We start from the raw sequence: 115,343 nt of genomic DNA on the forward strand, positions 1-115,343 counted from the left end.
GGGGCGCGGCCGGTTTTGGGGAAGGTCGGAGAGAAGGTCCCAGATTTTTACCTGGGAAATGCCGAGGGTCCCCCCTCTCCCAGAGGGCGTGGAAAGTGAGGGCTGCGGCGTTGGAGTTTTTTCCGGAAACCTCCAAAAAAACTCCAACAGGAACCGGACAAATCCGGACACAAACGGACACGGCGCGGGACAGCTGGTGCCATCCCGCGCCGTGCTGGGCCACTGGTGGAGCCAGAGCTAGTCAGCCCAGCCGCCACCCATGGCCATAAAGACGTTGATCTCCGCGCTAGCCTTTGCCGCTTCCGATTGGACCAGCGAAGTGCGGGTTTCGATGAAGGTGCGCTCTGCATCGAGGACGCTGAGGAAGTTGGCCGAGCCGGCGCGGTAACGGGTGCGGGCAAGCTGGGCGGCTTCTTCGGACGCTGCGGCAGAAGCTTCCAGGGCGGTATAGCGCTCTTTCTCGGCAGCATAGTTGGTGAGGGCGACTTCGGCCTCTTCCAGCGCCGTGAGGAAGGTCTCGTCGAAATTGGCGAGGGCGATGTCCACGCCGGCCTCTGCCGATTTCAGGCGCGCGCGGGAAGCGGCCACGTTCGGGAAGTTCCAGCTGATCAGCGGGCCGATACCGAAGCTGAGGCCGTCTTCCTTGAAGAGGTCACCTGTCCCGCCCAGCGACGCGGTGCTGACCGAGCCGCCGATGCTGACCGAGGGATAGAGATTTGCCGTGGCGATGCCCACACGGGCCGCCGCGCCGGCAAGCTGAAGTTCCGCCTGGCGCACATCCGGACGGCGCGCAAGGAGGGCTGCGCTTTCCCCGGTGGGGAGGAGCGAGACGAGCTGCGGCATGCTCTCGCACGCGGGGACCGCTTGACTCATCTCGCGCGGGGTCTGGCCAGTCAGGCGGGCCAGGCGGAACAAGGCGGCGTCACGTGCAGCGCGCACGGACGGAATATCGGCTTCGGCGCGGCGCAGCGCGGCCTCGGCCTGCACGACATCCAGGCGGATGCCGCGGCCGGCATCGAACAGCGTGCGCGTGAGACCCAGGGTCTCTTCCTGCAGGCCATAGTTCGACTCGGCTGTTTCAAGCTGGATATTGCCGGCGCAATAATCGATCCATGCGCGGGCGGTTTCACCGGCCACCATCAGCGAGGCCGCTTGATAGGCCGCCTCCGCAGCGGCGGCATCCTGGCGGGCCGCATCAATGCTAGCGCTGACCCGGCCGAAGATGTCGACCTCATAATTGGTCTGGAAGCCGAGGGAATAAACATCGGTCTCCACATCGCCCGGGGCAAAACTCGGATCGCGCGCATACTGACCACTGGCGGTGGCGGTGGTGGACGGAAGGAGGGCGGAGCGCGCCTCGGTGAGACCTGCGCGCACCTGCTCCAGATTTGCCGCCGCGCCGGCCAGGGTGCGGTTGTTGGCGAGTGCCGTCTGGACGAGGCTGTCCAGTTCCGGGCTGTTATAGAGGCGCCACCAGTCTTTCGGCACAGCCGCATCGGTGACCCCGGCATTCTCCGCCGAGATCAACGCGCCTTCGACGCGGGGGGTGACAGTGCTGTCAGGGGCGGCCGGGACCGTAGCGCAGGCCGCCAGGGCGAGCGCGGCAACACTGGTCAGGGTGGTGAGTTTGAAATGTGTCATGCCTGGCCTCCTTCGACCGGCGTGGGTGTGTGATCGTCATGGCTGTGGTTTGAGCCGGGGAGAATTTTCGAGATCATCCGTCCAATGACATAGAAGGCCGGAGTGAAGATCAGGCCGAACACTGTCACCCCGATCATGCCGGAGAACACGGTGATACCGATCGACTGGCGCATCTCGGCCCCTGCCCCGGTGGCGAATGCCAGGGGCATAACGCCGAAGATGAAGGCGAAGGACGTCATCAGGATGGGGCGCAGACGCATCCGGGCTCCTGAGACGGCGGCTTCCCGCGGTGTGAGGCCGTGGTTTTCTTCCTGCTGCTTGGCAAACTCGACCAGAAGGATCGCGTTCTTGGCGGCCAGCGCGACAAGGACGATGAGACCGACCTGGGCGAGAATGTCGTTGGCCATGCCGGCGATGTTGATGCCGATGGTGGCGGCAAGGATACACATCGGGACGATGAAGATAACCGCGAAGGGAAGCGTGAAGGCTTCATACTGGGCGGCCAGGACGAGGAAGACGAAGATAACGGCCATCACGAAGATCATCGTGCTGGAATTGCCGACCGCCTTCTCCTGATAGGCCATCTCGGTCCACTCATAGCTGACGCCTTCGGGCAGAACCTGAGCGGCGATCTCTTCCATCGCTTTCAGGGATTCACCGGTGGAGACGCCAGCCGGAGTCTGGCCGTTGAGTTCGATGGCCGGGAAGATGTTGTGGCGCACCATGCGGACCGGGCCGGAGCCATCGATGATTTGAGCCACAGCAGAGATCGGCACCATTTCACCGGTGGACGAGCGCACCTGGAACTGGCCGATGCTGGCGGCCGTTTCGCGGAACGGGGCATCTGCCTGCGCGGTGACCCGGAACGTGCGCCCGACGAAGTTGAAGTCGTTCACATAGGTGGAACCGAGATTGGTGCCGAGGGTTGAATAGACGTCCCCCGGTTCCACGCCCAGGAGTTGGGCGCGGTCGCGGTCCACCTCCACCCGAACGGTGGGGGAGTTGGTGTCGAAGGTTGTGTAGACGCTGGTAACCCGCGGATCCTGCGCAGCGGCGCCCATCATGGCATAGGTTGCCTGCTGGAGCGCTGCGGTGCCGACACCGGCGCGGTCCTGGATCATCATCTTGAAGCCGCCGCCCTGCCCCATGCCCTGCACAGCTGGCGGGGCAATGATGAAGGCGTTGCCTTCGGGAAGCGCCGCCATGAAATGGCCGGTGAGACGCTGGGAGATGGCAACGGCGGAGAGATCGTCGCGGCCTTTGCGTTCTTCAAAGTCTGCCAGGCGGATGAACATCGTGCCTGCATTGGACGCCGCCGAGAAGCTGGAGCCGTCCATGCCGACCATGGCGGCAACGCCCTGGACGCCTTCGGTTGCGCGCAGTTCTTCAACGACACGCCGCATCACGGTGTCGGTGCGCTCCAGCGACGCGCCGGCGGGCAGCTGGACAACGCCGATCAGGAAGCCCTGATCCTGCTCCGGAATGAAGCCCGTGGGCGTTGCCGTGAGACGCCAGCCGGTAGTGGCCAGAAGTGCGGCATACACGATCATCACGATCACCAGCATACGGACGAGTTTGGCGACGAACGACCCATATGCGTTCGACAGCCAGTCAAAACCGTTGTTAAAAGCGTTGCCGGCAAAGCGCAGAGGGGCGAGGATGGGGTTGCCCTTCTTGTGGCCGTGTTCTTCGTGCGGCTTCAGAAGCAGCGCGCAGAGGGCCGGCGACAGGGTGAGCGACACCAGCAGCGAGATGACCGCCGCCGAAGCGATGGCGACTGCGAATTGCTCGTAGAAGATGCCCGGAATACCGCCCATGAACAGGGTGGGCACGAACACCGAGACCAGCACGAGGTTCATGGCAATCAGCGCGCCGCCCACCTCGTTCATCGAGGAAATGGCCGCCTGCATGGGGCTTTTGCCTTCGCGGATCGAGCGCTCGACATTCTCCACCACGACGATGGCGTCATCCACCACGATACCCACGGCGAGCACCAGGGCGAACAGGGACAGCGAGTTGATCGAATAGCCGAGCGCCAGCTGCACGGCGAACACGCCGATGATGGAGACCGGGATCGCGAGGATCGGGATCAGCGCCGCGCGCCAGGTTTGCAGGAAGACGAGGATGACGATCATCACCAGGAACACCGCTTCGATCAGCGCATGTTCCACCGCCGACACAGAGGCCTCAACGAACTCTGTCGGGTTATAGGGGATCATGTATTCCAGGCCTTCGGGGAATTCCTGGCTCGCCAGTTCTATTTCCGCCAGCACATGCTCTGCGGTATCCAGCGCGTTGGAACCGGGAAGCTGGCTGACAGCCAGGCCAAGGCCGGGTTTCCCGTCGAAATAAGAACGCATCAGATAGGTTTCAGCGCCGATATCGACACGGGCCACATCGCGCAGGCGCACGACAGAACCATCCGCATCCCGCCGGATGACAACATCCCCGAACTCATCCGGCTCGATCAGGCGGCCGCGTATCTGAACCGGGATCTGGAACTCGGGCGCGCCCGTTTCGGCAAAGGGCGCCTGGCCGAGCGTACCGCCAGCAGCCTGGATGTTCTGGGCACGGAGGGCGGCGACAATGTCGCTGGAGGTGAGGTTCAGCGCGGCGGCGCGTTCCGGATTGATCCAGACGCGCATGGAATAGTTACCACCCCCGAACACTTCAATGCCGCCAACCCCATTGATCCGCAGCAAGCGGTCCTTGATGGTGGAGGCGGCATAATTGGCCACGTAATCCTGATCGAGCTGGCCGCCCGGCGAGACGAGCGCAACGAGCAGAAGGAAACCGGATGCCTGCTGGTTGACGGAAACGCCTGTCTGACGCACCTGTTCGGGCAAGCGCGGCTCCGCGCGGGAGACGCGGTTCTGGACCTGAACCTGAGCGGTATCGAGATCGGTTCCCGGCTCGAAGGTAATGGTCAGCATGACCATACCGTCGGCTGTGGACGAGGAGGTCATGTAGATCATGCCCTCCACGCCGTTGATTTCCTGCTCCAGCGGCGCGGCAACCTGGTTAGCCACGTCTTCGGCCGATGCGCCGGGATAGGACGCGCTGACAACCACCGTGGGCGGGGCAATTTCAGGATACTGAGCAAGCGGAAGACGCGGGAACGCGAATGCGCCGAGCAGGGTGATCACAATTGAGATAACGGCCGCAAAAATGGGCCGCTTGATGAAAAAATGGGACAGGCGCATGGGTTCGTCTCTCTGGGAGGAAGAGAATGGAATAGGCTGACGGCCAGCAGGCCGCCGCGTGTCAGTTTGCGATGCGGCGGGCCGTCATGGCCGGACGGCTCTGGACGGTGACCGGGCCTTCGGGCGCGGTCTCATAGTCAAGCTGAACCGAAACGGGGTTGACTGTCGCGCCCGGACGGGCACGCAGCAGGCCGTTGACGATCACGCGATCATTCGCCTGGATACCCCCAGTGATGACCTGCATGTTGCCGCTGAGCGGACCCAGCTGGACCGGAACAGCCTCAACCTCGTTGCGCTCATTGACCAGGAACAGTGTTCGGCGTGTGCCATCGGTCTGGACGGCCGCTTGCGGCACCATCAGCGCGGCGTAAGGGGCCGAGCCGTTGATACGCACTTCGCCGGTCATGCCGGGACGGATGAGCCCGTCTTCATTCTCGACCAGCGCGCGCACACGGATCGAGCCGGTGGTGTCGCCCATGCGGTTGTCCGCAAAGATGACTTCGCCCGGGCGCGTGAAGGTGGCCTCATCCTGCAGGCGGGCCTCTGCCTTCACGGCGCCTTCGGACTGTTCGGCGCGCATGTAGCGGAGATAGTCGGCCTCGGAGACGTTGAAAGTGAAGTAGAGTTCTTCGTCGCGCACGATGGTGGTGAGAATGTCGCCGGCCGAGTTGCCACCAGCGACGAGGTTGCCGGGGTCAACATTGCGGGCCGAGACGCGGCCATCGATGGGGGCGGTCACGCGCGTGAAGCTGAGATCAAGGCGAGCGGCCTCTACCCCGGCTTCGGCGGCGGCAACGCTGGCCTGCGCGCTGGCCAGGCTGGTGCGGTTGCGTTCGAGTTCCTCGACCGACACGGCGCCGGATTCAGCCAGCTTTTCGGAGCGTTCCAGATCCGACTGGGCCTGGCCGAGCTGCGCCTTGGCTTGAGCGAGCTGCGCTTCAGCCTGGGCGAGCGTCGCGCGGAACGGACGGTCATCGAGGGTGAACAGCAGGTCCCCTGCCTTGACGCGGGCACCATCTTCAAACGCCACCGATTTCACATAGCCGCTGACGCGGGCACGTACATCTACGCGTTCAACGGACTCGAAACGGCCGGTATAACCGTTCCAGTCAGCAACCTGGGAAGAGAGGGGGACGGCAACATCAACCTGCGGCGGGGGAGGACCGCCCTGTTCTTGTGCCTGGGGCGCGCTGCATGCCCCCACGACAAGTGCCGTTACCAGAACGGAAACGGTTGCAAAATGGCGCGAACGCATTCATTTTTCCTTCATAAACAAGGCGGAACGGTGGGGAAACGCCTGTAAGTCATCAGCTGTTGACCGCATATGACGTCGCGGGAAGCGTAAGTCAACAGGTGATGACAAATTAATTTTTGTGGGGTAGGAAAACGTATGAAATGTAGTCAGCCAATCCGGCGCCGGGACGCCGCCAGCACCAAAAACGCCATCCTCTGCGCGGCGCGAACCCTGTTTGCACGCGACAGCTACGAGAATGTCGGCATCCGTGAGATCGCCTCTCTGGCGGGGGCAGATGCGGCGCTGGTGTCGCGCTATTTCGGATCGAAGGAAGAGCTTTTCGCCGCCGTGATGAATTCGGGCGAGCGCGGCGTGGACGTGATCGGCAGCGAGTTGGAAGGCCTGCCAGAGCGAGTGGGCGAGCTGATGTTCGACCCGGAAGATGACGGCAAGCCTCTGGAGGATATCCTCGTCATGCTGCATTCGGGCAACTCCCCGATTGCCGGCCCGATTGTGCGCGCCTCAATCCACGAACGGTTTCATGGGCCCTTTGCCGAGGTGATCGGCGGGGAGCATGCCAAGGAGCGCTCACAGCTGTTTGGCGCAGTATTGCTTGGCACGTCGATCAGCCAGCATATTTCCGGCGACATGACGGATGATCCAGAGGTGCGCGAAAAGTTGAAGAAGCGGCTGACGGAGATCATCCGGCTGGCAATTTCGCCGTTCTGAACTCCCCCGTTTCAGGGGCTGGCGGCGCAAGCGATCCTGACTAACGGTGGAGCAGCCCCCTTCTGCCCTTCCGGAGCTGACAGACCGCCATGCTGACCGCCCTGCCCTGGATTGTCTTTGCCATCGGTCTTTTCTACACGCTTGGCGGGGTGGTGCTCATCCGGCGCATGGCGATGGACCGGCTGCTGGACCAGGCGATTGCCGCCATCACCCTGAAACGCGACCGCGTTGAGGAGACGGCAACCCGCCTGCTGACGATTGGCGGCTGGCTGACCTTGGCATCGGGATTGTCGCTGATGGCGCAGAGCCGGGCGGCGCTGGTGATCTTCCCCCTGAACATCGCGGCACAGGCCGGATACCTCCTCTGGGCCGCGCGCCACCGTCCCGTCACCGATGAGGCGGAGCGGCGCGGCCGGGTAGCGACGCGCAACGCGCTGTTGATCTATGTGGGCGTATTTGCCCTGGTACTGATGACGGAGCAGCAGAACCTATGGCGAATCTGGCTGGGCACGGGGATTGCCGGCCTGCTGGCTGATCTTGCCGCGATGGGCGCGCTGACGGCAGCATTCGTCTTTCTGCTGACAAATACCAGCAGCGGCCCCTCCAGCAGGAAGGGCAAAAACTATCCGGACTTTCTTGATCCGGAAGAGGATGAAGGGCCAGACTATGACCCCACCAAACCGCCGAGCTGCCTGCGTCTGGCGCCAGAATACCAGTGCTGGCCGCTATGGGATGACGAGACCTATACCAATATTGATCCGGAAAGCCTTGGCTTCAGCGCCGAGCTGATCGAGCGCATCCGGCGCTGGGACGAATTGTTCCAGAATGGCTACAAACCCGACGACCCGTTCAATTCAGGCTTTGCCAGCCTCGAAGAGGAACGTCTCTGGACGGATCAGGCACAGGAAATCTGGGGGGCCCTGCTGGAGGAATGGCAGGGGCCGGCTGTGAACAAGATTTCCCTGCTGCCTTATCTTTCCGCCGCAGCCCATGAGGGGCTTTCCCCTTATGACATGCCGGACGCCGAGCGCCTGCAGAAAATGGCGGACAATTGCCGCCTTCTGGAGGTGCGCGAGATGCTGGCGCGGCTGGACACGCTGGCGACGGAGCGGCAAGCCACCGAGGCGTGGGATGGCGATACGCAGGACGACATTGCCCGCGTACAGAAGTTTTACGCCATGGTGCTGGCCCGCGTGGCGCCGCACTACCGCGTAGACGTGGCGCAGGGGCTTGAGAGCCCGGAAGCGGAAACGCGCGCCTGGGTGCAGCTGGCGCTGGATGGGCAGACGGGATAATCGTCCCCCGTTCGGGCAAATAAAAAGGGCGGCTCTCACGAACCGCCCTTCCTGTTTTTCAGTTCGCTGGCCGATCAGTGCAGATCGAACCGGTCTGCATTCATCACCTTGGTCCAGGCTGCCACGAAGTCCTTCACGAACTTCTCTTTCGCGTCGTCCTGGGCATAGACTTCGGCATAGGCGCGCAGGATGGAGTTCGAACCGAACACCAGGTCTGCGCGGGTTGCGGTGAACTTCACGGCGCCGGTCTTCCGGTCCACGATGTCATACGCATTCTTGCCTTTCGGCACCCAGCGATAGCCCATGTCGGTAAGGTGGACGAAGAAGTCATTCGTCAGCGCGCCAACCTTATCGGTGAACACGCCATGCGCCGTACCGCCATGGTTGGCGCCGAGGACACGCAGGCCGCCGAGGAGAACCGTCATCTCCGGGCCCGTGAGGCCGAGGAGCTGAGCCCGGTCGAGCAGCAGTTCTTCCGGCTTCACGGCATATTCCTTCGCCACCCAGTTGCGGAAGCCATCAGCGATGGGCTCCAGAACGGAGAAGGACGCTGCGTCGGTTTGTTCTGCCGTGGCATCGCCCCGGCCCGGCGCGAAAGGAACGGCGATAGTGAGACCGGCCGCCTTGATGGCCTTCTCGATACCAACATTCCCGGCAAGGACGATCACGTCTGCCACGCTGGCGCCTGTTTCCCGGGCAATCGGCTCGAGCACCGAAAGCACCTTCTGCAGGCGGGCGGGCTCGTTGCCTTCCCAATCCTTCTGCGGCGCGAGGCGGATGCGGGCACCGTTGGCGCCGCCGCGAAGGTCAGAGCCGCGGAACGTGCGGGCGCTGTCCCAGGCGGTGGAGACCATTTCGGAGATCGACAGCCCAGAGGCTTCGATCTTCGCTTTGACGGCAGCCACATCGTAGGATGTGTCGCCGGCGGGAACTGGGTCTTGCCAGATCAGATCTTCCTTCGGCGCGTCGGGGCCGATGTAGCGGACGCGGGGGCCGAGGTCGCGGTGGGTCAGCTTGAACCAGGCGCGAGCGAAGCAGTCGTCGAAATAGGCCGGATCCGCCATGAACTTCTGACAGATGGCGTTGTAGGTCGGGTCCACCTTCATCGCCATATCGGCATCGGTCATCATCGGCATGACGCGCTTGGAAGAATCTGTCGGATCGACCGGCATGTCTTCTTCCTTGATGTTGATGGGGCGCCACTGGCTGGCACCGGCCGGCGACTTCGTCAGTTCCCAGTCATAACCGAACAGCAGCTTGAAGTAGCCCATGTCCCATTTGGTGGGATGGGTGGTCCAGGCGCCTTCGATGCCCGACGTGATGGCGTTCGTGGCCTTGCCGTCCATATGCGGGTTCAGCCAGCCGAAGCCCTGGGCTTCGAGGTCCGTGCCTTCCGGCGGCGGGCTGAGCTTGCTGGCGTCGCCATTGCCATGGGCCTTGCCGACGGTGTGACCACCGCAGGTGAGCGCGGCGGTTTCTTCGTCATTCATCGCCATGCGGGCAAAGGTTTCGCGAACCTGGGCCGCCGTCTTCAGCGGATCGGACTTGCCGTTGACACCTTCCGGGTTGACGTAGATGAGGCCCATCTGCACGGCAGCAAGCGGGTTTTCCATCGTCTCGGGCTGGTCGACATTTTCATAGCGCGAGTCAGACGGCGCGAGCCATTCCTTCTCTGCGCCCCAGTAAACGTCTTTCTCCGGCGCCCAGATATCTTCGCGGCCGAAGGAGAAGCCATAGGTTTTGAGGCCCATGCTTTCATACGCGATAGTGCCCGACAGCAGGATCAGGTCGGCCCAGGAGATCTTGTTGCCGTATTTCTTCTTGATCGGCCAAAGCAGGCGGCGGGCCTTGTCGAGGTTGCCGTTATCCGGCCAGGAGTTGAGCGGGGCAAAGCGGATGTTGCCAGAGCCGCCACCGCCGCGGCCATCAGCCAGACGGTAGGACCCGGCGGAGTGCCAGGCGAGACGGATCATGAGACCGCCATAATGGCCATAGTCAGCCGGCCACCACTCCTGACTGTTGGTCATCAGGTCGTGCATGTCTTTCTTGAGGGCTTCAAAATCGAGCGTCTTGACCGCATCGCGATAGTTGAAGTCCTTACCAAGCGGGCTGACCTTCGTGTCGTGCTGGTGAAGAATGTCGAGGTTCAGCGTTTCCGGCCACCAGGCCGTGTTGGAATTGCCCGCAACCGTGATGGCGCCGTGCATGACGGGGCATTTGTCTTGGGGGGGCAGGTCGTTGCCGTCCATTGTTTCTCTCCTCGCGTGTGAATCTGTCCGGAGAGAGTGCGTCAGGCGAAACTATTGATCCAATCAATTTTAAGCGGGCGACCTATAGAGTGAGCCTGTGGGAAGGTATCCAGATGTCCGGTAACTTCCTGGGGAGCTCGTTATTTCTGTCACTTTGACCCCGACAGCGCCGGTTAAGCGCCTTCGGGCCTCCTTGCTGCGCCCTCAGCACACACAAACGAGAATGTGAAGCATTTGCAAGATTCATCTTGCAAACCATTCTCAATAGGCCTACCCGCTGTTCCGGGGTGATTTGGAGCCACTGAGTCCGCTGCGTGAAGCAGGGATCAGCCTTCTTTGCGCCCCCCAAGAGGAAAGAAACAGGAGAGGTTTTCCATCCGGCCCGATGGCCGTTCTCGGGAGGTTCTGCCCATTTCCGCCTGCGGCCCAACGAGCCGCATGGGACACCGGACCTCCCTGGCACGTTCATGGCCTGCCCTATCCCCGCGCTTTGCGGGCATTTTGACAGCCAACCTCGTCCGCGCCTGGCGCAAGCACCTGCGCCGCCCGGACGCCCCCACATTCTGGAGACGATAATGATACGCAGTGGCAAACATGGACTGACCACGAGCCTTGCCCTGATTGCCGCCCTGAGCGGCCCGCTCGCCGCCCATGCGGAAGCCGACGACGCCCGCAACACCGACCCGGAGAAACGCGAAGAGACGGTGGTTGTGGAGGGTGAAACCCTTTACATCGTGCCGCGCGTTTCCTCCCCGAAGCTGACCCAGGAACTGGTCAACACGCCCCAGACGATCAGCGTGATCTCTGGCCATCTCATTGCCGACCAGGGCGCCGTCAGCCTCATGGAAGCGCTGCGCAACACGCCGGGCATCACGATGCAGCTGGGCGAGAACGGCAACACCTCCTCTGGCGATACCTTCACCATGCGGGGCTTCTCCTCGCAAAGCTCGATCTTCCAGGACGGGATCCGCGACCTGGGCGCCGTGACGCGCGACAGTTTCAACCTCGAACAGATTGAAGTGGCCAAGGGGCCAGCCGGCTCCGATATCGGCCGGGGCGCCTCTTCGGGCTATATCAACCAGGTTTCCAAAACGCCGCGTGCGGATGATTTCACGGCCCTCAATGCCGGGGCCACCACTGAGGGCGGCGTCCGCCTGACCGGCGACGCCAACAAGATGCTTGGCGAGACGACGGGCGTGCGCCTCAATGTGATGGTGCAGGACATGCCGGTGCCGGGCCGGGACGAAGTGACGAGCACCGGATACGGCATCGCGCCCTCCATCGCCTTCGGCATAGGCACGGGTACGGAGTTCCAGCTGTTCGGCCAGCACATCGTTCAGGACAATGTGCCCGATGGCGGCATTCCCTCCATTGGCCTTGAAGGTTTCTATAACGCGAACGCGGACCTGCGCGCGGGCGCAGCAGTTGATCCTTCCAACTTCTATGGCAGCAGCGCCGACTATGAAGATGTGGAAGCCAACATGATCACTGCCAAGGTGATCCATGACCTTGGCGGCGGGTTGACGCTGACCAATACGTCCCGCTATGGTAAGACACAGATGGACCGTGTGCTGACGGGCATCAACGCCCTGTCTGCCCCTTCCTCTGATCCCGCCACCTGGACCGTCTCCCGCTCACGCCAGCGCGTGGACCAGACGAACGAAATCCTCGGCAACCAGACCATCCTCACCGGCAGCTTCACGACCGGCCGCCTGGTGCATGATTTCTCGACCGGCCTCGAGGCCCTGTATGAAAGCCAGAAGTCGCTTTCCTTCTCGACCACCGGCCTGACTATTCCGGCCGCGCCGCTCTACAATCCCTCTGCCAATGTCAGCCTGGCCGTTCCCTACGCAACCGGCGCAGAAACCGATGGCAGCACCACGACATTGGCTGCCTTCCTGTTCGATACGGTGAAGCTGGACGAGAAATGGTTCTTCACCGCCGGACTGCGCGCGGAAAATTACGACATCGATTATGATGCCGTGTCGGTTTCCACCGCCACCTCGCACCCAGCTCTGCCGGTGGGCACGCTGGTGCCAACCTCAATCACCGCAGATGGCAGCCTCGTCAGCTGGAAGCTGGCCGCGCTCTACAAGCCGCGCGAAAATGGCAGCGTCTATATCAGCTATGGCAACGCGCTGACCCCTCCGGGCGGAGCGAACTTCTCGCTGTCGTCTTCGGAATCCAGCATCAACAATCCGGCCTTCGATCCTCAGGAAACGGAGAGCCTCGAAGTTGGCACGAAATGGGATCTCTTCGGCGAACACCTCGCGGTATCGGCCGCCTATTATTCGACCACGAACAAGGATGAACTGGCGGTGCTCGATCCGGGATCGAACACCTATGAGCAGCTGGGCGAACGCAAGGTGGAAGGCATCGAGCTTTCCGCTGTCGGCAAGCTGACGCAGAACTGGCAGATCTCCGCCGGCCTGACGACGATGGATACCGAAGTGACCGAAGGCACGACCGGCAACAACACCCAGGGCGCAGCCGCGCGCTGGTCGCCGGATCTCTCTGCCACCGTCTGGAGCACCTACAAGCTGACCCCCGCCTTCACCTTCGGCGGCGGCGCCCGCTATACCGGTGAACAGAAGCGCGTGGTGAACCCGGCCACCGACATCTCGACCCAAAACGTTCCGGTGATCCCGGAAGCCTGGGTGGTGGACGCGATGGCCCGGTATGAGTTCAGCGAGCAGCTGGCCCTTCAGCTCAACGTGTATAACCTCTTCGATGAGGATTATATCTCGACACTGAACAATTCCGGCGCGCGTCTCACCCCCGGTCAGCCGCTCACGGCTTACCTGTCGCTGAACGTCCGATTCTGACGCAAGGAAGACGGCCATGCTCCTGCATATTCCAGATGTTCTGAACGGACAGGAGCTGGCCTTACTCCGCAACGCGCTCTCGGCGGCGGACTGGCGCGATGGCGCCGCCACCGCCGGGGTGCAAGCGGCGCGCGTGAAGCAGAACCTGCAACTGCCCGCTGATGCGCCCGAGGCAAAGCCGATGGGGGAGATCGTAAAGGCGGCGTTGTTGCGCCATCCGCTGTTCCAGTCTGCCGCCCTGCCGCACACCGTGCTGACGCCGCGTTTCAACCGCTATGAAGGCGGCGGGCATTATGGCAATCATGTCGACAGCGCCCTCCATACCGACCCTTATACCGGCATCAGTGTACGCACGGATGCTTCCACCACGGTTTTTCTCAATTCCCCCGATGAGTATGATGGCGGCGAACTGATCGTTGAAGATACTTACGGCGTTCATGAGGTGAAGCTGCCCGCCGGCGACGCGATCCTCTACCCCTCCACCAGCCTGCACCGCGTGGAGCCTGTCACGCGCGGCGCGCGGCTCGCTTCTTTCCTCTGGACGCAGAGCCGCGTGCGCGATGATGCGCGCCGGGGCATGCTGTTCCAGCTGGACATGACCATACTCTCCCTGCGAGCCAAGATTTCCGATGCGTCCGAAGTGGTGGCGTTGACCGGCCATTATCACAACCTCCTGCGCCAATGGGCGGAGGCATGACCCGCGCCGCTGCCCCTCTCCCGGCCATCCCGCCGGATATCGTCAGCGCTGGTGATTATGAGCGGTATGCGGAGAAAATGCTCGACCCGCGCATCTTGGCCTATCTGGCCGGCGGAGCGGGCGACGAGATTACGTTGCGCGCCAATACCCAGGCGCTGGAAGCGCTGACACTGATCCCGCGCGTTCTGGCCGATGTGGCTGGCGGGCATACGCGCCTGACGCTGGCAGGCGAGGCCCTTTCCCATCCCTTCATCCTGGCGCCTGTCGGTTGGCAGAAGCTGTTTCATCCGCAGGGGGAGCTTGCCAGCGCCCAGGCCAGCGCCGTGATGCAGACGCCATTTGCCGTTTCCTGCATGGCAACGGAGACGATAGAGGCTGTCGCCGGACAAGGCGGACCGGTCTGGTTTCAGATTTACATGCAACCGGCCCGCGCGGACACCGAAGCGCTGGTGCGCCGGGCCGAAGCCGCCGGCTGCCGCGCGCTGCTGGTAACGGTCGATGCGCCGATTGGTGGCATCCGCAACCGGGCACAGCGCGCCGGCTTTGCCTTGCCGCCGGGAATGGTGGCCGCCAACCTGCCGCCGGAGACTGCCCCACCCGCGCTGAAACCCGGCGAAAGCGCCGTGTTCGACGCCATGATGCGTGCCGCGCCAGGCTGGGCAGACATTGCTTGGCTGGTTGGGGCGACCCGCCTACCGGTGTTTGTAAAAGGTATTCTGCACCCGGATGATGCTGCCCGCGCGGTGGATGCCGGGGCAGCAGGCGTGATGGTGTCAAATCATGGCGGGCGCGTGCTGGATGGCGCGCCTGCCGCGATTGCCGCCCTGCCCGCAATTGCCGCGCGCTTGAACGAGGCCGCGCCCATTCTGTTTGACAGCGGCGTTCGGCGCGGCAGCGATGCCTTCAAGGCCATCGCGCTGGGCGCCGACGCCGTGATGATCGGCCGGCCCTATATCTGGGCGCTTAGCGTCGCGGGCGCGTTGGGCGTGGCGCACCTCATTCGCACGCTGCGCGAGGAGCTGGAAATCACCATGGCGCTGATGGGCTGCCGGACGCTGGCGGACATCCGCCAGTCCGATGTGCGCCGTCCTTAGGGAATCAAAACAGCCTTCACGCACTCGCCATGATGCTGGGCGGCGATGGCCTCGTTGATCTCGCTGAGACGATAGGTCTTCACCAGCTTGTCGAACGGCAAACGGCCTGCCTTGAAGTGTTCGATCAGTTCCGGGATGAATTCATCGGGATCCGAATCGCCCTCGATGATGCCTTTTACGGCCTGACCAAACGTCATCACCGTATTCACATCGCCGGGCATCGGCGTGCCCGGCGCGCTGACGCCGACGAGGCCGAGGGTGGCCTTCGAGCCAAGGCAGGCAAGCGCAGCGGCCTGAACTGCGGGGATGCCGGTTGTGTCCAGCGCGTTGTCCACCCCCATCGGCACAATTGCGCGCACGGCGGCAGGAACGTCCGCTGTGGCCGTGGGATCGATGCAATGCGTCGCGCCCAGCTCCTTCGCCAGCTGGCGGCGCGACTCCATCGGCTCCACCAGAATAATGGTGGCGCAGCCCTGGATCTTCGCGCCCATCACGGCGCTGAGGCCCACCGATCCGCCCCCGGTGACAAGGAAGGCAGAGCCCTGCTTCGCGGCGAGCGAGCGCATCACGGCGCCGGCCCCCGTCTGGATGCCGCAGCCGAGCGGACCCATGATCTCTACCGGGAGGGAGGGGTCGACCTTCACGACATTGCGTTCATAGGTGATGGCATGGCCGGCAAAGGTGGACTGGCCAAAGAAGTTTGACGAGACAGGACCGGCTTCGTTGCTGATCGCCGAAGTGCCATCTGTGCGCCGGCCGGTATAGTTGAGCAGCGGCATGGTGCGGCAGTAGGCGGCGTCGCCCGTCCCGCAGCGGTCACACGCGCCGCAGGAGCGGAAGGTGATGAGCACGCTGTCGCCCGGCTTCACCTTGGTGACGTCCGCGCCCACCGCTTCCACCACACCGGAGCCTTCATGGCCGAACACTGCCGGAAAGGGATAAGGCGCCGCGCCGGAGCTGAACACCAGATCGGTATGGCAAAGGCCCACACCGAGCACGCGAACCAGAATCTCATCGGGGCGTGGCGCCTCGATTTCCACGGTTTCATACTTGAAACCGGGCTGTCCGGTATAGGCGACGGCTGCCTGGGTTTTCATCTTTCTCTCCGGTGACTGGCTGGCCCTGACGCTATAAGCGCGCTGGATGACCGTCAACCGGCGCACCAGCCTTCCCTACCGTGAACGGACGACCTATCTGCCCGACACTGCTGCGGTAGATTTCCGCGAGGCATCGCCTTGCTGCCCGGCGGCATAGGCGGCGCGGATAACCTGATGCAGTTCCTTGCGGGCCTTTTTCAGATTGAAGCTCGGCTCGATCAGATATTGCGAAGAAATGCCGATCAGCTGAGTGCCGATGAGGCGCGCGGCCATTTCGACATTTACATCCTTGCGAATGGATCCATCCTCCCGGCCGAGGCGAATGATCCGCATGAGCTCGGTGGCCGAGCGCAGGTGAGAGCCGACAAATTGTTCGCGCATGTCGGACATGGCCGCAATCGCCTCGCTCATCAGGATGAAATATGCCTTCATCTCCGATGTTTTGTCGAGCGCAGCGATATGCACGTCGCAATAGAGCAGCAGCGCGTCCAGACCCGGCAACGAGTCGAGATCCTGACGGCGGCGGCGTTCCGACATCACTTCATGCAGATGGTTGATGACGGCTTCCAGCAGGCCGCCCTTGGAGCCGAACTTCTGGAAAGCCAGATTACGGCTGTATCCGGCCCGCAAACCGATATTATCAAATGTGAGTGCTGAGACGCCCTGCTCAGAGGCAAGCTCCAGACAGGCATTGATGAGTTTATCCGACGACTGCTGCCGACGCTCATGTTGTTTCATTATCTCCCCCGAGATTCAGGGTCAGCTTTTTGGCGCTGCCCGATTATCTTTTGTACGCATCGGGAACATTGATGCGTGTTTGCAACAGCCTGTCAAATGGATGACGGGGCCGCTGAAAAATGCGGCGCTGCACAACATGCGCAGCGCGCCAGTTTCGGGGAGGAAACAAGGCGCCTCATTGTGCGCCTGCGTAATAAAGTTGGCCGCGGCGGGCGGGATTTCTCCCGCCGCGGCAGATGGAATTGGATCAGAAGGTCTTGCGGACAGACACACCGAAGGTGCGCGGGGCGGCCACATAGCCGTTCCGGTCGGTGTCCTGGATCGGCGTGTTGAAGTGCTGCATCACATAGCGCTCATCGAACGCATTACGGATGAAGGCAGAGACCGAAAGCCCTGAGTCAAATGTGAGCCCGATATTGCCGTTCACCAGCGTGACCGCATCTTCCTTCAGGTTCGACGCAGTGTTGGTGAACCGGTCGCCCATATACTGGACCTGAACGAGACCCGTCAGCGCCTTACCACCGGAGAGCTCATAATTGAGGTTCAGCGAAGTGTTGGCGGAGAGTTCCGGGGCGTTGGGGAAGCGGCGGCCGGAGAGGACGCCAATGCCGGCATCTTCGCCATAGCTCGCTTCCGGCAGCCAGGTGGCCGAAGCGTTCCAGGTCAGATAATCGGTGAGCGCCTGGGTGTGCTCGAACTCCGCACCGTAGGATTCCGCTTCCGGCGAGTTCAGGATGGTGAAGATCAGCCCCAGGAACTGGGCGACCTGAAGATCCTGAATGTCGTTATAGAAAACGGCGACGTTTGTGCGGGCCGCGCCGTTCATCCAGTCCACTTTGGCGCCGATTTCATAGGCGTCGATGGTTTCGGGCGCGAACACTGGATTCGCTGACGAGCCGGTATCCAGCGGGTTGAGCGAGCTGCCCGGAACGCCGGCGCCGCTGGCGTCGACGTTGACGCCGCCAGCCTTGTAGCCGCGGTTATAGCTTGCGTAATACATAACGTCCGAGTTCAGACGGTATTGCAGGCTGAGCGTACCGGAGACTGCCTCGTCGGAGAAGTTGCGGGCGTATTCCGGGCCAGGGCCCGAACCAGCAATGGCGAAGGGATCAAACACCGGATCGCGGAAGAGATCGTAGTAGAACGACCCTGTCTTGTCGTCTTCCGAATAGCGCAGGCCCGCGATCAGGTTGACCCGGTCCGTGAGCGCAAAATCCCAATGCGTGAAGAGAGCAAGGGACTCCGCCGTGCCGATGAGCACTTCGCGCGCCCATTCGCCAGGGGCCGCATTGATGATGGCCGAGGGCACACCCTGCGCGCCGAGCAGCGTGTTCCAGAAGACCTGCGCCTGCGTGCCGTGCGAGAGGTTGCGGCCCATGTCCAACTCTTCATCGGAGTAGAAGACGCCGAACAGATAGTTCGCATTCACCGCGCCGGAAACCTCGCCGCCATAGGTGAATTCCTGCGAAAAGAATTGCGAGTTGAACAGCTCGTTGATGTTCAGGATGTCTGCGCCGGTGAAGTCTGCGTCTGCATTCTGAACAGTATCATACTCGCGCAGCGCGGTGACCGATTTCAGCGTGCCGGGGCCAACATCCCAGTCAACCAGCAGCGCGATGCCCTTGTCTTCGACTTTGTTCGAGGTCGGCGTATTGATGCTGGCCTGATAGTCATTGATGTTGTTGGAGGGAACGGCCAGACCGTTTGCCAGGGTGAGCGCGTTGATCAGCGGCGTCAGAGGGCCATCCACAACGTTGACGGTGGCATACCCCACTTCGTCATCCTGCTTGGAATAGTCGGCGATCAGCTTGACCGAGAGCGCGTCGGTTGGTTCCCACAGGGCGCTGAGCTTGAACGAATCCATATTCTGGTCGCCCTCGCTTTTGCCAGCCGGGCTTTCGAGGAAACCGTCCTGCTCCGAATGGCTGGCGGCAAGGCGCAGCGCAAACGTGTCCGTAACCGGAATATTCACCGCGCCCGAAACGTCGAACGCATTGTAGTTGCCATAGCTGGCCGAAACGAAGCCGGAAACTTCATCAAGATTGGGCGCAGCCGAGTTGAGCAGCAGCGCGCCGGCCGAGGTGTTCTTGCCAAACAGCGTGCCCTGCGGACCACGCAGAACCTGCAGGCCGTCCATGTCGAGGAAGCTCGACAGAGCCTGGCCGGAGCGCGTTCTGTAAACGCCGTCAATGAACACGCCCACGGCGCCTTCAAACACGCGTGACTGGCCGGTCGTGCCGATGCCGCGGATCTGGATGTTCGACGAGGCGGCCGGGGAGTTGGTCTTGCTGAACGTGATACTGGGCGAAATGAGGCTGATATTCTCGATGTTCTCCACGCGCAGGGCGGCCATCTGCTCACCCGTGACGGCGGTCACGGCCAGCGGCACGTCCTGAACGCTCTCTTCGCGGCGCTGCGCGGTGACGGTGACGGTGGAGAGGCGCCGGTCGTTTTCCTGCGCGGCGGGCTCGGCCGCTTCAGGTTCTGCGGGGGTGGTGGCTTCCTGTGCCCAGGCGCCTTCCAGCGCCGCACACCAGACAAGGGCCGTACCGGCCAGAAGCCGCACGTTACGTTTGAATGACAATGTATCCTCCCAGGATGTCTTATTATCGCCTCTTGGGGCCATATGATGTTTGTTGGACATCCATCTATTATTTCTGTCAAGAGCCTACCCGTTCCGGTCGCGTTACGGCCAGGAACACACTCACGTGACCGAAACAGGAGCGCGCGCCGCATTCCCCAAGGACAGCCCGGCCGCCCGCTGGGAGGGGTTGCCGGGGCAGCGGAGGACGGCCGCCCCCCATGCCTGAAGAGAGCTGCCGCACCGGTTTGGCAGCCGACTTTATCCCACCCACCCGATTCGAAAGACGCGCGCCGGCCACCCCCACAAAGATCTAGGCGCATTGCCTCATGGTGACACACCCCTCGGCTCAGGCGGCATGTTTCAGCCGCCCTTCATGACAATGTGGATATATACATGTTCCGTGTCATGACTTTCTTGTAACGCAATTCTTGCTTAATTTGTGATAACCACGTATACTGACATTCAAATATCGGCGAACAGAAGCGGACTATCCACAGACCCAGCGAACAAGCTGGGGATAGGCGCTGGAAAACGCCGCCACGCGATAGTTCCACGGGGATCATTTTCCTAAGCCTTGGGCCACCAAGGAGGTGTGGATTGTGACTTGGTTTATCTCTCTTGTAATGTTCTGGGTTGGGACGAGTTTCGGCTTCGTGCTGGGTGCGTGGTGGGTTGCTGCGCATGCTCGCGAGCGGGAAATGGACAACCGATGTTATAGCGCCGATAGTTCGCCAACGGACGGACCTGCGCCCTAGAAGCAAAACTCCGGCAGCCATTCTGCAAGGTATCCGGCTTTTGCCCGGAGATCCTGATATGCATCGTCCACGGATCTCGTCAGGAAACTGACACGGTCCCCCGGCGCGATCTGGCCAAGCAGATGCCTGTCTGCCCGGATTACCTGCAGGATGTGCGGATAGCCTCCGGTTGTCTGCGCGTCCGGCAGGAGAACAAAGCCGTTTCCCGAAGGCGTCAGCTGTACGGCGCCGGTAAACAGGGCCGCGCTCGGGCGGTGCGCACCAGCTTCCGGCTTCGGCCAGTTGCCGGTGAGTTCGAGCCCCGTGCGGTCCATCCGGTTGGTTGTCTGGAAGGTTTCCCGCCAGACGGCAGGCGTCAGCGCGGCAAAGTCCGGACCAGGAACCGCTCTCAGACTGTGGGCGCGCGCCATGTGCGGCCGCAGGGGGGTAGGCGTGGCGAGAGGCGGGGGCTTGTTCGCCGCGCCTGCCCCTTCCATCTGATCTCCGGCCCGGAGCACGCGGCCCAAGAACCCGCCAAATCCGGCAGGAAGGAAGGTGGACGCGCTCCCGAACATCGCCTCCGCGCGGAGCCCGCCCGAAATGGCGAGATATGTCCGCACGCCCGCAGCGGGATGGGCAAATGCCAGCACATCGCCGTTCTTTGCCTCAAGGGTTTCATGCGCGGGCACGGGCGCGCCGGACAGCGTAGCCGAAAGCGCCGCGCCCGCGAACGAAAATACCGTATCCTGACGGAACTCGAAAGCGGCGCCCCCGAAGATGATTTCAACAGCGGTGACATCCGGCAGATTGCCGCAAAGCCGGTTGGCGAGCGCCATGGAGAGCGGATCGGCCGGGCCGCTGGCGGGAATGCCCTGATGGCGCAGGCCGCGGCGAGCGCTGCCCTGAAGGGTGGCCAGGGGCCCGGGCGTGAGAACTGTCACCACCATGCCTAACGCTCGATCACCAGCTGGATGGAGACACCCGCCTCCAGAGTAAAGGGCGCCTCCCGCCGGGCGTCAAACAACGGCTCGGCGATACGCCCGATGATCGGCCAGCCTGCCGGGCCGGCAAGCGCATAAAGACCCAGCTGTCCGGAGATCATGCCGACCGAGCCTGCCGGAACCCTCTGCCGGGGCGTATCGAGACGCGGCGCGATGAGCGCAGGATCCAGCCCGGAAACATAGGCAAATCCGGCGGTGAAGCCCATCATGTCAACGATCAGGGGCGAGGCAGATATGCGCGCAAGGAACGCCTCGGCCGTCAGGCCATTTTCGGCTGCGATACGGGCAAGGTCCGGCCCCGCTGTGTCATCGGCCTGCATGTGGAGGGTAATGGTCTGCACCGACACATCCTCCGTTTCCGGAATATCTACCGCCTGCTGGCGCAACAAGGCCTCTGCCTGTCGGGGCGGGACAACCAGCGGATCGAACTGAACCGTAACCTCCCCCTTCCCCGGCACTACGTCCACCCATTGCCCCGATGCGCGCAAGGCCGCTGCAAGCGCGTGACGCGCTGCGCGCTCAGCCAGCTTCACGGCGAGCGCATCATCCCCCACGAAGAAAATTTCCGGCGCGCTCATGGGCGTATCGTAACGCCGCGGGCTTCCAGCACGGTGCGCAGCCGCGCGGCATTCTCCGCGGCGCCCGGCGTGTCGCCATGCAGGCAAAGGGTTTGCACATGGAGAGGAACGGTCTCCCCCGTGCGGGTAATCACTTCGTGGCGCAGCGCAATGGAGAGCGCCTGGGCGTTCTGGCTTTCCGCGTCACGAAAGACAGCCCCCGGAAGATTGCGCGGGGTAAGACTGAGATCGGCCTCATAGGCGCGGTCAGCAAAGCCCTCCGCAACATAGGTAAGGCCGCTCACCCTGGCGGCGCGCTCCATCTGGGAGGCGGGCGGGCCGATCAGAACCGGAATGCCGGTTTCCGCGCACAACGCGGCGACCATGCCAGCAAGCCCGGCATCCTTAGCTGCATCATTATACAGCGCGCCATGGGGTTTGATGTGGCGCACCTGCGTACCGGTCGCCGCCGCAATGCGCAGCAGGTCTGACACCTGATCCTTAAGCGAAGTGGCAAGCTCTGCCGCAGAGACATTGTTCCGGGAACGTCCGAATCCCTCCCGGTCCGGATAGGAAGGATGCGCGCCCGCCAGCACGCCAAACTCCTGCGCCATCTGGAGGGTCTGCGTCATCGACTCAGTGTCGCCCGCATGGCCACCACAAGCGATGCTGCAGCGGGAAACTTGGCGGAGGATCGCCCGGTCCAGCGCCCGGCCCGCCTCGCCCGGAAGCTCGCCAATATCGGCGTTAAGACAGATGCTGCGCGTCATGGCCAGATGCCCACCGCGCGCAGGATGAGCCGCAACCCGAGGAACGCCGCCACCAGCACGACAAGACCGCCCAGGGCATTGCGCACCGGCCCGTTGACATGATCCCCCAGCACGGATTTCCGGTTCATGGTGATCAGCAGGAACACAGCCACAATCGGCAACAGCAGGCCATTGGCCACCTGCGCCACAAGGATCAGTTGCACCGGACGGATGCCCAGCAGCGCAACACTGAGCCCAATGGCCACGATCGTCAGCGCGATACCTTTGAACAGCCAGCCGGACTTTGGCCGGCCCGTCACTTCACACACGGCATAGGCGGTGGCGAGCGGCGCAGTGATGGCGGAAGAAAGCCCCGCCGCGCAGAGGCCTGCGCCGACAAGAATTCGCGCCGCCGGGCCATAGGCCGGCTCCAGCGCCGAGGCCATATCCGCGCCGCTGCTGATCACCAGCCCCGCGCCAAAGAGGCTCGCCGCTGCCGTGCTCAGCACAAGGATGGAAATGAGCCCGCCAAGGCCAACGGAAACGCGCGTATCGGCAATCGCGGCGGCAAGGCCGCCTTCGGTATTCTCCTTCCAGCGCTCGCGCACGGCGGCGGCATGCAGGAACAGATTATACGGCACAATCGTCGTGCCGATCAGCGCCATGGCGGTCAGCAGGCTGCCATCGGGCAACTGCGGCCTCAGGCCCGCCAGCATCGCGCCGATATCCGGCCGCACCAGCACAAGGCTGGCGGCAAAGGCGAGGCTCATGAGAATGACGAGGCCGATCAGAAACCGCTCCAGCGTCTTGTACCGCCCAAGCAGGAGTACGAGCGCGGCGATCAGGCCGGTGGCGAGCGCAGCAGCTCTCTGCACGCCGTCTCCCTCGCCGAGGATGGCGCGCATCCCCAGCGCGCCGCCCGTGATGTTGCCCGCCTCATAGGCCGCATTGCCCAGTGCCAGCGCGGCCAGCACAAGGATGATTGCGCCCCATTTCAGCGCCACTGGCGTCCCCGGCGCGACCAGCGCTTCGCCAAGCCCCGCCCCGCCCAGAATGCCGAGACGCACGGTCATCTCCTGCAGGATGATCGTGGCGAACGTGGCAAAGACCAGCGCCCAGACGAGCGCAAAGCCGAAATTGGCGCCCGCCAGCGTGCAGGCCGTTACCGTACCCGGACCAATGAAAGCGGCCGCAACCAGCGCGCCAGGGCCGAAGGAGAGCCGGGCTTTCATTCGGCGGGAATGCCTCTGCGCGTTTCCAGATAGGTGGCGAAGCTCGCCAGCCAGTGGCTGCCGGCATAATGCTCCTCGCTGACGGCAGCGACGCCGCTTTCCTTGTGAACCGCCGCTGAGGCGAGCAGCGCGGCGCGGCGCGGGTCGGCCTCCGGCAGGGCCGACGCAATCCCCTCCATCGCCCAGGCGCGAGTGAGGTTCAGCCCATCAAGATGCACCAGCTTGCCATCGGACGGGTCAAGCACCACGCCGGGCGCCAGCCAGTCCCCGTGCCCATCCTGCGGGATCAGCGGCAGGAAGGCCGTGAGCCAGGCAGCAAAGTTCTCCCGGCTCATCACGCGGCGCATCAGGTCTGCCTCCATCAGGCAGGGCGAGAGAAAATCCTCCCCTGAAGGCTCATAGGCCAGCGGGCAGGAAACATCTCCGCTGTAGAATTCCAGCGACTTGGCAGCGATCTGTTCACGGAAGGCTGCGTTGCCGGTGGCGTCCGCCCAGTCGATCATCAGGCCAAAAGCAAAGGCGGTCTGGTTATGCGTGCCTGCGCGGATGGGATAAACGAGCTTCGGCAGCCAGGCGCTGGTATAGTCCGCGATCAGCGTTTCCAGCGGGGCGAGTGTCTCTGCCCAGCCGGCCGCCTCGGCGAACTCCGCCTGGCGCAGCTCCGTCATCAGCTGTAGGAACCAGGCCGTGCCGTAAGGGCGCTCGAAGGAGGCCCGCTCCGGCTGCTGGAAATAGGCGACCTCCCCGGCGATATTCTCCGCCGTGAAGCTCTGCGCCAGCGCCGCCTTTATGGCGCCGGCATAAGGTGTCTGCGGGTCCGTATTCAGAATGCGCGTCAGCAGCCAGTGGCCATGCACCGAGGAGTGCCAGTCGAAGCAACCATAGAAGGCCGGATAAAGCTGGCGCGGCGGGGCCGCGTCAGCGGCGGAGTTCAGCACATGGCTGATCTTGTTGGGATATTCCTTGTGAACGCAGGAAAGTGCCAGGCGCGCGAAGCGGTCTGTCGCTACGCCCTCCCTCGGCGGGGGCAGGCTGGCGAGCGGATCAGTCTGCACCTCGGCCTCCGGCGCGGGCCCCTGTTCCGGCGCCTGTGGCCCACACCCGGCCAACACCAGCAGGCCAAGGCCAGCGCCCAGTATCCCATATTTCATGCCCGGCACTCCTCATTATCTCGCCGCCCTCTGGTCTTCCCGAGGGGTAACAGCAGGCAGGCCGCAGGCGCAAGCATCCCCGGCCCGCCGCCCGGCCAGCACCGAACGCAACGGAAACTCAAGATAACCCTATGCAAATATATTAATCGATCTTATCCTGCCGAAAATCATCTAGGCCACGGCTGACTCAAAAACAGGATGATTGGGAGGAATACGACAATGAAGAGACCATCTTTGTGGGCAGCCGCAAGCGCGCTGGCCATTGTTGCCACGGGCCAGGCCATCGCCCAGGAAGACACCGACTCCAGCGAAGTGAAGCGTCTGGAACAGGTCACCGTCACCGCCGTAAAGCGTGAGCAGAGCCTCAATGATGTGCCTGTCTCCGTGACCGCCTTTACCGAAGAGACGCGCCAGGAACTCGCCCTAGACAGCCTGGCAGACTTTGCCCGCTTCACGCCCAGCCTTGCCTTCTCATCAGGCGACGACCGCGTGTTCATCCGCGGCGTGGGCCGCCAGACCAACACCAACGGCTCCGATCCCGGCGTGGCGACCTACGCCGATGGCATCTATGATTCCTCCACCAGCGCCGTCGGCAAGAGTGACTTCTTCGTCGAGCGAGTCGAGATCCTGCGCGGCCCGCAGGGCACGCTCTATGGCCGTAACTCCATCGGCGGGGCCATCAACGTCATCTCCAAACGGCCGACAGAGACTTTCACCGCCGAAGCCCGCGCCGGTATCGCCAACTACCAGACCTATGAAATCGAAGCGGCCATTTCCGGCCCGCTGACCGACAAGGTCCGCGCCAAGCTTGGCGGCTCGTTCCGCGATCAGAAAGACGGCTATTACAAGAACGTTGCCGGCGGCCCCAGCGAGGGCGGCGCGAATGAAACAACGTATGCGGAGTTCCAGCTGGACATGGACCCGGCAGAAGGTTTCTCCTTGTGGCTCAAGGCGGATTATCTCGACGCCTCGCTGCGCAATCGCAGCACCAACCTCGCCTCGCCCTATGATCCCTTCCCCTTCCCGCCGGGCTATCTGACGCCGGGCAACGCCTTCGGCTATTACATGCCGGGCCTCACCCAGGCCGGATCCGCCACCACCAATCCGGGCGTGGATGACATCCGCAAGTTCAACGCGAACACGCCAACCCAGTCCAATGTTGATGGCAATTACGGCTTTGCCGCCATCGCCACCTGGAGCCTGCCGACCGTCGATATCAAATATCTCGGCGGCTACCGCATCTTCGACTACAATTCGAACCGTGATGACGACAACACAGACGTCATCTCCTACACCTACCCACTGGACCCGGCGAACATTGCCGCCGGTGAACTCTTCACCGGCGGGCCGAACTGCGCCTGGCTGATCGAGAATATCGGCCCGATCTGCGCCCCGGCGACGATCTATCCCTCCCGCACCTTCGGCTATATCGAAGACCGCGCCTATTCCAGCCATGAGCTGACTGTTCAGTCCACGACCGATTCGGACCTGTGGTGGATTTTGGGCGCCTATGCCTATTATGAAGATGCTCATCAGGAATCGCACTTCGGCAACGCCGCCCAGCCGCAGATGCTCGCCCCGTTTGGCGCCGCGCCCAATCCCAGCGGCGATTATGTCACCGCGATCTCCGATCTGAATACCAAATCCTACGCCGTGTTCGGTCAGGCGGACTATGCGGTTACTGACACGATCACACTTACCGGCGGTTTGCGCTATTCTCAGGACGAGAAATATGGCTCCGAACAGCTGCGCGTGCTGGGCTATGGCATCATTCCGGGTATTTCGCTCGGCGGTTCTGGGGCCCTGGCGCCGGTGATCGACCTGACGGCGGCAACGGTGTCCTATGCCGACGCCCCCGGCGTTGCCAGCGCGGTGGAGATTGATCCGGCCACGGGCCTTGCCCGCCGCCGCCTCGCTGCTGACTGGAACGCGCTGTCTGGCGTGGCTGGCATCCAATGGCAACCGGATGCGAGCACGAACTATTACGCCCGCTACAGCCGTGGTTACAAATCCGGCGGCTTCAATGCCGGCGGCATCAGCCAGTTTCCGCTGACCGATAAGGAAACCCTTGACGCCTACGAAGTGGGCATGAAGAAATCCATCGGTGACCAGCTGCAGCTGAACGCCAGCTACTTCTACTATGCCTATGACGGCCTTCAGGCGCCGCTGGATGTGGTGGAAAATGGTGTGCGGCTCACGCGCTTCTTCAATATTGAAGATTCGCGCGCCCAGGGCGTCGAACTCGAAGCCATGTGGACGCCTACGGACCAACTGCGGATCCTTGCGAGCTATGCCTATAACGACTCCGAAGTGCGCAGCGCCTGCTGCTTCATTGATGTCGTGGACCCACTTGGCCTGCAACCCGACGCGCAGCCTGTCGGCCCGATCGATGCCAATGGCAACCAGCCCCAGGATCTCAAAGGCCAGATGCTGCCGCGCACCATCCCCAACAAGCTGGGCCTCAATGTCAGCTATGACATCCCGCTTGGAGCAAATGGCGATCTGACGGTATCGGGCAACTATTCCTGGCAGGACGCCACCTATCACGGCGTCTTCAACCGTCCGTATTCGGAGACTGAAGCCTTCGATCAGGTGGACCTCATCGGCGTCTGGAAAAGCCCGGCAGACCGTTACCGCGTCGTTGGCTACGTCAAGAATGTGTTCGACGAACAGGGCTATGACGGGGCAACCGGCACGCTGACGGCGATCCCCGCTGGCGGCTCGGCCACCACGCTTTACCTCACCCCGCCGCGCACCTATGGCGTCCAGCTGCAAGTGCGCTTCTGATCCGGCGGCCGGGGGAGTAGTCGATGGCTGAAAAGGCTGGAAAACTGCCCTGGTCGACGAAACTCGTCTACGGCGTTGGAACCATAGCGTTCGGTATCAAGGACCATGGTTTCAACGCCCTCCTGATGATCTACTATAACCAGGTGATGGGCCTCCCGGCCGCCTGGGTTGGCGCCGCGATCATGATGGCCATGGTCGTGGACGCCATTCTCGATCCCGTGGTCGGGCAATGGTCTGACAGCCTGCGGAGCAAATGGGGCCGGCGGCATCCCTTCATGTATGCGTCCGTGCTGCCCGTGGGGGTCTTCTACCTGCTCCTCTGGTTTCCTCCCGCAGAAGCCTCCCACACCGTTCTCTTTACCTATCTGCTGATCATGACCACGATCACGCGGACCTTTATCGGTATCTATGAAATTCCGTCCACGGCGCTCCTGGCCGAGTTCACCCAGAACTATCATGAGCGCACGGAACTCGTTTCCTACAGGTATTTCTTCGGCGTCGCCGGGGGCATCCTGATGGGCATTTTCGTATTCACCGCCATTTTCTCGCCCGAAGCTGCTTCGGCCGGCGGCCTGCTCGATCGCTCCGGCTATCACACCTATGCCTGGATCGCCGCGCCCCTGATGGCCACCGCCATCTTCGCGTCGAGCCTTGGCACGCACAGCCGGATATCGAGCCTGATCAACCCGCCGCCCCCCATGCGCCAGCCTTTCCTGCAAACCATAAGGGAGATGGTTGCGACGCTGTTCCACCGCGTCAATGCGCCCATATTCATCGGCAGCATCTTCGGCTCCATGGCCGGCGGCCTGAACGCGGCGCTCACCATCTACATGCAGACCTATTTCTGGGAACTGACGAGCGACCAGATCGCCGTGCTCACCTCGGCTGGCCTGCTCGGCGTCATTCTCGCTCTGGTGATTGCGCTTCCTCTGTCCAGATCGTTCGGCAAGAAATGGACCACGCTGGCGCTGTTCGCCGTCACGCTGACCGGTATCGTGGTTCCCGTTCTGCTAAGGCTGGGCGGTCTGTTCCCGGAGAATGGAAACCCCGCCCTGCTGCCGTCGCTGTTTGTATTCCAGGCGGTGGTGGCCATGTCGGTGGTGGCCGCCGCCATCCTGACGGCCTCAATGATCGCCGATGCAACCGACCAGATTCAGCTGACAACCGGCCGGCAATCCGAAGGCCTGCTCTTCTCGGCCGCCACCTTCATCGGAAAGACCGTGTCGGGAATGGGCGTCCTGGTCTCCGGCCTGCTGCTGACGCTTGTAGGCTTCCCGAATGACGCTAAACCGGGCGCCGTAGACCTCTCGACGGTGAATGATCTGGCACTGGCACTGACAGTGGCAACCTTCCTCTTCACCTCGGCGGCGCTCGTCATCATGAGCTTTTATCCTGTTTCAAAGCAGGATCATGAAAGAGCTGTTGAAACACTGGCGCGCAAAAGGGCCGAACAACTTTGACGCCCCGGCGTTCCATCCTAGAATACCCCATAGACCACCCTGATCCTGGACAAGAGACTTTCAATGGCCAAAACTCCGAAAACCGAAAAGCCGGAGCCCGTCCAGGGGGACGGATCGGCAACGGCGGCGGAGATCAAGTATCCACGGCGCACAGAACGGCGCCGGCGCACCCGCGAGAAAATTCTCAACGTCGCGTTCGAACAGTTCAGCAAGACCGGCTTTGCCGCCACTACGATGCAGACCATCGCAGACGCGGCCGACATTCACGTCACCACGCTGTTCATGCATTTCAATTCCAAGAATGACCTCGCCAGCAGCCTCGCTGCGCAAGGTGTCGACACGCTGCGAGAGCGGGCCTGGGCCGCGCGCGACAGCAAGGGCTTTTTCGAATTCTACCGCGAGGAAGCCCTCGCTTATGCCGCCATCCGCCGCAGCGCCCAGCAGTCCGACGCCGCTCTCTGGAACAATCTGCGCCATGATCGGGAACTGGCTTTCGCCTGGACTCAGTACGAACACGGACAAAAAGATGTCTACGCGGAATACATCGCCGCAGACTTCAAACTGGATCGCGCCTCCGGCTATCTTGCCGATCTCGTTGCGGCCCTGTTGGTGGAATGCCTGATCCTGCCGCATGAAAGATGGGCCACCGCCCCCGGCAAACGCAAGCTCGCCGAGGAAATCGAACTGGCCGTGGACCTGGCTGAAAAGTCCGCCCGCCAGATGCTGGCCGCCAACAGCGCGACCAGCGCCTGACCCCGTCCCAAGCCACGCCTCCGCTTTTTCCGCGAAATTTGCCCCAGTCACCAGTGGATATTTTTACCGTTCCGGTTCATATATAAAACAGCCTGAGCAATCTGAGGATCCCGGCAATCGATGACGGAAGCGCCCTACAAAGCCCCCGCCCTGGAAAAAGGCCTCGATATTCTCGAATGCCTGGCCAGCCTGCGCACGCCGCAATCCATCTCGGATATCGCCCGCAATCTCGGCCGCTCCCGCAGCGAGATTTACCGGATGGTCGTGGTGCTCGAGATGCGCGGCTATGTGGAGCGCACGGACGACCCGGAAAAGCTGCAGCTCTCCAACCGGCTGTTCGAAGTCGGCATGCGTTCCCCGCCCAAGATGGACCTGCACGAGGCCGCTCTGCCGGAAATGTCGGCCCTTGCTTCGCGCATGATGCAGTCGATCCAGCTCGCCGTAGTCAGCTCCGATCAGATCGTCGTCATTGCACGGACGGAAAGTCCCGATGATGTCGGCTTCAGCGTTCGCCTCGGCCATCGCCGCTCGATCATGAAATCAGCCTCTGGCCTAGTCCTCTTCGCCTTCGCTTCGCCCGCCCATGAAGCCAAGATGGTGGAAGACCTGAAAGCCGCCGGCGCCAGCGCGGACGAGCTTGAAACGCTCTATGAACAGATCAAAGACGTGCGCGCGAAGGGCTTTGTCTGCATGCCTTCCCGCATGGTCGATGGCGTGACGGATATTGGCGCGCCCATTTTCGATGCCACCAGTCGCGGCGCCGTCGCCAGCCTCACCGTTCCTTTCGTGGTCACCCGCCGCGCCCGCGTCTCGCTGGAAGAAGCGCCCCATCTGGTGGCCGAAGCCGCGGCGCGCATCTCTGCGGCGCTGGGCCACGCGCCCCGCTAAGGCTGCCCTCAATCGTGATGGAACACTTCCTCCATCGGCGCCCACCATTCGCCCGGCGCCGCTGAGGCAAGCGGGCCCTGGCAGGGGTCGGTCAGCGCCCACCAGCGCTGGGTCTCCGGATCATCCGCCATCGCCTTCATGTCGGCCTCGTAGTCGCTGCCATGGTATTCAAACATGCCCACCAGCAGATTCTCCGGTTCGCGCAGAAAGATGCTGTAATTGCGGATATTGCACGCCGTAATCTGCCGCAGGATCGCGGGCCAGGCATTGGCGTGCAGCTCCTTGTATTCCGCCATCTTTTCCGGCTTCAGCTGGATCATCATCGCCTTACGCTGCATCGTTTCCTCCCGCGCTACTGTCATCAGGGTGCCACTTCGCGCCCCCTGACGCGAGGTCATTTCAAGTTCATATACAAACATCCCGCTTGCATATGAAACACTCTTTACCTAACAATCGCCGCAGAGGCCACCCGCCAAGAGGCGGCCGCTAAGAAAGATCCAGGGAGGAAAACATGACGCCCCACTCCGGCCTTGCGGCCCCATTCCCCTCCCACCGGCTGACCATGCCGCTTACCCCCTGACACATTGGAACCTTCGGCATGATTGAAAGCATTGAGGCCCGCGACATTCGCTTCCCCACGTCACGGGAAAGCCATGGCTCTGACGCCATGAATCCGGACCCGGACTATTCCTGCGCCTATGCCACGCTGAAAATGCGCGGCGGCGATCCGGATGGAAACGGCCTCACCTTCACCATCGGCCGGGGCACGGATCTCTGCGTCGCCGCCATCCATGGCCTCGGTAAACATCTCATTGGCCGCAGCCTGGACGAGTTCGAGGCAGACCTTGGCCTGGCCTCCCGCCTCCTGCTCAATGACAGCCAGTATCGCTGGCTCGGCCCGGAAAAGGGCGTGGTCCATCTCGCCGCCGCCGCCCTCAACAATGCCGTCTGGGACGCGCTGGCAAAGCGCGCGGGCAAGCCGCTTTGGCGCTATGTGGCCGATCTTTCGCCGGAGCAGCTCGTCTCCGCCATCGACTTCCGCCACATTGCAGACTTCCTCAGCAAGGAAGAAGCCCTCGCCCGTTTGACGGCGCAGGCCCCCGGCAAGGCCGCCCGCATCGAGCGCCTGCTCAGCGAAGGCTACCCCGCCTACACAACCTCCGCCGGTTGGATTGGCTATACGGATGATCAGATCGTCAGCCTCCTGAAAAATGCGTATGCCGAAGGCTGGCGCCATTTCAAGATCAAGGTGGGCGGTGATCTCGCCACCGATGTGCGCCGCTGCGCCCTCTTCCGCGAAACCCTCGGCAAGGATGTGAAGCTCAGCGTCGACGCCAACCAGGTCTGGAACATCGATCAGGCCGTCGCCGCCATCAAGGCTATCGCCCCTTACGACATCTACTGGGTGGAGGAACCCACCAGCCCGGATGATGTGCTCGGCCACAAGGAAATCGCCCGCCAGGTCGCCCCCATCCAACTCGCCACCGGCGAACACGCCCATAACAAGGTGATGTTCAAACAATTCCTGCAGGCGGAGGCCATCGGCTTCTGCCAGATTGATTCCTGCCGCCTGGCCGGCGTCAATGAGGTGATCGCCGTGATGCTGATGGCCGACAAAGCCGGCATCCCCGTCTGCCCCCATGCGGGCGGCGTTGGCCTCTGCGAATATGTGCAGCACCTGTCGATGATCGATTATATCTGCATTTCCGGCACCATGGAGGGCCGCGTCATCGAACACGCCGCCCACCTGCACCAGCATTTCCGCAACCCCATAGAAATCCGCGACGGGCGCTATCTTGCGCCGCTCGCGCCGGGCTATTCGGTGGATCTCTGGCCCCAGAGCATGGCCGATCATGAATTCCCGAATGGCAAGGTCTGGGCGGAGGATCCCGTCGCTGGATGACCCCTGCGCCTGCCCCCTTCTCCCTGCCGGATTTCGGCCTCGGCGCAGCGGGGCTCGGAAATCTGTACACGGCTGTTTCGGATGCTGACGCCAGCCGCACCCTGGCAGCCGCGCAGGCGGCAGGCCTCACCTATATCGACACCGCCCCCTTCTATGGCCACGGCCTCAGCGAGCAGCGCGTCGGCGCCCATCGCTGGGCCGAAGACGCCCGGCCATCCCTCTCCACCAAGGTCGGCCGCCGGCTGGAGCCCGCCAACGGGCGCCCCATTCCGGACAATGGCTTTGCCACTCCGGCGCCCTTTGTTCCCGTCTTCGATTATTCCGCTCACGGCATCCGCGCGGCCTTTGAAGGCAGTCAGGCCCGCCTCGGCGTGGCTTCGGTTGATGCCTTGCTCCTGCATGATATTGGCGAGATGACCCACGGCGCGGCCCATCCGCAAATTCTGGCTCAGGCGATGGAAGAAGCCCTTCCGGAAATGGCCGCGATGAAATGGGAAGGGCTCACCCGCGCCATCGGCCTCGGCGTCAATGAAATCAATGTCTGCCGCGATGTTCTGGACCATTTCGATCTGGACGTGCTGCTGCTCGCCGGGCGTTACACGCTTCTGGAGCACACCGCCTCCCTCGGCTTCCTCGATGAATGCCACCGCGCGGACATAAAAGTCATCATCGGCGGCGCTTTCAATTCCGGCCTTCTCGCCGCCGCGCCGGGTGACGCGCTCCACTATAATTACGCCGCCGCGCCCGGCTGGGCTGTCGAGCGAGCCAACACGTTGCGAAACGTATGCGAGGCATTCGGCGCGTCCCTTCCGGCGGCCGCGCTGCACTTCTGCAAGGCGCATCCGGCAGTCATCTCCGTCATCCCCGGCGCGCAATCCGCCCGGCAGGTAAACGAAATCGCCGGCTGGATCGCGGAAGAGATCAATCCCGATCTCTGGACCGCGCTGAAAGACAGAGGCCTCATCGCTGCAGAGGCGCCAGTGCCATGATCGAACGGATCGACAGCCATATGCATGTCTGGCGTCTCGCGCGCGGTGACTATGACTGGATGACGCCTGACCTCGGCGCGATCTATCGCGACTTCGAAATTGACGATGCCTGGCCCGCAGCCCGCGCCGCCGGCGTCTCCTCCGTCATCCTCGTCCAGGCCGCCGCCACCGCCGCGGAAACAGACTATCTTCTCTCCCTCGCTGAAGCCGACGCGAGAGTGGCCGGTGTGGTGGGCTGGGTGGATTTCGAAGCGGCAGGCGCCGTCGCCGAAATCGCCCGCCGCGCAGCCGATCCCCGCATGCTGGGCCTGCGCCCCATGATCGCAGACCTTCCGGACCCGGAATGGATTCTCCGCCCCGCCTTCTCACCCCTTCTGGAAGCGATGGCCGGCCACGGCCTCGTCTTTGATGGCCATGCCCGCGCCGATCTCATCCCCGTGATGACACGTCTCGCAGACCGCCACCCTGCCCTGCAGATCGTCCTCAACCATGGCGGAAAACCCCAGATCGCCACCGGCAATCTCGCCGCCTGGCGCGCAGATCTCGCCGCCCTCGCCCAGCGCCCCAACGTCGCCTGCAAACTCTCCGGCCTGCTCACCGAAGCGGGCGTCCGCACAAGTGATGACGCTCTCGGAGAGATCGCCGCCCACATCCGAGACTGTTTCGGGCCGTCCCGCGTAATGTGGGGCAGCGACTGGCCAGTCCTCAATCACGCCGGCGACTATGCCGGCTGGGCCACCCAGAGCGCGCGGCTGATAAATCGTTTCTTCCCGGAACATCAACGCGCCGTCTGGGCGGGCAATGCCCGGCGCATCTATCTCAATCGATCAGGAGCATAATATGGGCCGTCTGGCAGGCAAAAAAGCGCTGATTACCGCTGCGGGCGCTGGCATTGGCCGCGCCTGCGCAGAGGCATTCGCGCGCGAAGGCGCTCACGTCATCGCGACCGACATTAATGCCGATGCCCTCTCTGAGCTGAAGGATTCTGCCAACATCGACACGCAGATCCTCGATGTAACCGACCCCGCCGCCATCGCCCGCCTCCTTGCGGCGCATCGCGATCTGGGAATTCTCTTCAACGTTGCCGGCTGGGTCCATCACGGTACCATCGAGCAGTGCGAGCGGGCCGACTGGGACCGATCCCTCCAGATCAACCTCACCTCCATGTATGAAACCTGCCGCGCCGCCCTGCCGAACATGCTGGCCCGTGGCGGCGGCGTCATCCTGAACATGTCCTCTGTCGCCTCCAGCGTTACAGGGGCCCCCAATCGCTTCGCCTATGGCGCCACCAAAGCCGGCGTGATCGGCCTCACCAAGGCCATCGCCGCTGACTATGCCGGGCGCAACATCCGCTGCAACGCTATCTGTCCGGGCACGGTCGATACGCCCTCCCTGCAGGGCCGCATGTCGGCGCAGGGCGATTATGACACAGCCCGCCAGATGTTCATCGCCCGCCAGCCCATGGGCCGCCTCGGCACAGCGGAAGAAATTGCCCATCTGGCCGTCTATCTCGCCTCCGATGAGGCTTCCTTCACCACAGGCGCCATCCATGTCGTGGATGGCGGCTGGACCAATTAGGAGCTGATGAGATGAAACTCTTGAGAGTCGGCCCCGCAGGGCGCGAAAAACCGGCAATCCTGGATGCCGATGGCCACATCCGCGATGTCAGTTCCCTGATAGATGACTGGGATGGCCCCGCTTTGGCCGATGCGGTTCTGGATCAGCTGAGGAAAATTGATCTTGCCTCCCTGCCCATTCTCCCGGCCGCCAGCCGCGTGGGCCCCTGCGTGGCCGGCGTCGGAAAATTCATCTGTATCGGGCTGAATTATGCCGATCACGCCGCCGAAACCGGCGCGGCCGTCCCGGCAGAGCCCGTCGTCTTCTTCAAGGCCACCAGCGCCATCTGCGGTCCGAATGACAATCTGGAAATCCCCCGCCGCTCCGAAAAGACGGACTGGGAAGTCGAACTCGGCATCGTCATCGGTAAACAGACGAAATATGTCCGCGACGAAGATGCGCTCGATCATATCGCCGGCTATTGCATTATCCATGATGTCTCCGAACGCGCCTTTCAGCTGGAAGGGACTGGCCAATGGGTCAAAGGCAAAAGCGCCGACACGTTCGGCCCCATCGGCCCTTGGCTCGTCACGCGCGATGAGGTGGCCGATCCCCACGCCCTCTCCATGTGGCTCGACGTAAACGGGGAAGCCATGCAGCGCGGCTCCACCTCCACGATGATTTTCAGCGTGCCTCATATCGTCAGCTATCTCTCGCAATTCATGAGCCTGCAGCCTGGCGACGTGATCTCCACGGGCACACCGCCCGGCGTCGGCCTCTCGCGTACCCCGCCGCGCTATCTCCGCTCCGGAGACGTGGTTACCCTTGGAATACAAGGCCTTGGCGACCAGAAACAGCTCTGCATTGATGCCTGAAAGACACACACTCTAGCCCCTCCCTCAGCGGGGGCGGGAACCGATACCCACAGCCGGGCGTTCATCAGCGAAGTCAAAATCCCTCCGGATGCGACAAACCGATGGAGCCCCACATGCAAGTCCTGAAGTCTCTCCCAGCTCTCAAGACGCGCCACGCCCTTACCGGCCTTGCGCTTTCCCTTGCCCTCCTGGCCCAGCCCGCCGCTGCCTCCGGCGCCACCCCCGAAGCTGTCGTGGAAACCGCTGTGGACCGCACCCTGTCGGCGCTGCAGGATTCGCATATCTCCGATCAGGAGGCGGATGAAATTCTCAAAGTGATCGATGTCGAACGCGTTGCGCAGTTCACCATGGGCCGCCACTGGCGCGGAATGGATGAGGCCACGCAGGCAGACTTCATGACTGCCTTCCGCTCCTTCGCCCGGGTTCAGTTGCGGGAATACCTCGCGGATTTCTCCGAAGCCGAAGTTGAAATCCTGCGGACCGTCGAGCGCAAGCCCGGTGACGCCATCGTCACCACAAAGGTCAGCGGCGTCGACAACAAGGAACATATGGTCAGCTGGCGCGTGAACGATAACAACGGCTGGAAAGTCACCGATATCGAAGCCATGGGCCTCTGGTTCGCCATCGAACAGCGCGCCCAGTTCCAGGCCATGCTGGATAACAATGGCGGCGATGTGAGTCAGCTGATCGAAGAGATCGGCTCAGCCACCTAACCCGCCGCTGACCGCCACTTCCGCGAACGCCCAGTAAAGCGACATCTCGCGGAACTCCGCCTCGCGCCCGCCGCTGGATTGATGCCCCGCCTCGGCATCCAGAACCAGTATGGCGGGCGCGTTGCCGGTGGAGGTATGACGCACCTCCGCCACCAGCTTTGCCGCCTCCCAATAGCCCACCCGGTCATCCTTGAGCCCGGATGTACACAGCAGGGGCGGATAAGCCGTGGCCTGAACATTTTCGTAAGGCGAGATCGAGAACATGTAATCATACGCCACCGGATCGGCCAGCGGGTCGCCCCAGTCCGGCCGGAACAGCGGCACCAGCGGATGGTCGGCGTCGCTCATCGTGTTCAGCATGTCCACAAACGGCACCTGTGCGATCACGCCCGCCCACATATCCGGCGCCTCATTCATGGCCCCAGCCACCAGAAGTCCGCCCGCTGACAGGCCATAGGCCACCACCGCGCCCCTGCGCGTCACGCCCAGATCGCAGAGATGCTCCGCGCACGCTACAAAATCGATAAAGCTGTTGCGCTTGCTGAGGCGGCGCCCGTCGAGAAACCATTGCCGCCCCCGCTCCGATCCGCCGCGCACATGCGCGATGGCATAGGTCCATCCCCGGTCAACCAGCGTGAGCGCGGGCACGGAAAATTCCGGCTCGCTGGAAATGCCATAAGCGCCATACCCGTAAAGCAGGCAGGGCGGGGCGCCATCGCGCGGCGTGCCCCTGCGGCTCAGCAGTGTTACCGGCACCTGCGCCCCGTCCGGCGCGGCGGCAAAGATCCGCTCAACGACATAATCGCCGGGATCATACCCCGCCCGCCCGGCCTTCTGCACAAGGCTGAGCGCGCCCGTTGCAAGGTCCACATCCATCCATTGCACCGGCAGGCGCGGCGACTGAAACGTGATCCGGCAGCGGGCCGCCGCATAATCCTGCCCGGCGGGCACAGACACCGCATACGCCGCCTCGTCAAAGCCGATAATGTGTTCGCTTCCATCCGCCCTCAGAAGGATCAGCTGATGCAGGCCATCCTGCCGCTCAAGGCGCAGCAATCCCTTCTCGAAAGGAAACACCTCCAGGATCTGGCTGCCCGCCCGGCGCGCCACCAGCGTTTCCGGCGCCACGCCCGGCGCCAGCACCAGCAGCTTGTTGTCCAGCGCGTCCTCATCCGTCAGGACGACCAGCCGTCCGGCCCACTCGTCCACCTCATAGCGCACCTTGTCGCGGCGCGGGAATACTAGCTGCGGCGCCCCGGTCTCATCCTCCGCCGAAACCAGCCACACCTCGGACGTATCCGGCCCGGACATCGTGATCGCCACATATCCGCCTGCCGCGGTGCGTTTGATCTGCATAAAGATGGCCGGGTCAGCCTCCTCATACACCAGCTCCGCCGCGCCCCCGCCCACCGGCGTGCGGTAAACGCGCGTTGGCCGGTTGCGCGCGTCCCGCCAGATCCAGAACAGGAAGCGCGAAGACGGGCTGAACACGAGGCCGCCATAGCCATACGCATCTTCCCCCACCAGCACGCTTGTCTCCCCGGTCTGCGTATCCTTCACGCAGATCCGGTGCCGGTCATTCCCAATCACATCTTCCGCCCACGCATAATATCTGTGGTCAGGGCTCGGCTGATGCCCGGTTGTGCGGTAATAGGCGGCGCCCGCTGCCCGCTCGCCCTCGTCCAGCAACACCTCTGCTGCGCCAGGCTCCGCCAGCGGCGCACGCGTATACACGGCATGCGCGGTGCCCTCGGGATAATGGCTGGCATAGGCCCATCCCCCCAGCGGGATCACAGGCGGGGTATCATTCCCCGGAACGCGCGCCAGCATCTGCGCGGCGATTTCCGGCTGCAGTTTGCGCGCCGGCGCCAGCACAGCCTCAGCATAGGCCGCCTCCGCCTCCAGATGCGCGCGGATCATCTCGGGCAGCGTGGCCATCTCCCGCGTGCCCGTCTCGGGAATATATTTCATCCAGCGGTAATAATCATTCCGTGTGCGGCCCAGCTGCTCGATAGGAAACGGGATACGCGGCGCCACAGGCGGGGCAATGCCGCCACTGGCCGGGCTCAATCCGCTTCCCGCACCCGCGCCGCCCGCACACCCGGCCAGCGCGCTCAGCGCAATCGTCTGCAAAAGTGTGCGGCGTGAAAACCCTGCCCTGCTGGCCATGAACACTGCCTCCTCCGCTGCCTGCAAAGCGCCAGCCTACCCAGAGCCCCCGTCCCTGCAAATCCTGAAACCGGCCCAATCTCCCCTCAATCGGGCCAAGTGGGCGGCGGTCGGCGCGCGCCCGCCTCCCCCCTTCTCCTTCCCCACGACGCAGCGGAGGATACCACCGCCCAACTCACCCCCCTTGCCCCATTCCCCCCGCCCCCCTAAACCTTGCCGTCAACAGGGACGGGCGAGGAACCAGCACACATGCCGGAATGGGCAATCTACGCAGTCGCGGCGGTGGCGGGGTATCTCGCCGGGTCGATCCCGTTTGGTCTTGTGCTCGTGAAGGCCGCCGGCCTCGGAGACATCCGGGAGATCGGCTCCAAAAGCATCGGCGCCACCAATGTGCTACGCACCGGCCGCAAGGATCTGGCCCTCGCCACCGTCCTGCTCGACAGCCTGAAGGCCGGCCTCGTGGCCCTCGCCTTCACGCTGATTGCGGGCCGGGAGGCAGGCATGGTGGCGGGCGCGGCCGCCTTCCTGGGCCATTGCTATCCCATCTGGCTGAAGTTCAAGGGCGGCAAGGGCGTGGCGACCTATGCCGGCCTCCTCCTCTTCATCACACCGCTGCATGGCCTGGTCGTGGGGGCGCCGGTCTGGCTCGGCATGTTTGCCCTCACGCGCATCTCGTCCCTCTCCGCACTCACCGCCGCGGTCGCGGTTCCTCCGGGGGCGTATCTTCTGGGCGAGCGCAGCCCGGTCATCCTCGGCGGCCTTGCCGCCCTCTCCGTCCTCGTCTTCTGGACGCACCGCGCCAATATCGGCCGCCTGCTGGCGGGCACTGAGCCGCGCTTTGGCGCCAAGAAGAAAGACGCTGCCGAGGGATGACGCTGCCGCGTTCCCTCACGGATGCAGAGCGGGTTGACTGGCTGCGCCTCGCGCGAACCCAGAATGTCGGCCCCGTCACCTTCGCCCAGCTGATCGCGCGCTATGGCGATGCTGGCCGCGCCCTTTCCGCCCTGCCCGAAATCGCCGCCCGCGCCGTGCGCGGCAAATCCGTCGCCATTCCGCCTGCGGACCTTATCCGCCGCGAGATCGACGCCGCCACAAAATACGGCGCCCGCATTGTGGCCAGTTGCGAGCCGGACTTTCCCGCGCTCCTGCGCGCGCTTGATCCCCCGCCCCCCGCGCTCACCCTCCTGGGCAATGCCGCCCTCGCCGCCCAGCCCACCTGCGCCATCGTCGGCGCGCGCAATGCCTCTGCCGCTGGCCGCAAGATCGCGCGGGATATGGCGGCCACCCTCGGCAAGGCAGGCTACACCATCGTCTCCGGCCTCGCCCTCGGCATTGACGGGGAGGCCCACGCCGCCAGCCTCTCCACAGGCACCATCGCCGTGCTCGGCGGCGGCATCGATCACGTCTACCCGCCCCAGCATGACCGGCTCTATGCCGAAATCGCGCAGCAGGGCCTCATCCTCTCCGAAATGCCCTTCGGCCACCGCGCCAAGGCGCAGGATTTTCCCCGCCGCAACCGCATCATCACGGGCCTTGCGCGCGGCACGGTGGTGGTGGAAGCGGCCGAACGCTCCGGCTCGCTCATCTCCGCCCGCGTGGCGAATGAACAGGGCCGGGAGGTGATGGCCGTGCCCGGCTGCCCGCTGGATCCGCGTGCGGCGGGCACGAACAACCTTATCCGCAATGGCGCCGCCCTCGTGCGTCATGCCGGTGATGTGCTCGAAGTGCTGAGCAGCCTCCCCCTGCTGCAGGTCTCCGCGCCCCCGGCCGATTTCTATGATCCCGTCCATGGCGGCGGCGATCCGATCCCCCCCTCGGAAACCGCCCGCGTGCGTGAAGCGCTCAGCCCCCACGCCATGCCGCTGGACGAGATCGCCCGCGCCACGGGCATCCACGCGGCCCGCGTCGGTGCCATCCTGATGGAGCTGGAACTCGCCGGTGAGGCGATCACCTTTCCGGGCGGCTTGGCGGCGCGGGCTGTGTAATTCCTGTCCGGAAATGTCCGGAAGCGGCCGGATAAGCCCGGAAATATGCCCGTTGCGGCCGCCTTTGCCCCTGCTAGGCATTGATTTGTCAGGAAATCGTCAGGGTTGGCTGTGGCCTGACAACACTGTAATGGCCCGAATGCACATCCCGGCAATTGGATGGCTGGACGCCCCCGCGGTTCCTCTCTAAGCCTCGGTTTCGGGATAAACGCGGTGCCAGATACCGGGTGGGGCGTTGTGTACGGGTTGTTCAGGATGCCGTCTGTCGTGAAATGGTCTCACTATGCCCTGCTCGCCGGTTTTTCGGCGGTCCTGCCGGTGGCGGCCCATGCACAGGGTACCGCGGACGCCGGCGCAACGGCTGAGGCTACCGATGAACGCGTGGTTCTGGAAGCCGATACGGTCTACGAAAACTCCGCCGACAACACCATCATCGCCGAAGGCAATGTCGAAGCCCTCTATCAGGGCCGCATCCTGCGCGCCGACCGGCTGATCTATGACCGCACCACCGAGCGCGCCCGCGCTTCGGGCAATGTCATCATCATCGAAGCCGATGGCAGCCAGCAATTCGCCGATGAGGTCGATGTCGGCCCCAACCTCTCGGATGGCTATGCCATCGGCTATTCCGCCCGCCTGGAAGGCAATGCCTCGGTCGCGGCGAAATCGGCCATCCGCCGCTCCGATGGCATCAACGCCATGGAGCATATCGTCTACACTGCCTGTCCCGTCTGCGAGGGGAAAAATCCCACATGGCAGATCCGCGCGCGGCGCGCGGTGCTGGATGAAGAAACGCAGATGATTTCCTATCGCGACGCGGTTCTGGAAGTCGGGGGCGTACCGGTCTTCTACCTGCCCTACCTATCGCATCCCGACCCCAATTCAGAGCGCCGCTCGGGCTTCCTGATGCCGAATGCAGGCATCTCCACGATGCTCGGCACCTTCTACAAGCAGCCCTATTACTGGGCCGTGTCGGACTATTCAGATCTCACGATCTCGCCCACCGTCTATGAGAATGTGAACCCGCTGATCGGCGTTGAGGGGCGCAAGCGCTTCTATTCCGGCGCCGTGAGTTTCGATGCCAGCTTCACCCACGAAGCCGATTTCGACAGCAACGGCACCACGTTCGGCGAAGAGACCTTTCGGGGCCACCTCTACGGCAACGGCCTGTTCACGATCAAGCCGGGTTGGAAGTGGGGCTTCGGCGTGGAAACCCAGACGGACGACCTCTACGACCTGCGCTACCGGATCAGCAACCAGAACGCCAAGCGCGGCCTCTACTCCAACCAGCCCCGCCGCCTGCTCTCCCAACTCTTCGTTACCGGTCAGGGCGACAGCTATTATACAGACGCCGCCGTTCTGAACTTCCAGGGCTTGCGCGGCGAGGATGATGCTTCCCGCCTGCCCCAGGTGGCGCCGCTCGCCTATGCCGAGAAATACTGGGATATGGGCAATCTGGGCTTCGCCTCCGTCAACGCCTCTTCGGCAATCCTCACGCGCGATGTCGGCGCCGATAGCCACCGTGTCAGCCTCGGGGGCGACTGGAGCACGATGAAAATCCTGCCCGGCGGCTTCACCTTCAAGCCCTTCGCAGAGCTGCGCGGAGATTATTACCTTCTGGACGAAGCGGTCAGCGGCAAGGATTCGGTGTCACGCGCTGTTGGCAACACGGGCGCCACGATCGCCTATCCGCTGATCCGGCGCGGCAAGAACGTTGATCTGATGATCGAACCCACGGTCATGGCCGCCTGGGGCTTCGCAAATGCGAACGACCCGGCCATCCCGGTCGAAGACAGCCTGCTCTACGAATTCGACGAATCCAGCCTGTTTGAACCCAATGGCGTGGGAAATTTCGACCTTTATGAGGGCGACGGAAAGCTGAGCGCCGGTATCACCGCACGCGCGATCTGGAAGAACGGCACAGAAGTCGCCACCACGGTCGGCCGCCGCTGGCGTTCCCGCGCTGACCCGAACTTTGATGTCGCCAGCAACCTTAATGGCACCTCGTCGGATTGGGTGGCCTCCACCAGCCTCAAGATGGGCAGCGCCCTGCAGCTCAACTCGCGCGTTCGTCTGAACGAGGACGACCTCTCGCTCAGCCGGCTCGATATGCGCGCGTCAACCTCGTTCAACCGCTTCCGCGCGGTCGGCCAGTATTACAAGATCGACCCGCGCATCAGCCCGGCCGGAACCTCCGATGAGGGCATCTATCTGCGCGGCGAAATCGATATAGCCGGCGGTTATTCGGTCATTTTCAGCCAGCTGCGCGATATCAGCCGCAATGTGGATACACGGCAGGAGCTGGGCATCGCCTACACTGACGACTGCGCGCGATTCGAGATCATCTATGACCGGTCCGAAGTCCGCGACCGGACGCTTGGCCCGCAGGAAAGCTTCCAGATCCGGTTCTCCCTGCTGTCCCTGGGCAATTTCGGCTCCAACGGCTTCTGAGCGGCGTCCACACAAAAAATGAACTGCAGCAAACTTCGCTGATGACTGTAGCGGCGCGTTGCGCGATGAGACGAGACTTGTAAGGTCTGCCAGCGAAAACAGGCCTATTTTCCCAATTCTGGGGCCATGGAGACGTCGTATGGTACGTGTTGTGTTCTTGGCAGCAGCTTTTGCGGCGATCAGCGCGCTCAGCGCCCCCGTTTCGCCCGCCAGCGCGCAGGAAACAGACCGGCAGACCCTCGAAGGCATTGCCGCCATCGTGAATGACAAGCCCATTTCCTATTCCGATGTGCGCCAACGCGCCCGCCTGCTGCTGCTGACGATTGGCGCCGCCAACCCGACCCAGGAACAGGTGCAGCAGATCACCAGCCAGGCGCTGGAACAGCTGGTTGACGAAAAACTGCAGCTGGACCGCGTGGCCGAATACAAGGTCGAGGTGGATGCCCGCGAAATCGACGCGGCGGTTCGCGATATGGCCGCTGATGCCGGCCTGTCCGGCGAAGTCCTCCGCCAGCAGCTGACGGCTTCCGGCGTCAACCCGGTCAGCCTTGAAGAACAGATGCGCGCCGAGATCGCCTGGAGCCGCCTGATGAGCGGCCTCTATGGCAACCGTATCCGCATCTCCGAGAATCAGGTCGACGATCAGCTCGACCGCCTGCGTGCCGCCTCCAAAAAAACCCAGTACCGGCTTGGCGAGATTTTCCTCTACGCGCCGGACGACGCCACCAAGGCGGAGGCCATGCCGGCCGCGCAATCCATCATTGCCCAGCTCAATCAGGGCGCTGACTTCCGCGTCGCCGCCCAGCGCATCTCCTCGGCCCCCACCTCCGCCGCCGGCGGCGATATGGGCTGGGTGACGACGGACGACCTCGATCCCGCCATTGCCGCCGCCGTGCGCGCGTCTTCCGGAAACGGCCTGCTCGAGCCGATCCAGACCGAAAACGGCATCTACATCATCCTGGTTGGCGGCAAGCGTGAGCCGGCCGAGCCGGTGACCCGCGTGGACCTGAAGCGCCTCGTCGCTTCAGACGGCGCCGAAGCAACGCTCACCGAAGCCATCGGCCGTATCAACAGCTGCGACGACGTCCAGTCGGTTGCCAACTCCCGCTCCACCCTCCGCGCCCAGGACATCACCGACATCAATGTCGAGGAGCTTGGCCCGGAAGGCCGCAGCCTCGTCCTGGCCGCCGATGTCGGCAGCCCAACCGAGATCTTCGCCGTCAGCTCCGGCCTCGCCGTGATGTATGTCTGCCGCCGCGAAGATGGCGCCGAGGCCCTGCCTTCGCGTGAAGACCTCAAAGGGTCGCTGAAATCCCGCGAGCTCAACATGATTTCCGAGCGCGAACTGCGCAACGCGCGGCGCCTGGCCACCATCATCTACCGCTAGGACAGGCGAAACCGCTTGATCCGCCGCGCAATTGGCGCGACACCCCGGCGCGTGACCACGCCCTCTGCACTCCCTCTGGCCCTGTCGATGGGTGATCCTGCCGGTTGCGGGCCGCAGATCACCATGGCTGCCTGGAAGGCCCTGCACGCTGACGTGGCCAGCGCCTTCTATGTCATCGGCTGGCCGGCGCTTTACCCCGGCGTGCCTGTGGAAATCATCGCATCGCCCGCTGAAGCCGCCGCCGTCTTTCCGCGCGCCCTGCCGGTTCTGCCGCTGGAGAATGCCCGCGCCGTCACCCCCGGAAAGCCTGATCCGGAAACCGCCGCCGGCATCATCGCCGCTATCACGCTGGCGACAGACCACGCCCTCGCCGGCCTGGCGGGCGCTGTGGTCACCAACCCGATCAACAAGGCGCTGCTCTACGGCCAGGGCTTCCGCTTTCCCGGCCACACCGAGTTCATCGCTGACCTCTGCGCGCCGGAGGGCGAGGCCGCGCCCGAGCCTGTGATGATGCTCACCGGCGGCGGCCTGCGCGTGGCGCTTGCCACCATCCACATGCCCTACGCCGCCGTCCCCGGCGCGCTGGCCGATGGCCGCCTGCCGCGCATCGCCCGCATTACGCACGCCGCCCTGAAACAGAATTTCGGTATTCCGACGCCCCGCCTCGCCTTCACCGGCCTCAACCCCCATGCGGGCGAAGACGGCACGATTGGCCGCGAGGAGATCGAGATCATCAATCCCGCCGCCGCGCAGCTGCGCGCCGAAGGCATCGGCATCTCCGATGCCCGCCCCGGCGACACGGTATTCGCCGAAGCGCTTGCCGGGCGGTTCGATGCCGTCATCGCCATGACGCATGATCAGGGCCTCATCCCGGTCAAGACGCTGGACATGTGGGGCGGCGTCAACACCACCCTCGGCCTGCCCATCATCCGCACCAGCCCGGACCATGGCACTGCCTATGACGCGGCCGCTGCCGGAACGGTCAAACCAGACAGCCTGATCGCAGCCCTCCACGCCGCGCGGGAGCAGGCCGCCCACCGCGCAAGGAACGCCGCATGAGCAACGACATCGACAATTACGATGAGGAGAGCGGCGAAACGCCCGCCCTCACCGATGCCCCGGCCCGCAAGGCGCTGGGCCAGCACTTCCTGTTCGATCCCAGCATCCTGAAGCGCGCCGCCAATGCCGCTGGCTCCGTCAAAGGGCAAACAGTCATCGAGGTCGGCCCCGGCCCCGGCGGCCTCACCCGCGCCATCCTGAACGAAGAACCTGCCCTACTGATCGCCGTAGAAACCGATCCGCGCTTTTCCGAAGCGCTGCTTGGCTGGCCCGAAGCGAAATCCGGCAAGCTGCAGGTGATCGCGAAGGATGCCCGCAAGGTTCACTGGGAAAAGGTGCTGACCGAAGCTGGCGCCACCACGCCGGTGATGATCATCGCCAACCTTCCCTACAATGTCGGCACCCCGCTGCTGATCGACTGGCTGAAAGCCGGCGCCTGGCGCGGGCGAATGGCGCTGATGTTCCAGAAGGAAGTGGCAGACCGGATCTGCGCCAAGCCTGATACCGATGCCTATGGCCGCCTCGCCGTCATCTCGCAGGCCGTCACCCGGCCGCGCATCGCCTTCACCCTGCCGCCGGGCGCCTTCCGCCCGCCGCCGAAGGTCGACAGCGCCGTGGTGGAGTTCGAGCCGCTGCCGCCGGGCGAGCGCTTCGAACATCTCGGGCTTCTGGAACAGATCGCCGGGGCCGCCTTCGGCCAGCGCCGCAAGATGCTCCGCGCGGCCCTCAAACCCTTCGCCAAGAAGCGCGGCATGAAAGCCGAGGCCTGGCTGGAAGACTGCGGCATAGACCCCACCGCCCGCGCCGAAACCCTCACTCAGGCCGAATTCCGCAAACTCGCCGAAAGCCTCGCCTAGACCCTAAAGCCCCTCTCCCTTGGGAGAGGGGTTGGGGTGAGGGGGCACTCCATGTCAGCCAAGGGCAGCGGGAGAGGTTGCTCCCCCTCATCCCCAACCCCTTCTCCCTCGGGAGAAGGGGCTACTACGCTAAGCCTCGCCCAACAGCGCCCGCACATGGTCTTCCAGATCCAGCTGGCGCAGGCGCTTCAAACGCTCCGTAAGCAGAATACGCTTCAGCCGCTGATACGCCACTTCCAGCTTGTCATTGACGATCACATAGTCATAGCGCCGCCAGTGCATGATCTCGCGCTTGGCGTCGTCCATGCGGCGGGTCACCATTTCCGGGGTTGAGCCTTCCCGGCCCATCAGCCGTTCCTGCAGCGCCTCGATGCTCGGTGGCAGGATGAACACCGACACCACATCATTCGGCATCTGGTCGTGCAGCGCGTCGGCGCCCTGCCAGTCCACATCGAACAGCACGTCCTCGCCCGCCTCAAGCCGGGCCACCGTATCCGCCTTCGGCGTGCCGTAATGCTTGTCGAACACCTGCGCCCATTCAAGGAACTCACGCCCCTCGATCATCTTCTGAAACGCTTCGGGCGTCTTGAAGTAATAGTCCTTCCCGTCCACCTCATTCGGCCGCGGCGGGCGTGTGGTCGCCGAAACCGACAGCTTCACATCGCTGAACTCGTCCAGCAGCATCTTTGACAGCGTGGTCTTGCCCGCGCCCGACGGGCTCGACAGCACCAGCATCAGCCCGCGCCGGTGGCCGCTGTCCTTGGGATGTCCGCTATTCGACATTGGCCGATTGCTCCTTGAACTGGTCGATCACCCCTTTGAGGCCAAGGCCGGCATTCGTCAAATCGAGGCTCAGGGATTTCGAGCAGAGCGTATTGGCTTCCCGGTTCAGCTCCTGCGCCAGGAAGTCCAGCTTCCGCCCGGCAGGCGAGCCCGCTTGCAGTAGCTCCCGGCCCGTCTTGATATGCGCCGCCAGCCGGTCCAGCTCCTCACGCACATCCGCCTTCGCCGCCGACAGGGCCACTTCCGCCGCATAGCGCTCGGCGTCCACCCGGCCTTCCCGGTCAAGGTCTTCCAGCTGCTTGGTCAGCTTCGCGCGGATCAGGTCCGGCTGCGCGCCCGCAAACGTCTCCGCCACGCCAGTCAGCCGCTCCATCTCGTTCAGAAGATCGCCGAGCAGCACCGCCAGCGACGCGCCCTCGGCCCGGCGCCCCTCGGCCAGCCCGTCCAGCGCCTCGCCCGCTGCCGCTGCCAGCAGGGCAATCGCTGCCTCATCCATCACATCCCGCGTGGAGGTCGCGCCTGCATCCACCACGCCCTTCACGGCCATCAGCGTCGCAATCGCTTCGGACGAAAGCTCGCGGCCCGAAACCTTGCGCGCCGCCTGCGCCAGGTCGGCCAGCAGCGCCTCATTGATCACGGCCGTTGCGCCAGACGCTGCCAGCTCTATCCGCAGGCCCACCTGAAGCGAACCGCGATTGAACCGCGCCGCCGCCATGGCCTTCACCTCCCGCTCCAGCGCCTCGGCGCCCGGAGGCACATTCACCCGCACATCCAGAGAGCGGCCATTGACGCTTTTGGCTTCCCAGGCCCAGCCGCCCCAGGCCGCTTCGCCCGTCACGCGGGCAAACCCCGTCATCCCCGACAATGTGCCCATCAGTTCGACCGCTCCCGTTCGATTTCCTTGCGCTCATAAGCGCGGTAAGCCGCAACATTGCGGTTATGCTCGGCCAGCGTTTTGGCAAAGAGATGCCCGCCTTTGCCGTCCGCCACAAAAAACAGATATTCCGTATCCGGAGGATTCAGAACCGCCGCAATCGCCTCCCGCCCCGGATTGCAGATCGGCGTCTTCGGCAGGCCGTCAATCTGATAGGTGTTCCATTCGGTATGCCGGTCGATCTCTGAACGGAACAATGTGCGGCGCTGCCCCTTGGCGTTGTAAAGCGGCTCGCCCTGCGAAATGCCATAGATGATCGTCGGGTCGCTCTGCAGGCGCATCCCCTTTTTGAGGCGCGTGGTGAAGAGGGCGGCAATCTCGTCGCGCTCCTCCGCAATACCGGTTTCCTTCTCCACGATGGAAGCCAGGATCACCGCCTCATAGGGCGTCTCCAGCAGCAGGCCCTCGGCGCGCTGGGGCCAGAGTTCCGCCAGCACATCGGCCTGCGCCTTCTGGACCTTCTCGATCAGCTGCTGGCGCGTCATGCCGCGGTGGAAAAGATAGGTATCCGGAAGAAGCGTGCCCTCCTCCGGCAACACTTCGGGCATCTCGCCCACCAGCGTTTCATCCGCCTCGATGATGCGCAGAAGCTGCGCCGTGGTACGCCCCTCCGGCAGCGTGATCCGGTGGAGAATGGAGCGGCCCTCGGTGAGCACCGTCAGAACGCCGGCCATGCTGATGCCGGGATCGAGGATATACTCGCCCGCCTTCACATGCGTGGCCGTGCCCTGCATTTCGTGGTCGATCCGGTTCTTGAGCAGAAGGACGCGGTCATCCTTGATGACGCCTTCTGCCTCCAGCCGGGCGGCCACCGCCGTCAGCGTGTCGCCCTCTGTCACCATGAAGACGATCTCGTCCTGCAGGGGCCCGGGCCGCGTCATTTCATTGTTGATCCATACCCAACCGGCCACGAGGGCTGCCGCCGCAATGAATGCGAGCACAAACACCCAGGCAAAGAGCGTTCTAAGGAATCCCATGCAGGCCTCTTGTTAGCGTGTCCCAGCGCGGAGTTCTAACCCGGCCAGATGGCTGGCGAAAAGCATACTCCGCAGCCGGATCAGGCAATAACCGATATGTCATGAACCTTGCCATGAGTCGCCGCGCTGTCAGGGAAAATGAAAAACCGCCGGCTTCACAGCCAGCGGTTCATTAGAATGCGTCAGACACTCGCGCGAGGCGTTAGTCGACCTTGCGCAGCACCAGCGAGGCGTTTGTACCGCCAAAACCGAAGCTGTTGGACATCGCGGCGCGCACCTGGCCCTTCTTGGCCTTGTGCGGGATGAGGTCGATCACCGTCTCGAAGCTCGGATTGTCGAGGTTCAGCGTCGGCGGCATCACCTGATCGCGAATCGCCAGCGCGCAGAACGCCGCCTCAATCGCGCCGGCCGCGCCGAGCAGGTGGCCAACGGCCGATTTGGTGGAAGACATCGAGATGTTCTTGGCGTGATCACCGAAGGCCCGCTCCACCGCGCCCGCTTCGCCCTCATCGCCTTTCGGCGTGGAGGTGCCGTGGGCGTTCACATAGTCGATCTCCGAAGGGTCGATCTTTGCGTTCTTCAGCGCCATCTTCATGGCGCGGTAGCCGCCCTCGGCGCCTTCGGCAGGGGCCGTGATATGGTAGGCATCGCCCGTCAGGCCATAGCCGATCACTTCGGCATAGATCTTCGCGCCGCGTTTCTTGGCGTGCTCATACTCTTCGAGCACCAGAACGGCAGCGCCTTCGCCCATCACAAAGCCATCGCGGTCCTTGTCATAGGGGCGCGAGGCCTTTTCGGGCGTGTCATTGAAATTGGTGGACATCGCCTTGGCCGCGCAGAAGCCGGCAATGCCGATGCGGCCGATCACGGCTTCAGCACCGCCCGCCAGCATGACATCGGCATCGCCATACTGAATCAGACGGGCAGAATCGCCGATGGCGTGGGCCCCGGTTGCGCAGGCCGTCACCACCGAATGGTTGGGGCCTTTCAGGCCGTGGCGGATGGACACCTGCCCGGAGGCCAGGTTGATCAGCGACGACGGAATGAAGAACGGGCTGACCTTGCGCGGGCCATGCTCGTGCAGCGTGATCGCCGTATCGTAGATCGATTCCAGGCCACCGATGCCCGAGCCGATCATGACGCCGGAACGTTCCTTTTCCTCTTCGGTCTCCGGCTTCCAGCCGGAATCCTCAAGGGCTTCGTCCGCCGCGGCGATCCCGTAAAGAATGAATTCGTCGATCCGGCGCTGCTCCTTGGCGGAGAGCACCTTGTCTGGATCGAAAGCGTGCGGATCGCCAGCCCCGCCCCCGCGGCCAGAAGCCCACGGAACCTGGAAAGCAATCTTGCACGGCATGTCGGACGCATCGAAGGCGTCAATCTTGCCTGCTCCGGATTTACCGGCAATCAGCCGCTCCCAGGTGGCCTCACGGCCATTGGCTAGCGGTGAAACGATACCGATACCGGTAATGACGACTCGACGCTCCGACATACTTGGCCCCGCGTCTTAGACGTGAGCCTTGATGTGCGAGACGGCGTCACCGACCGAACGGATCGACTCTTGCACGTCATCGGGGATCTCGATGTTGAACTCTTCTTCAAAAGCCATCACGAGTTCGACGAGGTCCAGCGAGTCTGCACCCAGGTCATCGATGAAGCTTGCGCTTTCCACGACCTTGTCAGCATCCACGTCGAGGTTCTCGACTACGATTTTCTTCACACGTTCAAAAACGTCAGACATGAATACCTCTCTCGATATGTCTGATGACTGGTCCTCATGCGAACCATTGGTGTTGCGCCTAGCACACACTACGGATGAGCGCCAAGCCCTAGTCTGATGCCCTACTGCTGGGCTTAAATCATTGCCATGCCGCCATTTACGTGCAGCGTCTGGCCGGTGACATAAGCCGCTTCATTCGAAGCAAGATACACTGCTGCTGCAGCAATGTCGCCGCCTGCCCCGAGCCTTCCGGCAGGAATCTGCCCCAAAAGCGCCGTTTTCTGGGCTTCCGGCAGCACATCCGTCATGGGCGATTCGATGAATCCGGGGGCAATCGTGTTCGCCGTAATGCCGCGCGAGGCGACCTCCTGGGCGATCGATTTGGTAAAGCCGATCATGCCCGCCTTGGAGGCACAATAATTTGTCTGTCCGGGATTCCCCGTAACCCCGACAACCGAGGTGATTCCGATGATGCGGCCATGGCGGCGCTTCATCATTCCCCTCACAGCTGATTTGGTCAGCCGGAAATAGCTTCCCAGGTTAACATTGATCACGTCGCTCCAGTCCTCATCCTTCATCTGGATGAGCAGCTTGTCGCGGGTGATGCCGGCATTCGCCACCAGAATGTCCAGCGGGCCGATGGCGGCCTCTGCCTGGCCCACCAGCGCGTCCACGGCGGCCGGATCAGACAGGTTGCAGGGCACAATCGCCGTCTCGCCCTTCAGGGTAGATGCCACTTCCTGCAGCACCGCTTCGCGCGTGCCAGAAAGGGCCACCTTGGCGCCTGCCTCGGACAGGGCCTGCGCAATCGCCCGGCCAATACCACCCGAAGCGCCTGTAACGAGGGCCGTGCGGCCCGTAAGGTCAAACATGGTCTAGTTTTCCTTGTCCTGCTGCCAGTATTCCTCGGGAGAAATTCTGGGCGCCTTGTTCTTTCTGTGCCGCCGATAAAGCTCCAGCGCTACCAGAAGGACGACAAACAGGAAAACATAGGTCCTGAAATCGCCAAACAGCAGCCGCGCAAGCTCCATACGTCTCAGCCCCCTTTGATCGCTTTCGCGAAGGCTTCCAGATCCTCGGGCGTGCCGAGGGTGAGGCCGTTCAGTGACTTCTCGATCCGGCGCTGCATGACCGTCAGCACCTTGCCAGCCCCGGCTTCCCCTGTCGTGGTGACGCCCTGGCTGACCATATACTGCACGCTCTCGGTCCAGCGAACCCGGCCGGTCACCTGTTTTACGAGATTCTGGCGGATCGTCTCGGGGTCAGTGACAGCGCTCGCCATGACGTTTGCCACCAGCGGCACCACCGGCGCCTTGATCTCTGCGTCCGCCAGCGCCGCCGCCATGGCGTCCGCCGCCGGCTGCATCAGCCCGCAATGGAAGGGGGCAGACACGTTCAGCGCCATCGCCTTCTTCACGCCATTGCCCTGCGCCCAGGCCACGGCCGCATCAATCGCCGCCTTGCTGCCGGAAATCACCAGCTGGCCGGGGGCGTTGTCATTGGCAATGTCGCACACCCCACCCGTCTCGCGGCCCGCCTTGCAGGCGGCTTCCGCCTGGTCGTAGTCGGCGCCCAGCAGCGCCGCCATGGCGCCCTGGCCCGGCTGCACGGCCGATTGCATGGCATTGCCCCGGATGCGCAAGAGGCGCGCGGTGTCCGCCACGCTGATCGATCCTGCCGATGCCAGCGCCGAATACTCGCCCAGAGAATGCCCGGCCACAAAGGCGGCATCCTTCGCCGAAATCCCGAAACCGGCCTCCAGCGCCCGCATCGCGGCCACAGAATGGGCCATCAGGGCGGGCTGGGTGTTGGCGGTGAGCGTCAGCTCGGCAATATCGCCTTCCCACATCAGGGTGGACAGCTTCTGGCCCAGCGCCTCGTCAACTTCGTCAAACACGGCTTTTGCCGCGGGGAAGGCCTCGGCCAGCGCCTTGCCCATGCCAATTTCCTGGCTGCCCTGTCCGGGAAAAATGAATGCGAGGGTCATGTTCGCCCTGTCTCCCTAGTTTTCCGGCGTGCCTAAAGCGCGTCCCCGGCGCATGCAAGCGCTTGAATTTTCCACAAGGATAGGCTTAAGAGCGCCTCTTCACAGCAAGGTGCGGTCCTCAAGTCACCGGAATGAGCCGGTAAAAGAGGGGCCATCACTGGAAGAGTTTCCCGCTCCCCGGTGCCGCATCTTCGTAATTTTGGGAATGAAAACATGGCACTGTACGAGCATGTCGTGATCACACGGCCTGATATCTCGCCCGCCCAGGTTGAATCCTTCATCGAAGAGATTTCCACCTTCCTCAAGGAAAAAGGCGCAACTGTCGGCAAGACCGAGTATTGGGGCCTTCGCAGCCTCGCTTACCCGATCAAGAAACAGCGCAAGGGTCACTACTCCCTGCTCAACATCGACGGCCCTGCCGATGCGATTCATGAGCTGGAGCGCCGCCAGCGCATCTCCGAAGACGTGATGCGCTACATGACCGTCCGCGTTGAAACGCTGAGCGACGAGCCTTCGCCGGTTCTCTCTCGCAAAGAACGCCGCCGCGACTAACCCGGCAGGAGGACAGATCACATGGCACAGAAAATCAACATCACGAACATTCCTGCCCGCCGCCCGTTCGGACGCCGCCGCAAGGTGGACCCGTTTACCGGCCAGAACGCTCAGGAAATCGACTACAAAGACGTGAAGCTGCTTCAGCGCTACATCTCTGAAAAAGGGAAAATCGTGCCGAGCCGCATCACGGCTGTAAACCTCAAGAACCAGCGCAAGCTTGCCCAGGCGATCAAACGCGCCCGCATGCTGGCCCTGATTCCGTTTGAAGTGAAGTAAGGAGAGACCCCCATGCAAGTCATTCTCCTTGAGCGCATCGACCGCCTCGGCAAGATCGGTGACGAAGTCCGCGTCAAGAACGGCTTCGCGCGCAACTTCCTCATCCCGCAAGGCAAGGCCCTCATCGCCAACGACAAGAATCGCAAGCGGTTCGAAGTCGAGCGTGAAGCCATCGAAGCCCGCAACGCCGCTGCCCGCGACGCTGCCCAGACCGAAGCGGAAAAACTCGAAGGCGCAACCTTCGTGCTGATCCGTCAGGCTGGCGAAACCGGCCAGCTCTACGGGTCTGTTTCGGCCCGCGACGTCGCAGAAGCTGCTGAAGCTGCCGGCTACAAGGTCGACCGCGCTGCGGTCCGCCTCGACAAGCCGATCAAGGCTATCGGCATCTCCGAAGTATCCGTCCGCCTGCACGCTGAAGTCAGCGTGAAAGTCCAGGTGAACGTGGCCCGTTCGACCGAAGAAGCCGAGCGTCAGGAAAAAGGCGAGGACATCGTCGCTGCCCTGGCCGCTGCCAACCAGGCTCAGGCCGATGAGCAGGCCGGCGAACTCGCCGCTGCCGCTGCCGAGCGCGCCGAACTGGGTGGCGACGAAGAGTAATCTTCGCCAGCCTTCCAGCACACAATCAGAAACGGCGGCTCTCACGGGCCGCCGTTTTTCTTTGGTCAGAAGGCTGGGGATGAGACCCGGGAATTTGCGCCCAGTCTGCTTCGGCGAGTCGCAAAACGAACCCGGTTCGTTATAGTAAACGTTTGCGCCACGGGGGTGCCCATGTCTGAGCAAAAGCCGGGAAGCGGCGCGATCACGCCGCCCAACAACCTTGCCGCCGAAGCCGCCGTGCTCGGCGCGATCCTGTTCGACAACAACGTCTACCAGTTCATCGCTGACATCCTCACCCCGAACGATTTCTACGCCCCCGCCCACCGCGAGGTGTATGCCGTGGCCTCCAACATGATCCAGACCGGCCGGGTCGCCGATGGCGTCACCCTGCGCGAATATTTCGAGCACCGGGAAAAGCTCGCCGAAATCGGCGGCGCGAAATACCTCGTCGACCTGCTGGACGCCGCCGCCTTCGGGCCGGAGGTGAAGGACTATGCCCGCATCATCCGCGACCTCGCCATCCGGCGCGAGCTGATCAATGTCGGCGGCACGATCCAGTCCCAGGCCATCACGCCCGAGCCCGACGACACCGGTTCGGTCCTCATCAACAAGGCCGAACGCGCCCTCTTCGATCTCGCCGAGCGCGGCAGCGCCGAGCGCGGCTTCTCCAGCTTCGCCGAAGCCCTCGCCGAATCGCTGATCACTGCCGAAGCCGCCTTCAAGCGCGGCGGCAAGATCGCCGGCATCCCCACCGGCCTGCGCGATCTCGACAGCCAGCTTGGCGGCTTCCACCGGTCTGACCTGCTGATCCTCGCCGGCCGCCCCTCGATGGGCAAAACCTCGCTCGCCACCAACATCGCCTATAACGCGGCCGCTGCCTACAAATACGAAACCCAGGAAGACGGCTCGAAGAAAACGATGGACGGCGCAGTCGTGGCCTTCTTCTCGCTCGAGATGTCGAACGAACAGCTCGCCACCCGTATCCTCGCCGAGCGCACCGGCATCAACGCCCACCGCATCCGCCAGGGCGACCTCACCAAGGCAGACTTCGAACAGCTCGTCGAAGCCACCGCCGAGTTGCAGAACCTGCCGCTCTATATTGACGACACCGGCGGCATTTCCATCAGTGAGCTGACGGCCCGCGCCCGCCGCCTGCAGCGCTCGGTCGGCCTCGACATGATCGTGATCGACTATCTGCAGCTGATCACCGTGTCGAATTCCGGCGGCCAGGCCAACCGCGTGCAGGAAGTCACTCAGATCACCACGGCGCTGAAAGCCCTCGCCAAGGATCTCAACGTCCCCATCGTGGCTCTGTCCCAGCTTTCCCGCGCGGTGGAACAGCGCGACGACAAGCGCCCGCAACTGTCAGACCTGCGCGAATCCGGCTCGATCGAGCAGGACGCCGATATCGTGATGTTCGTGTTCCGGGAGGAATACTACCTCGCGCGGACAGAGCCGCCCGCCGATCCGAACGATCCGACCTCGAACGAAAAATGGAATGCCTGGCGCGCGCGCATGGATCAGGTCTACGGCACCGCCGAAGTCATCGTCTCCAAACAGCGTCACGGCCCCATCGGCACAGTCAAGCTCGCCTTCGACTCCAACGTCACCCGCTTCGGAGACCTCGACAAATCCCGCATGGGCGAAGACGTCTACGAATAACGGCAAGGCCCTCCTCCGCTCCTCCCCGCGAAGGCGGGGATCTCGCAAGGCCCCGCAAAGCTCATCCTGAGCGAAGTCGAAGGATGAGCGGGCACGCCCCCTTATCCCCCAATATCCTGCAAAAAATCCCGGTTCTTTCAACCCCTTGAAAGAAATTCCGGCAAACTTGTCCACCCCCTCTGCGCCCATGCTAGTCTTCCCGGCATGGAAGACACGCCCCCTCAGCCTCCGGATGATCGTGACATCCTGAACGACCTCCTGGGAAGGACGCGGTATTTCATCCTTGATCTGATTGGGTTTCTTGACACTGCGCTGGAGCGGCTGGGAAACACCCCGCTCAGCGCGCGGGTTGTCCGCTATCTCACGCGCCGCGCGCTCCTGCCTGCGGAGGCTGCCCTGCGCCGGGCTATCATCCTCATGGCCTTCCAGCTGGAACCGGCACCCGCTGCCCCCGCCCGCGCGCCTGCCAAAGCCAGCGCCCGCCCGCCATCGCCCGGCCCTCAGGCTGCTGCCTCTCCCCGCGCGCCCCTGTTCCGCATGAGCGAGCCTCAGCCGCGCCCGGTAAAATATCCGGGCACAAACTATCTTCCCGAAGAACTCATGCCCCGCATCACACTGCTCACCGAGGCTGCCCTTGAGGCCCGCCCGGCTGCGGCCCCGCCGCCCGCGCCCCGCGATCCTGCCGCTGCCTTCCGCCGCCGCTTCGAAGCGCTGCGCGCCGCCTATGAGGCCCCCGCTCCGGTCGCCCGCCGCTGGCGCCGCCGGTGCGCCGCCTCAGCCGCCAGAACCCTGTCGTCCGGCAAGATCCCCGGCGCGGCCAGATCCCTCGGCCAGAATGCCCTCAGCCTGCTGCAGGAACTCACCCAGGCCGCCCGCAGCACGCCCCTCCTCAACACATCCTGAAATCCCCGCCCAATCAGCCGCCCGCCTCCCTCGCCCAGCGAGGGAGGATAAGGGCGTTTGTGCGCAAGTCAGATTCCCCCCTCCATCGTCACCCTCGATGGCCGAAGGCCATCTGAGGGCCTATCTCCTGAACGCTCCGCAGTCGCACATCTCATGATGCGTCTTCCCGGTTTCGCCGAAGGCGAAGACCAGGATCCAGACTTTCCTTCTTGCGCTGAATCCCGGGCTTTGCTTTCGCAAATCCCGGGAAGACGAAAGCGAAAGAAGATTGAATTTGACTGAATAGCAGCGCGCCGCCGCCAGCCTCAGCCGAGCCCGCCCCGCAACAGGTCCAGCGCCTCGGCCGCAAAGAGGCGCATATTCGCCTCCCGGTCTGAAATCCCGGTCTCCAGCGTGCGGGAAACCAGCACGCCCCCCGGCCCGGCCAGCGCCACGCAGGTATGCCCCGCATCGTCGCCATACATGTTGCCCGTTGGCCCGGAGGCGCCCGTCTCGCAGAGGCCCCAATCAGCCTCCAGCAGCTCGCGGATGCGCCCGGCCAGCATCCTGGCATAGGGCTCGGAGGAGGAGCGCTTGTCGCCCAGGTCTTCCCGCGTCAGGCCCAGAAGGCCGCGGAACGCCTGCGGGGTATAGATCACGCCGCCGCCCCGGTAGTAGCGCGAAGCGCCCGGCGCGGCCAGCAGCGCGGCGGAAATCAGTCCGCCAGCGGAAGATTCCGAAATCGCGACGGTCTCCCGCCGCGCCTTCAGGATGTCGCCAATCTCGGCGGCAAGGGGCAATAATGTCTGCATGGCCTTATCGCCCCTCGCCGTCCGGGTTTACTTGTTGCCGATCCATTCGAACTCTGGCTCGTCCCACCAGGGGAAGAAGCCCGGCATTCCGTCGGAAACTTTCACCGGATAGGTCGGCGTGCGCTTCTCCAGGAAGCTCATCACGCCCTCTTTCGCGTCCGGCGTCTTGCCGCGGGTATAGATGGCGGCCGAGTCCACGATATGCGCTTCCATCGGATGGCTCGCGCCCAGCATCCGCCACATCATCTGCCGCGTCAGCGCGTTGGAAACCGGCGCGGTGTTATCGGCAATTTCCTTGGCCAGTTCCCGCGCCACCGTCATCAGGTCCGCATGAGGAACAACACGGCTCACGAGCCCGCCCTTCAGCGCCTCATCCGCCGGGAACACGCGGCCGGTATAGCACCATTCCAGCGCCTGCTGGATGCCCACAAGGCGCGGCAGGAACCAGCTCGACGCCGCCTCCGGGTTGATGCCCCGGCGGTTGAACACAAAGCCAAAGCGCGCCTTGTCCGAAGCAATGCGGATATCCATCGGCAGCTGCATGGTCACGCCAATGCCCACAGCCGCGCCATTGATCGCGCCGATCACCGGCTTCAGGCTCTCGAAAATGCGCAGGGTCACGCGGCCGCCGCCATCGCGCTGGATGTCCACCGATTCGGTCCGGCCCTTCTCGCCATCCCCGGCGCGGGCGTCATAGTCGAACGTCTTGGCGCCTGCCGATAGGTCGGCCCCGGCGCAGAAGGCCCGGTCGCCATGCCCGGTGACGATCACCACCTTCACGTCATCATTGGCGTCGGTGATGTCGAAGGCCTCGATCATCTCGTACATCATGGTGCCGGTGAAGGCGTTCATATTGTCCGGCCGGTGCAGCGTCAGGGTGGCGATACCGTCCTCGATGTCGAGAATGATTTCCTTGAATTCCTTGGGCCTAGCCATCGTCGGGTTCCTCCAGTGATTTGTCTCCCGCCCGAGAAGGCCCGCCTTCCCTAACGTCCGTCAAGCGCGCCGGGGCGCTTGACGCAAGCGCATCCGCCACCGCACAACAGACACGACGCATGACGAAATTTTCAGGAATCGCCCGGCCATGATCCTTCGCGCTCTCGCTGCCGCCGCCGCAGCGCTCACGCTTGCCGCCAGCCCCGCTGCCGGCGAAACGGTCTACCTCACGGCGGGCCATTTCATTGACCCCGTTTCCGGGCAAACCGTGCGCGATGCCGCCTTCGTCATTGAGGAGGGCGTGGTCGCCCAGCGCGGCACCAAGGCCAGCCTCAAGGCTCCAAGGGACGCCAAAACGGTCGATCTCGGCCAGGCCTGGCTGATGCCCGGCTTCATCGACATGCACGTCCACCTCACCAGCGACGCCGAAGACGGCCCCTACTATTCCTTGAGCCTTTCGGACGAGCGGATGGCCATCAAGGGCGTCAAGAATGCCCGCAAGACCCTGCTCGCCGGCTTCACCACCGCGCGCAATCTCGGCGCCAAAAGCTATGCCGATGTTGCCCTGCGCGACGCCATTGAGGCCGGCGAAGTGCCCGGCCCCCGCCTGATCGTTTCCGGCCCGCCGGTCGGCATCACGGGTGGCCACTGCTCGGACATGAACCTCCTGCCCTCCGAATATGGCCTGAAAGGCGCTGGCGTTGCCAACGGCCCCTGGGAAATGCGCGCCAAGGTTCGGGAGAACATCAAATACGGCGTGGACCTGATCAAGACCTGCTCCACCGGCGGCGTCCTCTCCAAAGGCACTGCGCTGGGCGCAGCGCAAGGTACGATCGAAGAGATTGAGGCCATCGTCGAAGAGGCCCATGCCCGCGGCCTCAAGGTCGCCAGCCACGCCCACGGCACCGTCGGCATCCGCAACGCCATCCTCGCCGGTGTGGATACGGTCGAGCATGGCTCCATCATGGACGAGGCCACCATCCAGCTCGCCGTCGAGCATGGCACCTATCTCTCGATGGATATCTACAACACCGAATACATCCTCTCCGAAGGCGCGAAGAACGGCCTCCTGGAAGAATCCCTCGCCAAGGAACGCTCCATCTCCGCCCGCCAGCGCGCCAGCTTCAGCGCCGCCGTGAAGGCCGGCGCCAAGGTCGTCTTCGGCTCCGATGCCGGGGTCTATCCCCACGGCCTCAACGGCAACCAGTTCTCCCGCATGGTCACCTTCGGCATGACGCCGATGCAGGCCCTGCGCGCGGGCACCTCCTTCGCTGCCGAAGCCCTCGGAAAATCCGGAGAAGTCGGCTGCGGAGACGTGGGCTGCAAGGCAGATTTTGTCGCCGTCACCGCTGATCCATTGGCAGACATGCAGCGCCTGGCCGATGTGGACTTCGTGATGAAAGGCGGCGTCGTCTACAAGCAGAGCGGCGTGCCGCAGGCTTCGTCCTTCTAAGGATCATCGCCCATGGATTTCACGCCCTTTCCGGATGTGACCGCCCTGGCCGCCCCGGTCTTCGTGGCCTCGGTGGCGTGGGAATGGTGGGCGGTGAAAACCGGCCGCGCCAAGGGCCGCTACGAAACGAAGGACGCCCTCGCCTCCATGGCCATGGGTCTGGGCAATGTCGTGGTCAACACCGCTACAGCCACCATCGCCCTCTGGATGATGATGCTGGCCTGGCCCTTCCGTATCATGACCATCCCAATGACCTGGTGGAGCTTTGCCCTCTGCTTTGTGGCGTATGATTTCATCTATTACTGGAAACACCGCTTCGCCCACCGCATGCGCTGGTTCTGGATGGAGCATGTCACCCACCATTCCTCCCGGCACTACAACCTCACCACCGCTCTGCGCCAGCCCTGGTTCGGCCCGTTCACGGGGCTCATCCTGGTCGGCCTGCCGCTCGTCTGGCTGGGCTTCCACCCCTACGTTCTCGCCCTCGCAGGCGGCCTCAACCTGATCTACCAGTTCTGGATTCACACCGAGGCGGTGGACAAGATGCCCCGCTGGTTCGAGGCGGTGATGAACACCCCCTCCCACCACCGCGTCCACCACGCCACCAACCCGCGTTATCTGGATACGAACTATGCCGGCGTCTTCATCATCTGGGACAAGATGTTCGGAACCTTCGTGCCCGAGCGTGAAGATGACAAGCCGAGCTATGGCATCGTCAAACAGCTCACCACGCACAATCCCATCACCATCGCCTTCCACGAATTCGGCGGCTTCCTGACCGATTGCGCCCGCGATGGCCTGCGCCCGTGGCGCTGGCTGGGCCGCGCGGTCAATGCGCCGGGCTGGAGCCCGGATGGCCACCATAATCGCTCCGCCGAACTCAAACAGGCCTACGTCGCCGCCCATCCGGGCCAGGCCGGCCAGCCCGGCTTGCCGCCCGCGCGGGACTAACCCCGCCAGCCCGGCGGCTCGGCCAGCGCAAGGAAACGCGCCACATCCATATGCGCCTCCAGCCCATCGGCCAGCGCGTCCAGCGCCGCCTCCACCGATGCCCCATAGGCCGCCTCGGATGACGCCCCCGCCCGCACCCCTTCCAGCCAGGCCGACCGGAAGCGATCCTCGGCAAAGAGGCCATGCACATAAGTGCCCTCAATGCGCCCGTCCGGGCTGACCGCGCCTTCAGGACCATCCGGCAACTGAAGGAAAGGCCGCGCCCCATCCGGCCCGCGCGTCAGCCCCGCATGGATCTCATAGCCGCTGACGGCAAGCCCCGTGCGCGCGCACTGGCCCGTGACGGGACGGACGGTCTTTTCCCCCTGCATGGTCGTGTCGGTCTGCAGCAGGCCCAGCCCCGGCATCTCTCCGGCCGGGCCATCAGCGCCTTCCGGATCGCACAGCCACTGGCCCAGCATCTGATATCCCCCGCAAATACCCAGCACCCGCCCGCCCGTGCGCGCATGGGCCAGGATGTCATGATCCCATCCCTGCGCCCGCAGGAAAGCCATGTCCGCCAGCGTGGATTTGGTGCCAAAGAGGATGATCACATCCGTGTCGCGCGGGATCGCCTGCCCCGGCGGCACAAACAGGAAGTCCACATTCGGCTCATTCCGCAGCGGGTCGGCATCATCAAAGTTTGCAATCCGCGACAGCATCGGCGCCGCAATCCGGATCTTGCCGCCCCCCCTTGATTTCATCTGCCCCAGGACGACTGCATCCTCCGCCGGCAGGCGCGCCGCTGCGCTCAGCCAGGGCACAATGCCCAGGCCCGCCCATCCGGTCATGCGCTCGATATCCGCCATGGCCGGCGTGAACAGGGAAGGATCGCCGCGAAACTTGTTGATGAGGAACGCCCGGATCATGGCGGCGTCCTCTGCCTCGATCACCGTCTTCGTTCCCACAATCGCCGCGATCACCCCGCCCCGGTCAATGTCGCCGGCCAGCACCACGGGCACCCCCGCCGCGCGGGCAAAGCCCATATTGGCAATGTCGCCGCCGCGCAGATTGATCTCCGCCGGGCTGCCCGCCCCTTCCACGATCACAAGATCAAAGCGCGACGTCAGCCGCCCGAAACTCTCCAGCACCGCGCTGCGCAGGCCCTCGCGCCGGGCCATATAGTCGGCCGCCGCCAGCGTGGCCGAAGGGCGCCCATGCACGATTACCTGCGATGTGCGGTCAGACTGGGGCTTGAGCAGAACAGGGTTAAAGTCCGTCTCCGGATCAAGTCCGCAGGCCCGCGCCTGCAGCGCCTGCGCGCGGCCAATCTCCCCGCCATCGGCGGTTGCGGCCGCATTGTTGGACATGTTCTGCGGCTTGAACGGCGCTACGGTGAGGCCCTGGCGCCGCGCAATGCGGCACAGCCCGGCCACCAGCAGCGACTTGCCAACATCAGAGCCAGTGCCCTGGATCATGATTGCGCGCGGGCCCATCACTCCCTGCCTCCAGGCTGACGCCCGCAGGGGCGCCCTCTCCGCGACGTGTAGGAACGCGCAGGCCACCTGTCCAGAAATTTCCCGGCTGGCCTCCCGCCTCTGCCTCAAGCGTCCAGCGCCGCCAGTTCCTCGGGCGTGAAAACGCGCGAGCGCGTCAAAAACCGGCGCTCGCGGCCATTATCCAGCGAGAACATCCCGCCCCGGCCCGGCACAGCGTCAATGATCAGCTGGGTATGTTTCCACAGCTCGAACTGGCTGCCGGAAATATACACCGGCATATCCCCGATCTCGCCCAGCTTCACATCATTCTCGCCCAGCTTGAAGTCGTCCTGCGGATAACACATCGGCGAAGACCCATCACAGCACCCGCCGGACTGGTGAAACAGCACAGGCCCATGATCGCCCACGATCTCCGCCAGCAGATCCAGCGCGGCGGGCGTGGCGGTGACGCGGGAAATATCGCTGGGCATGGGGCTGTCTCCTTCTGGGCGGCGGAAAGGCAGAAGGCCTCAATCGACAGACATGACGATCCGGCCTTCGATCTGTCCCTTGTGCATCCGCTGGAAAATATCGTTGATGTTTTCCATGGGCTCCAAGGCCACCGTCGCCTTCACCTTGCCCTCTGCGGCAAAGTCGATCGCCTCCTGCAAGTCCAGCCGTGTACCCACAATCGAGCCGCGCACGGTGGTGCCGTTCAGCACCATGTCGAAAATCGGCAGCGGGAAATCGCCGGGCGGAAGACCGTTGAGCGCCACCGTCCCGCCGCGTGCCGTCATGCCGAGGGCCTGCTCGAAGGCCTTGGGCGAAACCGCCGTCACCAGCACGCCCTGCGCCCCGCCATCTGTACCCTTCTTTATCTCCGCCGCCGGATCGCGGGAGGTTTTCGCATTGACGGTCAGGCTGGCGCCCAGGCGGCGCGCCAGCGCCAGCTTGGCATCGTCCACGTCGACGGCGGCAACATTCAGCCCCATCGCCCTGGCATATTGAACCGCCAGATGGCCAAGGCCGCCAATGCCCGAAATCACAACCCAGTCGCCAGGCCGCGTGTCGGTCATCTTCAGCCCTTTATACACGGTCACGCCGGCGCAGAGGATCGGAGCCATCTCGTCAAAGGCAATGTTATCCGGCAGATGTCCCACATAATTGGGGTCTGCCACCACATATTGCGCAAACCCGCCGTTCACGGAATATCCTGTGTTCTGCTGGTCATGGCAGAGTGTCTCCCACCCGCCGAGGCAGTGCCGGCAATGGCCACAAGCCGTGTAGAGCCACGGCACGCCCACGCGGTCGCCCTCCTTCACATGCTTGACGCCTGCGCCCACCGCAGAGACGAAGCCAACGCCCTCATGCCCCGGAATGAAGGGCGGATTGGGCTTTACCGGCCAGTCCCCCTCGGCGGCGTGCAGGTCTGTATGGCAAACGCCGGAGGCGGCAATCTTCACCTGGATCATGCCAGGGCCGGGCTCGGGAACGGGCACCTCTTCAATAACCAGCGGCTTGCCAAACTCGCGGACAACCGCAGCTTTCATTGTCTTGGCCATTGGGTATTCCTTTCACGGATATTGCGGCGGGGATGGGAAGGCTCGATCATCCGGGCCTTCCCATGCGCCTTCAATACGCAGTTCTACGAGGCTCAGAAGAAGCCGAGCTTTTTCGGCGAATAGCTGACCAGCATGTTCTTGGTCTGCTGATAGTGGTCGAGCATCTTGGAATGGTTTTCCCGCCCGATGCCGGACTGTTTGTATCCGCCAAAGGCCGCATGCGCCGGATAGGCATGATAGCAATTGGTCCAGACGCGGCCCGCCTGAATGCCCCGCCCGAAACGGTAGCAGGTGTTGGCCTCCCGGCTCCACACGCCCGCGCCGAGGCCATAGAGCGTGTCATTGGCAATCGCGAGGGCCTCTTCATCGGTCTTGAAAGTGGTCACCGAAACCACCGGCCCGAAGATTTCCTCCTGGAACACCCGCATCCGGTTATGCCCCTTCAGCACCGTAGGCTGAATATAATGCCCGCCCGTCAGATCGCCGCCCAGATCGGCGGCCTGGCCACCGATCAGCACTTCTGCGCCTTCCTGGCGGCCAATGTCGAAATAGGAGAGGATTTTCTCCTTCTGCTCGGAACTGGCCTGCGCGCCGATCATCGTTTCGGGGTTGCGCGGGTCTCCCTGCGTGATGGCGGCCACGCGCTTCAGGGCACGCTCCATGAAACGGTCATAAATCGACTCATGGATCAGCGCGCGCGACGGGCAGGTGCACACTTCACCCTGGTTCAGGGCGAACATGGTGAAGCCTTCCAGCGCCTTGTCGAGATAGTCGTCATCCTCCCGCATCACATCAGCGAAGAAGATATTGGGAGACTTTCCGCCCAGCTCCAGCGTTACCGGGATCAGGTTTTCGGACGCATACTGCATGATCAGGCGGCCCGTCGTCGTCTCGCCGGTGAAGGCGATCTTGGCGATGCGGTTGCTGGAGGCGAGGGGTTTCCCCGCCTCCAGGCCAAAGCCGTTCACGATGTTGAGCACACCGGGTGGGAGGAGATCCGCGATGAGTTCGGCAAACACCATGATTGAGGCCGGCGTCTGCTCGGCCGGCTTCAGCACGACACAGTTGCCCGCCGCCAGTGCCGGCGCGAGCTTCCATACCGCCATGAGCAGGGGGAAGTTCCAGGGAATGATCTGGCCGACAACGCCCAGCGGCTCATGAAAATGGTAGGCCACCGTGTCATGGTCGATTTCGGAAATCCCGCCTTCCTGCGCACGGATACACCCGGCGAAATAGCGGAAGTGATCGACCGCCAACGGAAGGTCTGCCGCCATCGTTTCGCGGATGGGCTTGCCGTTGTCCCATGTCTCACACAGGGCCAGGAGTTCGAGATGGGCCTCCATCTTGTCAGCGATCCGGTTGAGGATCAGCGCGCGCTCGGTAGTCGAGGTCTGCCCCCAGCGCTGCTTGGCGTCATGCGCGGCATCCAGCGCCAGATTGATGTCGTCGGCTGTGGAGCGGGCAATCTCGCAGATAACCTGCCCGGTAACCGGTGAGGTGTTCTGAAAATACCTGCCTCCCACCGGCGGCACGAAGCGGCCATTGATGAAATTGTCGTAACGGGCCTTGAAGGGAGAGACGGTGAATTGAGCGGGCGCGTGAGCAGTGTCAGCCATGGGTTCCTCCGTGAGCTTGTGACATGTCAACTGGTGACTGGCCCTCGTCGCTGGGTGCGAGAGCATGGAGGCAGGATCAGGCCGCAGCCTGTCCGTGTCATGCCCCGCTCTGTCCGGAAATGTCCGCAATTGTCTCGAAACTGAGACAGTCTGACCGGGAAAAGTGCGGAAAAATACCCCGGAAGGCTCAGCTTTCCGGCAGGAGGCCCAGCTTTTCCATCCGCCGGTAAAGCGTCGCCCGGCTGATGCCGAGCAGGCGCGCAGCGGCGCTGACATTGCCATTTGCCCGCGCGAGAGCCCGGCGCAATTCCCGCCGCTCGGCGCTTTCCAGCCCCATGCCCCGCCGCTCCTGGTCGCCCAGAATATCCATCGCCGGACGGGGAGAGATCAGCGCCGCATCGTCCAGCCAATAATGCAGCCGGGCGCTCCGGGTTGCGCCGATGACCAGATCATCGCCGTTAACCGCAAGCAATACAGGGCCTTGCTGGCCTTCTGCCGTGCCCTGAACAATCCGGGCCTGGTTGAAGGAGCGGCAGAAATTCTCCGCCTCGATCCGCATGGCCGCCTGCTCCACCGTCTGGGCAATCAGCGCCACAAAGGCCGCGTCCAGATCCCCCCGGCAGGAGGAGACATCCAGCACCGCCGCCAGCTTGCCCGTCTCCCCGAAGACCGGCGCGCCCAGACAGATCATCGAGGTATTGCGGGTATGGTAGTGCTGATCCCGCAGCACATGCACTGGCCGGCCTTCGGCAATGGCCGTGCCGATTCCGTTGGTGCCCTGACGCTTTTCCGACCAGTCCGCCCCCCTTGCCAGGCCGGCCGTCTCGAAATCCTGCTGGTCTCCCGCGCGCAGCCGCTGATCCAGCACGATCCCATCGGCGTCACACAGGATCACGCTGCACCCGGCCAGTCCCAGGCTGGCATGCAGCTGATCCATCACAGCTTGAGACACATGAAACAGCCGGCCAATCGCCTCGCGATGAAGGCCGACCTCCGACTGGCTGAGACGGCCCGTCCGGCCGGGCGCATCCGGCTCCAGCCCGTATTTGTGAAAGGAGCGGACCCAGGACGCCGCCACCGGTGAGCGCGCAGCGGCGGAGCGTGAGGCTACGATCTCTGCAACCTTCTCCGCATGATTGGCCGAATGCGATGAACGACGGTCATCCATGCTGGCAATAGATACACCGGAAATGCCGGTCAGGGCTATCGGAATATCCGGCAATGAAGCCGGCTTCCCATTTGCGGATTTTATGGCATTTAGTGTGCCACAATATTTGAGCGACGATATTTCAGCGAAAACCGGCACGAGGACCAGATGAGCACCCAAGCCTATAGCCTCCACGGCCTGAAGCTCTCCTACTTTACGGGAAAGCTGGAAACCTATCTGCGGGCCAAGGGCATTGCGTTCGAGTATGTGGAAATGGACAGCGCGGATTTTCGCGCCTGCGCAGCCCGGACCGGCGTTGCCCAGATGCCCCAGCTTGGCTGCCCGGATGGAGCCTGGCTGACGGATACAACCCCGATTATCGCCCATTTTGAAGCAGGCACCGCCGGGCCATCCTTCCGTCCACGGACACCGCTGGCGCGCTTTGCCAGCCTGCTTCTGGAAGATGCGTTTGATGAATGGCTGTGGCGCCCCGCCCTCTATTACCGGTGGGCCTTCGCGGAAGATGCCAGGCTCATGAGCTCCCAGATTGCGCGGACATTGCTGCGGGATGTACCCGGACCGCATGGGCTGCGCACATGGTTCATCCTCAATCGTCAGCGCCGCACCTATCTGAAGCAGGATGGCGTGACGCGGGAAACTGCGCCTCTGATCGAGGAACAGTTTCACTGGCTGCTCGGCGTGCTGGAAACGATCTTCTCGAAACGGAGCTATCTGATGGGTGAGCGGCCGGTTGAAGCGGATTTCGGATTGATGGGGCCGTTTTTCCGGCACTTTTCCTATGATCCCACACCCGCCGCCCTTCTCCGCGAGAAAGCGCCTCACACGCTTGCCTGGGTCAGCCGCATGTGGGCGACCGGTCCGGAGGCCCATGCAGCCGCGCCCCTGCCCGGCGATGTTCCCAACGACCTGGGGCCGCTACTGCAGCGCATTGGCGCCGACTATCTTCCTTATCTGGCCCTCAACGCGGCCGCCGTTGAAAACCGGCAGCGATTTGTGAGCTATGAAGAAAGGGGCGCTCACTGGAAGCTGCCTGCTTCCCCCTACAGACGGGCCTGCCTCGGAGAATTGCAGGGGGCGTTTGCCGGCTTGACGGCAGAAGAGCGCGCCGCAGCGCTTGCCTGGCTGGGAGAGGGGGGCGCCTGCCTGGCCGGGACACCTGCCGGCAGCGTGACCGCCATTCCCCCAGGCCCCGGCAAACCGCTGGACCGGTTGTGGCAGAGCGTTCTTCGCTAGCCGCTGAAAAGAGGCTGCGCCGGAGGGCATGCCCGGTTGCGGGCGGGATGATCGGTGCCTAGAGAAACAAGTGCATACAAAACAGATTATTGGGCGATGGATATGAAGAGTACGCTGGTTCTGGGCGGGGCCCGCTCAGGGAAAAGCCGGCGGGCACAGGCGCTGGTCGAGGCCGCAGCGGCGCAGCGGATTTACCTGGCGACCGCGCAGGCGTTTGATGAGGAAATGCGCGAGCGGATCGCGCGCCATCAGGGCGAGCGCGATGACAGCTGGCAGACGGTGGATACGCCGCTGGAACTGGTCAGTACCCTGCAGGATCTGAAGGACAGCCAGCGCGCGGTGCTGGTGGATTGCCTGACGCTGTGGCTGTCCAATCTGATGCTGGGCGGGCGGGATGTGGCGGCCGAAACAGCCGGGCTGTGCGCCGCCATCGGGGAGATGAAGACGCCCGTATGCCTTGTTTCCAATGAAGTTGGCATGGGGCTTGTGCCCGAAACGCCGCTGGGGCGCGCCTTCCGCGATGAGCAGGGCTGGCTGAACCAGAGAGTGGCGGAAGTGGTGGACAGGGTGGAGTTTGTTGCCGCGGGTTTGCCCCTGGTGCTCAAAGGCTAACGGCGAGGGCAGCGGAGAGGCGCTGCCTACCCGCATCGTCTGCAGGCAGACCAATGCGCAGATGGTGCCGGCTCCAGGAGAAGCGGCGCATATAGATGCCCTGCTCTGCCAGCGCCTGCCACAGGGCATGGGCATCGGGCACCTGCACATAGCGGAATAGCGATGTACCGCCGAGGGTGGTTACGCCGGCGCCGCTCAAAGCCTCATCAAGGGCCAGTCTGGACGTTTCGAGGCGGTGCCGGGCCTCGGCAATCCAGTCTGTGTCTGCCACTGCCTGTGTTCCCACATGCAGCGCCGGACCGGAGACCGGCCAGACGCCGAAGCGTTTCTGCGCCTCCCGCAGCAGCGCCTGCGGAGCGATCAGGGCGCCGAGGCGAAGACCAGCCAGGCCGAAGAACTTGCCGAAAGAGCGCAGGACAATCAGCCCCGCTGCCCCGCCCCGCGCGGCGAGGGAGAGGCTGGGGGCAATATCCGCATACGCCTCATCCACGATCAGCCAGCCCTGGCGGGCAGCCTGGCGCGCGCGGCAGTCTTCAAGGATTTCCGGCGGCCAGATCCGGCCATCGGGATTGTTGGGATTGCAGACGACGATGACATCCACCTTGCCGGCGAGCTCTGCCGGGTCTGCCATCTCCACCACGTTAGCCCCCGCAGTCTGCCAGCAGGAAAGGTGATCGCCATAGGTCGGCCGGGCGAGTGCAACTGTCTGAACTTCAAGGAGTGATGGCAGAAGCCGGATGAGGATTTCCGTGCCCGGAACCAGCATCAAACTGGCCACCGGCGCCCCGTAATACTGCGCTATCGCCTGACGGCAGGCGTCGTTTTCGCTGGTGGTGGGCAGGTGGGCGAAGCTGTGCGGCAGGAGGGGCGGCGCGGGGTATGGATGGGGGTTGATGCCAGTCGAGAGGTCCAGCCAGGGCTGAGGCGCCAGAGGATAAAGGGCTTTCACGCGGTCGAGCGCGCCGCCATGGATGAGGTCAGGCCCGTTCATGCGAGGCACCAGAGGATACCGATCCCCGCCAGAAGGAGGCCCGCAAGGGACACCGCATGGACAAATCCGGACAAGGCCGGACGGATCTGATCAGGCCGGGGATCAGGCGCGGACGCATTCAGCCAAGGCTCGTCACTCACCTGCGTTCCATAGACGCGCGGGCCGGAAAGACGCACGCCGAGCGCGCCGGCCAGCGCCGCTTCGGGCCAGCCGGCATTGGGCGAGCGGTGGCGGGGCGCGTCGCGCAGCATGACCGAGAGAGCGCCGCGCCGCCATGCCGGCGCCGCGATGAGCAGGCCTGTGAGGCGGGCGGGGATGAAATTGGCGGCGTCATCCAGCCGGGCGGCAAAGCCGCCGAAGGCTGTGTAACGGCCGGTGCGGTGGCCGATCATGGAGTCCAGCGTGTTGACGGCCTTGTAGACCGCGATGCCCGGCAGGCCGAAGATCGCCCCCCAGAACAGCGGCGCGATGACGCCATCGGACGCATTCTCCGCAAGGCTTTCGAGGGCAGCGCGCGTGATGGCGGGGGCGTCGAGCCGGGCAGGATCGCGCCCGACGATCAGCGACACCTTCTCTCGCGCGAGAGCCAGGTTTCCCGCCTCCAGCGGCGCGGCGATGGCGGCGACATGGGCATACAGGCTGCGCGAGGCGAGGAGGCTGGAGGCGATCAACATTTCGAGAGCCGCGCCCCAAAACGTTTCGGGGATGAGCCGGGTGAGCGCGACGGCGGCGCTGCCAGTGGCGGCGAGGGTGAGGAGGCTGGTGAGGGCGCCGAGGGCGTAGCGGGCACGGTGGCTGAAGGCGGGGCGGTTGAGGCGACGCTCCAGCGCGGCTATGAGCGCGCCGATCCACACGACAGGATGGCGGATGCGCCGGTAAAGCCAGTCCGGCCAGCCGAACGCCGCCTCCAGGGCGAGGGCGCCGGCCATCAGCAGCGCGGTCATTCCTCCCTCGCCTCCAGCCCGTCGAGCCATGTGGCGGAGGCATAAGCGATGCTGGCCTGCCAGGCGCCCGCCTGCCCTGCTGCGGCCAGCGCGGCGCGCACCACGCCGGCATGGGTGATGATGAGGATGTTTCCGGGCCAGCGGCGGACGCAGGTGAGGGCGCGGCCGACACGGTCTGCGAGGTCTGCCACGTTCTCCCCGCCATGAGGGCGGCCTTCGAAGAAATGCTCTGCCCACGCATTGATTTCGCCTTCGGAAATTTCCGACCAGAGGCGGCCTTCCCAGCGGCCAAAATCCATTTCCTGGAAGCGATGATCGACAAGCGGCACAAGACCCCGCCGCGCGCCCAGCCAGTCGGCGAGCCGGCGGCAGCGGGTGGCCGGGCTGGTGATGAGGTGGTCAAAGGGCGGCAAACCGGCAGCGAGCGCGCGCGCCTCTTCCTCGAAACTCGCGGCGAGCGGCACATCGAGGCGGCCATAGCAGAGTCCGTCTGTGCCTTCCGGGCGGGTGTGGCGGACGAGGATCAGAGCCATGCGAGAAGCCCCAGATAGAAGCCGATTTCGCTGGCCTGCTGAACCGCGCCGAGGGCGTCTCCGGTATAGCCGCCGAGCTTTGGCTCGAAGAAGAGGCGCAGGGCCACATGGCCGAGGGCGAGACCGGCGAGGGCGGAGAGGATGGCGCCGGGGGGGCAGTGGGCGGCGCCTATGAGGGCAGCGAGGATGGCGGCGGCGCTGAGCAGCGTGACGGCGAGGCCGCCCCAGCCGAGGCCGGTAGCGACCGGCTTTGCCTTGCCCTCAAAACGGACATAGCGGCTGGCGGCGATGACGAGCACGGCGGAGGCGCGCGATAGTCCGTGGCCGGCGATAAGCGCCGCAAGGGCGAAAGCGAGCGGAAGGGCGGCGAGCGCGGCGGCCTTGAGGCCAAGCGCCAGGACAAGGGCGGCGGCGCCATAGGTGCCGAGGCGGCTGTCTTTCATGATCTCCAGGGCATGCTGGCGCGTGACGCCGCCGCCGACGCCATCAAATGTGTCGGCAAGGCCATCCTCATGGAAGGCACCGGTGAAGAGCAGTGTGGCGGCAGTGGAGAGCAGCGCGGCGAGGAGCGGCGGGAACACCTGCGCAGCGGCCCAATAGGCGAGCGCGGCAACACAGCCGATGAGAAGGCCGATGAGGGGATAGTAACGCGGCGTGGCGGCAAGCCGGGCCTGCGTGAACAGGCGCGCGGCCGGCACCGGCAGGCGCGTGAGGAATTGCAGCGCCAGCAGGAGGATCGCCGCCTCATTCATCAGCCAACGTATCATGCCGGGCCGCTGACCCCTGCGTCTTCAAAGCTCGCCATATCGCGGAGCATGGCAGCTGCAGCGCGCACCAGCGGCCAGGCGAGCAGCGCGCCGGTGCCTTCGCCCAGGCGCATGCCGAGAGAGAGCAAAGGCGCGGCATCCAGCGCGGCGAGGAGATGCTGGTGGCCGGGTTCCGGCGAGATGTGAGCAAAAATCATGGCGCGGCGGGTGGCGGGGTCAAGCCGGGCGGCGGCGAGCGCGGCGGCGGTGGCGATGAAGCCATCCACCAGGATCATCCGCCCTGCCCCGGCTGCGCCGAGCATGGCGCCCGCCATCATGGCGATCTCGAAGCCGCCATACTGGATGAGGGCTTCTTCCGCTGACAGATTATCTGGTGTGCGCGCGGCGGCGCGAGCGAGGATTTCTGTTTTGCGGGCCAGGGCCGCATCATCCAGGCCCGTACCCCGGCCTGTGAGGGCGGAGATGGGGTCGCCAGTGAGCTTGTGGCCGATCAGGGTAGCGGCGGAGGTGTTGGCGATGCCCATTTCGCCGAAAGCGAGGGCGTCGTCATTGCCCTCTTCGGCAAGGGCTTTACCTGCGGCCAGGGCGGCGGAAAGCTGGGCCGGCGTCATTGCCGGGCCATGCAGGCTGCTGGCCGTGCCGGGGGCAATGCGGCGGGAAATGAGGCGGGAGTGGATGATAGGATCGCCCGCGACGCCGGCATCGACAACGCGCAGGCTGACCCCGGATGTGGCGGCGAAGACATTGGCCGCCGCGCCGCCTGCGAGAAAGTTCAGCACCATCTGGCGCGTGACGGCCTGCGGGAATTTCGAGACGCCCTTCCCCGCGATGCCGTGATCTGCGGCAAAGATGATGAGGCCGCAACGCTCCATCCGGGGCCGGAGCGTGTTCTGGAAACGGGCGATATCCGCGGCGAGGCTTTCGATACGGCCAAGGGCGCCGAGCGGCTTGGTCTTGGCATTGATGGCGGCCTGGATGGCGGCGTCTGTCAACAGGGCCATGACTTCAGCCCACCACTTTGCCGGAGGGCGGGGAGCGGGTGATGAAGTGGCCTTTGACGCCTTCCGGCCAGTTCCTGTACGGAACAACGCCGTGCTCGCTGGCGAGGTAATGTTCGAAATAGTCGAGGATGGCGGTTGCCGCCTCCGCTGTCGGCTCGAAACCGCCAAGGACATAAGAGATCTTGCCGTCTGCGCGCAGATGGACCGTGCACCAGCGCGAGCAGGCGAAGAGGCAGGGCATGTCTTCGATGGCAATGGGGCCATCGCGCTTTGCCGCCTCGGCGCGGAGGGCTTCGGCAAGCAGGGCGCCGCCGCGTTTGCCCTCCTCATTCTCCCGCTCGGTCTCGGTGAGGCGGCAGGTGGAGCAGACCACGATGGCAGCATCAGAGGCAGGTTTCAGCATGGGCGAGGCTCCGGCTTTGAGGCGTCCGCATCCAGGCGGCGCCAGGGAAGAATGAAGGGTTCGGCCTCGTGCTGACCCTGAAGGGAGCGGATAGAATAGGCCGCGCGCAGATGCGTGTCCGTCAGCACATCCTGCGGCGCGCCCTGCGCCAGGACGCGGCCTTCCGACATCAGCACGGCGGCGTTGCAGAAGCGGGCCGCAAGGGCGAGATCGTGCAGCACACAGACGACAAGCTTTCCTTCATCAGCCAGGCTGCGGAGGAGCTCCATGACATGGAGCTGATGGTAGGGATCCAGCGCGGCGACAGGCTCATCCACCAGGAGGATATCTGTCTCAACCGCCAAGGCGCGGGCCATCATGACGCGGGCACGCTCGCCCCCGGACAGGGTTTCGGCGACACGGAAGCGGAAGGCGGAAACCTCCGTACGCGCCATGGCGCGGTCTATGGCGGCCTGATCTTGCGGACCGATATCGGAGAAAGGCCCGAGATGCGGCAGGCGGCCGAGCGCCACCAGACGCTCGACCTCCAGCGGCCAGTGCATCGTGTGCCCCTGGGGAAGATAGCTGAGCTTGCGGGCGAGCTCTTTGCGATGGAAGCTGGTGATGGGCGCGCCGCTCAGGCGTACCTCCCCTGCGGCGGGCTTCAGGAGATTGCAGAGCGCGCGCACAAGCGTGGACTTGCCCGCGCCGTTCGGACCGACAAGACCGGTCAGGTAGCCGGACCGGAAGCTGGCAGAGACGCCCGTGAGAATCCGTGTGCGGCCGATATCGACAGAAATGTTCCTGGCTTCCAGAAGGCTCATTCGACGCGCTGCCTTGTTCTGAGGATCAGATAGAAAAAGAAAGGCGCGCCGATCAGCGAGGTGAGCACGCCAAGATGGATCTCGACGCCGACCCGGATGAGGCGGGCGGCGATGTCTGCCGCGAGGACGAGGGCAGCGCCCGCGAGCAGGCTGGGGAGGAGCAGCCGGCTGGCGACATGGCCGACCAGGGGCCGCAGCAGATGGGGCACGACCAGGCCGACAAAGCCGATACCCCCGGAGACGGCGACCGTGCCGCCGATGGCCAGGCTGGTGCCGATGATGGCGAGGGCACGGACGCGCTTCAGATCAACACCCAGGCTGCGCGCGGCATCTTCGCCGAGCGTCAGCGCATCGAGCGCCCGGCTGGTCAGCAGGAGGAGGATTACCCCGGCCAGCACAAAAGGCGCGGCGAGCGCGACATCATGCATCGACCTGTCCTTCACCGAGCCGAGCATCCAGAAGATCATCTCGTTGATGGCCCAGGGATTGGGCGAAAGGTTCATCGCCAGAGAAGTGAGCGAGATGGCGAGGCCGCCGATGGCGACGCCAGCGAGAATGATCGTCAGGGTGCTGGCATTCCGGGCGGAGAGAAAATAGAGCACGGTTGTAGCGGTGGCCGCGCCCGCCATTGCCGCCATTGGCAGCGCATAGACAAAGGTTGCCGAGAGGCCGAAATAGATGGTGATGACGGCGCCGAAGCTGGCGCTGGAAGAGATGCCGAGAATGCCAGGCTCTGCCAGCGGATTTCGCAGAAGGCCCTGCAGCACGGCGCCGGACACGCCAAGCCCGCCCCCGATGGCCAGCGCCAGCAGGAGACGTGGCAGGCGCAACTCCCGCACAATGGTGATGACTTTATCATCCCCAAGGTCGAAAAGGGCCGCCACAACATCCGTAACCGGATAAGTGACATAGCCGATAGTGAGCGAGACGCAGGCAAGGACCCCGATCAGCGCCAGAAGGGCGAGATTGAGGCTGAGCCAGCTGATGCGATGGCTGACGGTATGGGCGGCGCGGCGCGGCGCGGCTGTGGCTGCTTCAGTCATGACCACCTCCGAAATGTTCCCGGCGCTGGGCCGCAAGAGATTCCACAGCATCGATCAGCATGGGACCGGCGCAGGTCCAGTAACGGCCCGGCACCGGCATGACGGGCTTTTCCGCCGACAGCCGCGTGAACAGGGAATGGCTGGAAAAGCGCGCATTGACGCCTTTATAGGCCGTGTCGAAGAAACTGGTGACAAGACCGTCCGGCGGGGTGAGCACGAGCTGTTCCAGCGGGACGCGGCCCCAGCCGGTGTTGCCAAGGTCTGCCTGCAGATTGCGGAAGCCGGCATGGCGCAGGGCCGTGTCAACAAAGGTGCCCGCCCCTGCGCCGCCGCCTTCCGGACGGAAATAGGTGACGGAGGGACCTGCGTCTTCCTCCGCCACCTGATGGTCTATGCGGGCAAGGCGCGCCTGCATGTCGGCGATGAGGGCTTCGCCGCGCGCTGTCTGATCCAGCTTTGCGGCGACATCTCGTACGGATTGGGCAATCTCGTCGAAGGTGATGGTGGTGGTGGCAATGACGACCATCTCGACATCGAACTGGCCCATGATGCGGCGCAGCTCCATCGAGCCATGGCTGTTCAGGATCAGGATTTCAACATTCGCATCAAGAAACTCCTCCGCGCCGCCGCGATTGGAGGGATAGGCGGCGGCTTCTTCCGCGAAGGTGGAGAGTGGGCCCGTCGCCTGCCAGCTGAGCGAGGCGATCTGCTCGGGATCGGCGAGGGCGAGCAGATACTGGTCGGCGCAGATGCTGGCCGAGGCGGCGCGGGGTTTTGGCGTTTCGGCATGGGCGGACGCGGACGGTCCGGCAAGGAACGCCAGCACTGCCAGGCAGAAGGCCGCACGCCTAGCCATGCCGGAAGCCCTTCCCTTGCCGGTCCAGCGGGTCTGGCCCGTACCCGGCATAGTGCTGCATCAGATACTCCCACAGCGCGAGGCGGGAGAAATCATTCTCCTCAGCCAGCTGATCATCGTCGGTGAGGAAGGGATTGGGCAGGAAGACCGCGATTTGCGGCTCGCCCGCCCCATTGAAGAGACGCAGACCCCAACTGACCGGGTGGCCATGCTTGTCGAGGCTGCGATAGAACTCAGCGCGGGCTGTGCGGCGGCGGACCATCAGTTCCGGGCCGCCGCCTTCACCTTTCAGGGCACCATAATTGCTGCCGATGCAGAGATGAAAATGCCCCCGGCCACCCCAATGGACGGTAAGATAACCGTCATTGAGCGTGATGCGTTCCGGCTTGCCGGGGGCTTTCAGTTCATAGGCGGCGCCCTGGATCAGGGGCCCGAAGGTGAGCTTCTCAGAATGATTCTCGAAGAGATCCCGCAGGAGTGTCTCGAGAAAGGACTGATCGACAGGCAAGGCCCAGATATGTTCTGTGCGGCCGTTTGTCTGTATGTCCGCTCTCGGAATTCTGCGGCTGGTTCCGGTGGTCATGTTGCTGGCTCCCCTTGGGGTCTGACAGGGCGTTGCCGCACGCTCAAAAGCGCGCGCGAACGCCGAGATAGAGGCTGCGGTTGAGTTCGTTGCGCCCGTAGGAAAGCTGGTAGTCCTGATCCAGAGCGTTCACGAGGCGGCCATAAAGCGCGACCCGGCTGGTCAGATCATAGTTTCCGAGGAGATCAAGCGTGACAAAGCCAGGCGTGACGCCGCCATAGCTGGAGGCGTTATCCGACCGGTAGCGCAGACGTGTTGTGAGATCGAACCTGTCCGTCAACTGAGCTGTGGCGCTGGTTGTACCCGAATAGCGCGGACGGCCAAGCCAGAGGCCGGTTTCCTCATTCTGAGCATCCAGCACCATGAAGGATTGGGACAGGCTGAGCCAATCGGTTACCGAATAGCGCAGGCCGAGTTCGGCGCCCTGTTTCTTCGTGCGGCCGAACTGAATATAGCCGCCCGATGGCTTTCCCGGGGGATAGCCAAAGGCGATTTCGTCTTCTACATCGCTGTGGAATACGGAGAATTCCAGCGCGGCCCTGGCCCAGCTGATATCCACGCCGGCATCATAGCCTTCGGAGGTTTCCACTTTCAGGCCGGCATTGCCATAGGTGGGGTCAAACAGCTGGTAGAGACCCGGTGCTTTGGCGCCTGTGCCATAGCTGGCGCGCAGCTTCACATCGCCGCCTGCGAGCGTGGCTGGCAGATAATAAGCACCGGTGACGCGATAGGTGTCGAACTGGCCGAAGCGTTCATTGTCGTCGAGACGGCCGGCGACGGTGATCGAAAGGGCTTCGGTGGGCCGGAAGGCAAGTTCGGTGAAGACGGAAGTGGTGGAGATACCTTCGCTGAAATTGCCGGAATAGAGCGTTACCTGATCCGTAGACTCATCTTCCCAGTTGAGACCGGCAGAAATCTGCACCTTGTCGAAGCCCGTATAGCGAGTGATGAACAAGGCTGTGTCCTTGGTGCCGTCATAAAGATCGCCCCCGGAGGAATAGAACGGGCCGAAATAGAGGCGTTCTGCATTATAGCGCGAGAGGGTCAGCTCGTTCTTCCAGGCACTGTCTGGTGTTTCATGCGTCAACTGAACAGCGTAGGCGGTGTCTTTCTTGTCGACCGTGTTGACGCTGTCGCTGGTGGTATTGTCGAGATCGGTGGAGGAGTCGTTATAGAAACCGACAACCTGGCCCGACAGGGTTTCGGAGAACTGGTAGCCGGCGCGGCCGCTGATGGCCCAGACGGAATAGTCGTCGTCTTCGGTGACAGATAGGCCCGTGCGCGGATCTGCGATGGAGGGGCCTTCCGTCTTTGTGCCCGTCAGCGACAGGCGATAATCGAGCTTGCCCTGCTTGCCGAGCAGCGAGACGCCGCCGCGTTGCAGGAGATGGTCGCCATGTTCCGACGATACGCCGAGATAGCCGCCTGCTTCGGCTTCCACATTGAAGCGGATGCCTTCTTCGGTAGCGCGCTGGGTGATGATGTTGATGACACCGCCGATGGCATCGGAGCCATAGAGGGAACTCTGATTGCCGCGCAAGACCTCGATACGTTCGACGTCCAGCGATGTCATGTTGTCGGAGGAAAACTGCGTGCTGGTCGAACTGGGATCGCCGAGCTTGATGCCGTCGAACAGGAAGAGCACCTGATCATTATCCGAGCCGCGGATGCTGACATTTGTGCTGCCGCCGGGGCGGCCGGCGCTGATCTGAACGCCTGGAATATCCTGCAGGGTTTCCTTCAAGGCGATGATCTGGCCGGTTTCCAGGGCCGCGCGATCCACGACGGCAATGGCGCTGCCGATCTCGCGCGGGGCGAGGTTCAGGCGGCTGGCCGTTATGGTGATGGTTTCCTGACGGCTTTCGTCTTCCGTTGACTGAGCATAGGCGAAGGAAAGTGAATTCAGGCTGGCGGCGCCGAGCAAAGCGCCAGTGATTGCTCTCACTGCATGTGAGGACATTGCTATTCTCCATCCGGGGAACAACTCCCCCGATTGCATCCATACGGATGACCGAACGCAATCACTTTCCGGAGGGCGCCTGCGCGACAGCCGGAAGCGAGGGTGCGTTCAGCACCCGCCTCTCAGATGTCGCCACGACGGAGTTCCGCTCTGCCGACTAGACCCGGTCGGAAGAGGGGCGACAATTTGACGGCAGGTCTCCTGGCTCCCGGTTCATCGCTTCCTCCGCGCCTTCCCAGAACACCCTTCCAGGCGCCCCAGTGGCATATCGCGGCAAAGCTCGCCGGTTACAGTTGCGGGTACAGCTGCAGATTCAAAGCTAACGCTCCTCACTGCATTCCCGTTTTAATCCCCCATAAAGGGGAACCGTCATGAACGCCGATACATTTGGTGGCGGGACTTGTCCAGCCCTATGCTTCGCGCCGGCGCGTGCGATAGAGGATGATGACGAGAAAAGGCGCACCGATAAGCGCGGTGACGACGCCGAGACGCAGTTCATTCGTGGTCGGGATAAGGCGCACGAGGATGTCTGCCGCGGTGAGCAACAGCGCGCCCATGAGCGCCGAAGACGCAATGAGACGCGAGGGAAGGCTGCCGGCAACACTGCGGGCGAGATGGGGCGCGACGAGACCGACGAAGCCGATCGCGCCGGTGACGGACACGGCGGCGCCGACGCCCAGCGCTACGCTGACAATCAGCCGCATGCGGACCAGTGTGAGATTGTAGCCAAGCGCGCGGGCAGCGTCTTCGCCGAGCGTGAGCGCGTCGAGGGCGCGGCTGTCACTGAAGAGAACCGCGAGGCAGAGCCCGATCAGCGGCACCGACAACCCCACATGCCGCCAGCTGCGATCCTCCGCCGAGCCGAGCAGCCAGAAGGTGATCTCCATCGCCGCGAAGGGGTTTGACGACAGATTGAGGGCAAGCGAAATGCCCGCCCCGGCCAGCGAACCGATGGCGATGCCAGCCAGAATGAGGCTAAGGCCGGAGGCAGAAAACATCGTAAAAACAAAGAGGAGAAGCGTCGCCGCAAGCGCGAACACCGCCGCCATGAGCGGCAGGAAAATGCCCGCGACGCTGGCGAACCCGAAGTAGAGCGCGACAACGGCGCCAAGCGCGGCAGCGCTCGCGACACCAAGAATGGAGGGCTCTGCCAGCGGGTTGCGCAGATAGCCTTGGAGCGCCGCCCCTGCCCCGCCGAGCATGGCGCCGACGCCAACGGTGAGCATGAGGCGCGGCAGGCGCAGCTCCCGGATGATGGTGTTCGTCACCTCGTCTGCATTGCCAAACAGGGCCCGGAAAACCTCTCCGGCACCGATGTCGACAGGGCCGGTCATCAGCGACAGCGCCGCCATGACGAGCAGCGCGCCCGCGCCGATCAGCCATTTGGCAGTATCAGTGACAGCCTGCTCCGGGCGGAGGGGTGCGGCGGAAATCTGCATGGGCGGAACTCGTCAAGATCGATCCGAAGGCATTCCGTCAACTGAGTGTCCCGGAACCCGAGATCGTCCCTTAGACCAGAATGCGCCCCGGCGCCAAGCATGGCTTGCGATTTTTTCCGGTTGTGACATGGCTGCGCCTTCTCATGCGCCGGGAGCAGGTTTTATGAAACGGAAAGCCCTGATTGCCTCTCTCCTGCTGATGCTCTCCGGCGCTGCCGATGGCGAGGCGCGGCCACACCGGATCGTTTCGCTGAACCTCTGCGCGGATCAGTATCTGATGGAGCTGGCGGACCGGGACCAGGTGGCAGCCCTTTCCCACAATGCGCGCAATCCGGCGCTTTCCTTCAGCGCGGAAAAAGCGAAAGACTGGCCGGTGTCGGACGGCAATGCCGAAGAGCTTACCGTGCTGAAGCCCGACCTCGTGATCGCGAGCCGTATCCGGCGGCCCGAGATTCGCATCTTCCTGGAGACACAGAATATTCCGGTATTGGAGATTGAACCAGCGCATACGCTGGAGGATATCCGCGCACAGACGCGGGCCATCGCCGGGGCCATCGGCGCGCAGGCGCGCGGCGAGGAATTGATCGCAGATATCGAGAGGCGGCTCGAGGCCGCACGGGAAGCCGCGCCGGAGGTACGCCCCGCGGCCGCCCATTATCAGCGCCGGGGGTTCATTTCGGGGCAGGCCACCCTGATGTCTGAAATCATGCGCTGGGCCGGCCTTGAGAACATCGCCGGCCGGATGGGCGCACGCCGCACACAGAGGGTCTCTATGGAAGTGCTGCTGGCGGCCCAGCCGGACATCCTTGTGACCGGCGTGCCTACCAGTAACGAGCGGGACATCGGCAAGGAAGTGCTGGACCATCCAGCGCTGAAAACCCTCTATGCCCGGGCCCGCTGGATCGAGATTCCCGAGGCGATGACCGTTTGCGGCGGGCCGTCCTTTCCGGCAGCGGTGGAGGAAATCCAGCGCCAATTCAAGGCATTAGAAGAAGTTCCGCACTAAAACTCGATCCCCGCCTGCGCCTTCACGCCGGAGCGGAAAGGATGTTTCAGGAGGGTCATCTCAGTGACCAGATCGGCCGCTTCGATCAATTCTTCGGCCGCGTTGCGTCCCGTCAGCACGACATGGCTATTTTCCGGCCTGGCGGCGAGCGTTTCCAGAACATCCGCCAACGGAATATAATCATAGCGTAGCGCCACGTTGATCTCGTCACACACGACGAGGCGGATTTCGGGATCGAGGATCATGGCTTTTGCCGCCTCCCAGGCCTTCATGGCAGCCGCGATGTCGCGGGCCTTATCCTGTGTTTCCCAGGTGAAGCCTTCACCCATAGCCTGCATGGTGACGAGATGCGGGAAAGCATCGAAGACCTGTTTCTCGCCGGTTGCCCAGGCGCCCTTGATGAACTGGATGATGCCCACCTTCATGTTGTGGCCGATCGTCCGGCAGACCATGCCCATCGCGGCCGTGCTTTTACCTTTACCCTTGCCAGTGTGGACGATGATGAGGCCCTTCTCCACCGTCTTGCCGGACATGATCTTGTCACGGACGGCCTTTTTCTTTTTCATCTTTTCATTGTGACGGTCATCGTCCTGAGCGGTCATGGGGGGCTCCTCCGGTTTGAGCAATCAGGGTTTCAAGAGTGGGGCGGACGCTGTTGAGGCGGGGCTTCCAGAGGCCCCGCTCCAGCGCCTCCAGAAAACGCGCCGCCATTTCGCGAAGGGCGGCGGGATTATTATCGCGGATGAAGGCGGCAACCCTGCCGTCTGACAGATAGGCGCCGTATAGCATATCGAACTGATGATCCTTGACCGCATCGGTGGTCGCGGCAAAAGCGAAGAGATAATCCAGCGTGGCGGCCATCTCGAAGGCGCCCTTATAGCCGTGACGCATGGCGCCTGCGATCCATTTGGGATTGGCCGCGCGGGCCCGCACGACGCGGGCAATCTCTTCCGCCAGGGTGCGCACCTTTGGGGTTTCCGGGCGGGAATGATCGGTGTGATAGATCACCGGCATCTTGCCCTTCAAGCCTTCAGAGGCTGCCGCGAGGCCGCCCTCGAACTGGTAGTAATCATCCGAGTCGAGAAGATCATGCTCGCGGTTGTCCTGATTGTGGACGATGGCATCGGCTTTGCGGATGCGCCGCTCCAGCGAGGCGCGATCGGCCCTGCCCGCCTGGCCGCCACCATAGGCATAGCCGCCCCATTCCAGATAAGCGTCTCCCAACGCGCTCCGGTCCTGCCAGACGCCTTCATCGATGAGCGCCTGGAGGCCTGCGCCATATGCGCCGGGTTTTGAGCCGAACACCCGCGCGCCGGCCTGCATGTCCGCGGCGTATTCGGCATGGCCCTCTGCCATCAGTGCACTGCGCTCTTCCTGATACCGGGTGGCGAGTGGATTGTCCGCCTCTGGTTCTTCCAGTTTCATGATGGCGCGGGCGGCCGAATCGATCAGGTCCATCTGGTCCTGAAAGGCGTCGCGGAAAAAGCCCGAGACGCGGAACGTTACGTCGACCCTGGGGCGCGCCAGCCGGGCGAGCGGGAGTATTTCAAATCCCGTGACGCGGCGCGACGCATCATCCCATTTCGGGCGGACCCCCATCAGGGCGAGGGCCTGGGCGACATCATCTCCGCCTGTACGCATGTTTGATGTTCCCCACGCGGAAATGGCCATGGCACGCGGCCACATGCCTTCGCGCTGGCGGTAGTCCTCGACCAGAAGCTGGGCCGATTTCCAGCCGAGCGCCCAGGCGGTTCGCGTGGGAACGGAGCGTGTGTCTACGGAGTAAAAGTTCTTTCCCGTAGGCAGCACATCCGGACGCCCCCGCGTGGGCGCGCCGGAGGGGCCGGGCAGAACGAAGCGGCCATCGAGCGCGGCAAGGAGACCGTGGATCTCCTGTTTCCCGCACGCCGTAAGCGATGGCAGCAAGACGCTGCGAACATAGCTCATCACGGCATTCGTCCGAGGCCAGTCCGCCGGTATCGGCGCGCCCTCTACAAGCGCAGCGGCGAGCCCCTCGAGTCGCTCCACGGTATCGCCATGGGTTCGCCAGGTATCCGGGGACAGCGTGGCAAGATGTTGCGGTCGGGGCCCTTCCCAGGCATCCCCGAGACGGCAGTTCAGCGGATCGAAGCCAAGGGCCATATCGGCCGCCAGGGCCCGCAGGAGCGAGGCGTTTGCGCCCTTTCCATCATGACGCGGGGCGCGAGCGATGGCGACGGCGAGATCCGCCAGCAGACGCCCTTCCGGCGCGCGGCCGAAGACATGCAGCCCGTCGCGGATCTGCATTTCCTTCAGCTCACAGAGGTAATTGTCGAGAGCGGCGATGGCCTCGTCTTCGTCTCCGGGCGCGTAGATGCCATCCCGGTCAAGGCCGGCACGCGCTGCGGCCTCAAGAATGTCGCGGCGCAGAGGCTTCAGCCGCCGTGCATCCAGGCTGGCGGCTTCGTAATATTCGTCCACCAGCGCTTCAAGGTCTTTCAGCGGGCCGTAGCTTTCCGCGCGGGTCATTGGCGGTGTGAGATGGTCGATGATGACGGCGCTTGCGCGCCGCTTGGCCTGTGTGCCCTCGCCGGGATCATTGACGATGAAGGGGTATATGTGCGGCAATGGGCCGAGGACCGCCTCCGGACAGCAGGCTTCGGACAGGGCGAGCGCCTTGCCGGGAAGCCATTCGAGATTGCCGTGCTTGCCCATATGGATGATGGCATGGGCCCCGAACGCCCGGCGCAGCCAGGCATAGAAGGCCAGATAGCCGTGAGGCGGGGGCAGGTCCGGGCTGTGATAGGTTTCCACCGGATTTATGTTGTAACCGCGCGCGGGCTGGACACCGAGCACAACATTCCCGAAGCGGTGTATCCCGAGCCGGAAACCATCCGCCGACGGCTCAAAGAAGGGATCCTGCTGCGGGGCGCCCCAGCGCGCTGTTATCTGATCGCGGACAGTTTTCGGAAGGGATTCCCAGAAGGCGGTATACTCTGCCAGCGGTAGGATTACGCCGGCCAGCGAAGGGTCTTTGCGGCGGTCATTTGTTGGGCCGCTGAGAAGAAGGTCCATCAGGGCGGCGCCGGAGTCCGGGGCTTGTGGCACTGTGTATCCGGCCGCGCTCAGGGCTTTCATCACTTCAATCGTTCCGGCGGGCGTATCGAGGCCGACGCCGTTGGCGAGGCGGCCGTCACGGTTGGGATAATTGGCAAGGATGAGGGCGACCCGGCGGTCTGAAGCAGGCATGCGGCGCAGACGCGCCCAGGCGGCGGCCTGGGCTGCGACAAATGCTGTCCGGTCCGGCAGGGGCACATGCCGGACGCCGGCATGCTGTGTCAGAGCGCTGGAGGCGGCGCGCTCCTTGAAGGCAATGGCGCGGGTCAGGATACGGCCATCGACCTCCGGCAGGGCGACACTCATGGCCACATCGCGCGCGGAGAGGCCGCGCGTGCCGGTGGCCCATTCCTCGCTTGCGCCGCTGCTGAGCACCGCCTGAAGAATGGGGCAGCCGGCATATTCGAGAACCGAGGGTTGGCGGGTTTCGCCGGGAGTGGATACGGCGAAGCCTGTGAGATTCAGGATGACGTCTGGCGATGCCTCCGCAATCAATCCGCTTACGAACGCTTCGCAGAACGTGTCTTTCAGGCTGTGCAGGAAGACCGGCAAGGGATTTAGGCCAGCTTCATGAATGGCGGTGATGAGCGCGTCCAGCGCCTGCGTTTGCCCGGCGAGATAATAGGCGCGATAGAAGATGATCGGGGCGATGGGCGCCTGCCGGCCCCAGAGTTGGGCCATTTCGCTCATAGCGTTCGGCGCGGCGCCGGGCCAGTAGAGACCGGCGCGCGGGATTTCTGCAGGTTCCGAGCCAGGCAAATCCCGCCGGTCAATCATCCAGGCCGTATGCTGAAGGAATGCGGAGAGGTTATCCGGCCCGCCTTCCTGAAGATAGGCCCAGAGGCGTTCCCGGTCTTCAGGGGAGATGGTTGAAAGTCCTTCAAGGTCCGGATCGGGGCGGCCATCGCCGGGTATCAGGGCGAGCTGGACGTTATTTTCCCGAGCGGCCCTGACAATCTCCGCAACGCCATAGGGCCAGTATGTGCGCCCACCGAGCACCCGCACGCAGACGATTTTGGCGTGAGCAATCACCTTCTGGACATAAAGATCGACAGAGAAATTATGCTGCAGGGTCATCAGATTGGCGAGGCGGAGCGTGGGCGCGCCCTCGCCTGCCCGGCGCTGCGCCACTTCCAGCGCCGACAGATCTGTATCTGCCGCCGAGAGGACAACGATCTCGCCAGGCGACTGGCCGAGATCAACCGGCTCTGAGCCATCGCTGACCTGTCCGTCCCGAATGTTCAGGAGATGCATCGGCTCAGCCGCCCTTCAGTATCCGCTCTGCATTGGCGCGGCTGAAGCCCGAAGCGCCGATGACAACCAGCCGCCCGGCGGGCGGCTCGCCTTCCTTCCAGGCCCTGTCGAAATGCCAGTTCACCCGGGGGCCGACCGCCTGTACCAGAAGGCGCATGTCACGCCCCTCCACCGGCACAAATCCTTTCACCCGGTAGACTTCCTCAGCCTTAGCGAGCGAGGCGATCCGCTGGGCAAGAACTTCCGCTGACGGAACAAAATCCAAGTTCACGACGAAGCTGTCAAAGTCATCATGATCGTGGTCTTCGCCTTCCGCGTCGTGATGCGAATGACGGTGCTCGATCTCGTTTTCGGCGGCAATTCCCAGCCCGAGCAGCGTATCGGCCGGGAGGTTTCCTCTCTCGGCCTGAACGAAATGCACGCCGGGGCGTGTATGTGCGGTCAAATTCCGGCGGACATCTTCAAGCGCATCCGCGGAAACCAGGTCTGCCTTGGTCAGCACGACCATATCGGCGCAATGGAGTTGGTCCTCGAAAAGTTCTTCCAGCGGGCTGTCATGATCCAGCATTTCGTCGGCCGCGCGCTGGGCGCTGAGGGCGTCCTCGTCATGGGCAAATCGCCCCTGCGCCACAGCGTCGGCATCCACAAGCGTCACCACGCCATCGACGGTCACGCGGGTGCGGACTTCCGGCCAGTTGAAGGCTTGGACGAGGGGCTTTGGCAGGGCAAGGCCGGAGGTCTCGATGACGATATGGTCCGGAGGGATGTCCCGCTCGATCAGCGCCTGCATGGTGGGCAGGAAATCATCGGCGACGGTGCAGCAGATGCAGCCATTGGCCAGTTCGATGATGTCATCCTCGCTGCAGCTTTCCACACCGCAGCCCTTCAGGATTTCGCCGTCTACGCCGACGTCCCCAAACTCGTTGATGATGAGGGCAATGCGGCGGCCACCGGCATTTTCGATCAGATGGCGGATGAGTGTCGTTTTTCCTGAACCGAGGAAGCCTGTGATTACGGTGGCCGGAATTTTGCCCGTGTGGGCGGAAGTGTCAGTCATGGCAATGCCTTCGCAGCGATCAGATGGGGGGATCGATCAGCTGAGAGCACGCGCAGACGGCGCAGCAGCGCCGCCTGATTATGGCGGAGAACCAGATTCGCGAAGCGAACCATCCTGTCCACTCTCCCCTCCGGCAGCATTGCGGCAGCCGGGCTCAGGACGCATGGCAGACGGAAGCCACCCCTTGCCGCAGGACAGCAACAGGCAACTTACCGACGCTCACACGTCAGCCAATCACTACTGTCGCCACGACGGAGTTCCGCTCTGCCGACTAGACCCGGTCGGAAGAGGGGCGACAATTTGACGGCAGGTCTCCTGGCTCCCGGTTCATCGCTTCCTCCGCGCCTTCCCAGAACACCCTTCCAGGCGCCCCAGTGGCATATCGCGGCAAAGCTCGCCGGTTACAGTTGCGGGTACAGCTGCAGATTCAAAGCTAACGCTCCTCACTGCATTCCCGTTTTAATCCCCCAATAAAGGGGAACCGTCAGAACCTCCGTGTAGGCGCGGCGCGCGCGCCTGTCCAGAGATTTCCGGAAGGCCGCGAAAGACCTCTTCAGTTCTTTCGCGCGGTGAAGGGAGTATAGCTGCGGCAGTTCATGGGCATTCCCATTGATGCCATCATGGCAGCCTGCTCTGGCGGCATGTCGATGTTGAAGGTGAACAGCGAATATCCCCGAATAAGGCGCGGAGTGACCAGCGTATATCCCTGCACAACGCTTGCGCCGCCCCCAGAGCGCTGGTCATCGACCATGGTTCCGCGCCAGCTGTTTTCGCCCACTTTGCTCCAGCGCTGAGATGCATTGCCGGCATCTGCAAGCTTGGATGGGTGGAAACTTCCGCCCCACTGAATATTGCGGGTCGCACTTGTAATCCCGCCGGTATTCATGGTTTTCCCCTTGAGCATCGGGCAGGCGCTGAGATCGCTTGCCGCCATCTGGATGGTCCAGTTGCCATCCTCGGGGGCCATCGCGTCGAACAGTTGCACATCACACTGCCCCATGCCGCCATAGGCAACATTGATCTCTGTACGGTCGGCCCGCGTCCAGTAAGGATCGCGCCCCGGCACCGTCACCATTGTCATGTCCTTGGCGCCTGCCGGCATCTTCTCGCCGGTGATCATCTCCATATCGGCGATGGTGAGATCCGCCAGCCTGCACTGGCACCCGCCCGCCATGGAGCATTTGGCGATGACAAATTCCGCGCGTGCCGGAAGCGCCAGCAAGAAAAGGATAACAAGTCCGAATATGATACGCATGGGTCTAGTTCTCCCTGGAAGGATCAAGCAAGGCTTCGAGTTCGGCGCGGGAAAGCGCGCCGCGCTTCATCGGCGTGCCGGAGAGGCGCTTCATGGCGTCATCCGGGCTGGCCGCCGGTTGGCCGCCCCCGCCCTGTGAGGCAGGTTGGGCCACAGGCGTTGCGGGCCCGCTGCCCGTAGCGGCCAGCGTCAGCGTGAAATCATTTGCCTGGCCGGGAAGTATTTCCACCACCGCGCGGTATTCGGTGCCCTTGCCGCTGACTGCGGATACCTCATACCGGCCGGGCTCAAACTCGCCGGTTGCAGCCACCTGTTTCCGCGGCGGAGCCCAGACATCCGTTGCCGGAACATCCAGCGGAATGGCAGACCAGGAAACCGCCTCGCCGGACGCGCCTTTGGGTAGGCGGAAGCTGGCTTTGACAAGGGGTATATCATCCTGCGTGGCTGCGCCTTGCGTAGCCGCAGCCGCGCGGGCGGAGAGTTCCGCACTAGTCGGCTGCGCGGCATCCTGGAAAGGCACACCGACGCCAAATTTGCGCGAGAATAGGATCTCGTAGCTGCTGGACAAATACCGCAGCTCATAAACACCCGGCTCGGCAGGCGCCGTCAGGCCCATCTTTCCGTTCTTGTGGAGCGCGTAGCCCCAGCTGTTCGTATAGACCTTTCCGGGATCTTCCGGCTTGGCGATTACAATCCGCTGGCTGCCCTGATCGGGGCCTCTCCAGGTGAAATTGAATCGCTTGCCTGGCGCGACCGTTCCGATCGCATCAAAACCACTGGATGGGGCAACAACCTCAATCGGCTGACGCTCCACAACCCCTCTGGAAGGCAACACTAGAATAAGGTCATATTCCCCCGGCTCAGAAGGCGCTGTCACGTGGAAGGGGTTATTGCCCTTGTCGGAAGCGCCCCCTATGACGCTGTAGGATGCGCTGGTCGGCGGCGCCGGCGCGCCCCGCCGGGTAAAGCCGGCATAGTCGCTACCCTTGGCAGTGCCCTTGTAGGAAACCTTGTACGTATACCCCGCTTCTGCCTTCGGTCCGATATCGAAGAAGGCCTGCGTAGGCGGCGGGGGCTCGGCCTCCGCAATCTGGCCGAGCGCGTCGGACAGCTCCTGCCCCGTCTGCGGGCGGAGCAACAGGCCGCCCGTTGCCTCCGGAATGCAGGCCAGCGCGGATGCTTCCTGCTCGGTCAGGCCAAAGCCCACCACATGCGCGCGGATCTCGATGCCTTCTGCAGCGAGTTCCGCGGCCAAGGCGCAGGGGTCCGCCTTGCAGGTTTCCAGGCCATCGGTGACGAGGATGATATCTGCCCGCTCGGCAGTTTTCGGAATCTGTGTCCGCGCCATGCGGATGGCGTCTGTCAGCGGCGTCATGCCGTTGGGCCGGATCTGGTTGACGCGGGAGGAAAGCGTTGCGGCGTCCTGTACGCCGGTGGGCGCAATCACTTCGATATCCGCGCAATCGCCCCGGCGCCGATGGCCATAGGCGATGACACCGAGGGGTTCGGCCGCGTTGCGTGTACGGAAATATTCTCCCATCACATCGCGCGCCACTTCGATTTTCGTCGTGCCGCCCTTGAGCTGACCCCACATGGATCCCGAAGCATCAAGGATCAGGACGGAGGCACTCTCGGCCTCCTGCGCCTGGACGGTCAGAGCCGGGCTGACAGCCAGGATCGCAGCCGCAGAAAGGCCTGCGCGTAACGCATGGCGCCGGCTGGGAAGCCATTGGGGCATACGGATTTTCATTCTGATCCCTCCTCTGCTCCGACGCGCGAGAAGCGCAGAACGGGCGAGATTATGTTTTCGGCAGCTGGAATAGTGAGCGTGGCGGTCCACCCCTCCGGGCCGCCGGAAGGATTGGCCAGTTCCACATCAATCGAACCTGACAGCCGGCCGGCCTCGTTGAGGACCAGCCGGGCGCTTCCCGAGGAGGCCGTGCTGATCGCCAGACGGCGCGGACTGCCTGCCTCATCCCGATCCCAGATCTGGTAGGCCGCGATGAAACTCCCATCGGCGGCCGCGTCCATGTCCGCTTCCGGTACGATGGGAACTTCGCTTCCATCGGCAACCCCGTTTCCGAGGGCAACGGCCACCAGGCAGAGATAGGACACGTCATCTTCCGGCGCGGCGACAATTGCCCCCTGCACACCGGCATTCAGACCACCTTCCGGATCAGCGCCAAACACGCTGCCGCCGAAGAATTCGCCCTCAAGGCCGCGGCTGAACTGCCCCCGCGCCACGGGCGCATCGGGGTTGGCAGCCGTGATCTCCCTCAGCCGGAGACCGGTCATTTCCGCGGGCATCAGCTCACAAGATTGCGGGCCCAGCTGCTCGAAGATGAATTCGGCGATGGAGGGTTTGTCCTCCGCCTGCGCGCATCCGGCAAGCACCAGAAACGCGCAGGCGGAGAACGTCAGGGTACGTCCCACAGCCTGAACCATTACCACCCCCAGCTCACGCCGGCGCGGCCACCTATCTGGCCGGAGCGCAGGCCCGCGCCAACGCCAACATTGACGAAGACGTTTTCACGGACTTTGCCGATGGCGCCGAAGCCTGCCGCGCTGGAATTGTCGAAATAGCCAAGATTGGCCGAAACGGCGAATTCCTGATCAGGTTGCAGCACCTGCGCGCCGCCGAGCGCCATTGCCATGGCGACCCCATCGGCCTGCTTACGGAACCGCTCACCCGTCTGACGGACGGAGGTTTCCAGCCCGTCCACCCGCGCAAACCAGGGCTCCATGTCCATAGTGGCAAGGTTGCCCGCACCATCTGCAGTGACCGCATAAACCGGGCCGGACTGCGCGGCGCGGCTCTCTGCCGAGTTGATCCCTGCAAGGGTGTAAGTGTTGCTGGCCGAACCAATGGCCACCTGATTGGCGCGGGTGGTTTCTACGCCCTGCCCGATGGCCACGGAATTGTCGAAGCCAGCAATCGCCCCCTGACCAATGGCCGTAGACTGAGCACCCGTTGCCTGCGCGCCGGCGCCGAGGGCCGTGCTGCCCGCCTGGCTGGCATTGGAGGCCGCGCCAAGGGCCAGCGCGTCAGAGGCGCCGGTCGTCCCAACAGTCGCGCCCGATTGCAGATTAGCCAACTGCGTGGCGGCGTCCTGAAGTGCTGTCTGCAGCGTCGTGAGCTGGGCCTGAAGCGCGGCAATTTCCGCCGCATTCGGCCCGCCACCACCGCCGCCGGCATTAATCGCGGCGATATCGGTGGTGTTGGTGCCCAGCTGCGAACTGATGGCGCTGATCGCGCCGGTGACGCTGCCATAATTCGTTCCGAGAACGGAGAAGGTAGGCGAGGTAAACGTCGCCGAAACTGGGTCCCAGGCCGCCCCGCCGCCTAACGCCAAAGCAATTGGCGTCAGGTCTGCACTGGCCCCGCCGCCAGCCACAGTCGCCATCGCCGCAGAAAGCTGACGCAGGTTTACAGCATCGGTCGCAGCAATGGCATCGGCCACATGGATCAGGTTACGTTCATTGCCGTCCGAGCCGATAGAGACCGAATACTCCCGGTCGGCAAGGGCTTCATAGCCTATGGCCGTCGCGCCCAACGCCGTTGCGGTTGACCGTACCCCGAAGGCAGAGCTGTATTCGGCGCCAGCAATGTTCAGAAATCCGAACGCGACACTGCGATCTCCGTTGGCGGAGTTAAAATAACCATAGGCACTGCTGCTGTCGCCATTGGCCGAATTGATGAAACCAAACGCATTACTGGCATTGCCGATAGCGGCCGAACCATTGCCGAAAGCAGAGCTATACTCTCCATACGCCGAGTTCAGACGGCCAAAGGCGTTGCCACCAATGGCATCCACAGTGTTCCTGCTACCAAACGCGCCCCCTTCCAGCGCATTTGAATAGTTGAACCAGCCAAAAGCGAGAGCTTCTTCACCGTTCGCAACGTTTTCTCCGCCAACTGCGACGGAATTGAAACTACTGGCGCCATTGAACGCCCCTAGCGCCACGGACTGAAAACCGGTTGCTGTATTCACATATCCGAACGCAGAGCTGTTGGCGCCGATAGTAGAGTTGGAAGACCCAAAGGCCGAGCTCCGTATACCGGTCGCAATGTTGCCTGCGCCAAATGCTATTGAATCTAGACCTGTGGCGTCATTGCTCCTGCCGATCGCCGCACCATAGTCGCCTGATACAAAGTTGTTGGAGCCGATGGCTGTACCATACTCGGAAGCGGCACGGTTATTCCGTCCTACCGCCACCCCATTGGTTTCGTCAGCCGCATTATCAGCGCCCAAAGCTACGCTGTATCTGCCCGCCGCCGTATTGAAGTAGCCAAACGCGCTACTATAGTCCCCTAAGCTTTCACTGCCCGCACCGAAAGCGCTACTCACCATCCCCAGGGCCGTATTGCCATTCCCATAAGCGGAACTCCAAACACCGTCGGCGAGGTTGTCATAACCATAAGCGCTTGAGGTTTCTTCGCACGCGGCATTGCCCTCTCCATCCTGCGATCCCTCGGGCGGAAAACCGTCCAGACAGACGCGCCCCTGTGCCTGAGCGCCCTGCGCGGCGCCAAGCGCAACGGCCAGAAAAGAGGCGCCCACCGCCCAGCGGGCGTTGCGTCCGGATACAGATTTTCGGCTGATGGCTGTCATTGAGATAACTCCTGTTCCCCTAAGGCTCGTGACGGATGGGCCGCGATTTTTCGGGCGCATTCAAAAGCCAGAACGGGATGCCAGCCTCAGACCGGACATGGCCTGCGCGGAGCTTTCACAATCCGGGATGATTTTTTTCTGGCCTTTAGCGATTCCGCTGGTACGTATAATCGTGAGTGTGGGTCGGGGGACGGCGCTGCGGAGGGTGCCTTTTCTGATGTACAATCAAGGTTCTGGACGGCCGCCAGAGATTCTGGCCGCTGCAGACAGGCTCGTTCCGGCATTGTGGGAAGATCTGCGCCGGGTCGCCCGGCGCGAGCGCCGCCGTGTTGGCGCAGGACACACACTGCAAACCACGGCGCTGGTCAGCGAGACCTGGCTGAAACTGCGCCGCAAGGAAAACTTTCTCGACGATCAGCACTTCCTGCGCGCTGCTGCAATCGCCATGCGTTCAGTTCTTATCGACCATGCGCGGGCGCGGCTTGCGGCAAAAAGGGGATCTGGAAAAATAGATCCGCTTACAGATGACATTGAGCCTTTCTGGGAAAGCGACGAACGCCTGGTCGAACTGGATGAAGCGCTGACACGGCTGGGCAAGCTCAACCCTCGCCTGGCTGAGGTGGTCGAACTTCGGTTTTTTGGCGGATATACCGAAATTCAGGCGGCAGACATTCTTGGCGTGACAGACCGCACCATAAGGCGTGACTGGATCAAGGCCCGCGCCTGGCTTTACCGTGAATTGTCAGGCACGCCGATTGAGCCGCCTGAGCTTACGGAACCAGGCCAAAACGGTCCCGCAGGGTCCGAATAACCTCCATCTGGCTGGCCGCGCCTGCGCCCAGCGGCGCCAATGCCAGCTCTGCCTGCGCCAACAGACCGGCCGCCTGCTGCGTGTCGCCCTTCTCTGCAAAGGCCCGCGCCATCATGATCGCGATAATGCCGGCGGCCGGATGGGCCTCTCCGACAGCTTCGGTCACGCGCGTATAGCCATCCTCCGCGACACGGAATGACAGGAGCTGTTCCCCCGCATCGCTGAGTGCCTCACTGACCCCTGCAATGGCAGAGGCATAGTGGATGCTGCCCGGCCCGGCATGTTCGAGGGCCATGTCTGCCCCTTCGCGAAGATAGGGCAGCGCATCTTCCGGCCGGCCAAGCCGCAGCAGCGTCTTGCCGTAATTGTTGAGCAAGGCAGACGTCGCCGCTGAGGCCCCATACAACTCCCTACGCAGATAGACGGCCTCCCGGAACAGAGGCTCGGCCGCTTCGGGCCTTCCGGACAGCGTTTCAATCGCGGCGAGATTGTTCAGGGTGTTGAGGGCGTCCGGGCTATTGTCGAGCGCGGCCACCCGCCACACTTCCAGCGCCTGGCGAAACGCTGCTGCGGCCTCGTCCCGCCGGCCTGCAGCCGTCAGCATGACACCAAGGTCGTTATGGAATACGCCGGTATGCCGATGATGTGCGCCGCTTAACCGGACGCGCTCAGGCAGGTGCGCCTGAAGCAGGGATATGGCACCCTCTATATCCCCCCTGTCGCGCAGAATCCGTGCCTCCACCAGCCGGCTATCCACCAACCGCCGCCGCCAGAGTGCAGCATCCCTGTTCCAGAATTCCTGGGCCAGTGTCAGCTGTTCCTCGGCCGCCTCAAGGTCTGCTGTACGCAGATGATATTGCGCCAGGTCGTATTGCGCCGCCGCGCGCACGCCCGGCTCTGTTTCAGACGCCTCAACGATGCGCTTCAGGAGCGGCGCTGCCGCCTCATAGTCGCCGAGATAGAGGTAAAGCTCCGCCAGCGTGTGCATGACGGGACCTCCCTTGGCCGCATCATTGGCGAACATCTCTGTCACCTGGCCCGCCGCCGTTTCGAGAATCTCCCGCGCGCTGGTTTCTGTGCCGCCAGCAGTATCTGCCGCGTCGCGCAGCATGAAATAGAGATATTGCTGGACGGCCTCGAGGCGCGCCTGTTCCCGCAGAGCTGTGTCACGCTCGATACGGGCTTCCTGTGCCTGCCAGAGCGAAGCGCTGAGGCCGAGACCAAGACTGGCCACAAGGGCCGCTGCCGCCGCCACCTGCCACCGCCGGCGCAACAGGAACCTGCCGGTCGCATAACCCCGTTCCTTCAGACGCGCTGACACCGCGTCTCCGGCAAGCGCTCTGGTTAAATCCTCCCGGAACGCGTCCACTGACGGATACCGGTCCGCCGGCTTCTTGGACAGCGCCTTGGCCAGCACCGCATCAAGATCGCGGATCAGAGCGCTGCCCGGCTTCGATGTGCGCGTTGAGAGCGCCACAGGCATTTCTTCTGCTGCGCGGCGGGCAGCAGTCTGGACGGGTGCCCCGGACAGGGCGAGCGGCGGCTGACCTGCCAGCAATGCATAGAGGGTCGCGGCCAAGCCATAGACATCGCTGGCTGCGGTGGCCGGTTCACCGGCGAGCAACTCGGGGGCCGCATAGTCCAACGAGAGCGGCGCTGTGCCCAGCTCATCGCCGCCAGCCAACCGGGCGACGCCGAAATCGATCACCCGCGCCCGGCCGGCCTCATCGATCAGAATGTTCGATGGCTTGATGTCGCGATGAACGATCAGCTTGCCATGCGCATGCACCATCGCTTCGCAGGCCTGCACGACCATGGCGACAATCTCTCGCGGCGCGGCATCCTGCTGACGTGCCCATACATCAATGGGGGCCCCGTTGGCGTATTCCATCACCATCCATGGCCACCCGTCCGGTCCGCCGCCCCCATCCAGAAGGCGCGCTATGCCGGGATGCTCCAGCCGCGCCAGGAACTGGCGTTCGCTCTCGAACAGGGCCCAATGCTCTGGCGCCAGCGGCTGCATCAGCTTGAGCGCTGCTTCCTGCTCATAGAGGCCATCTGCGCGATGCACGCGGTAAACAGTGCCCATCCCGCCGCGCCCGATGACAGAATCGATACGCCAGGCGCCCAGCCGCGCGCCCACCGGCATCAAGGCACTCTCCTCTCCCATAAGGGGGGGCTCAAGGAACTGCTCGCTGTCGCCGGCGAAATCGAGGAGAGAGAGCACCTCCGCGATCAGCGCGGCATCTTCCGTCTGTGCACGCACGAAAACAGCGCGTTCCTCAGGGGGCAATTCCAGAGCCGCATCCAGAAGCGCCTCCACCTGCGGCCAGTTCGGCATATTATGATTCATTCGCTCTTTCCCGCGGCGCGCAGCAATGGTTCACCATTTTGCCGGTGGATTCAAACATTTCCGTTCGTCGGGCCTGAAAAATCCAGGCTGGCGGGGAAGCTTTTTCCCGAATGTCCGGAATGGCTCCGGCCCTGCGTTCTTTCTCTCAAGCAGGCACATCTGCACTGAACAAAGGAGAGACAGAATGGCAAAGGCAACCGCATTTGGAGCGCCGGCGCTCCTCATCGCTGCCCTGATGTTGACAGCGTGCGGAGATAGCACAACCGGCGCCTCCGCCTCCAGCGGCAGGAAGGTGGAAGGCCCCTCCGAGCCCGCCAGCAGTCCGTCCCGGATCGTGGAACCTGGCACCGAAGGCGCCATCGCGGTGACCATCAACGCCACCACCGAGTTCGACGCGGGCTGTATGCTCAACCCCAGCCTGGAGAACCCCAGCGGCGAGCAATTCACCCTCTACGCCGATATTGGCGGCCGCCGCGGCGAGGCGGGCGCTGTCAGCGCGCTGCTTTCCGGAGAAGACGCCCTCACCATGGAAATTACCGGCTACACTGATTTCGGCGGACAGATCGGCCCGACAGGACTCAGCGGCCGCTGTGAAGTGCTCGATCTGGTCATCGGCAATGTGCGTTGCCGCGAAGGCATCGGCATGGAAGGAAAGATCGGCCCCTGCCCGGCGCCGGTCAGCTTCAGCATTGCGCCGATTGTCCGCTCCCTGCGGACTAAATAGCAATTTCCGGGATTATCCTGACCCGCGAGTTATCCGGGACACCGCTGCTCTGAACACACGGTGTCCCGGAAGGCTGCGCAATCTGGCGAAGGCAGGGCTGTCTTCGCCGTTCACTGCTGCTGAACGGCAAATGCCTTTCCGGCCCACTCGGCAGGATCGACACCGGATACGGTCTGGGTCACACGGCCCTCGGCTGTCAGGAAGGTAACCTCGACCGTGACGGGCGAGAGGTCCTTCAGGCCGAAGTGCACCGGGATGGCGCTCTGGGCGTTGTAGCCCCCGCCTGTATGCACCAGCCGCGTGGCGAGGATGTTGCCAGCCCCATCATAAAGACGGACCTCCGCCCCCGGAACAACGCCGGTTCCGGCCTTGTTCAGCACCATGACATTGAGCGCGCGGCCCGCCGCCTTGCCGGAAAGTTCGTTGCGGAAGACGAAGTGCCCTCCCTCCGGGCCATAGCCATCGGTCAGCGACAGATCGAGCGCGCCATCCTGATCATAGTCCACCCAGATGGCGCCATGATCGCCCGCGTTCATGGGGTGATCGAGGGGCAGGATATTGGTGAACCCGCCCTGGCCATCATTCAGGTAGAGATAGTTGACCGGAACCTGCTCTCCAAAGGGTCCTTCATAGCCGACCACGAAAAGATCGAGATGGCCATCATTGTTGAAGTCTCCCCAGTCGCCGCCCACGGCATGATCGGGCTCTGCCACGCCGAAGGCTTCGGTGACATCTTCGAACGTGCCGTCACCCTTGTTGCGATAGAGCTTGTTGGGGCCGTAATTGATGAAATAGACGTCGAGCAGGCCGTCATTGTCGAAATCGCCGACAGCGCAGCCGACGCCGCCTTCCTGCTGCGTGCGGCCTGAAGTTTCGATGCCGATTTCGGCGGCAACATCGGTGAAACCTGCGCCATCATTGCGCCAGACGGCATCTTCGGCGCCGGACTGGTTGGTCAGGAAGAGGTCAATCCTGCCATCCTGATTATAGTCAAACCAGCAGGCGCCGACCGTGGGGCGAGGGTCGCTCGGGCCTGCGCCGGTGAAGACTTCGGTGAACAGGCCGTCTGTATTCTGATAAAGCTTGTTCCCCCCGGCGCGGTTTGCCGAATAGACATCCAGATCGCCGTCATTGTCATAGTCGACCCAGTTGGTCTGACGGGCCGAGCGGCCGGGGATCGTCAGGCCAATCTCGGCGGCAACATCGGTGAACCCCTGCCCGGACTCGTTGCGGAAAACGCGGCTGAGTTCTTCCGGCGAAGTGGCTCCGGCCATAAGATCCGGATAGCCATCCCCGTTGAAGTCACCCCAACTCAGGCCACGGAATTCCGGGCCCGACACTGGCAGGCCGAGGGCTTCGCCGACGCTGGTGAAGACGCCGTTATCCTGTTTGTAGAGACGGATCGCGCCGCCTTTCACGGAGACGGCGAGATCAAGCTGCCCATCGCCGTCGAAATCGGCCCAGGCATTGGAGAGGGAGCCGGCCTCGCCGAAGAGCTCCGGCTGGACCGGGACGAAGGGCAACAGCGGCCCGGTCTCTTCGGCTGCCGGAGCAGCAGGCACGGTTTCGGCAAGCTGGGGCGCTTCAGGCGTTGCCGCGCAGGCCGCCGCCAGCAGCGGAAGCACGGCCGGCAGGTATTTCAGACGATATCGCATGATTTCTGTTCCGTTATCGGATTAACGATTGAGCGGCGTGCGTTCGGAAAGATTGGCTTCAACCTGATCGCGCAGCAGCCAGAGCTCACGATATTTTCCTTCCGAGAGCATCTCCAGCTGGTCGCTGTAATGGGCGGTGCCGGGCTGGCGGGAGTTGCCATAGCTCATCAGGCCGTAGGCCTTCACGGGCGTTGAAAACTCGATCATCGCCACCCAGGTTTCCCCATGCGTGGGCGTGCGCACGCCTTCGCCGTTCGGGTCCGACCAGGTGATGACGTGGAAGGCGCCCAGGTTTCCAAAACCGCCATGGCCAGGCACATCCACATCCTCAAGGATGAAGCGCGACACCTCGCCATAGACGGGATCGATCCGCCCATATTTCTCCTTGGTCGACGCAATTGCCTTTCGCAGCTGCTCGACGGCAGCAGCCGGGTCCTTGAGGCCTGAAGGCGTGTTGATCGGATTATCCGCCGACCAGGGCACGGCAAAGCCTGCCTGCCCGGTCATGCGCGGGCCGGAAAAGAGTTTTGCCCATTCCTCGAAAAGAACGCCGGCGCGATTATCGCTGGAGAATGTGCGGTCCCAGTCGGACAGGATCTGGACGGCAATCTGCATCTCCGGGTCCGGATCATTGGCGGCAGCGGCCAGCAGATCAGGCAGTACGCGGTCCGCCATCAGCGCATCAGCGGAGAGCTTCAGCTCGACGAAATCGTCCAGGGTGAGGCTCTCTGCCTCCGCCATCATCCGGATGGATTCCTGGGCCCGCATGGAGAGCGGCGTGCGCGGGGCGAGATAGGGCGGGAAGTCTTCCGGCTTGTAGGCGACAGGATAGGTCGCCTCCCATGGCGGATCGTTGGAGTTTTGAACAAATCCGGTCGCGGGATCTGTCACGCGCGGAAGATCTTCGAAGGGGTGAACCTCCGTCCAGAGATATTCGGACGTATCGCCCGGCACGAGGCCCTGCCAGAAGGCAAGATCACCCGAAGCGCGCTTAGGCGCGATGCCGTTGAAGGTGTATTCGATATGCCCGTCGCGATCTGCGTAGGAGATATTGAAGGTCGGCACCTGCAGGCGGCTCATCGCGGCGTCGAAATCCGCGTAGCTGTCGGCGGTGACCATGTCGAAATACTGTTCCAGCATGCCGCCCCGGTCGAGGCCGGCAACGCGCAGGGCAACCGCTGTGCCGTCGGGCTTGTCGAAGACCGGGCCATGAACGGTGGAGCGCACAGAGACGGGCACATCCAGCAGGCTGCCATCTTCCTGGCGGAGCTTGTATCCGGTTTCGCGAACCTCGAAGGGCAGCACTTCGCCGTCAAAAAGATAGCCATTGTCTTGCAGCGTCAGCTGATAGGTGGTGGCGCCCAGCATTCCGTTGACGGTATTTGAGATACCCATCTGCTGGTTGAAGGCAAAGCGGATGACCGGCAGGCCGATCTGTGTGGCACCATAGATTTCGAAGTCGGGGCCTGTGAGGTGGGCTTCGTAATAGATGAAATATCCCGTTCCCCAGGGAAGGTGCGGATTCTGCAGCAGCAGCGTATTGCCAGATGCCGTCTTCGAGCCCGCGACAGCCCAGGTGTTGGAACCCTGCTCGGAAAGCTCGGGCGGATCGCCCTCCCCTGCCACCCGGCCGGGCGAGGCAACGTAGATGAAGTTCATCAGGCGGTGGGCATGGGCGACAACATCCACGCCGCTGACCGGAAGGACGATGGCGAGTTCAGGGTCAATCGCTTCGGGATGAGCAGCCGCATAGGCGTTCATGCCTTCGGCGAAAGCATCGATCTTTGCACGGAACTCCGGCGAATAGGCATCATACCATTGCTGCGCGCGTGCGGGCACGTCGTTCATGACGAGCCATTTGGTGGTCTCTTCATACTCAGCGCCCCAATATTCGGCGCCCTTGCCGCGCGCTTCGCCATAGAGGCGCAGCACCGTGTTGGCGTGGCTGGCGACCTGTGCCCAGCCATAGCCGTAGAATACGGTCTCGGCATCCGGGCCATAGATGTGCGGCACGCCATAGGTATCCCAGAGAATCTCGGCCTGAAGCGGCGCGGGCGCGCTCTCCTCGGCGAGGGTTGATGCGGCGTCTCCGCCGCTTGCGCATCCTGCGAGCCCGAGCTGGGCCATCACCAGCAAGCCGGCCGCAGCTAACCTCAATTGTTTCATCCCTCAAATCCTCTCAATTTTATCTGCCTGCAGAATGGATATGGCCCGGCAGCGATGTGCCGGGCCATATACCTCACCTTACCACTTATAGACACCACGAACGAACCAGGAGCCGCCCGTGAAGCCGAAAGGCGCGAACGTGTTGTACATGTTCGATCCCGTCGTTGATCCGGGCGCCGCAATCTCCTGAGGATATTCGTTGAACACGTTATTGGCCCCGGCAAACACGCTCAACGCTTCGCTGATGGCATAACCGATCTCCAGATCAGTGATCCATGCGGGATCAACGTCATAGTCTGCAGCCGGATTGGTTGCGTTCTGGACGGTATAAGAACCAAACCGAGTGGTGCGCGCATTTGCCGAGAAGCCGCCGAAAGTCCAGTCCAGCCCGAGCGTGATCTTGGAATCCGGAATGGCGGTGGTCAGGGCGTTCTGCTTGCTCCGGTCGAAAATCACGACATTCCCCAGGGCGGCGAGTTCCGGAGGATTTTCGATGATGCCGGTGATCTCGGTTTCATTCTTGTTGTAACCGGCCTTCAAGGCGAAATCACCAAAACTGTCCGTCGGCAGTGTGTAGGTACCCACCACATCGATACCTTCCGTTCGCGTATCGATGGCATTGGTGTAGTACTGCCCGCTGATCTCCGCCGGCAGGCCATTCGCCGTAAGAATATCCCGGATCCGGGCGTCGAGCGACGAGAAGGTCGTCGTCACGGCAATCCGGTCATCCACATCAATCCGGTAGGCATCGATGGTGATCGCCAGATTGTTCAGCGGCGTCAGTGTGAAGCCAAAGCTGATGTTTTCCGAGGTCTCTGGCACGAGGGGGCTGGCCCCGAGAGCGATGGCCGCCGCAGAATTGACCGGCAGGTTCTTCAGAAGCAGCAGCTCATTCTCGCCGTCCCCGTCCAGATCGCGGAACTGGCTCGTCGTGGAGGAATAGGCCTGCTGGGCCAGGGTCGGCGCCCGGAAGCCTGTGTTGTAGGAGGCCCGCGCCGCTAGCCAGTCGGTAAGTTCATACCGGCCGTTGAGCTTGTAGATCAGCTCTTCGCCGGCGTCGTCATCGAAGCTCTCGAATCGCAGCGCGCCGGAGACAAAGAGCTTGTCGGTCGCGCTCCAGCCAAGTTCACCGTAGACGGACAGGTTGTTGCGATCAATCGAGCCGGCATCATCCGGACGGAAGCCGGGTGTGGCCTGAGAGCCGGGAGTCTGCAATTGCCCGGCGAACTGCTGGCCCACCGGACGCACATAGGTGCCCGCGGCCCAGCTGGGTTCGTCGCCTTCCTCGATCTCGTATTTCTCAAGACGATGCTGGAGGCCGAAAGACACCTGCAGTTCGCCGGAGCTGCCAAGATCATAGGGGCGGGTCGCATCGAACGCGTTGACCCATTCGGAGGAGATCAGCCGGCCGACTTCGAAATGCGTCGGGCTCGTCGGGCCAAGGCTGGCATTCAGGCCGTTGTCATTCTCCCAGTCGGTGATGTCTGTGCCGTAGTTGGAAGAGAGATCCCAATCCCATCCATTGTAATTTCCACGAACGCCTCCGGCGATCTCGAAATCGTCTTCATAGATCGTGAGACGCGGCCGGAAGCCGTTGGGATAAACCTCCGGCAGGGAGGCGATGTTGTTGGGCGCCCGATAGGACCAGTCGAGTACGGACGTCCGCGCCCCATAAGTACCAAAGGCGTAGAGTTCGACGCCATTGGTTTCATAGCCAAGGTTGAGGCCGAAGGTGTGGGATGTTTGCGGGAAGGCGCCGTAATTCGTCGTCACGAGCCGGTCAATCGTCGCTTCGCGGGGATCGCGCACATTGCCGGGCAGCAGCGGATAAAGATTTACCGAATCGGCGATCGGCACGGCGCGGTTGGAAGCGTTGCGATCCATATAGCTGTAAGAGAAATGCGCAAAGCCGGACTCGCCGATGGCATAGCCCTGGTTGAGAGAGCCGGTCAGGAACTCACCGTCCGAACGGTCGAAATTCTCGCCGAAGCTGACTGAAGCCTCGCCGCCTTCGGGGCTGTCCTTCAGGATGATATTGATGACACCGGCAATAGCGTCGGACCCATACTGGGCCGCCGCGCCATCGCGCAGCACTTCGATACGCGCAATCGCCGAGGACGGGATCATGTTGAGGTCAACGCCCGCAGCGCCGTTATAAAGCGACGAGACCGAGTTGATCAGCGCCGTCTTGTGGCGGCGCTTGCCGTTGACGAGGACCAGGGTGTGGTCTGGGTTCAGGCCGCGCAGGCCGCCGGTAGCGATCACTGTGGCCGTGCCACCGCCGGCGCGGGTCGGCAGGTTGAAGGACGGCACCAGATACCGCAGGGATTCAAACACGCCGGTGGGGCTGCCCTGCTGAATATCGTCGGCGGAAAACACATCGATCGGCGTCGGGCTTTCGATGATCGAGCGCGGCGCGCCGCGAACACCGGTCACGATGACCGTTTCCTGGACGCTGACACTATCCTCTGCAGGACTAGTTACCGGCGCTGACGCGGGTTGCGGCGTCGTGGTCACCGCCTGCGCCATCACTAAAGGGCGGGCCGGGCTGCGGCCCTCCTCGACCGAGGCGAGCTGGAGCGTAAGGGCGCCGCTTTTGTGTGTCTGAACGGTCAGGCCCGTACCCGTCAGCAGGTTACTCAGGGCCTGCTCGGGCGGAAACACGCCCTGAACAGCGGCAGATGTCTTGCCACTCACGAGTTCCACAGGCGCCACAATTACCATGTGCGACTGTTCGGAATACTTCACCAGCGCCTTGGCCAGCGACTGGGATTCGATCTCAAATGCCGCCGGTGAGCTGGTGGCTATCTGGGCGGAAGCCGCCGCGAATTGCAAAGCAGTCACCGAGACTGCGCTCGCCAGGCTGACCCGGAGAAGTGGAGGAAGCGTCTTGCGCATGTATGTGTAACCCCGATACGGGCGCCCCCTGCAGGCGGCCCTCATGAATGAGGACGAGCGTGCAGCGGCAATTATCCAAAATAAATGAGGTTCTGCGTTGAATGTTTCTTACACGCGCCCGGATATGCGCATGTTTTGAGCAGGGCTCACCCAACTTTTAAGCGCGCCTGGGAGTTTTGCGGGGGTTACGAACCGCTCAGAACAATCCTGCCGGGGTCCGAATAATCCGCCACCAGACCATAGGTCACCTCAAGGCCCGCAGCGAACTGGTCGATCTTTTCCACGCTGAAGGCTGCTGTCATCCTCAGATCGCCGATACCTTCTTCGTCCAGGATGATCTGACGGCGGCTGTAGCGATTGGCATCCGACACGATCTCGGCGAGGCTGGCGTTTTCATAGGTCAGCCATCCGCGCCGCCAGGGCGCCGCCTCTGCCGGCTCTATGGCGCCGAGCATGGCCTCCAAAGATCCGATGCGCGCCACAACTTCATCGCCGGCCCGCAGCACGTTCTTCTCTATGACCTCGCGGGACGCCTCGGCCTGCTGCGGCGTCTCGGCCTGAAGCACTTCGACAACCCCCTCCACTACCGCGACCCTTACCGTCTCGGGCCCCTGGCGCACATCGAAGCGCGTTCCCACCACGCGGATCAGGCGGTCCCCCACCTCGACGTAAAAGGGACGCACCGGATCCGACGCCACATCGAAGAAGGCCTCCCCTTCCTGAAGCTTCACGATGCGCATCGTTTCGGTAAACGCCGGTTCGATACGGGAGCGGGCGCCGAGCGTCACGACGCTGCCATCAGCCAGATGGATATCGCGGATTTCCGCAATCATCGTTTCATAGGCCGGATCAGCCACAGACGAACCGGGCAAGGAGACACCCAAGCCAATCACCGCGCCGCCCACAACCATTACCATCAAGGCAATTGCCGCCATCAGCTGTTGAGGCTGGTGAACGAGCGGGCGCCACGCAGGCGCCGGAACTGGCCCGGGGGCGATTTCGACATCGCCCAGCTCCGGGATCAGCGCCAGATCGCTCATCAATTTTTCATAGCGCCGGAAGGCAAGTGAATGGACATGGTCTGCGGCGAGCCAGGCATTGAACTCTGCGATCTTCTCTGGCCGCGCATCGCCGGAATGCAGATAGACCGCCCAACCACGGGCGGCCGCCTCTATCCGGTTTTCCTTGCAGTTGTCCTGAGTCACGTCAGATCACCTATCCCCCGGCCGGTTAGTATTCTGATCAGTTTTTCAACGCTGCGGAGAGCGAAGCAAGCGCCGATTCCATCTGACGGTAGACATCCCCATATGACCAGCCCGTTTCCTTGACAATCTGCTGGTAGGTATATCCCCGGTGCCTGTGGAGGCTGAGCACGACTTTCTGCTTGTGCGGCAACTGATCAATGGCGCGCCTGACAATCTCGAGCCGCTCCATATCCAGCAGGGCGCGCTCGGGCGAAATATCATCCTGACCTGCGTTGAGGAGTTCAGCCTGCATCGACCGGGCATAGGCGGCATGGCGCCCATTCCGGCGCTTGTGATCCAGGACGATGTTGCGGGCCGTCACCAGCAGCAAGGCCCGTGGATTGCGGACCTGCACAGCCTCACCAAGCTCGGCAAACCGCGCAAAGGCAGCCTGCGCAACATCTTCGGGTTCGGGCGGCCCAGAGCCAAATGCCCTCCGGAGCTGCTGGCAGAGATCCTTCCAGTAGGTCCGGTACAATTCCTCGACGGCAACCGCTTGTGACCGGCTACCGCCCGATGGCGCTGGCCGGCCGCTCTGGTCTATTGGCAGAGACCCCACAGGTGAATTGCTCACGTCCACGCCCGCATCTGTTCCACATTTGACATGCGTGGCCCTGTTGCTGCTGCGCATCAAGGCTTCGCACCGGATATACTTTTGGAAGCTGCCCTCTGCGCATAATCCAGTCAATGAGTATCCCAAATTGCCGGATTTTCCATGCCTCGAGGTCTTCGTGACCAACCCATGAAACATCACCGGCCATTATATTCCGGATAGGGATCACTCTATTTCCTGGCGGCGGCCCTGCCCCGGCGTTCTGGCGGTGCTTTCGCTTCGGGCGCATGAAAGCGCGCCCGGACTGGATCGATCACCGCGACCAGTGGCCAACCTGTCATCCCCCAGGAAACCGGGCTTCCGAATTGCCTGTGAAACCTACCCAACGGGCAGTGTTGCCTCAACACCGCACCTGACGCCCAGACACCCCGCACAAAGCTTAGGTGGACATCTTAGCCTGCATCGCTCACAACTTCCACATCAGCTTTCAATTGTAAATGTGTCCCACAATAATCGCTCCCGCATCCACCCGGAATGCAAACAAGTTGAGCAGGATCGTCTATGAATTTGGCACGCAGCGGGTTTCGCGCCATCGCGTACCTGTTTTACAATCCCATATATCCGCTTACGGAATTTTTTGGCGCCCGGCCCGCAAAGGATCTCCCAAGACCTCCAGTTTTTTTGCCGCCCCCGTTCAGGGCGAAGCCCAGGGATTGGCCCACCACAGTTAGCATCTGACCCCCGTGAAAGAGCAAAGACCCAATTTGCAAACCATTGTGAATGTGTCTCAACACGGGGAAGACCATGCTCATCAAGACCTTGAAAGTACCACTCCTCGCCAGTTGCTCTGTTCTGGCAATCGGCCTGTTTCCATGCCTTGCCATTGCCCAGGAAGCGGAGAAGCCAGAATCTGCGCTGGTCAACGAAACCATTCTTGTGACGGCCTCCAAGCGGGAACAGTCGCTCAGAGAAGTTCCAGGATCCATTTCCGCGCTCTCAGAATCGGCGCTTCAGGATCTGAACGCGCAAAGCCTTTCCGATTATATCACGCGCATTCCAGGCGTCGTATTCAACGACTATCAGCCCGGGGTGTCGGAAGTAGTGATCCGCGGCGTTGCCTCGACGACGTATCATGAGGCCAACCAGACCGCGACGGGTTACTATCTCAACGAAATCCCGCTGATCGAGCCCGGCTTCCCTCTGGTCATTCCGGACGTTGACTCTTTCGACCTGAAGCGCGTCGAGGTTCTGCGCGGCCCGCAGGGCACACTGTTTGGCTCGTCCTCCCTCGGCGGCGCCATCAATTATGTTGCCAAGGAAGCCGACCCGAGCGGAATGGAGGCGGGCCTGGAAGGCATGATCGCGTCAACCAAGGGCGTGGACGAACTGTCCTATGCCGCAAAGGGCATGATCAACCTGCCCGTGATCAAGGACAAACTCGCCATCCGCCTGGTGGGGCTGCAACGCTTCGACTCCGGCTACCTTGACAATACGCTCCTGGGGGAAGACGGCAGCAACGATCTGGGTGTAGATGGCCTGCGCGCCTCTGTCGTTTTCACACCGACCGAGACGACCCGCATTTCCGCATTGAGCATGTATCAGAAATACACCCTTGATGATCAGACATATGTGCTGTTTGGCGCGGATCCGGAAACCTTTGAACGCGCCACCAATGTTGCAGAATATCAGAATACGGACTTCACGCTTCACAGTCTGCGTCTGGATCAGGAGTTTGATTTTGCAACCCTGACCGTCGTGGGATCCTATGTTGAAAAGTCCGCCGACCTGGCATTCGACTATTCGATTTTCGGCGGCAACGACCCGCGCACAAACACCCCTCTTCTCTCGTCCGGCTCGGGCGAGTCGACAACCGACTATCTGGAAGTCCGCCTCACATCCCCGGATGAAGGCCCGCTGACATGGATTGTCGGGGCCAACTATACGAAACTCAAGTCCGAGAATACTGACGCGCTCTATCTGGAAGGCATCGCCGCCTATATCGACGCCAATCCGGCCGAGTTCAACAATCAACCCGGCAGTCTCCTGGCTCCCGGCGACCTGTCAGAGCGGACGGTCAGCTCCAATTCGGTGACCGAACAGGCATTGTTCGGTGAAATCAAATATGCGTTCTCTGATCAGCTTTCGCTTACGCTGGGAGGACGCCTGTTCGAATACGAATCCAGCCCGCGTCTGACTTATCTGCCAAACGCAAACCTTATCGACCCGTTCGATTACCAGCCTCCGGCTGGAAAGGAATCGAGCTTTGTGCCGAAGGTTTCGCTGACCTACACCCCCAACGATGACATAATGGTATATGCTCTCTATTCTGAGGGTTTCCGGATTGGTGGGGTTAACGTCTATTCGGTGGCCTCTCCCGATCTTCCGCTGGCCTTTGGCAGCGATGCCACCAAGAACTATGAGATCGGCGCACGGATTGACCTGATGAATGACAGGATTTTCCTGGATGCCACCGTCTATCATATTGATTGGGAAGACGTTCAGGCCCGCCTGTTTACCAGCGATTACAGGGCCTACACCGTGAATGGCGGCGGCGCCGAAATTGACGGCGTAGAGCTGGTTGCCACGATTGCGGCCACCGAGCAGCTCAATCTGTCAACGAGCATTTCCTATAATGATGCCCGCCTTTCCAGCCTGCTGCCCGGTGAGAATGCGCCCGCTGGAACCCGTCTTCCGGGCGCGTCTGAATGGACCATCGCGAACACCGCGTCCTACCGGTTCGACACGCTTCCCTGGCAGCCCTTCGTGTCCCTGAACCACCGCTACCTTTCCGAAGCCCCGGTGGATTTTGCTGGCAGCCTGGAAAAGGGCGACTACCATATCTTTGACCTCAATGCTTCCTTCGACGTGTCGAGCAATGTCCAGCTCAGCCTGTTCGCAAAGAACCTTTTTGATGAATATGGAATCCTGAATGCGCCCTTTGCCTTTGCGGGTTCGGTAACCCGGCCACGCAGCATCGGCATGTCTCTTCGGTACAATTTCAACTGACCGGATCATCACCCGAGACAGAGCGGCGGACGTTTCCTCCCACGTCCGCCGCTTCTTTTTTGTCCGGCGTTTCTAGTCAAATGCCCTGATGAAAGCAGCGACATTGTCTCCCAGCGCCGCCACATTATAACCGCCCTCCATCACAATAGCGGTCGGCAGGCACAGGCCGGCAATGGCCTGGCTGAGGGTGGCGAAATCCTTGTGCAGTATCCTGAAGTTCGAGATCGGATCATCTTCAAAAGTGTCGGCGCCAAAAGACAGCACCAGGAAATCTGCGCCCCAGTTGGAAATCGCCTCCAGCGCAATGCCCAGCGTTTTCAGATAAGCGTCTATCTCTGTTCCATGCGGTAATGGCAGATTCAGATTGCTGTCTCCAGCGCCCCGTTCATCTGCATGCCCCCAATAAAATGGATAGTCTGTTTGCGGGTTGGCGTGGATCGACACAAACAGCACGTCGGGATCTTCATAGAAGATGTCCTGCGTTCCGTTTCCGTGATGATAGTCGATATCGAGGATCGCGACCCGCTTGCGGCCAAGCTGTTGAGCGTGGCGGGCCGCGATCGCAGCATTATTCAGATAGCAGTACCCGCCCATATAATCACGGCCGGCATGGTGGCCTGGCGGCCGGCAGAGGGCAAAGGCGCTCCTGGCGCCAGTTTCCTGGACATGGGCCACGGCCGCCACGGCAGACTGCGCGGACCAGTACGCAGCGCTCCAGGTATCCGCCGCAATCGGGGTTGATGCATCGAAACTGAACTGGCCCATCTTGGCATCGATGCGGACGAGATCCGCGATCCGGCGCCGGACGACCGGAAAGGTATAACCGATCGCATCCCCTGCCCTTCCGGCGGCGAGCCACTGGCTGTGCGCGGTCTGCAGAAACTCCAGATACCGCGCATCATGCACGGCAAGTAAGGGCCCCATACCGTGATCGACCGGCACCTTGAGCGCCGGGAACTGGCCGGCAATGTGTTTCACACGATCAGGCTTTTCATTGTAGGGAACCCATTCTCCATTGTGGAGTTCGCGCAGGGGTGCATGAAGGGTCTGGCGGGGGTCGAAATAGACGATCAAGGCGCACTCCTGCATCGTGATGGGGACAAGCAGAAGAGGTTAGCCGAGCCCAAGGCTCGCCGCCATGACGAGACAGGCCAAAACTTCACTGGAAAGGGCACGCCCCGGGCCAGACTCCATCCGCCTTGCCCTTAGGCGTCAACCGGGCTGGGCGAGATTTCTGCCACGGTCAGGAAGTGAATGCTGAAACGGTGGTTTTTATCGGTCCAGACCGCCTGCGGACTGAACCCTGCGGCTTCGGCAAGCGCCTGGAACCCTTCAACATCGTATTTGTGCGATGATTCTACATGTATCCTTTCACCGCAGTCAAAATCGAATGCCTGCCCGCATACCGTCACCGTCTGCCGGCACCGGCTGACCAAATGGATATCGATGGCGAAGGTGGACGGATTATAGTGTGCCTCGTGCCGGAAGGCTGATAGCTGGAAATCACCATCCAGTTCGCGGTTGATGCGCCGCAGAAGGTTCAGGGTGAATGCGGCGGTCACGCCCGCCCGGTCATCATAGGCGGCCTCAAGCTCTGCCACGGGCTTGATGAGGTCGACGCCAACGATCATGGCGCCCCCTTCGCCCAGACAGTCGCGCCAGCCGGCCAGAAAGTGGCGTGCCTGTGGCCGGGTGAAGTTTCCGATGCTCGATCCGGGGAAAAAGCCGGCGATCCTTCCCTGGTCCGGCAGGGGCAGTCTGAATCCGGTTCTGAAATCCGCCCAGACAGCATGTACCGGCAGGCCGGGATAGTCCAACGCAGCCTGCCGCGCCGCCGCGCCCAGCGCCGCCTTAGAGATATCGACGGGTATGTAGGCGGCCGGATCCTCCAGCGCCTCCAGAAGAAGGCGCCCCTTACGGCTTTCTCCCGAACCAAATTCAACCAGACGAACGCTGGGACCGGCAATATCTGCGATCTCCGCTGCCTTGTCTTCCAGAAGGCACAACTCCGTACGCGTAATATAATACTCAGGCTGCCGGCAGATTTGTTCGAACAGGTCTGATCCGGTCTTGTCGTAGAGAAACCGGAACGGCACTGCCTTGTCCGTCCGGCCCAAGCCTTCGAGAACCGCATGGGAAAACAATTCCGGCCCCGGATCACGGTCGTGCCAATGGAAATTGGCGGGGCTTTTCAGATCAGACATCGGAAGCAAGGCGCACCCCCGAAAAAGCCCATCTGGCAGCAGGCGGATAGAAGTTGCGATAAGTGAGCCGCGCATGGCCGGGCGGAGTTACGCAGGCACTCCCCCGAAGCACCATCTGCCCCGACATGAATTTGCCGTTATACTCCCCTGCGGCGCCTTCCAGGGGCCTGAAACCGGGGTATGGGCCATAAGCGCTTGCCGTCCACTGCCAAACGGCGCCGAAAACCTGCTGTGGGCCCGGCCCTGCCGCCGCAGGTTCCGGCATGGGGTGGAGCGAGGTTCCCTTCTCCGGCCACACCTCTCCAGCCGCGCGTTCCCATTCCTGTTCGGTGGGAAGGCGCGCGCCCGCCCAGCGGGCAAAGGCATCTGCCTCATAATAGCTGACATGGCAGACCGGTTCGCGAGGGCGAACTTCCCGCTCGCCGGTGAGCGTAAACTGGGTCCACCGGCCCGGCGCCTGCATGGACCAGTATAGCGGCGCGCGCCAGCCCTCTGCCTGAGCGGTGGCCCATCCTTCCGACAGCCAGAATTCGGGGCGCTCATAGCCACCCGCTTCCATGAAGGCGAGCCAGTCGCCGCAAGTCACCAGATGCCTTCCTACGCGAAAGGCGTGGGTCCATGCCTTGTGGTGCGGCCGCTCATTGTCAAAAGCGAAACCCTCCTGCAAAGCACCGATATTGACCAGCGCTTCCTTAAATTCGAGCCAGGGCGCCTGCCTGCGCGCCGCCAGCATACAGGCGCCAGATGGATATTCCGGCAGATAGGAGGGACGGCCGGGATTGGAAAAGAGCAGATGCTTGATATCCATCAGGATAAGCTCCTGATGCTGCTGTTCATGCTGAATTCCCAGCTTCAGCAGCGGCGCGGCGGCATTCCATTCAGGGTCACTTGCGACATCAAGGAAGCCGCAAATCGCGGCATCAACCTCGCGGCGATAGGCCCTGACCTCATCCAGCGACGGCCGCGTTATGAGCCCGCGCCGGGCCCGGGGATGTTGTGCTCCGATCGTGTCGTAATAGGAATTGAATATATGGTTCAGTTGAGGGCCGGCAACGGGCGAAGAAAACCGCGAAAGGAGAAAGATATCAAAGAACCAGCTCGTATGTCCCAGATGCCACTTGGCCGGACTGGCATCCGGCATCGACTGAACTTGCTGATCTTCGGCGCTCAAGGGCGCAGTAATCTTCAGCGTTGCGGCACGCGTCTCAAGAAAGGCTGACCGCAATTCTTCCCTGCCCGTACCGGGCCGGGCCACCGACAGTTCGCCATGGGCCATCTGCATGTATTCCTCACTTTGCCTGGCGTTTACTCTGCCCAACGCCGCGCTTACTGAATTGTTCCGTAGCGACAGGCGTGGAATTTTCCTCTGTCTACTGACATATTGAAGAGAGACGGCCCTCTGCTCAAACTTGCGCTGACCCGTAAAATTTCGCACCGCGCCGGAACCGGTACAGGTTTCGTGCGCTGGTGTCAGAGCATGTAGAAAGACCGCCCACCGGACCTGCGGTTCGCTACCGAGGTGCGGACGTGGATTTTCGGCCATGCTGCCGCGAGCGACGGCGGCATTCATGGGAGACTGAGCGATGGCAGCAGGGGCCGCTACCGAACGCCGTGCCTGGCACCAGGCCTATCTCTTCTTTTCGACACTTGCGGGGGTGCTGGGCCTCGCCATGGCAGGGCTCGGTCTCTGGCTCGCCGTGCTTGGGGGCACGCTCTATTATCTTCTGGCGGGTCTGGTCCTGCTCGCCGCGACGGTCTTCAGCTGGCGTGGAGAGCATCGCATATCCCTTCTCCTTTACGCGGCCGGGTTTGCCGGAACTGTGGTCTGGTCTTTGATGGAAATCGCCGGAAAGGGCTGGTTACCAGCCTGGGGCATCGATCTGGCGGGACGCATCGGCCTGCTGGGTGGTCTGATCGCTGCTGTCGCCCTCAGCTACCTCATGTGGCGCATTCCTCCCGGCAAGCCACTTCGCCGGTTTGGCCTCTTTTCCCTGCTCGGCGCAGCCGTGGCGGTGGCCGCACTTGTGCTGATTTATTGGGAACGGGTCGAAGCGGCCGGCCCCGCGCGCCAGTTGGCCGTCGCGGACGGATCCCCCGGAAATTCACAGGCGGAAGCCGGGGCAGACTGGCGTGCTTATGGCGGCACAGCCGGCGGCCGGCGCTACTCGTCCCTGAACCAGATTTCCGTGACGAATGTGGCCGGGCTTGAAGAGGCATGGACCTTCCAGACAGGCGACCTCAATCCGAATGAGGGCCGTGTGTTCTATTCCTCTCAGAATACGCCGATCAAGGCCGAGGATTTTCTTTATATCTGTACACCAACAAACAAGGTCTTTGCTCTTGATCCGGGATCGGGCGAAGTGCGCTGGAGTTATGATCCCGGGGTTCCGCACACGTCCATGGAATCCCTTTTTTCAGCGGCCTGCCGCGCCGTTGCGTATCATGATGATGGCGAGCCGGCAGGCCGGCCCGAGGCAATCGACCACATGCCGGCGGTGGAAGGCGCCATCGGCGCCGTGCCCCGCGGCGGAAGCGAATGCCACCGGCGCATTTACGTCTCCACCGCCGACGGCCGCCTCATCGCGCTCGACGCTGTCGGAGGGTTCCTCTGCGAGGATTTTGGCGAGGGCGGAACAGTAGATATGACAGCGGGGATGGGCCTGCGCGCGCCTGGCTTTGCGTCCAATACATCGGGGGCAACGGTCGCTGGCGGGCTTCTGATCCTTGGCCAGCAGGTCAGCGATAATCAGCGGCGCGACGCCCCCTCGGGCGTGGTGCGCGCCTATGATGCCCGCACCGGAGAGCTTCGCTGGGCGTGGGACGCCCTGCGCCCCGATCCGCAGGCGCTGCTCGCCCCCGGCGAAATTTATCCGCGCGGCACACCGAACGTCTGGAACGTTATTTCAGCAGACGAATCCCTCGGGCTCGCCTTTCTAGCCACCGGCAACGCAGCGGCTGACCAGTGGGGCGGCAACCGTCTGGCAGAAGAAGACCGTGTCACGGATGCCGTCATCGCCGTCGATCTGGAAACAGGTGCCGAACGGTGGGTCTACTCAACGATTACACACGATCTGTGGGACTATGATCTGGGCGCCCAGCCGGTTCTCGTGGACGTGACCATTGAAGGGGTGGCGCGCCGGGCGATCCTGCAGGCGAGCAAAACAGGCAACCTGTTCCTGCTTGATGCTCTCACGGGCGAGCCATTGCGGCCTGTCGAGTCCCGGCCAACGCCCCAGGGCCCGCCCCCTGGCGACTGGGTCGCGCCAACCCAGCCCCAATCTGTCTTTTTCCCCAATATCGGAGGCGTTCCCGGGCGCGATCCCGAGCAGATCGATGCGCGGCACGCTTTCGGCCTCACACCGGTCGACGCCGCGCTGTGCCGGATCAGCTTTCACCGCCACCGCTATGAAGGGATGTTCACGCCGCCCACGCCCGAGGGCGAAGGCATGCTGCTCTTTCCCGGCACGGTGGGCGGACTCAACTGGGGCGGTGTGGGCTATGACCCTGACCGCCGGCTGATCATCGCCAATAATTCCCGCCTGCCAAATCGCGTTGTGCTCCATCCCCGCGATGAGGTCAGCGATCTGCCCGTGGGATCGGGGGGCGCCCGTCCCGACCAAGCCATTGCGCCCCATGCCGGCACGCCATTCGGTGTTACCCGGCCTATATGGTGGTCGCCATTGAAGGTCCCCTGCATCTCGCCGCCCTGGGGTTATATAACTGCAATCAGCCTTGATACAGGTGAGATCGTCTGGACACGGCCTTTGGGAACGGGCTTTGATACCGGCCCGCTGGGTATCCCCACCTTCCTCAAGATCCCCACAGGCACGCCCAATCTCGGCGGGCCGCTTGTCACCGCTGGCGGGCTGACCTTTATCGGAGCGGCGCAGGATAACTTCTTGCGGGCATTTGAAACGGAAACCGGCAAGCTCGTCTGGGAAGCGCGCCTGCCCGCAGGACCGCAGGCGGGCCCCATGACCTATGAGCATGAGGGCCGCCAGTACGTCGCGGTTTCGGCCACCGGCCATGCGCGGTTTGAGACGACGCCTGGCGACTATCTCAAGGTATACGCGCTTCCGGACGCCCGGTAGCTGACACCTTCAAGGGAGAGCGCTTAGCAGAAATTCAGAGCTTGTCTTCGCTAGGCGGCAGGATTGAAGAGCGCACGTCCCGCAGGATCGTCCGGATTTCTGCCGTGTAGCCAGCGGCGGCGGCAAAGGCATCCACCGGAACAGCGCCAGGATCCTCCTGCGCATCCTGAGGCGGAAACGGCTCCCACAGCTCGGCAACCAGCCGCGCGGCCTTGTCCGCCGGCAGTTCCTTTACCAGCCACATCAGCAGCCGGCGCTGGGCAGTGAGCCGCGCTTCCAATTCTTCCAAACCGATCGGTTTCATCGTCTGCGCTCCATTTCCTTGCGGCGCTATTGATCAGGCAGCCCATCGGCGAAAGTCGCCTGACGCGCTCCGCTTGCCGCATGAGGCAAGCCGGCAAAATCTGGCAACACATCATAATCTATGGGCTTATAGCGGAAATTGTTGGATTGCCCGGCGGAGCAACTGGTCAGCCCGACAATCATATCCATCCGGGCCCGGAAGACAATGGAGTTGCCCGGCCGGCTCAGCGGCGGCAGCACCCTGATCTCTCCACTGTCTCCGTCTACGGCAACATTCATGAAGCAGTTGAAGGCAATGGGAATCCGGTCCGGCGAAATCCCCCAGGGCTTCAGAACACGCTCCAGATTTTCCTGGCATCCGCCGGACGGAGACTCCTCACCATAGATGATGCGGAAGGTGTCTTTTGAGCATGGCGTCAGCGTGAAGTCGTGCCGGCCGACCTCATCGGCGACGATATCAAACATCTCGCGGCTTCTGTTTGAATAGAGGCGGTCTCCGGTAGTGAGATAAAGCCGGCTGGCATAATCCAGCGATCTGCCGGAAGATAAAAACTCCCCGGTATCAGCGGCGGCGAATGCCACCATGTCGCTGACCTGTTCCCCTTCCGGGTCGGTCACTTTCAGATATTGCCCCGCCTTGATCAGAAAGGCGGCGCCGGATTTTGGGGGAATGCGCTGCATGGTCTATACCTTTGGTTTGAAGGGGCAGGTCCAGTCATCTCCGACAAGACGCCCGGAATATTGGCGAGCCTCGGAAAGCTCCCCGAAGTCAGTCAGCATCGGATTCACAGACCCTGCACTGGCTTTCTCTCGCTCCCGGATAATCGATTTCATCTGATCAAAGCGTCCATCCGCCCGCAGACGATCAAACTGGTCGTGGGAATTGAACACCAGGGCGGGATGGCTGAACCGGCGGGCCGG

The 115,343-nt window shown here is 63.0% G+C and carries 95 protein-coding genes and 2 riboswitches (1 of these 97 running past the window's edge); of the genes, 35 read left to right on the forward strand and 60 right to left on the reverse strand.

Annotated features, from left to right (window positions below):
* Positions 1 to 237 precede the first annotated feature (237 nt).
* The 3 genes from HPO_RS07085 to HPO_RS07095 form a co-directional block, all read right to left on the reverse strand.
* Entirely contained in the window at positions 238 to 1,641 is a 1,404-nt protein-coding gene (locus HPO_RS07085; protein ID WP_035596306.1) for a TolC family protein, read from the reverse strand.
* Positions 1,638 to 4,844 carry an efflux RND transporter permease subunit gene (locus tag HPO_RS07090; protein ID WP_035596309.1) on the reverse strand — a complete coding sequence of 1,069 codons (3,207 nt, stop codon included), beginning with the start codon at positions 4,842 to 4,844 and terminating at the stop codon, positions 1,638 to 1,640. The genes HPO_RS07085 and HPO_RS07090 overlap by 4 nt, the downstream gene beginning before the upstream one ends.
* A gap of 61 nt (positions 4,845 to 4,905) precedes the next feature.
* A complete protein-coding gene (locus tag HPO_RS07095) occupies positions 4,906 to 6,099 on the reverse strand; it encodes an efflux RND transporter periplasmic adaptor subunit (RefSeq protein WP_035596311.1) in 1,194 nt (397 codons plus the stop codon).
* A 135-nt stretch (positions 6,100 to 6,234) separates the two neighbouring features.
* Between HPO_RS07095 and HPO_RS07100 the strand changes: the two genes are divergently transcribed.
* Positions 6,235 to 6,807, forward strand: a complete 573-nt coding sequence (locus HPO_RS07100; RefSeq protein WP_035596313.1) for a TetR/AcrR family transcriptional regulator — start codon at positions 6,235 to 6,237, stop codon at positions 6,805 to 6,807.
* 89 nt (positions 6,808 to 6,896) lie between these two features.
* Positions 6,897 to 8,102 (forward strand): hypothetical protein, encoded by a 1,206-nt coding sequence (locus tag HPO_RS07105; RefSeq protein WP_035596316.1) that lies wholly within the window; start codon positions 6,897 to 6,899, stop codon positions 8,100 to 8,102.
* 74 nt (positions 8,103 to 8,176) lie between these two features.
* On the opposite strand, the gene katG is transcribed toward HPO_RS07105, so the two are convergent.
* On the reverse strand, positions 8,177 to 10,351 hold the full coding sequence (gene katG, locus HPO_RS07110; protein ID WP_035596319.1) for a catalase/peroxidase HPI: 2,175 nt from the start codon (positions 10,349 to 10,351) through the stop codon (positions 8,177 to 8,179).
* A gap of 575 nt (positions 10,352 to 10,926) precedes the next feature.
* Between katG and HPO_RS07115 the strand changes: the two genes are divergently transcribed.
* From HPO_RS07115 to HPO_RS07125, 3 genes are read left to right on the forward strand one after another with little or no spacing between them, the layout of a single operon-like run.
* Complete coding sequence (locus HPO_RS07115) at positions 10,927 to 13,176, forward strand: catecholate siderophore receptor Fiu (RefSeq protein ID WP_035596321.1); 2,250 nt, start codon at positions 10,927 to 10,929, stop codon at positions 13,174 to 13,176.
* A gap of 16 nt (positions 13,177 to 13,192) precedes the next feature.
* Positions 13,193 to 13,873, forward strand: coding sequence for a Fe2+-dependent dioxygenase (locus HPO_RS07120; protein ID WP_035596322.1), 681 nt, complete (start codon positions 13,193 to 13,195; stop codon positions 13,871 to 13,873).
* Positions 13,870 to 14,967: an alpha-hydroxy acid oxidase gene (locus tag HPO_RS07125; RefSeq protein WP_035596325.1), complete on the forward strand. Its 1,098-nt coding sequence runs from the start codon at positions 13,870 to 13,872 to the stop codon at positions 14,965 to 14,967. Before HPO_RS07120 ends, HPO_RS07125 begins: the two co-directional genes overlap by 4 nt.
* Here HPO_RS07125 and HPO_RS07130 read toward each other — a convergent pair.
* The 8 genes from HPO_RS07130 to HPO_RS07165 form a co-directional block, all read right to left on the reverse strand.
* The gene (locus HPO_RS07130) at positions 14,964 to 16,064 is read right to left on the reverse strand and encodes an NAD(P)-dependent alcohol dehydrogenase (RefSeq protein ID WP_035596327.1); all 1,101 of its coding nucleotides are present in this window, start codon (positions 16,062 to 16,064) and stop codon (positions 14,964 to 14,966) included. The genes HPO_RS07125 and HPO_RS07130 overlap by 4 nt on opposite strands.
* Before the next feature lie 93 nt (positions 16,065 to 16,157).
* A complete protein-coding gene (locus tag HPO_RS07135) occupies positions 16,158 to 16,802 on the reverse strand; it encodes a TetR/AcrR family transcriptional regulator (protein ID WP_051612397.1) in 645 nt (214 codons plus the stop codon).
* Positions 16,803 to 17,049: 247 nt separating this feature from the next.
* Complete coding sequence (locus tag HPO_RS07140) at positions 17,050 to 19,386, reverse strand: TonB-dependent receptor (protein WP_051612398.1); 2,337 nt, start codon at positions 19,384 to 19,386, stop codon at positions 17,050 to 17,052.
* Positions 19,387 to 20,137: 751 nt separating this feature from the next.
* Entirely contained in the window at positions 20,138 to 21,067 is a 930-nt protein-coding gene (locus HPO_RS07145; protein ID WP_051612399.1) for a 5-oxoprolinase subunit C family protein, read from the reverse strand.
* Positions 21,068 to 21,069: 2 nt separating this feature from the next.
* Complete coding sequence (locus HPO_RS19665; protein WP_051612400.1) at positions 21,070 to 21,699, reverse strand: 5-oxoprolinase subunit B family protein; 630 nt, start codon at positions 21,697 to 21,699, stop codon at positions 21,070 to 21,072.
* Entirely contained in the window at positions 21,696 to 22,448 is a 753-nt protein-coding gene (gene pxpA, locus HPO_RS07155; protein ID WP_035596329.1) for a 5-oxoprolinase subunit PxpA, read from the reverse strand. Before pxpA ends, HPO_RS19665 begins: the two co-directional genes overlap by 4 nt.
* Entirely contained in the window at positions 22,445 to 23,659 is a 1,215-nt protein-coding gene (locus tag HPO_RS07160) for an Nramp family divalent metal transporter (RefSeq protein WP_035596331.1), read from the reverse strand. The genes pxpA and HPO_RS07160 overlap by 4 nt, the downstream gene beginning before the upstream one ends.
* Positions 23,656 to 24,810, reverse strand: a complete 1,155-nt coding sequence (locus HPO_RS07165; protein ID WP_035596333.1) for a DUF2891 domain-containing protein — start codon at positions 24,808 to 24,810, stop codon at positions 23,656 to 23,658. Before HPO_RS07165 ends, HPO_RS07160 begins: the two co-directional genes overlap by 4 nt.
* A 219-nt stretch (positions 24,811 to 25,029) precedes the next feature.
* On the opposite strand from HPO_RS07165, the gene HPO_RS07170 reads away from it, so the two are divergent.
* From HPO_RS07170 to HPO_RS07185, 4 genes are all read left to right on the forward strand, one after another.
* Positions 25,030 to 27,597 (forward strand): TonB-dependent receptor, encoded by a 2,568-nt coding sequence (locus tag HPO_RS07170; RefSeq protein WP_035596335.1) that lies wholly within the window; start codon positions 25,030 to 25,032, stop codon positions 27,595 to 27,597.
* Positions 27,598 to 27,620: 23 nt separating this feature from the next.
* Positions 27,621 to 29,057 carry an MFS transporter gene (locus HPO_RS07175; protein ID WP_035596339.1) on the forward strand — a complete coding sequence of 479 codons (1,437 nt, stop codon included), beginning with the start codon at positions 27,621 to 27,623 and terminating at the stop codon, positions 29,055 to 29,057.
* Positions 29,058 to 29,120: 63 nt separating this feature from the next.
* On the forward strand, positions 29,121 to 29,810 hold the full coding sequence (locus tag HPO_RS07180; protein WP_035596341.1) for a TetR/AcrR family transcriptional regulator: 690 nt from the start codon (positions 29,121 to 29,123) through the stop codon (positions 29,808 to 29,810).
* A 120-nt stretch (positions 29,811 to 29,930) separates the two neighbouring features.
* Positions 29,931 to 30,698, forward strand: a complete 768-nt coding sequence (locus HPO_RS07185; RefSeq protein ID WP_035596343.1) for an IclR family transcriptional regulator — start codon at positions 29,931 to 29,933, stop codon at positions 30,696 to 30,698.
* 8 nt (positions 30,699 to 30,706) lie between these two features.
* Here HPO_RS07185 and HPO_RS07190 read toward each other — a convergent pair whose 3' ends face one another.
* Complete coding sequence (locus HPO_RS07190; protein ID WP_035596633.1) at positions 30,707 to 31,036, reverse strand: L-rhamnose mutarotase; 330 nt, start codon at positions 31,034 to 31,036, stop codon at positions 30,707 to 30,709.
* A gap of 260 nt (positions 31,037 to 31,296) precedes the next feature.
* Here HPO_RS07190 and HPO_RS07195 point away from each other — a divergent pair, with 260 nt between their 5' ends.
* The 6 genes from HPO_RS07195 to HPO_RS07220 all read left to right on the forward strand — a co-directional run bounded on the left by HPO_RS07195 (position 31,297) and on the right by HPO_RS07220 (position 36,735).
* The gene (locus HPO_RS07195) at positions 31,297 to 32,601 is read left to right on the forward strand and encodes an enolase C-terminal domain-like protein (RefSeq protein ID WP_035596345.1); all 1,305 of its coding nucleotides are present in this window, start codon (positions 31,297 to 31,299) and stop codon (positions 32,599 to 32,601) included.
* Positions 32,598 to 33,590, forward strand: coding sequence for an aldo/keto reductase (locus HPO_RS07200; RefSeq protein WP_035596348.1), 993 nt, complete (start codon positions 32,598 to 32,600; stop codon positions 33,588 to 33,590). Before HPO_RS07195 ends, HPO_RS07200 begins: the two co-directional genes overlap by 4 nt.
* Positions 33,590 to 34,429, forward strand: a complete 840-nt coding sequence (locus HPO_RS07205) for an amidohydrolase family protein (protein ID WP_035596635.1) — start codon at positions 33,590 to 33,592, stop codon at positions 34,427 to 34,429. Before HPO_RS07200 ends, HPO_RS07205 begins: the two co-directional genes overlap by 1 nt.
* A gap of 1 nt (position 34,430) precedes the next feature.
* Positions 34,431 to 35,168 (forward strand): SDR family oxidoreductase, encoded by a 738-nt coding sequence (locus HPO_RS07210; protein WP_035596351.1) that lies wholly within the window; start codon positions 34,431 to 34,433, stop codon positions 35,166 to 35,168.
* 11 nt (positions 35,169 to 35,179) lie between these two features.
* The gene (locus HPO_RS07215) at positions 35,180 to 36,022 is read left to right on the forward strand and encodes a fumarylacetoacetate hydrolase family protein (protein WP_035596354.1); all 843 of its coding nucleotides are present in this window, start codon (positions 35,180 to 35,182) and stop codon (positions 36,020 to 36,022) included.
* Between the two features lie 113 nt (positions 36,023 to 36,135).
* Positions 36,136 to 36,735, forward strand: a complete 600-nt coding sequence (locus HPO_RS07220) for an MlaC/ttg2D family ABC transporter substrate-binding protein (RefSeq protein WP_051612401.1) — start codon at positions 36,136 to 36,138, stop codon at positions 36,733 to 36,735.
* On the opposite strand, the gene HPO_RS07225 is transcribed toward HPO_RS07220, so the two are convergent.
* Complete coding sequence (locus tag HPO_RS07225; protein ID WP_051612402.1) at positions 36,724 to 38,904, reverse strand: S9 family peptidase; 2,181 nt, start codon at positions 38,902 to 38,904, stop codon at positions 36,724 to 36,726. The two genes, HPO_RS07220 and HPO_RS07225, sit on opposite strands and share 12 nt — an antisense overlap.
* Before the next feature lie 249 nt (positions 38,905 to 39,153).
* Here HPO_RS07225 and plsY point away from each other — a divergent pair, with 249 nt between their 5' ends.
* From plsY to rsmA, 6 genes are all read left to right on the forward strand, one after another.
* Positions 39,154 to 39,777, forward strand: coding sequence for a glycerol-3-phosphate 1-O-acyltransferase PlsY (gene plsY / locus HPO_RS07230; RefSeq protein WP_035596357.1), 624 nt, complete (start codon positions 39,154 to 39,156; stop codon positions 39,775 to 39,777).
* Positions 39,774 to 40,889: a DNA-processing protein DprA gene (dprA, locus tag HPO_RS07235; protein ID WP_035596359.1), complete on the forward strand. Its 1,116-nt coding sequence runs from the start codon at positions 39,774 to 39,776 to the stop codon at positions 40,887 to 40,889. Before plsY ends, dprA begins: the two co-directional genes overlap by 4 nt.
* A gap of 267 nt (positions 40,890 to 41,156) precedes the next feature.
* Entirely contained in the window at positions 41,157 to 43,337 is a 2,181-nt protein-coding gene (locus HPO_RS07240) for an LPS-assembly protein LptD (protein ID WP_162174021.1), read from the forward strand.
* 139 nt (positions 43,338 to 43,476) lie between these two features.
* Complete coding sequence (locus tag HPO_RS07245) at positions 43,477 to 44,724, forward strand: peptidylprolyl isomerase (protein ID WP_035596361.1); 1,248 nt, start codon at positions 43,477 to 43,479, stop codon at positions 44,722 to 44,724.
* A gap of 15 nt (positions 44,725 to 44,739) precedes the next feature.
* Positions 44,740 to 45,783: a 4-hydroxythreonine-4-phosphate dehydrogenase PdxA gene (gene pdxA, locus HPO_RS07250; protein WP_241767878.1), complete on the forward strand. Its 1,044-nt coding sequence runs from the start codon at positions 44,740 to 44,742 to the stop codon at positions 45,781 to 45,783.
* Positions 45,780 to 46,640, forward strand: a complete 861-nt coding sequence (rsmA, locus tag HPO_RS07255; protein WP_035596362.1) for a 16S rRNA (adenine(1518)-N(6)/adenine(1519)-N(6))-dimethyltransferase RsmA — start codon at positions 45,780 to 45,782, stop codon at positions 46,638 to 46,640. Before pdxA ends, rsmA begins: the two co-directional genes overlap by 4 nt.
* A gap of 129 nt (positions 46,641 to 46,769) precedes the next feature.
* On the opposite strand, the gene gmk is transcribed toward rsmA, so the two are convergent.
* From gmk to fabD, 8 genes are all read right to left on the reverse strand, one after another.
* Positions 46,770 to 47,423: a guanylate kinase gene (gene gmk, locus HPO_RS07260; protein WP_035596365.1), complete on the reverse strand. Its 654-nt coding sequence runs from the start codon at positions 47,421 to 47,423 to the stop codon at positions 46,770 to 46,772.
* Entirely contained in the window at positions 47,413 to 48,297 is an 885-nt protein-coding gene (locus tag HPO_RS07265; protein ID WP_035596368.1) for a YicC/YloC family endoribonuclease, read from the reverse strand. Before HPO_RS07265 ends, gmk begins: the two co-directional genes overlap by 11 nt.
* Positions 48,297 to 49,334, reverse strand: a complete 1,038-nt coding sequence (gene mltG / locus HPO_RS07270) for an endolytic transglycosylase MltG (protein WP_035596375.1) — start codon at positions 49,332 to 49,334, stop codon at positions 48,297 to 48,299. Before mltG ends, HPO_RS07265 begins: the two co-directional genes overlap by 1 nt.
* Positions 49,335 to 49,536: 202 nt before the next feature.
* On the reverse strand, positions 49,537 to 50,823 hold the full coding sequence (gene fabF / locus HPO_RS07275) for a beta-ketoacyl-ACP synthase II (RefSeq protein WP_035596378.1): 1,287 nt from the start codon (positions 50,821 to 50,823) through the stop codon (positions 49,537 to 49,539).
* Between the two features lie 15 nt (positions 50,824 to 50,838).
* The gene (locus HPO_RS07280; protein ID WP_035596381.1) at positions 50,839 to 51,072 is read right to left on the reverse strand and encodes an acyl carrier protein; all 234 of its coding nucleotides are present in this window, start codon (positions 51,070 to 51,072) and stop codon (positions 50,839 to 50,841) included.
* 113 nt (positions 51,073 to 51,185) lie between these two features.
* Positions 51,186 to 51,923 carry a 3-oxoacyl-[acyl-carrier-protein] reductase gene (gene fabG / locus HPO_RS07285; protein ID WP_035596386.1) on the reverse strand — a complete coding sequence of 246 codons (738 nt, stop codon included), beginning with the start codon at positions 51,921 to 51,923 and terminating at the stop codon, positions 51,186 to 51,188.
* A 3-nt stretch (positions 51,924 to 51,926) separates the two neighbouring features.
* The gene (locus tag HPO_RS20475) at positions 51,927 to 52,082 is read right to left on the reverse strand and encodes a hypothetical protein (protein WP_157532715.1); all 156 of its coding nucleotides are present in this window, start codon (positions 52,080 to 52,082) and stop codon (positions 51,927 to 51,929) included.
* Positions 52,083 to 52,087: 5 nt separating this feature from the next.
* Positions 52,088 to 53,038: an ACP S-malonyltransferase gene (fabD, locus tag HPO_RS07290; RefSeq protein WP_035596387.1), complete on the reverse strand. Its 951-nt coding sequence runs from the start codon at positions 53,036 to 53,038 to the stop codon at positions 52,088 to 52,090.
* A gap of 213 nt (positions 53,039 to 53,251) precedes the next feature.
* Here fabD and rpsF point away from each other — a divergent pair, with 213 nt between their 5' ends.
* The 5 genes from rpsF to HPO_RS07315 all read left to right on the forward strand — a co-directional run bounded on the left by rpsF (position 53,252) and on the right by HPO_RS07315 (position 57,031).
* A complete protein-coding gene (gene rpsF, locus HPO_RS07295; protein WP_035596391.1) occupies positions 53,252 to 53,590 on the forward strand; it encodes a 30S ribosomal protein S6 in 339 nt (112 codons plus the stop codon).
* 21 nt (positions 53,591 to 53,611) lie between these two features.
* Positions 53,612 to 53,869: a 30S ribosomal protein S18 gene (gene rpsR / locus HPO_RS07300; RefSeq protein ID WP_035596393.1), complete on the forward strand. Its 258-nt coding sequence runs from the start codon at positions 53,612 to 53,614 to the stop codon at positions 53,867 to 53,869.
* Between the two features lie 12 nt (positions 53,870 to 53,881).
* Positions 53,882 to 54,466 carry a 50S ribosomal protein L9 gene (rplI, locus tag HPO_RS07305; RefSeq protein WP_035596395.1) on the forward strand — a complete coding sequence of 195 codons (585 nt, stop codon included), beginning with the start codon at positions 53,882 to 53,884 and terminating at the stop codon, positions 54,464 to 54,466.
* Positions 54,467 to 54,637: 171 nt separating this feature from the next.
* On the forward strand, positions 54,638 to 56,128 hold the full coding sequence (locus HPO_RS07310) for a replicative DNA helicase (RefSeq protein ID WP_035596398.1): 1,491 nt from the start codon (positions 54,638 to 54,640) through the stop codon (positions 56,126 to 56,128).
* 204 nt (positions 56,129 to 56,332) lie between these two features.
* A complete protein-coding gene (locus tag HPO_RS07315) occupies positions 56,333 to 57,031 on the forward strand; it encodes a hypothetical protein (RefSeq protein WP_035596402.1) in 699 nt (232 codons plus the stop codon).
* 305 nt (positions 57,032 to 57,336) lie between these two features.
* Here the strand turns inward: HPO_RS07315 and HPO_RS07320 are convergent, their stop codons facing one another.
* Together HPO_RS07320 and HPO_RS07325 are read right to left on the reverse strand one after the other, a co-directional pair.
* Complete coding sequence (locus HPO_RS07320; RefSeq protein WP_035596408.1) at positions 57,337 to 57,822, reverse strand: CinA family protein; 486 nt, start codon at positions 57,820 to 57,822, stop codon at positions 57,337 to 57,339.
* A gap of 27 nt (positions 57,823 to 57,849) precedes the next feature.
* The gene (locus HPO_RS07325) at positions 57,850 to 58,758 is read right to left on the reverse strand and encodes a crotonase/enoyl-CoA hydratase family protein (protein WP_035596410.1); all 909 of its coding nucleotides are present in this window, start codon (positions 58,756 to 58,758) and stop codon (positions 57,850 to 57,852) included.
* 148 nt (positions 58,759 to 58,906) lie between these two features.
* Between HPO_RS07325 and HPO_RS07330 the strand changes: the two genes are divergently transcribed.
* Together HPO_RS07330 and HPO_RS07335 are read left to right on the forward strand one after the other, a co-directional pair.
* On the forward strand, positions 58,907 to 60,211 hold the full coding sequence (locus HPO_RS07330; protein WP_035596412.1) for a Xaa-Pro dipeptidase: 1,305 nt from the start codon (positions 58,907 to 58,909) through the stop codon (positions 60,209 to 60,211).
* Positions 60,212 to 60,223: 12 nt separating this feature from the next.
* Entirely contained in the window at positions 60,224 to 61,162 is a 939-nt protein-coding gene (locus tag HPO_RS07335; RefSeq protein WP_035596414.1) for a sterol desaturase family protein, read from the forward strand.
* Here the strand turns inward: HPO_RS07335 and HPO_RS07340 are convergent.
* From HPO_RS07340 to HPO_RS07360, 5 genes are all read right to left on the reverse strand, one after another.
* Positions 61,159 to 62,637, reverse strand: a complete 1,479-nt coding sequence (locus HPO_RS07340; protein ID WP_035596416.1) for a cobyric acid synthase — start codon at positions 62,635 to 62,637, stop codon at positions 61,159 to 61,161. The two genes, HPO_RS07335 and HPO_RS07340, sit on opposite strands and share 4 nt — an antisense overlap.
* Before the next feature lie 107 nt (positions 62,638 to 62,744).
* Positions 62,745 to 63,110 carry a DUF779 domain-containing protein gene (locus HPO_RS07345; RefSeq protein ID WP_035596418.1) on the reverse strand — a complete coding sequence of 122 codons (366 nt, stop codon included), beginning with the start codon at positions 63,108 to 63,110 and terminating at the stop codon, positions 62,745 to 62,747.
* Between the two features lie 39 nt (positions 63,111 to 63,149).
* The gene (gene adhP / locus HPO_RS07350) at positions 63,150 to 64,181 is read right to left on the reverse strand and encodes an alcohol dehydrogenase AdhP (RefSeq protein WP_035596421.1); all 1,032 of its coding nucleotides are present in this window, start codon (positions 64,179 to 64,181) and stop codon (positions 63,150 to 63,152) included.
* Positions 64,182 to 64,273: 92 nt separating this feature from the next.
* Positions 64,274 to 65,797, reverse strand: a complete 1,524-nt coding sequence (gene adh, locus HPO_RS07355) for an aldehyde dehydrogenase (RefSeq protein WP_035596423.1) — start codon at positions 65,795 to 65,797, stop codon at positions 64,274 to 64,276.
* A 187-nt stretch (positions 65,798 to 65,984) separates the two neighbouring features.
* Positions 65,985 to 67,019 carry a GAF domain-containing protein gene (locus tag HPO_RS07360; protein WP_206742136.1) on the reverse strand — a complete coding sequence of 345 codons (1,035 nt, stop codon included), beginning with the start codon at positions 67,017 to 67,019 and terminating at the stop codon, positions 65,985 to 65,987.
* 93 nt (positions 67,020 to 67,112) lie between these two features.
* Here HPO_RS07360 and HPO_RS07365 point away from each other — a divergent pair, with 93 nt between their 5' ends.
* Positions 67,113 to 68,198: a glutathione S-transferase N-terminal domain-containing protein gene (locus HPO_RS07365; protein ID WP_051612404.1), complete on the forward strand. Its 1,086-nt coding sequence runs from the start codon at positions 67,113 to 67,115 to the stop codon at positions 68,196 to 68,198.
* A 102-nt stretch (positions 68,199 to 68,300) separates the two neighbouring features.
* Positions 68,301 to 68,810 (forward strand): bifunctional adenosylcobinamide kinase/adenosylcobinamide-phosphate guanylyltransferase, encoded by a 510-nt coding sequence (gene cobU, locus HPO_RS07370; protein WP_035596655.1) that lies wholly within the window; start codon positions 68,301 to 68,303, stop codon positions 68,808 to 68,810.
* Here the strand turns inward: cobU and cobD are convergent.
* The 12 genes from cobD to HPO_RS07430 all read right to left on the reverse strand — a co-directional run bounded on the left by cobD (position 68,800) and on the right by HPO_RS07430 (position 80,133).
* Entirely contained in the window at positions 68,800 to 69,801 is a 1,002-nt protein-coding gene (gene cobD, locus HPO_RS07375; protein WP_035596425.1) for a threonine-phosphate decarboxylase CobD, read from the reverse strand. The two genes, cobU and cobD, sit on opposite strands and share 11 nt — an antisense overlap.
* Positions 69,798 to 70,745 carry an adenosylcobinamide-phosphate synthase CbiB gene (gene cbiB, locus HPO_RS07380; protein ID WP_035596427.1) on the reverse strand — a complete coding sequence of 316 codons (948 nt, stop codon included), beginning with the start codon at positions 70,743 to 70,745 and terminating at the stop codon, positions 69,798 to 69,800. Before cbiB ends, cobD begins: the two co-directional genes overlap by 4 nt.
* The gene (gene cobC / locus HPO_RS07385) at positions 70,742 to 71,278 is read right to left on the reverse strand and encodes an alpha-ribazole phosphatase family protein (RefSeq protein ID WP_051612405.1); all 537 of its coding nucleotides are present in this window, start codon (positions 71,276 to 71,278) and stop codon (positions 70,742 to 70,744) included. Before cobC ends, cbiB begins: the two co-directional genes overlap by 4 nt.
* A complete protein-coding gene (gene cobS, locus HPO_RS07390; RefSeq protein ID WP_051612406.1) occupies positions 71,269 to 72,045 on the reverse strand; it encodes an adenosylcobinamide-GDP ribazoletransferase in 777 nt (258 codons plus the stop codon). The genes cobC and cobS overlap by 10 nt, the downstream gene beginning before the upstream one ends.
* The gene (gene cobT, locus HPO_RS07395) at positions 72,042 to 73,046 is read right to left on the reverse strand and encodes a nicotinate-nucleotide--dimethylbenzimidazole phosphoribosyltransferase (RefSeq protein WP_035596428.1); all 1,005 of its coding nucleotides are present in this window, start codon (positions 73,044 to 73,046) and stop codon (positions 72,042 to 72,044) included. Before cobT ends, cobS begins: the two co-directional genes overlap by 4 nt.
* Before the next feature lie 4 nt (positions 73,047 to 73,050).
* Positions 73,051 to 73,449, reverse strand: a complete 399-nt coding sequence (locus HPO_RS07400) for a DUF1636 family protein (RefSeq protein WP_035596429.1) — start codon at positions 73,447 to 73,449, stop codon at positions 73,051 to 73,053.
* On the reverse strand, positions 73,443 to 74,252 hold the full coding sequence (locus HPO_RS07405; protein WP_035596431.1) for an ABC transporter ATP-binding protein: 810 nt from the start codon (positions 74,250 to 74,252) through the stop codon (positions 73,443 to 73,445). Before HPO_RS07405 ends, HPO_RS07400 begins: the two co-directional genes overlap by 7 nt.
* Entirely contained in the window at positions 74,249 to 75,295 is a 1,047-nt protein-coding gene (locus HPO_RS07410) for a FecCD family ABC transporter permease (RefSeq protein WP_084324215.1), read from the reverse strand. The genes HPO_RS07405 and HPO_RS07410 overlap by 4 nt, the downstream gene beginning before the upstream one ends.
* Positions 75,288 to 76,151 (reverse strand): ABC transporter substrate-binding protein, encoded by an 864-nt coding sequence (locus HPO_RS07415; protein WP_035596434.1) that lies wholly within the window; start codon positions 76,149 to 76,151, stop codon positions 75,288 to 75,290. Before HPO_RS07415 ends, HPO_RS07410 begins: the two co-directional genes overlap by 8 nt.
* Entirely contained in the window at positions 76,144 to 76,734 is a 591-nt protein-coding gene (locus tag HPO_RS07420; protein ID WP_035596437.1) for a DUF7676 family protein, read from the reverse strand. Before HPO_RS07420 ends, HPO_RS07415 begins: the two co-directional genes overlap by 8 nt.
* A 43-nt stretch (positions 76,735 to 76,777) precedes the next feature.
* Positions 76,778 to 78,694, reverse strand: coding sequence for a TonB-dependent receptor plug domain-containing protein (locus HPO_RS07425; protein ID WP_162174022.1), 1,917 nt, complete (start codon positions 78,692 to 78,694; stop codon positions 76,778 to 76,780).
* A 174-nt stretch (positions 78,695 to 78,868) separates the two neighbouring features.
* Positions 78,869 to 79,080: riboswitch (cobalamin riboswitch) on the reverse strand.
* Positions 79,081 to 79,104: 24 nt separating this feature from the next.
* The gene (locus tag HPO_RS07430; protein WP_051612407.1) at positions 79,105 to 80,133 is read right to left on the reverse strand and encodes a FecCD family ABC transporter permease; all 1,029 of its coding nucleotides are present in this window, start codon (positions 80,131 to 80,133) and stop codon (positions 79,105 to 79,107) included.
* 163 nt (positions 80,134 to 80,296) lie between these two features.
* On the opposite strand from HPO_RS07430, the gene HPO_RS07435 reads away from it, so the two are divergent.
* Entirely contained in the window at positions 80,297 to 81,139 is an 843-nt protein-coding gene (locus tag HPO_RS07435; protein ID WP_035596443.1) for an ABC transporter substrate-binding protein, read from the forward strand.
* Here HPO_RS07435 and cobO read toward each other — a convergent pair.
* The 7 genes from cobO to HPO_RS07470 form a co-directional block, all read right to left on the reverse strand.
* Complete coding sequence (gene cobO, locus HPO_RS07440; protein ID WP_035596446.1) at positions 81,136 to 81,741, reverse strand: cob(I)yrinic acid a,c-diamide adenosyltransferase; 606 nt, start codon at positions 81,739 to 81,741, stop codon at positions 81,136 to 81,138. The two genes, HPO_RS07435 and cobO, sit on opposite strands and share 4 nt — an antisense overlap.
* Positions 81,722 to 85,489, reverse strand: coding sequence for a cobaltochelatase subunit CobN (gene cobN, locus HPO_RS07445; RefSeq protein WP_035596448.1), 3,768 nt, complete (start codon positions 85,487 to 85,489; stop codon positions 81,722 to 81,724). Before cobN ends, cobO begins: the two co-directional genes overlap by 20 nt.
* A gap of 4 nt (positions 85,490 to 85,493) precedes the next feature.
* Complete coding sequence (gene cobW, locus HPO_RS07450; RefSeq protein WP_035596455.1) at positions 85,494 to 86,546, reverse strand: cobalamin biosynthesis protein CobW; 1,053 nt, start codon at positions 86,544 to 86,546, stop codon at positions 85,494 to 85,496.
* A gap of 288 nt (positions 86,547 to 86,834) precedes the next feature.
* Positions 86,835 to 87,047, reverse strand: a riboswitch (cobalamin riboswitch).
* Between the two features lie 52 nt (positions 87,048 to 87,099).
* A complete protein-coding gene (locus tag HPO_RS07455) occupies positions 87,100 to 87,801 on the reverse strand; it encodes a hypothetical protein (protein ID WP_035596458.1) in 702 nt (233 codons plus the stop codon).
* A 4-nt stretch (positions 87,802 to 87,805) separates the two neighbouring features.
* Positions 87,806 to 89,551: a vWA domain-containing protein gene (locus HPO_RS19670; protein WP_051612408.1), complete on the reverse strand. Its 1,746-nt coding sequence runs from the start codon at positions 89,549 to 89,551 to the stop codon at positions 87,806 to 87,808.
* Complete coding sequence (locus tag HPO_RS07465; RefSeq protein WP_035596461.1) at positions 89,548 to 90,246, reverse strand: hypothetical protein; 699 nt, start codon at positions 90,244 to 90,246, stop codon at positions 89,548 to 89,550. The genes HPO_RS19670 and HPO_RS07465 overlap by 4 nt, the downstream gene beginning before the upstream one ends.
* Positions 90,246 to 92,414 carry a YadA-like family protein gene (locus HPO_RS07470; RefSeq protein WP_035596464.1) on the reverse strand — a complete coding sequence of 723 codons (2,169 nt, stop codon included), beginning with the start codon at positions 92,412 to 92,414 and terminating at the stop codon, positions 90,246 to 90,248. The genes HPO_RS07465 and HPO_RS07470 overlap by 1 nt, the downstream gene beginning before the upstream one ends.
* Between HPO_RS07470 and HPO_RS07475 the strand changes: the two genes are divergently transcribed.
* On the forward strand, positions 92,404 to 93,225 hold the full coding sequence (locus tag HPO_RS07475; protein ID WP_241767879.1) for a sigma-70 family RNA polymerase sigma factor: 822 nt from the start codon (positions 92,404 to 92,406) through the stop codon (positions 93,223 to 93,225). The genes HPO_RS07470 and HPO_RS07475 overlap by 11 nt on opposite strands.
* Here HPO_RS07475 and HPO_RS07480 read toward each other — a convergent pair.
* Positions 93,185 to 95,578, reverse strand: coding sequence for a serine/threonine-protein kinase (locus HPO_RS07480; protein ID WP_035596471.1), 2,394 nt, complete (start codon positions 95,576 to 95,578; stop codon positions 93,185 to 93,187). The two genes, HPO_RS07475 and HPO_RS07480, sit on opposite strands and share 41 nt — an antisense overlap.
* 184 nt (positions 95,579 to 95,762) lie before the next feature.
* Between HPO_RS07480 and HPO_RS07485 the strand changes: the two genes are divergently transcribed.
* Entirely contained in the window at positions 95,763 to 96,302 is a 540-nt protein-coding gene (locus HPO_RS07485) for a hypothetical protein (RefSeq protein WP_035596474.1), read from the forward strand.
* Positions 96,303 to 96,412: 110 nt separating this feature from the next.
* On the opposite strand, the gene HPO_RS07490 is transcribed toward HPO_RS07485, so the two are convergent.
* The 5 genes from HPO_RS07490 to HPO_RS20225 all read right to left on the reverse strand — a co-directional run bounded on the left by HPO_RS07490 (position 96,413) and on the right by HPO_RS20225 (position 104,839).
* Complete coding sequence (locus HPO_RS07490) at positions 96,413 to 97,957, reverse strand: CRTAC1 family protein (RefSeq protein WP_035596477.1); 1,545 nt, start codon at positions 97,955 to 97,957, stop codon at positions 96,413 to 96,415.
* A gap of 21 nt (positions 97,958 to 97,978) precedes the next feature.
* Positions 97,979 to 100,123, reverse strand: a complete 2,145-nt coding sequence (locus tag HPO_RS07495; RefSeq protein WP_035596480.1) for an acylase — start codon at positions 100,121 to 100,123, stop codon at positions 97,979 to 97,981.
* A gap of 78 nt (positions 100,124 to 100,201) precedes the next feature.
* On the reverse strand, positions 100,202 to 103,021 hold the full coding sequence (locus HPO_RS07500) for a TonB-dependent receptor (protein WP_035596483.1): 2,820 nt from the start codon (positions 103,019 to 103,021) through the stop codon (positions 100,202 to 100,204).
* Between the two features lie 185 nt (positions 103,022 to 103,206).
* Entirely contained in the window at positions 103,207 to 104,226 is a 1,020-nt protein-coding gene (locus tag HPO_RS07505; protein ID WP_035596486.1) for a FecR family protein, read from the reverse strand.
* A gap of 37 nt (positions 104,227 to 104,263) precedes the next feature.
* Positions 104,264 to 104,839, reverse strand: coding sequence for an RNA polymerase sigma factor (locus tag HPO_RS20225; RefSeq protein WP_162174023.1), 576 nt, complete (start codon positions 104,837 to 104,839; stop codon positions 104,264 to 104,266).
* 783 nt (positions 104,840 to 105,622) lie between these two features.
* On the opposite strand from HPO_RS20225, the gene HPO_RS07515 reads away from it, so the two are divergent.
* The gene (locus tag HPO_RS07515; RefSeq protein WP_035596674.1) at positions 105,623 to 107,824 is read left to right on the forward strand and encodes a TonB-dependent receptor; all 2,202 of its coding nucleotides are present in this window, start codon (positions 105,623 to 105,625) and stop codon (positions 107,822 to 107,824) included.
* Between the two features lie 72 nt (positions 107,825 to 107,896).
* Here HPO_RS07515 and HPO_RS07520 read toward each other — a convergent pair whose 3' ends face one another.
* The 3 genes from HPO_RS07520 to egtB form a co-directional block, all read right to left on the reverse strand.
* Positions 107,897 to 108,898 carry a histone deacetylase family protein gene (locus tag HPO_RS07520; protein ID WP_157532719.1) on the reverse strand — a complete coding sequence of 334 codons (1,002 nt, stop codon included), beginning with the start codon at positions 108,896 to 108,898 and terminating at the stop codon, positions 107,897 to 107,899.
* Between the two features lie 131 nt (positions 108,899 to 109,029).
* Complete coding sequence (egtD, locus tag HPO_RS07525; RefSeq protein ID WP_051612411.1) at positions 109,030 to 110,028, reverse strand: L-histidine N(alpha)-methyltransferase; 999 nt, start codon at positions 110,026 to 110,028, stop codon at positions 109,030 to 109,032.
* Positions 110,021 to 111,598 carry an ergothioneine biosynthesis protein EgtB gene (gene egtB, locus HPO_RS07530; RefSeq protein ID WP_338390522.1) on the reverse strand — a complete coding sequence of 526 codons (1,578 nt, stop codon included), beginning with the start codon at positions 111,596 to 111,598 and terminating at the stop codon, positions 110,021 to 110,023. Before egtB ends, egtD begins: the two co-directional genes overlap by 8 nt.
* A gap of 13 nt (positions 111,599 to 111,611) precedes the next feature.
* On the opposite strand from egtB, the gene HPO_RS07535 reads away from it, so the two are divergent.
* On the forward strand, positions 111,612 to 114,119 hold the full coding sequence (locus HPO_RS07535; protein WP_035596492.1) for a pyrroloquinoline quinone-dependent dehydrogenase: 2,508 nt from the start codon (positions 111,612 to 111,614) through the stop codon (positions 114,117 to 114,119).
* A 34-nt stretch (positions 114,120 to 114,153) separates the two neighbouring features.
* Here the strand turns inward: HPO_RS07535 and HPO_RS07540 are convergent, their stop codons facing one another.
* The 3 genes in view from HPO_RS07540 to gntA are tightly spaced (at most 26 nt apart) and all read right to left on the reverse strand, a layout consistent with a single transcriptional unit that may run on beyond the window.
* Complete coding sequence (locus tag HPO_RS07540) at positions 114,154 to 114,423, reverse strand: hypothetical protein (protein ID WP_035596495.1); 270 nt, start codon at positions 114,421 to 114,423, stop codon at positions 114,154 to 114,156.
* Between the two features lie 26 nt (positions 114,424 to 114,449).
* Positions 114,450 to 115,103: a DUF1989 domain-containing protein gene (locus HPO_RS20480; RefSeq protein ID WP_157532720.1), complete on the reverse strand. Its 654-nt coding sequence runs from the start codon at positions 115,101 to 115,103 to the stop codon at positions 114,450 to 114,452.
* Between the two features lie 3 nt (positions 115,104 to 115,106).
* Positions 115,107 to 115,343 carry the end of a guanitoxin biosynthesis heme-dependent pre-guanitoxin N-hydroxylase GntA gene (gene gntA, locus HPO_RS20485; protein WP_035596498.1) on the reverse strand. The gene runs 435 nt beyond the window's last position, so the window shows 237 of its 672 coding nt (coding positions 436-672); its start codon lies beyond the right edge, outside the window; its stop codon occupies positions 115,107 to 115,109.

This window comes from Hyphomonas polymorpha PS728, from assembly GCF_000685315.1.
GTDB classification, from domain to species: domain Bacteria; phylum Pseudomonadota; class Alphaproteobacteria; order Caulobacterales; family Hyphomonadaceae; genus Hyphomonas; species Hyphomonas polymorpha.

Coding starts and splice junctions, on each gene's coding strand:
- rpsF (WP_035596391.1), top strand. CDS start 53,252: ATGGCACTGTACGAGCATGTCGTGATCACACGGCCTGATATCTCGCCC.
- HPO_RS07160 (WP_035596331.1), bottom strand. CDS start 23,659: ATGAAAGCCCGGCTCTCCTTCGGCCCTGGCGCGCTGGTTGCGGCCGCT.
- HPO_RS07480 (WP_035596471.1), bottom strand. CDS start 95,578: ATGAATCATAATATGCCGAACTGGCCGCAGGTGGAGGCGCTTCTGGAT.
- HPO_RS07485 (WP_035596474.1), top strand. CDS start 95,763: ATGGCAAAGGCAACCGCATTTGGAGCGCCGGCGCTCCTCATCGCTGCC.
- cobS (WP_051612406.1), bottom strand. CDS start 72,045: ATGATACGTTGGCTGATGAATGAGGCGGCGATCCTCCTGCTGGCGCTG.
- HPO_RS07210 (WP_035596351.1), top strand. CDS start 34,431: ATGGGCCGTCTGGCAGGCAAAAAAGCGCTGATTACCGCTGCGGGCGCT.
- adhP (WP_035596421.1), bottom strand. CDS start 64,181: ATGGCCAAGACAATGAAAGCTGCGGTTGTCCGCGAGTTTGGCAAGCCG.
- HPO_RS07245 (WP_035596361.1), top strand. CDS start 43,477: ATGGTACGTGTTGTGTTCTTGGCAGCAGCTTTTGCGGCGATCAGCGCG.
- cobO (WP_035596446.1), bottom strand. CDS start 81,741: ATGACCGCTCAGGACGATGACCGTCACAATGAAAAGATGAAAAAGAAA.
- HPO_RS07085 (WP_035596306.1), bottom strand. CDS start 1,641: ATGACACATTTCAAACTCACCACCCTGACCAGTGTTGCCGCGCTCGCC.
- HPO_RS07145 (WP_051612399.1), bottom strand. CDS start 21,067: ATGGTGGTGACAGTTCTCACGCCCGGGCCCCTGGCCACCCTTCAGGGC.
- HPO_RS07325 (WP_035596410.1), bottom strand. CDS start 58,758: ATGGCTAGGCCCAAGGAATTCAAGGAAATCATTCTCGACATCGAGGAC.
- HPO_RS07190 (WP_035596633.1), bottom strand. CDS start 31,036: ATGCAGCGTAAGGCGATGATGATCCAGCTGAAGCCGGAAAAGATGGCG.
- HPO_RS07470 (WP_035596464.1), bottom strand. CDS start 92,414: ATGACAGCCATCAGCCGAAAATCTGTATCCGGACGCAACGCCCGCTGG.
- HPO_RS07465 (WP_035596461.1), bottom strand. CDS start 90,246: ATGGTTCAGGCTGTGGGACGTACCCTGACGTTCTCCGCCTGCGCGTTT.
- HPO_RS07495 (WP_035596480.1), bottom strand. CDS start 100,123: ATGAAACAATTGAGGTTAGCTGCGGCCGGCTTGCTGGTGATGGCCCAG.
- plsY (WP_035596357.1), top strand. CDS start 39,154: ATGCCGGAATGGGCAATCTACGCAGTCGCGGCGGTGGCGGGGTATCTC.
- HPO_RS07310 (WP_035596398.1), top strand. CDS start 54,638: ATGTCTGAGCAAAAGCCGGGAAGCGGCGCGATCACGCCGCCCAACAAC.
- HPO_RS07420 (WP_035596437.1), bottom strand. CDS start 76,734: ATGACCACCGGAACCAGCCGCAGAATTCCGAGAGCGGACATACAGACA.
- HPO_RS07410 (WP_084324215.1), bottom strand. CDS start 75,295: ATGACTGAAGCAGCCACAGCCGCGCCGCGCCGCGCCGCCCATACCGTC.
- HPO_RS07225 (WP_051612402.1), bottom strand. CDS start 38,904: ATGGCCAGCAGGGCAGGGTTTTCACGCCGCACACTTTTGCAGACGATT.
- HPO_RS07415 (WP_035596434.1), bottom strand. CDS start 76,151: ATGGCTAGGCGTGCGGCCTTCTGCCTGGCAGTGCTGGCGTTCCTTGCC.
- HPO_RS07425 (WP_162174022.1), bottom strand. CDS start 78,694: ATGTCCTCACATGCAGTGAGAGCAATCACTGGCGCTTTGCTCGGCGCC.
- HPO_RS19665 (WP_051612400.1), bottom strand. CDS start 21,699: ATGAGCGCGCCGGAAATTTTCTTCGTGGGGGATGATGCGCTCGCCGTG.
- HPO_RS19670 (WP_051612408.1), bottom strand. CDS start 89,551: ATGAAAATCCGTATGCCCCAATGGCTTCCCAGCCGGCGCCATGCGTTA.
- HPO_RS07200 (WP_035596348.1), top strand. CDS start 32,598: ATGACCCCTGCGCCTGCCCCCTTCTCCCTGCCGGATTTCGGCCTCGGC.
- HPO_RS07130 (WP_035596327.1), bottom strand. CDS start 16,064: ATGAAAACCCAGGCAGCCGTCGCCTATACCGGACAGCCCGGTTTCAAG.
- HPO_RS07365 (WP_051612404.1), top strand. CDS start 67,113: ATGAGCACCCAAGCCTATAGCCTCCACGGCCTGAAGCTCTCCTACTTT.
- HPO_RS07105 (WP_035596316.1), top strand. CDS start 6,897: ATGCTGACCGCCCTGCCCTGGATTGTCTTTGCCATCGGTCTTTTCTAC.
- HPO_RS07165 (WP_035596333.1), bottom strand. CDS start 24,810: ATGAAATATGGGATACTGGGCGCTGGCCTTGGCCTGCTGGTGTTGGCC.
- HPO_RS07435 (WP_035596443.1), top strand. CDS start 80,297: ATGAAACGGAAAGCCCTGATTGCCTCTCTCCTGCTGATGCTCTCCGGC.
- gmk (WP_035596365.1), bottom strand. CDS start 47,423: ATGTCGAATAGCGGACATCCCAAGGACAGCGGCCACCGGCGCGGGCTG.
- egtD (WP_051612411.1), bottom strand. CDS start 110,028: ATGTCTGATCTGAAAAGCCCCGCCAATTTCCATTGGCACGACCGTGAT.
- HPO_RS07315 (WP_035596402.1), top strand. CDS start 56,333: ATGGAAGACACGCCCCCTCAGCCTCCGGATGATCGTGACATCCTGAAC.
- HPO_RS07100 (WP_035596313.1), top strand. CDS start 6,235: ATGAAATGTAGTCAGCCAATCCGGCGCCGGGACGCCGCCAGCACCAAA.
- HPO_RS07125 (WP_035596325.1), top strand. CDS start 13,870: ATGACCCGCGCCGCTGCCCCTCTCCCGGCCATCCCGCCGGATATCGTC.
- HPO_RS07220 (WP_051612401.1), top strand. CDS start 36,136: ATGCAAGTCCTGAAGTCTCTCCCAGCTCTCAAGACGCGCCACGCCCTT.
- egtB (WP_338390522.1), bottom strand. CDS start 111,598: ATGAATGCCGCCGTCGCTCGCGGCAGCATGGCCGAAAATCCACGTCCG.
- HPO_RS07175 (WP_035596339.1), top strand. CDS start 27,621: ATGGCTGAAAAGGCTGGAAAACTGCCCTGGTCGACGAAACTCGTCTAC.
- HPO_RS07170 (WP_035596335.1), top strand. CDS start 25,030: ATGAAGAGACCATCTTTGTGGGCAGCCGCAAGCGCGCTGGCCATTGTT.
- HPO_RS07120 (WP_035596322.1), top strand. CDS start 13,193: ATGCTCCTGCATATTCCAGATGTTCTGAACGGACAGGAGCTGGCCTTA.
- cobT (WP_035596428.1), bottom strand. CDS start 73,046: ATGGCCCTGTTGACAGACGCCGCCATCCAGGCCGCCATCAATGCCAAG.
- HPO_RS07455 (WP_035596458.1), bottom strand. CDS start 87,801: ATGCGTATCATATTCGGACTTGTTATCCTTTTCTTGCTGGCGCTTCCG.
- HPO_RS07515 (WP_035596674.1), top strand. CDS start 105,623: ATGCTCATCAAGACCTTGAAAGTACCACTCCTCGCCAGTTGCTCTGTT.
- dprA (WP_035596359.1), top strand. CDS start 39,774: ATGACGCTGCCGCGTTCCCTCACGGATGCAGAGCGGGTTGACTGGCTG.
- HPO_RS07320 (WP_035596408.1), bottom strand. CDS start 57,822: ATGCAGACATTATTGCCCCTTGCCGCCGAGATTGGCGACATCCTGAAG.
- rplI (WP_035596395.1), top strand. CDS start 53,882: ATGCAAGTCATTCTCCTTGAGCGCATCGACCGCCTCGGCAAGATCGGT.
- HPO_RS07540 (WP_035596495.1), bottom strand. CDS start 114,423: ATGAAACCGATCGGTTTGGAAGAATTGGAAGCGCGGCTCACTGCCCAG.
- cobU (WP_035596655.1), top strand. CDS start 68,301: ATGAAGAGTACGCTGGTTCTGGGCGGGGCCCGCTCAGGGAAAAGCCGG.
- HPO_RS07330 (WP_035596412.1), top strand. CDS start 58,907: ATGATCCTTCGCGCTCTCGCTGCCGCCGCCGCAGCGCTCACGCTTGCC.
- HPO_RS07535 (WP_035596492.1), top strand. CDS start 111,612: ATGGCAGCAGGGGCCGCTACCGAACGCCGTGCCTGGCACCAGGCCTAT.
- HPO_RS07115 (WP_035596321.1), top strand. CDS start 10,927: ATGATACGCAGTGGCAAACATGGACTGACCACGAGCCTTGCCCTGATT.
- HPO_RS07265 (WP_035596368.1), bottom strand. CDS start 48,297: ATGGGCACATTGTCGGGGATGACGGGGTTTGCCCGCGTGACGGGCGAA.
- cobW (WP_035596455.1), bottom strand. CDS start 86,546: ATGACTGACACTTCCGCCCACACGGGCAAAATTCCGGCCACCGTAATC.
- HPO_RS07280 (WP_035596381.1), bottom strand. CDS start 51,072: ATGTCTGACGTTTTTGAACGTGTGAAGAAAATCGTAGTCGAGAACCTC.
- HPO_RS07500 (WP_035596483.1), bottom strand. CDS start 103,021: ATGCGCAAGACGCTTCCTCCACTTCTCCGGGTCAGCCTGGCGAGCGCA.
- fabG (WP_035596386.1), bottom strand. CDS start 51,923: ATGTTTGACCTTACGGGCCGCACGGCCCTCGTTACAGGCGCTTCGGGT.
- HPO_RS07405 (WP_035596431.1), bottom strand. CDS start 74,252: ATGAGCCTTCTGGAAGCCAGGAACATTTCTGTCGATATCGGCCGCACA.
- HPO_RS07090 (WP_035596309.1), bottom strand. CDS start 4,844: ATGCGCCTGTCCCATTTTTTCATCAAGCGGCCCATTTTTGCGGCCGTT.
- HPO_RS07215 (WP_035596354.1), top strand. CDS start 35,180: ATGAAACTCTTGAGAGTCGGCCCCGCAGGGCGCGAAAAACCGGCAATC.
- HPO_RS07400 (WP_035596429.1), bottom strand. CDS start 73,449: ATGCTGAAACCTGCCTCTGATGCTGCCATCGTGGTCTGCTCCACCTGC.
- HPO_RS07490 (WP_035596477.1), bottom strand. CDS start 97,957: ATGCGATATCGTCTGAAATACCTGCCGGCCGTGCTTCCGCTGCTGGCG.
- cobD (WP_035596425.1), bottom strand. CDS start 69,801: ATGAACGGGCCTGACCTCATCCATGGCGGCGCGCTCGACCGCGTGAAA.
- rsmA (WP_035596362.1), top strand. CDS start 45,780: ATGAGCAACGACATCGACAATTACGATGAGGAGAGCGGCGAAACGCCC.
- cobC (WP_051612405.1), bottom strand. CDS start 71,278: ATGGCTCTGATCCTCGTCCGCCACACCCGCCCGGAAGGCACAGACGGA.
- HPO_RS07340 (WP_035596416.1), bottom strand. CDS start 62,637: ATGGGCCCGCGCGCAATCATGATCCAGGGCACTGGCTCTGATGTTGGC.
- HPO_RS07335 (WP_035596414.1), top strand. CDS start 60,224: ATGGATTTCACGCCCTTTCCGGATGTGACCGCCCTGGCCGCCCCGGTC.
- cbiB (WP_035596427.1), bottom strand. CDS start 70,745: ATGACCGCGCTGCTGATGGCCGGCGCCCTCGCCCTGGAGGCGGCGTTC.
- cobN (WP_035596448.1), bottom strand. CDS start 85,489: ATGCATCTCCTGAACATTCGGGACGGACAGGTCAGCGATGGCTCAGAG.
- HPO_RS07185 (WP_035596343.1), top strand. CDS start 29,931: ATGACGGAAGCGCCCTACAAAGCCCCCGCCCTGGAAAAAGGCCTCGAT.
- rpsR (WP_035596393.1), top strand. CDS start 53,612: ATGGCACAGAAAATCAACATCACGAACATTCCTGCCCGCCGCCCGTTC.
- adh (WP_035596423.1), bottom strand. CDS start 65,797: ATGGCTGACACTGCTCACGCGCCCGCTCAATTCACCGTCTCTCCCTTC.
- HPO_RS20480 (WP_157532720.1), bottom strand. CDS start 115,103: ATGCAGCGCATTCCCCCAAAATCCGGCGCCGCCTTTCTGATCAAGGCG.
- HPO_RS07180 (WP_035596341.1), top strand. CDS start 29,121: ATGGCCAAAACTCCGAAAACCGAAAAGCCGGAGCCCGTCCAGGGGGAC.
- fabF (WP_035596378.1), bottom strand. CDS start 50,823: ATGTCGGAGCGTCGAGTCGTCATTACCGGTATCGGTATCGTTTCACCG.
- HPO_RS07135 (WP_051612397.1), bottom strand. CDS start 16,802: ATGAAACAACATGAGCGTCGGCAGCAGTCGTCGGATAAACTCATCAAT.
- HPO_RS07095 (WP_035596311.1), bottom strand. CDS start 6,099: ATGCGTTCGCGCCATTTTGCAACCGTTTCCGTTCTGGTAACGGCACTT.
- HPO_RS07195 (WP_035596345.1), top strand. CDS start 31,297: ATGATTGAAAGCATTGAGGCCCGCGACATTCGCTTCCCCACGTCACGG.
- HPO_RS07430 (WP_051612407.1), bottom strand. CDS start 80,133: ATGCAGATTTCCGCCGCACCCCTCCGCCCGGAGCAGGCTGTCACTGAT.
- HPO_RS20475 (WP_157532715.1), bottom strand. CDS start 52,082: ATGGAGCTTGCGCGGCTGCTGTTTGGCGATTTCAGGACCTATGTTTTC.
- fabD (WP_035596387.1), bottom strand. CDS start 53,038: ATGACCCTCGCATTCATTTTTCCCGGACAGGGCAGCCAGGAAATTGGC.
- HPO_RS07475 (WP_241767879.1), top strand. CDS start 92,404: ATGGCTGTCATTGAGATAACTCCTGTTCCCCTAAGGCTCGTGACGGAT.
- katG (WP_035596319.1), bottom strand. CDS start 10,351: ATGGACGGCAACGACCTGCCCCCCCAAGACAAATGCCCCGTCATGCAC.
- HPO_RS07345 (WP_035596418.1), bottom strand. CDS start 63,110: ATGCCCAGCGATATTTCCCGCGTCACCGCCACGCCCGCCGCGCTGGAT.
- pxpA (WP_035596329.1), bottom strand. CDS start 22,448: ATGACGCGCAGCATCTGTCTTAACGCCGATATTGGCGAGCTTCCGGGC.
- mltG (WP_035596375.1), bottom strand. CDS start 49,334: ATGGGATTCCTTAGAACGCTCTTTGCCTGGGTGTTTGTGCTCGCATTC.